The sequence below is a fragment of the Pseudomonas phoenicis genome (genome assembly GCF_047302395.1).
Lineage (GTDB): Bacteria > Pseudomonadota > Gammaproteobacteria > Pseudomonadales > Pseudomonadaceae > Aquipseudomonas.
On record NZ_CP154852.1, the window covers coordinates 3320512 to 3435097 of the forward strand.

The following is a 114586-nucleotide window of genomic DNA, read 5'->3' on the forward strand; positions in this document are numbered from 1 at the left end:
TGGCGGTGCATGTGGTCTGTCCCTCGTTCTTCCAGACCAACCTGCTCAGTTCCTTCCGCGGCCCGGACCCGGCCATGAAAGACCAGGTCGGCAAACTGCTGCAAAGCTCGCCCATCGATGCCGCCGAAGTGGCGCAGTGCATCCATGCCGGCATCGAAGCCGGCGACTTCCTGATCCTGCCCCACGAGGCAGGACGTGCGGCCTGGCAGGTCAAGTGCCAGGCGCCCGAGCGGATCTACAGCGAAATGACCGAAATGGCGGTGAAGATGCGCGCTCGGCGCGATCCCCGTTGATGGGTGAAGTCTGTAGGGGGATTTACCCTGGCTTGTAGGAAACGTCTCTTTTAGCGCCCATCTATTGAGAGGGCAACTTTACCCCGGCAGTCTGCATTTTTTTACGGCTGCTGGAGGACAACATGCTGGTATTTGTCAGAGAAATCGGCGAGTCCCTGGTCATCGGTGACGACATCGTCATCAAGTTGGTGGACGTCAAGCGCGGTATAGTGCGACTGGGCGTCAATGCCCCGCGGCATGTCGATGTGCACCGCTCGGAGATTTATCGGCGCATCCAGGCGCACCGGTGTGAAGAAGGGGAAGTGCCCGTCGACAGCACGCGCGAGCGCACTTCACGGTGAATCGTCGCAAGCACCGCTGCGTGCCCCATCGCGGCAAAACCCACATAAATCTACCCGAGGCCCTGTGGGCCGGCTTCAGCAGCGATGGAAGCTGCCAAAAATCAACATGAGCCTACCCGTCATCTGTAGGAGCGGCTTCAGCCGCGATGGACCGCGCAGCGGTCCCGACGTCTCTCAGCCCAACCCACTTCGACGTTCACCTCACCCCAACAACTCAGGCGGCACGTCATGCTTGGCCAGCAGTTGGCACTGCTGACTCTCCACGTCGAACAAAATGAACGCCTGCCCTTTGGCCAGCGCCTGGCGAACCCGCAACACGCGGGTCTCCAGGGGCGTATCGTCGCCGTTGTCGGTACCGTCGCGGGTGACGAAGTCTTCGATCAGCCGGGTTAGGGTTTCAGCTTCGAGTTGATCGTATGGAATCAGCATAGGTCGGCTGCTAATGAAGGAAAGGTCGCCCCATCCTACGTGAAAGGCCGTAGCCCTGCGTAGGAGTCACGGCTTTTGCCCCACCAGGCTGTCCACTGCCGGCACCCGCGTGTCGCTTTCCATCTGCGCGTCGTGCTCCAACTGATGGCTGAAGCGTTCGAGCGATGCGCTGGCCGGTTGCGAATCGCTAGCGAACACCGGCGGGCTGAGCAGGTAGCCGGCCAGCAGGCGGCTCAGTGCCGCCAGGCTGTCGATGTGCGTGCGCTCGTAACCATGGGTGGCGTCGCAGCCGAACGCGACCAGCGCCGTGCGGATGTCGTGGCCCGCCGTCACCGCCGAATGGGCATCGCTGAAGTAGTAGCGGAACAGGTCGCGGCGCACGGGCAGTTCCTGTTCGTTCGCCAGGTTCAGCAGGTGGCGTGACAGGTGGTAATCGTACGGCCCGGAGGAGTCCTGCATGGCTACGCTCACCGCGTGCTCGCTCGAGGACTGGCCGGGTGCCACCGGCGCGATGTCGATGCCGACGAACTCGCTGACGTCCCAAGGCAAAGCCCCTGCGGCGCCCGAGCCGGTTTCCTCGGTGATGGTGAACAGCGGGTGGCAGTCGATCAGCGGCTGGCGGCCGCTTTCCACGACGGCCTTGAGCGCCGCCAGCAAGGCTGCGACCCCGGCCTTGTCGTCCAGATGGCGGGCGCTGATATGGCCGCTTTCGGTGAATTCGGGCAGGGGGTCGAACGCCACGAAGTCGCCGATGTTGACCCCTAGGGCTTCGGCATCGGCACGGGTGGCGCTGTAGGCATCCAGGCGCACTTCCACATGCTCCCAACTGACCGGCATCTGGTCGATGGCCGTGTTGAAGGCATGCCCGCTGGCCATCAGTGGCAATACGCTACCGCGGAACACACCGGTGTCGGTGAACACGCTCACCCGGCTGCCCTCGGCGAAGCGGCTCGACCAGCAGCCGACCGGGGCCAATGCCAGGCGGCCGTTGTCCAGCACTTGGCGCACGCTGGCGCCGATGGTGTCGAGGTGCGCCGACACCGCGCGGTCCGGCGAATTCTGCCGCCCTTGCAAGGTGGCGCGGATGGTGCCACGGCGGGTCAGCTCGAACGGGATGCCCAGTTCTTCGAGACGTTCGGCCACGTAACGCACGATAGTGTCGGTGAAGCCGGTGGGGCTGGGGATGGCGAGCATTTCCAGCAGCACGCGCTTCATGTAGTCCAGATCGGGTTCGGGTGGACGTTCAGCCATTGTCGGAACTCCTTACGGCTATCAAAGGGGGGCCAGGCTGTGCGGGAACAGCAGGTCGACGAAGCGCTCGGCGGTCGGCTGTGGCTCATGGTTGGCCAGGCCCACCCGCTCGTTGGCTTCGATGATCACGTAGTCGGGCTGGCTGGCATCGGCCACCATGAAGTCCAGGCCGACCACCGGAATGTCCAGCGCGCGGGCAGCGCGGACTGCCGCGTCGGCCAGGGCCGGGTGCAGGCGTGCGGTCACGTCTTCCAGCGTGCCGCCGGTGTGCAGGTTGGCGGCGCGGCGCACCGCCAGACGCTGGCCGGCGGGCAACACGCTGTCGTAGTCGAACCCCGCGTCGCGGATGCAGCGTTCGGTTTCTTCGTCCAGGGGAATGCGGCTTTCGCCGCCCGTGGCCGCTTGGCGACGACGGCTCTGCGCCTCGATCAGCGCCTTGACGCTGTGGCTGCCATCGCCGAGCACCTGGGCCGGATGACGGATCGCGGCTGCCACCACGTCGTAGGCGATGACCACGATGCGCAGGTCATGACCCGGGTGGCAGCTTTCCAGCAGCACGCGGCTGTCGAATCGACGGGCATGCTCCACCGCCTGGGCGATATCTTCGAGGGTGGTGAGGTTGACCGCCACGCCCTGGCCCTGCTCGCCATCGACGGGCTTGACCACCACCGCGCCGTGGTCTTCGAGAAAGGCCAGGTTGTCGTCGGCATTGCCGGCCAGTTGCTGCACCGGCACCTTGAGCCCGGCATTGTGCAGGGCCTTTTGGGTCAGGCGCTTGTCCTGGCAGAGGGTCATGCTCACGGCACTGGTCAAGTCGCTGAGCGATTCGCGGCAACGCACGCGGCGGCCGCCCATGCTCAGGGTGAACAGACCGCTGGCGGCATCGTCCACTTGCACCTCGATGCCACGGCGATGGGCTTCGTCGACGATGATCCGCGCGTAGGGATTGAGCTCGGCCTGGGGGCCGGGGCCGAGGAACAACGGCTGGTTGATGCCGTTCTTGCGCTTGACGGCGAAAGTCGGCAGGTTGCGGAAGCCGAGCTTTTCATAGAGGCGCTTGGCTTGACGGTTGTCGTGCAGCACCGAGAGGTCGAGGTAAGCCAGACCGCGGCTCTGGAAATGTTCGACCAGATGGCGCACCAGCACTTCACCGACGCCAGGACGGCTGCACTGCGGGTCGACCGCCAGGCACCACAGGCTGCTGCCGTGCTCGGGGTCGGCATAGGCCTTGTGGTGGTTCAGGCCCATTACACTGCCGATCACCGCGCCGCTGTCTTCGTCTTCGGCCAGCCAGTAGACCGGGCCGCCGAGGTGGCGTGGCGTCAGGCGCTGCGGGTCGATCGGCAGCATGCCGCGCGCTTGGTAGAGGCTGTTGATGGCCTGCCAATCGGCCTCGTTCTGCGCACGGCGGATGCGAAAACCGCGGAACACGCGCTGCGCCGGGCGGTAGTCGGAGAACCACAAGCGCAGGGTGTCCGAGGGATCGAGGAACAGTTGGTGGGGCGCTTGGGCCAACACCTGCTGGGGCGCGGCGACGTACAGCGCGATGTCGCGCTCGCCCGGTCGCTCTTCCTGAAGCGCCTGGGCCAGACAGGCCGGATCGGGATAGGTATGACCGATCAGCAATCGCCCCCAGCCGCAATGCAGGGCACGTGGCTGGTCGTGGGGTTCGCTGCCATCGACGGCCAGACGCGCCTGCAAGCGCTCATAGGAGGGCGCTTGGCCACGCAGCAAACGCTGGCCATAGGCCGTTTCATGGGCTTTCATCGATCAGATTCCTTGTTCGCTCAACCACAGGTTGAGCGCGGCCAACTGCCACAGTTTGGAGCCGCGCAGTGGGGTGAGCTGGCCTTGCGGATTGCTCAGCAGGCGGTCGATTTCAGCAGGGTTGAACAGGCCGCGGTCCTGGCTCGGGTCGGTGAGCAGGTCACGCACCCAGCCCAGCGTCGCGCCTTCCAGGTGCTTGAGGCCCGGTACCGGGAAATAGCCTTTCTTGCGGTCGATCACCTCATGCGGAATGACCCGCCGCGCCGCTTCCTTGAGCACCTGCTTGCCGCCGTCGGGCAGTTTGAAACGTGCCGGAATGCGTGCCGACAATTCGGCCAGACGGTAGTCGAGGAAGGGTGTGCGCGCTTCCAGGCCCCAGGCCATGGTCATGTTGTCGACGCGTTTGACCGGGTCGTCGACCAGCATCACCGTGCTGTCCAGGCGCAGGGCCTTGTCCACGGCGGCCTGCGCCCCGGGGCGGGCGAAGTGTTCGCGCACGAAGTCGCCGGCGGCATCGCCTTCGAGCACCCACGGCGCCTGCACGGTGTCGCGGTATTCGGCGTAGCTGCGGTCGAAGAAGGCGGCGCGGTACGCCGCATAGGGATCGGCAGCGCCGTCCACTTGCGGGTACCAGTGGTAGCCGGCGAACAGCTCGTCGGCGCCCTGGCCGCTCTGCACGCCCTTGCAGTGCTTGGCCACTTCCCGCGACAGCAGGTAGAAGGCGATGCAGTCGTGGCTGACCATCGGCTCGCTCATGGCGCGGAACGCGGCGGGCAGTTGGTCGATGATCTCGTGTTCGGCGATGCGCAACTGATGGTGGCGCGTGCCGTAGTGCTTGGCGATCAGGTCCGAGTACTGGAACTCGTCGCCACGCTCGCCGCCGGCGTCTTCGAAGCCGATGGAAAAGGTCGACAGGTCTTCGACGCCGGTTTCGCGCAGCAAGCCGACCAGGAGGCTGGAATCGACGCCGCCCGACAGCAGCACGCCGACGTCCACCGCCGCGCGTTGGCGGATGGCCACGGCGTCACGGGTGGCGTCGAGCACGCGGGTGGTCCAGTCTTCCAAGGTGAGATCGCGCTCCTCGGCAGTGGGGCCGTATTGCAGGGTCCACCAGGTCTTGCGTTCGACTTCACCGTGGCGCTCGACACGCATCCAGGTGCCGGGCTCGAGCTTTTGCACGTTGGCCAGCAGGGTACGGGGAGCCGGGACCACAGCGTGGAAGTTGAGATAGTGATTCAGGCCCACCGGGTCGATCATCGGGTCGATGTCGCCGCCTTTGAGCAGCGCGGGCAAGGTGGAAGCGAAGCGCAGGCGCTCACCGTTGCGCGACAGGTACAGGGGCTTGACGCCCAGGCGGTCGCGGGCGAGGAACAGGCGTTGGCTGTCACGCTCCCAGATGGCGATGGCGAACATGCCGTTGAGCTTGGGCAACAGCGCTTCGCCCCAGGCATGGTAGCCCTTGAGCAGCACTTCGGTGTCGCCGTCGGACCAGAAGGTGTAGCCCAGCGCCTGCAGCTCTTCGCGCAGTTCGGGGAAGTTGTAGATGGCACCGTTGAACGCCAGCGACAGGCCCAAGGTGCTGTCCTGCATCGGCTGCGCCGAGCCGTCGGACAGGTCCATGATCTTCAGTCGGCGATGGCCCAGGGCGATCGGCCCTTGGCTATGGAAGCCCCAGGCATCCGGGCCGCGAGGGGCGAGATGGTGGGTGATGCGTTCCACGGCCGCGAGGTCCGCAGGCCGAGGCGTTTGGCCAATAGGGGTAAAACGTAACTCACCAGCTAATCCGCACATAAGTCCTTACCGGTTTTTCCGTTGGGGAGGGGGTGTGCTCCAAAAGCGGGCACCTGGTTAGTGACCTGTCGGATTTGTATGAGTTTTAGAACGATCTGTTATAAGCCGATAAAAGTGGCGGGTAGCGTGCCAATGCGTATTGTGCTGATTACTGGCATACCACTGTGGTTGACGCGTGCTTGCGGTAGAGGCAATTGCAGCTGATAGGAACATCGAACCGGCCACACGCAGGCTAATGCATGCCTGTCGCATAGGCATTCCTTGTTGGAGCGACTTCAGTCGCGATGGCCGGCGCAGCCGGCCCCGCTCGGACGAAACTGCCCCCCTTTGGCACGTTGCGATGGCCAGGTTGGGCCTGCGGTGCAGGCCATCGCGACTGAAGTCGCTCCAACAGAGTGGCGGTCCGAAAGACTTGGTTGCGGCCACATGATCTGCCGTCGATTGACGGCATTACTGGAAAGTATGCGATTTTCGGTAAGAGCCAGCCCTGGGCAAGCCGTGGTGGAATGACGCAATTTCGAGTCATTCGATTGCGCGGCAACCCAGCGTCTAACGACCCCCGCGAATAACGCCTCGCAAGACGAACCGGTTCGGATGACAGGCCTCTGCCACCGAGCGCGGCACCGGCAGCGGCTCGCCGCACACCCACGCGGCGATCAGTTCGCCGCTCAGTGGCGCGGTGATCAAACCGCGCGAGCCGTGGCCGCTGTTGATGTACAGGCCTTCGAGCCAAGGGCAGGGGATGTCCGGCACTTGGCGGGCGTCCTTGCGCAGGACGGCGTAGACCTGCTCGAACGCTTCGCGCTCGGCCAGCGGGCCGACGATGGGCAGGTAGTCCGGGCTGGTGCAGCGAAAGGCGGCGCGGCCTTGCAAGGTCTCGGGTTGCAATGCCTCGGCGTGCAGGCGCTGGACGAGGTCGGCGGAGATGTCGTGCAGCAGGCCGAGGTTGCTCTGGTGCTCGGCGGTGGTCGGCGCCAGGTCGTCGCTGTTGAAGTCGAAACTGGCCCCCAGCGTATGCTCGCCGCCGCGCGGCGGCGCTACATAGCCGTCGGCGCAGACCACCGTGCGCAGGGCACGGCTGTCGGGCGTCGCCGGCAGGCGGGTGATCTGACCGCGGATGCGTTTGAGCGGTAACGACGCGCTGGCTTGCAGGCGCTGCACCTCAGCGGCGTTGGCCAGCACCAGCACTGGCGCACTGGCCAGCAACCGCTCGCCGGCCCAGGCCTGCCACAGGCCGTCTGCCCGTTGCAGGCTCAGCACTTCGCTGTGGGTCTGCAGGCGAATGCCCGGTTGCTGCAACTGGGCCTGGCACAGGGCAGGGGGATGCACCCAACCGCCTTCGGGGTAGAACAGCCCGCCGTTGGCCAGGGCCACGCCCGCCGCCTGTTCGGCCTGTTCACGGCTGAGCGGGTACAACAGGCTGGCGTCGAAGGCTGCGGCCAATTTGTCCTGGCGCTTGGCTTCGCCTTCGTCGAAGGCCAGTTGCAGCACCCCGCAGGCGTCCCAGTCATGGCCCCGTTGCAACTGTTGCAGCCAGCGCCGGGTGTAGCCGAAGCCTGCCAAAATCATCTGCGACAGCGCCGTGCCGTGGGCCGAAAGCTTGAGGTACAGCACCCCTTGCGGATTGCCCGAGGCCTCTTGCGCCGCCTCGGCGTGCCGTTCCAGCACCGTGACCTGCCAGCCGCGCCGGGCCAGGCTGCTGGCGGTGGCGCTGCCGGCAAGGCCAGCCCCGATCACCAGGGCCTGGCGCACGCTTTGCGCGGGCGCAGGCGGGCGGGCGTACCAAGGCGCGCCGTCGCGGCGCGCCTCGCCGGTGAAATGGCCGTGCATGACCTCCCACTTCTTGCCCAGCCCCGGCACCTTCTTCATGGCGAACCCTGCCTCGACCAAGCCCCGCCGCACCCACCCCGTGGTGGTGAAGGTACCCAGGGTAGTGCCCGGTCCTGACAACCTGGCCAGTTGCGCGAACAACGCCGGGGTCCACATGTCGGGGTTTTTCGCGGGCGCGAAACCGTCGAGGAACCAGGCATCGACCTGCGCATCGAGGTGCGGCAGCTGTTCGAGCGCATCGCCGATCAACAGGGTCAGGGTGACGCGCCCGCCGTCCAGGCTGAACTGCTGAAACCCCTCGTGCACCGCCACGTATTGCGCCAACAGCGGCTGCCAGTAGGCGGCGAGCTCCGGCCACAGCTGTGCGGCGCGGGCCAGGTCGGCGTGGTTCAGGGGGTATTTTTCGACGCTGACGAAATGCAGCCGCGCGCCAGGCTGGGCATGGGCGTCGAACGCCTGCCAGGCACAGAAGAAGTTCATGCCTGTGCCGAAACCGGTTTCGCCGATCACCAGGCACGCGTCTGCGGCCAGCGCGGCGAAGCGTTGCTCCAGGCGATTGCCTTCGATGAACACATAGCGGGTTTCGAGAGTCCCTTCATTACGGGAAAAGTACACGTCGTCGTAATGGCGCGAATACGGGCGGCCCTGGTCGTCCCAGTCGATCTGGGCGTGGGCGGTGGGGGCGTGGGGCATGGTCGACTCGACGGCTGGCAGAGCGCGAATGGTAAGCCATCCGCCGGTCGGTTTGAACGACCAGGCCGGTTCGTCCATCGAGGTCGCTTGGCGGCTTCATCCGCCGCACCGCACGCGTCGCTCAGGCACCTTGGGCTAGTCTTGACCATCCACTGAAGGAGTCACCATGTTCGAATCCGCGGAAATCGGCCACTGCATAGACGATGAAACCTTCGACGCCGAAGTACCGGCCTTGCGTCAGGCGCTGCTCGAAGCGCAGTACGAACTCAAGCAGCGGCAGGATTTCGCGGTCATCCTGCTGATCAACGGCATCGAAGGTGCCGGTAAGGGCGAAACGGTCAAATTGCTCAACGAGTGGATGGACCCACGCCTGATCGAAGTGCGCACATTCGACCAGCAGACCGACGAAGAGCTGGCCCACCCGCCGGCCTGGCGCTACTGGCGTGCTTTACCGCCCAAAGGCCGTATGGGCGTGTTCTTCGGCAACTGGTACAGCCAGATGCTCCAGGGCCGTGTCCATGGCCGGTTCAAGAATGCCGTGCTGGACCAGGCCATCAGCGGCGCCGAACGCCTGGAGCAGATGCTGTGCGACGAGGGCGCGCTGGTGCTCAAGTTCTGGTTCCACCTGTCCAAGAAGCAGATGAAGCAGCGCCTCAAGACCCTGCGCGACGACCCTTTGCACAGCTGGCGCATCAGCCCGTTGGACTGGCAGCAGTCCAAGACCTACGACCGCTTCGTGCACTTCGGCGAACGCGTGCTGCGCCGCACCAGCCGCGACTATGCCCCCTGGCACGTGATCGAAGGGGTCGACCCCAACTACCGCAGTCTGGCCGTGGGCCGCATCCTGCTGGAAAGCCTGCAAGCGGCTCTGGCACGGGCGCCCAAGGACAAACGCCAGGCCAATGTCGCGCCATTGGGCCGCAGCCTCGACCAGAAGACGCTGCTCGATGCCCTGGACCTGAGCCGGCGTCTGGACAAGGACGAATACCAGCAGCAGCTGGTGACCGAACAAGCACGCCTGGCGGGCCTGCTGCGCCACAAGCACATGCGCCGACATGCCCTGGTGGCGGTGTTCGAAGGCAACGACGCAGCCGGCAAGGGCGGGGCGATCCGCCGCGTCGCGGCGGCCCTCGACCCGCGCCAGTACCGCATCGTGCCGATCGCCGCGCCGACCGAAGAAGAGCGCGCCCAGCCCTACCTGTGGCGCTTCTGGCGGCACATTCCGGCACGCGGCAAGTTCACCGTGTTCGATCGTTCCTGGTATGGCCGCGTGCTGGTGGAGCGGGTCGAAGGCTTCTGCACGCCGGCCGACTGGATGCGGGCCTACGGCGAGATCAACGACTTCGAAGAAGAGCTCAGCCATGCTGGCGTGGTGATGGTGAAGTTCTGGCTGGCGATCGATCAGCAGACGCAGCTGGAGCGATTCGAAGCGCGCGAAGACATTCCTTTCAAGCGCTACAAGATCACCGAAGACGACTGGCGCAACCGCGACAAGTGGGACGTCTATCGCGAAGCCGTAGGCGATATGGTGGACCGTACCAGTACCGAGATCGCGCCCTGGACACTGGTCGAGGCCAATGACAAGCGCTGGGCGCGGGTCAAGGTGCTGCGCACGATCAACGAGGCGTTGGAGGCGGCGTTCGCCAAGCATGGCAAATGAACCAGACGCGGCATGCGTATCGCGCTGAAGGGTATGGCCGAACTGCCAGAGCGCCGTAGGCATTGATTCGGCGACGGGCCGGGCTTGTCGCCGACGCTTGGTGGGTACCTGGGTGAAGCGCTTCGAGGCGGGTCTGTGCCGTACGCATTGCGCGCTCGGGCACATTACACATGCCGAATAGTCAGCACATGGGGAATTATTTTCCGATACGACCTACGGCACGCTCCCTCGCCAACCCTTAGACTTCCCGCCTTCGGATTCACGTCCACGCTTAGAGGTCATCATGCACACCACGTCCGGACGCTGGGTCCATGGGCTATTACTGGCACTGCTGACGGTGGTGCTATGGGGCATCCTGCCGATCAAGCTCAAACAGGTCTTGCAAGTGATGGACCCGATCACCGTCACCTGGTACCGGCTGACGGTCTCGGGTGGGTTGCTGCTGGTATGGCTCGCCGCTCAGCGGCGGTTGCCGCGGTTTCGAGGGTTGGGGCGCAAGCGCCTGGGGTTGGTGGCCCTGGCCATTGGCGGCTTGCTGGGCAATTACGTGCTGTATCTGGTCGGATTGAAGCTGCTCAGCCCAGGCACGGCGCAATTGGTGGTGCAGATCGGCCCGGTGCTGCTGCTCGTCGCCAGTCTGTTCATCTTCAAGGAGCGTTTCAGCCTGGGGCAGGGCCTGGGACTGGTGATTCTGCTGGCAGGATTCGGGCTGTTCTTCAATCAACGTCTCGAGGAGTTGCTGACGTCCTTGGGCGTGTACACCACAGGGGTGTTGACCATCCTGCTGGCCACCAGCATCTGGGTGTTCTATGCCTTGAGCCAGAAACAGCTGCTCACGGTATGGCATTCACAGCAGGTGATGATGGTGATCTACCTGGGGTGCGCAGCGCTGCTCACGCCTTGGGTACATCCGCTGGAAGCGCTGCAGCTCGACCCGCTGCAAAAGTGGCTGCTGCTGGCCTGTTGCTTGAATACCCTGGTCGCCTACGGCGCCTTCGCCGAGGCGCTGGCGCATTGGGAAGCCTCGCGTGTCAGTGCGACCTTGGCCTTGACGCCGTTGGTGACATTGCTGGCAGTGGCGCTGGCCGCGCGGCTGTGGCCCGACTACGTGCAGGGCGAAGACCTCAACGCGCTCGGCTACCTGGGCGCCGTGACGGTGGTGGCGGGGTCGGCGCTGGTGGCCTTGGGGCCGTCGCTGGTGGCGGGCTGGCGTGCGCGCCAGGCGCGCATGGGCAGTGTTTGATCGCTTGAATCGCGGCTTCGAAGACCGCCTGCCCCACGGGCAAGCGGTTTCGCGTTCAGCGACTCGTCATGGGTTCAACCCTTGGCCCCAGGTGCCAGCATGTTCTGCGGTTTGACCCACTCATCGAACTGCGCATCAGTCAAATACCCCAGCGCCAACGCCGATTCGCGCAAGGTCAAGCCTTCGGCATAGGCCTTCTTGGCAATTTCCGCCGACTTGTCGTAGCCGATGTGCGGGTTGAGCGCCGTCACCAGCATCAGACCGCGCTCCAGATGCTGGGCCATCTGCCCGGCATCCGGCTCGAGCCCGGCCACGCAATGCTGCTGGAAGTTGCGCGCGCCATCGGCCAGCAGCTCGATCGATTGCAGCAGGTTGTGGATGATCACCGGTTTGAACACGTTCAGCTGCAAGTGGCCCTGGCTGGCGGCGAAGCCGATGGCGGTGTCGTTGCCCAGCACCTGGCACGCCAGCATCGACAGCGCTTCGCACTGGGTCGGGTTGACCTTGCCGGGCATGATGGAGCTGCCCGGCTCGTTGGCCGGCAGGCGTACTTCGGCAAGCCCCGCCCGAGGGCCTGAACCGAGCAGGCGCAGGTCGTTGGCGATCTTCATCAGTGCCACGGCCAGGGTTTTCAGGCCGCCGGCCAGACTGGTCAGCGGTTCGTGCCCGGCCAGGGCCGCGAACTTGTTCGGCGCGGTCACGAACGGCAAGCCCGACAGGGCTGCCAGTTCGGCGGCGATGGCTTCGGCGAAGCCCTGCGGAGCATTGAGCCCGGTACCGACCGCGGTGCCACCCTGGGCCAGTTCGCACACCGCCGGCATGCTGGCGCGGATGGCGGTTTGCGCATAGTCGAGCTGGGCGACGAAGGCCGAAAGTTCCTGACCGAAGGTGATGGGGGTGGCGTCCATCATGTGCGTGCGACCGGTCTTGACCAGGTCGTGATGGCGCGCCGACTGCTCGGCAAGGCCTGCCGAAAGCTCGGCCACCGCCGGCAGCAGCCTGCCGTACACCGCTTGCGCGGCGGCGATGTGCATGGCGGTGGGGAAACAGTCGTTGGAGCTTTGCGAGCGGTTGACGTGGTCGTTGGGGTGTACCGGGCTCTTGCCGCCACGCGCGTTGCCGGCCAGTTCGTTGGCGCGTCCGGCGATCACTTCGTTGACGTTCATGTTGCTCTGCGTGCCACTGCCGGTCTGCCACACCACCAGCGGGAACTGGTCGTCGTGCTTGCCGGCCAGCACCTCGTCGGCGGCTTGTTCAATCAGGCGGGCGACGTCGGCGGGTAGATCGCCGTTGCGGTCGTTGACCCGCGCGGCGGCTTTCTTGACCAATGCCAGGGCATGCACCACCTCGCGCGGCATGCGCTGCTGGCCGATGGCGAAGTTGACCAGCGAGCGTTGGGTCTGCGCGCCCCAGTAGGCCTGCTCAGGAACTTCGACCTGGCCGAGGCTGTCTGTTTCGATACGGCTCATGCTGCGTTCACTCCTTTATAGTGCGACACCGCAGTTTAGGCCCCTCATCGAACGAGCCGTTCCATCGCTCTTCGTGCCACTTGAGCAGTGCCCCTAGGCGGCGCAGAATGCTCTGCCTCAACACACCCCCGTTCAATTGAAGGAAATGCGATGACTCGTCTCCGCGCCCTCTGCGCCGCTGTAGCCCTGGCTTGTGCCAGCGGCCAGGTACTTGCAGCCACGCCAAGCCACACCGCAGCTGCCCAGGAGTTCCTGAAACTGGCCAACGCAGACAAACTGAGCACGCCGGTCTACATGCAGGTCCAGCAGATGTTCGCCCAGCGTTTCGAGCAGACCAAGGCACCTGCCGCCAAGAAGTCGGTACTCGACAGCTACCAGGCCAAAGCCAATGCCGCGCTCGACAGCGCCATCAGCTGGAAGAAGCTCGAGCCGAAGATGGTCAGCCTGTACACCGCCACCTTCACCGAAGCCGAGCTCAAGGACCTGGTCAAGTTCTACAAGTCGCCGCTGGGCACCAAGGTGCTGCGTGAAATGCCCAAGGTCACGCAACAGTCGGCCCAGCTGACCCAGCAGAGCCTGGAACCTGCCGTGCCGCAGGTGAACAAGCTGCTCGACGACATGACCAAGGAACTGGTGCCCAACGCCGGCAAAGCCGCAGCACCCGCGAAGAAGTAAGCAGGTAGACCGCGATGAACATGCAGCAGCGCATCGAACGACAACTGGCCGCGCTGGCCCCGTACCACCTCGAGGTGCTCGACGAAAGTCACATGCACAGCCGTGGCCAGGAAACGCACTACAAGGCGGTGATCGTCAGCGAGCAGTTCGCCGGGTTGAACAGCGTCAAGCGCCACCAGAAGGTCTACGCCACCCTGGGTGAGCTGATGGGCCAGATCCACGCCCTGGCGATCCATACCTACACCGCCGAGGAGTGGGCCAAGGTCGGCGCCGCACCGGCCTCGCCGGTGTGCGCGGGCGGCGGGCACTGACGCCGTTTCCCACGTCTGTTAAACTTCGCAGCGTCATACCAACGCCATCGCCGGGATTTCCCGGCGATGGCGTTTTCACGTCCAATCGATCGATCCGGTCCGCCCCTTACGCGGGTGACCACCTGGAGAAGCAAGAGCATGTCCCAAGCCATCGTGGTAGCGGCGCTGTACAAGTTCGTCACCCTGGAAGACTACGTCGAGCTGCGCGAACCGCTGCTCGCCTGCATGAATCGGCACGGCGTCAAAGGCACCCTGCTGCTGGCCCTCGAAGGTCTCAACGGCACCGTGTCCGGTACCCGCGAAGGCATCGACGGGCTGCTCGCCTGGCTGCGCAACGACCCGCGCCTGGTGGATGTCGACCACAAGGAAAGCTACTGCGACGAACAGCCGTTCTACCGCACCAAGGTCAAGCTCAAGAAAGAGATCGTCACCCTGGGCGTGCCGGGCGTCGACCCCAATCAGCAGGTCGGCACCTACGTCGAACCGAAGGACTGGAACGCGCTGATCAGCGACCCCGAAGTGCTGCTGATCGACACCCGCAACGACTACGAGGTGGCCATCGGCACCTTCAAGGGCGCGGTCGACCCCAAGACCGAGTCGTTCCGCGAGTTCCCCGACTACGTCAAGGCCAACTTCGACCCCAGCAAGCACAAGAAGGTGGCCATGTTCTGCACCGGTGGCATCCGCTGCGAGAAGGCTTCCAGCTACATGCTCGGCGAGGGCTTCGAGGCCGTCTATCACCTCAAGGGCGGCATCCTCAAGTATTTCGAAGAAGTGCCCCAGGAGCAGAGCCTGTGGGACGGCGACTGCTTCGTCTTCGACAACCGTGTGACCGTGCGCCATGACCTGTCCGAAGGCGAATACGACCAGTGCCACGCCTGCCGCCACCCGATCGACGCTGCCGATCGCGCGTCCGAGCATTATTCGCCCGGTGTCAGTTGCCCGCATTGCTATGACAGCCTCAGCGAGAAAACCCGACGCAGCGCCATCGACCGGCAGAAGCAGATCGAGCTGGCCAAGGCGCGCAATCTGCCGCACCCCATCGGTTTCAACTACAAAGCCGAGGCCTGAGGCATGACGGCACGCCTGCTCTATGTGATGGACCCGATGTGCTCGTGGTGCTGGGGCTTCGCTCCGGTGGCCCAGGCGCTGATCGCCCAGGCCGCGCAGGCGGGCGTGCCGACCGACCTGGTGGTCGGCGGCTTGCGCAGCGCCAGCGGTGCCTTGGACGGCGCCACGCGGCGCTACATCCTCGACCATTGGCAGGCGGTGGCCGAGGCCACGGGGCAGGGCTTCAGGTTCGACGGCGCGTTGCCCGACGGTTTCGTCTACGACACCGAACCTGCCTGTCGCGCCCTGGTCGCGGCGCGGCAGTTGGATGAGGCGCGGGTCTGGCCGTTGCTGGCCGCCTTGCAGTCGGCATTCTACGAACACGGGTTGGACATCGCCCGGCCGCCCAACCTGGTCGATCTGGCCGAGCGGGTGGGGCTGGAGCGCAGCCATTTCGCCGAACGTCTCAACGATCCGGCCACACGCGCCGCTACCGCCGCCGATATTGCCTGGGCCCAGGGCCTGGGCATCGCCGGCTTTCCCACACTTCTGGCCGAGCGCGACGGCCGGCTGGCCCTGCTGACCAACGGCTACCAGCCGCTCGATGCGCTGGCGCCGTTGTTGGCGCGCTGGCTGCATCAGGCCACCGGTGCTTGACCTGCCAGGCTCGTCCGAGCCCGTGCCCGGCAGCACGCCCACAACGCCCGACCGCCTGAGCTGGGCGGAAATCCGTCGTTTGGCGCTGCTGCGCCCCAAGCGCCTGTGGAGCGCCAACCTGGTCGCGGTGCTGGCTGCCTGTTGCAGCGTACCGATCCCGTTGCTGCTGCCTTTGTTGGTCGATGAGGTGCTGTTGGGCCATGGCGACGCTGCCCTGCGCTGGATGAACCACTTGCTGCCCAGCGCCTGGCAGGTCGCAGCCGGCTACATCGGCCTGATGCTCGCCCTGACCCTGTCCCTGCGCCTGGCTGCGTTGGCCTGCAACGTGGTGCAGGCCAAACTGTTCGCCGGGCTGGCCAAGGACATCGTCTACCGCTTGCGCATCCGTTTGATCGAACGGCTCAAGCGCATTTCCCTCAAGGAATACGAAAACCTGGGCAGCGGCACCGTGACCACGCACTTGGTGACCGACCTCGACACCTTGGACAAATTCGTCGGCGAGACCCTCAGCCGCTTCCTGGTGGCGATGGTCACCCTGACCGGAGTGGCGGCGATCCTGCTGTGGATGCAGTGGCAACTGGCCCTGCTGATCCTGCTGTTCAACCCGCTGGTGATCTTCTTCACGGTCAAGCTCGGCAAGCGCGTCAAGCACCTGAAGAAGCTGGAGAACGACAGCACCGGGCGCTTCACCCAGGCGCTGGCCGAGACCCTCGACGCCATCCAGGAAATCCGCGCCAGCAACCGCCAGGGTTACTTCCTCGGCCGGCTTGGTCTGCGCGCGCGCGAAGTGCGCGACTTCGCCGTGGCCTCGCAGTGGAAGAGCGACGCCAGCAACCGGGCCAGCGGCTTGCTGTTCCAGTTCGGCATCGACCTGTTCCGCGCCATGGCGATGCTCACCGTGCTGTTCTCGGACCTGTCGATCGGGCAGATGCTGGCAGTGTTCAGCTACCTGTGGTTCATGATCGGCCCGGTCGAGCAACTGCTCAACCTGCAATACGCCTACTACGCTGCCGGCGCTGCCTTGAGCCGGATCAACGAGCTGCTGGCGCGCGACGACGAGCCCCGCTATGCGCCGGCCAGCGACCCGTTCACCGGGCATCCGACGGTGGCCATCGAAGTGCGCGGCCTGAGCTTCGCCTATGGCGAAGAGCCGGTGCTCGACCGGCTCGACCTGAACATCGGCGCTGGCGAAAAAGTGGCCATCGTCGGCGCGAGCGGCGGTGGCAAAAGCACGCTGGTGCAACTGCTGCTCGGTTTGTACAGCCCGCAGGCCGGCAGCATCCGCTTCGGTGGCGCCACCTTGCAGGAGATCGGCCTGGAACGTCTGCGCGAGCAGGTGGCGGTGGTGCTGCAGCACCCCTCACTGTTCAACGACAGCGTCCGCGCCAACCTGACCATGGGCCGCGACTGCGACGATGAGGCCTGCTGGCAGGCCCTGCGCATCGCCCAGCTCGACGCCACCATCGCGGCCTTGCCGGCCGGCCTGGACAGCATCGTCGGGCGTTCCGGCGTGCGGCTGTCGGGGGGACAACGCCAGCGCCTGGCCATCGCCCGCATGATCCTCGCCGAACCCAAAGTGGTGATCCTCGACGAGGCCACCTCGGCGCTGGACGCCGCCACGGAATACAACCTGCACCAAGCCATGGCGCGTTTTCTCAGCGGGCGCACCACATTGATCATCGCCCACCGTTTGTCGGCCGTGAAACAGGCCGATCGGGTCTTGGTGTTCGACGGCGGACGTGTGGCCGAAGACGGCGACCATCAACAGTTGATCGCCGACGGCGGGCTCTACGCCAAGCTGTATGGTCATTTGCAGCAAAGCTGATGAAAGCGGCGGCGGGCGTAACGTACTGGATAGCGGGTTCAGAATCTCCCAGATAGATGGCAAATGGCCTACGCTGAACCCCTGTCAGGTCATCCGTGCCTCATTCGCCGCAGTAGTAGGAGCGATATGGACGTCAGTCGTACGCAATGGGCACCCAAGCTGGTGGGCATCATCTGGCCGTTCGTCGCGGTGGTGGTGTTCCAGGTGCTGCTGGGGATCGCCAGCTTGTACGCGCTGTCCGCCGTACGCGCCTACGTGGCAGGTGAGAGCCTGTGGTCCAAGGCGCAAAAAGACGCCATCTATTACCTGAGCCTCTACGCCGAGACCCAAGACCCTTACAGCTTGCAACGCTACCGCCAAGCAACGGTGATCCCCCGCGGGGACCGCGACATGCGCGCCGCGCTGGACCGTTCGCCACCCGACCGGACGGCCGCGCGCGACGGCATTCTGCGTGGCGGCAACCACCCCGACGATGTCAATCGCATCATCTGGTTCTATCACTACTTCAACGACTTCAGCTTCATGCAGCGCGCCGTCGACTACTGGGATACGGGCGACCGCTACCTGGGCCAGCTCGATGGGCTGGCCGAGGAAATCCATGCCGAAATCGCCGCGCCAGGGCCGATCAGCGTACAGCGGGTAGCGCACTGGCGCGCGCGCATCGTGGCCTTGAACGAAAGCGTGACCCCCGTGGCGAAAGCATTCAGCGATGCCCTGGGCGAGGCCTCCAGAGTGCTTCTGCGGGTGCTGCTGATCACCAATCTGCTCACGGCGGTGTTCCTCATCACGTTGGCCTGGCGTCGTTCGAGCAAGCTGCTGGCTCAGCGCCAGGCTTTCGCCACTGCCTTGCACCTGGAGAAGGAGCGGGCGCAGATCACCTTGGCCTCGATCGGCGATGCGGTGATTACCACCGACGTCGACGGCGCCATCACCTACATGAACCCGGCGGCCGAGCAACTGACCCACTGGCAGGCCGAGCAGGCCCAGGGGCTGCCGTTGGCCGCGCTGTTCAGCGTGGTCGAGGAAGCGGCTCTGAGCGACAGCCGCAGCCTGGTCGAGCAGGTGCTCGGCGGCAGCCTGAAGGCCGGTGCCGAGCACGCACGCTGGGTGCAGCGTCTGGACGGCAGCACGGTGTCGGTGAATCTGGTGGGTTCTTCGATCGTCACCCAAGGGCAGGTCAGCGGTATCGTGCTGGTGCTGCACGACATGACCCAAGAGCGGCAATACATCGCCAACCTCTCTTGGCAAGCCACCCACGACGCGCTCACCGGGCTGGCCAACCGTCGCGAGTTCGAATACCGCCTGGAACAGATCCTCGACGCGCAGGCGCGCTCGCCCAGTCGCCATTCGCTGATGTTCCTCGACCTCGATCAATTCAAGCTGGTCAACGACACCAGCGGCCATGCCGCCGGCGACGAACTGCTGCGGCACATCTGCGCGGTGCTGCACAGTGGTTTGCGCGAGGGCGACACCTTGGCGCGCCTGGGCGGCGACGAGTTCGGCATTCTGCTGGAGTCGTGCCCGTCGGAGCAGGCAGAGCGCATCGCCGAGCAGCTGCGCCAAGCCGTCCAGAGCTTGCAGTTCGTCTGGAAAGGCCGACCCTTCCAGATCACCATCAGCATCGGTCTGGTGCATATCAATGCCCTGCCGGGCAGTCTGGAAGCTTCGTTGCGCGCAGCCGACATGGCCTGCTACATGGCCAAGGAGAAAGGGCGCAACCGCGTGCAGGTCTACCATGCCGATGACAGCGAGTTGTCCATGCGTTTTGGCGAGATGGCCTGGATCCAGCGTTTGCATGTGGCCCTGGAAGAGAACCGCTTCTGCCTGTATGCCCAGGAGATCGCGCCTCTGCACGGCAGCGATGGGCCTGCGCATCTGGAAATCCTCCTGCGTCTGCACGACGAAAGCGGACGCATGATCCTGCCGGACAGTTTCATTCCCGCTGCCGAGCGCTACGGCCTGATCACCGCCCTGGACCGTTGGGTGGTGCTCAACGTGTTCAAGATGATCGAGCAGTGCAGGCTTGGCGGACATGGCGAGCCCCTGGCGATGTGTGCGATCAACCTGTCCGGTGCCAGCATCGGCGACGACAAGTTTCTCGACTACCTGCAACGCTTGTTCAGCGAATACGACATTGCGCCGAGCATGATCTGCTTCGAAATCACCGAAACCATCGCCATTGCCAACCTGGGCAGTGCGATCCGTTTCATCAATGACCTCAAGGGGCTGGGCTGCAAGTTTTCCCTGGACGATTTCTGCGCCGGCATGTCGTCGTTCGCCTACCTCAAGCACCTGCCGGTGGATTACCTCAAGATCGACGGCAGCTTCGTCAAGGACATGCTTGATGATCCGGTCAATCGGGCTATGGTGGAGGTGATCAACCACATCGGCCACGTCATGGGTAAACGCACCATCGCCGAGTTCGTCGAGAACTCGATGATCGAGCAAGCCCTGCGCGACATTGGCGTGGACTACGCCCAAGGCTACTTGATCGAGCGTCCGCAGGTCTTCACCTGCGAAACCCTGCAGCGCCAGCGCGGCAGTGCGCGGCCTTCGGGTTTACAGCCTCTGGGCAGCCTGCGCTGAGCGGTACGCCTGCATACACACACGGAAAACGACAAGGAGTTGAAAGTGATCGACGGATTCGTTCGGGTCGGCCCTCTGATGGACGCGGCCAGCTACCCGGTCTGGGCACAGCAGCTGATCGAGGCGTGCCGCGAGAGCAAGGACCGCGTGGTGCAGCACGCCTTCTATCGCGCCTTGCGCGAGGGCAAGCTGTGTAACGCCACCATTCGCCAGTTCCTCATCGGCGGTTGGCCGGTGGTCGAGCAGTTCTCGCTGTACATGGCGCACAACCTGGGCAAGACCCGCTACCGCCGCCACCCGGGCGAAGACCTGGCGCGGCGCTGGCTGATGCGCAACATCCGCGTGGAACTCAACCATGCCGATTATTGGGTGAACTGGTGCCAGGCCCATGGCATCCACTTGCACGAGTTGCAGGAGCAGGAGGTGCCCTCACAGCTCAATGCCCTCAACGACTGGTGCTGGCGGGTGTGCACCACCGAGTCCTTGGCCGTCGCCATGGCCGCGACCAACTACGCCATCGAAGGCGCCACCGGGGAGTGGTCGGCGGTGGTCTGCGAAGGGGGGCAATACGCCGAAAGCTTTCCCGAGGATCAGCGCAAGCGTGCGATGAAGTGGCTGAAGATGCATGCCCAGTATGACGATGCGCACCCTTGGGAAGCGCTGGAGATCATCTGTACGCTGGTCGGCGAGAACCCCGCACCGGCGCTGTGCAACGAACTGCGCAAGGCGGTGTGCAAGAGCTACGACTGCATGTTCCAGTTCCTCGAGTGCTGCATGGCGCTGGACACGCAGCAGCGCGGCAAGGCCAGGCCGGCGCTGGCGGCCGGCTGAACGCAGAAGCGGTTTTTTCCGAACCCTACGGCTTCATGCACTTCAACGCACTGAAGTCCTGGCGCACCTTGTCGAGCCGTTGTACGAGCGTTTGACGTTGCTCGGCCGAGCTTTCGGCCAACAGGTCGACGATCAGGCTGCGCGCCTGCCCTTCGGTACGTTCGAACGCCGCGCGGTACTGCGGCGTCCACAGGCTTTCCTTGTGCTGCAGCAACTGCGCCAGGCGTGGTTCGAAATCCGCTGCATGGCGTTCGCGCACCAGAGTCAGCAGCTGCTGTTGCCAAAGCTCGCGGTTGGCGATCCATTGCTGGTTCTGGTCACCCAACGCCTGCGACCAGCTCGCCACCCGTTGACGCTGCGCAGCGTTCAGCGAGCCCAGCCAGGGTTTGAGGCGCTTTTCCATGCGTTTGGCGCGCTCGGCGATCTGCTTGGGCAATGGGGTATCGACGTATTCGGCACGCCGTTCACGGATGTCGTCGACAAAGGCCTGACCCATGGCCGTGACTTGCTCGTCGCTCATGCCGCGCAAGAGCTCGCTGGCAGACGGGGTGATGGCCTCGGCGACCCGGCCGATGGCTTCGCGAGCCTGTTCGGCACGCTCGCGCAGAGCTTGATCAGTGACTTGGCCATCGGCGACCAGTTGGCGCACGCCGCCGAGCCATTCCAGGTAACCGGGCAACTGCGTCTGGCAGTGCCAGGCCAGCTGTTGCTTGAGCTGCTGATCGAGCCAGGTCTTCTGCTCGCGGTTCATGTCCAGGTAGTCGTTCAACGACCACGGCACCAGGACGTCGAGGTTGCGGTAGGCCAGGTCGATACGCGCGCAGCCATTGATGGTCAGCAGACAGAGCAGGGCGAGGAAGGTGCTGCGCAGGGGCTTGGCCAGAGGGGTGAGCATGAGCGAATCCTTGCGAATGCGGGCCTGAGGTAGACGAATGCACCGGCCGTCGGTTCCGACGGATGCCCCTTGAGGCGGCGAACGGGCTTGCGGTGGTAGGATAGTCGCCTTGTCACGAGGATCTTTGGAAAATGGCTCTGCTTGGGCGCTTCAACAGCTTGCAAATCGTTAAACACACCGACTTCGGCCTCTACCTCGACGGTGGCGCCGATGGCGAGATCCTCCTGCCCCGGCGCTATATTCCCAAAGACACGCCGACCGAAGTCGAGGACTGGCTCAACGTCTTCATCTATCTCGACAGCGAAGACCAGCTGATCGCCACCACGGAAAAGCCCAAGGTGCAGGTCGGCGAGTTCGCCAGCCTAAAGGTCAAGGACATCAACGGTGCCGGTCTGTTCCTCGACTGGGGCCTGTCCAAGGACCTGCTCATGCCTTATTCGGAAGAGTCGCGGCCCTTGAAAATCGGCGACTACTGCGTGGTCCACGCCTATCTCGACAAGCGCACCCGGCGCATCACCGCCACTGCGCGCCTGGACCGCTACCTCGACAATACGCCTGCCGCCTACCAGGCCGGCCAGCCGGTGCAGTTGCTGGTGGCCGGCGAAACGCCGATGGGCTTCAAAGCCATCATCAACAATCGCCATTGGGGCTTGATCCACAAGAACGAGGTGTTCAAGTTCCTGCGCTCGGGCATGCACGAGCAGGGTTTCATCAAGGAAGTGCGCCATGACGGCAAGATCGCCCTGAGTCTGCAACCGGTCGGCGCTTCGTTGGCCGACGGTCTGCAAGAGCAGATCATGGCGCGCCTGACGGCGGCCGGTGGTACGTTGCCGGTATGCGACAAGAGCGATCCGCAAGTGATCACCCAGTTGTTCAACGTCAGCAAAGGCAATTTCAAGAAAGCTATCGGCGCGTTGTTCAAGCAAGGCTTGATCGTCATCCATGACGATCGCATCGAGAAGGTTTGATCAGGCCTGCACGAAGGTGCTGAAATCCAGCTGTTCGCCGCCTGGGCGGGTATCGCGCAGGCGCGAGTCGCGGTCTGCGCTCAGGGCCAGACTGATGGTCGAGCGGCGTTTACCGGGCTTGCGGATTTCCATCTGCTCTTGATGGGCGCGCAAGAAGTTGATCGGCACCTTCAAGTGCTGCAATTCGTCGTTCTCAGGGGTGTGCAGCAGGAGGTTGACCCAATCCGGCTGGCCTTTGCGCAATAGCGCCGCCGGCACTTCGAACCACCAGAGGTTGCGTTTGCCGTCGAGCGTTGCGAACAGCGTGTTGTCGCGGGTCAGCACCGGACGGGTCAGTGCTGCGTTGCGCCGCTCAATGGCGGCGGGTTTATCGAGTTTCATGCAGGTTCCTGCGCGTTGACGCTTCAAAGAGCCGGCATTGTGCGGGGCGTGGGGCGGGTCGGCAAGGTGTGCGCAGCGGCTAACGGCTTACAGGGTTGGGTGTTCGTAAAAAACTTGAAACCTTTGCAAAAAGCGTTAGGTCAACACTGTGTCGGCACGGTGAACGTGTCTTTATCTCAGGAGATCTGCCATGAGCGGTACTGGTGACAAAATCAAAGGCGCTACTAATGAAGCGGTTGGTAAAGTCAAGCAAGCTGTAGGCGACGCCACCGACAACGACAAACTCAAAGCCAAAGGCACCGCCCAGGAAGTGAAGGGCGAAGCGCAGAAAAAGGTTGGCGACGTCAAGGACGCTGCTGACAAGGCAACCAAGAATCACTGACCGACTCGTCATTCGACGAAGTACGCTGAGCGCAATGCCAGCCAATTGAGTCGAAGCGGTGTCGATCGGGGCTGCTTTGCAGCCCATCGCGGCTAAAGCCGCTCCTACAGAGTGATTGTAATCTGTAGGAGCGGCTTTAGCCGCGATGGGCCGCCAGGCGGCCCCAATTGCTTTATCGACCTGAATGACTTTTTCGCGGCTCTTTTTCATATCCAGTACAGCCCGACGCTGCATTCCAATGAGCACTTACAGCTTGGACGCTGTCTATTAGACTGGTTGTTACTTACCAGGCCGTCCGATGGGTGTGCCTTCGATGATCAAGCGGCGAAAGGAGACGCTAATCATGTTACCCGTCCTGCAAGGCCTGCCCCTGCACCGTGTGTTGATACGCACCGTACAAGAGTTTCTCGACGATGAGATGTCGACCTACGCCTCGGCCATGGCGTACCAGATGTTGTTTTCGTTGTTCCCCTTCCTGCTGTTCCTCATTGCCTTGATCGGCTTCCTGCACTTGCCGGATTTCTTCTCCTGGCTGCGTTTGCAGGTCGAACTGGTGTTGCCGCCGGTGGCGCTGGAGTCGGTAAATCCGGTCATCGATCAGTTGCAGCAGTCCAAGGGCGGTCTGCTTTCCGTGGGTATCGTGGTCGCTCTGTGGACCGCGTCGGCGGGCGTGCGTCTGATGATGAGCGCGATGAACGCGGCTTACGACGTGCCCGAAGGGCGCCCGGTGTGGAAACGCATTCCGTTGTCGATCCTTTACACCGTCGGCATTGCTGGCATGTTGCTGGCAGCCGCTGCCTTGATGGTCCTTGGCCCGCAGGTCATGGAGTGGATCGCCGCGCGAGTGGGTTTGGAAGAGTTCATCGTCACGCTGTGGACCATTCTGCGCTGGCCGGTGATCATTCTGCTGATGATGATCGCAGTCGCGTTGATGTACTACGTGATGCCCGATGTGGAACAGAAATTCCGCTTCATCACCCCAGGTTCGGTGCTCGCGGTAGTGGTATGGATCGCGGCCTCTCTGGGCTTTGCCTATTACGTCAAGACGTTCGCCGACTACAACGCCATGTACGGCAGTATCGGTGCGATCATCGTGTTGCTGTTGTACTTCTACATCTCTTCGGCCGTGTTGCTGTTGGGCGCCGAAATGAACGCGGTGATCGAGCATATGTCCGCCGAAGGCAAGGACAAGGGTGAGAAAGATTTCGACGAGGGGAAGGAACAGCAGACCATTTCGGTGCTGGGCCATACCCGCCCCGTGGAAGGCAAGCCAGACACCAAAGACATTCCCGAGGCTGGCGCTTCGGACCAGCCTGAGCATCGCCCTACCTGAGGCCTGCGGCGGCGCGATCCTCGATCGGATCGCGCCGCATGGCGATCAGTGGCTTGCTGCGCCGATAGCGCTGCAGGCGACTGGCAAGCGCCTCTGGCAATGCCTCGACCGGTTCGAACCCATGCCGGCCATAGAACGCGGACAGCCCCGGTTCGCAGAACAGCCATACCGGACCTGGCGAATCCCCAAGCGCCGCCTCGATCAACGCTGCCGCCACGCCCTTGCCACGCGCGAGCGGCGCGACGAACAGGCTGGTCAACCATGCGCCGCCTGCCATTGGCGTCAAACACAGCCCGGCGATGATCTCGCGCTCACGCGCCACCCACAGCGTCGCCTCTCCCGACGGACGCATGGGCGATCCATGTTGGCGGTAGAACAAGTGCAGCAGTCGGCGCTGCGCCGAAGGCAGGGCATGGCAGTCGGGCATGGGGCATGTTCTGAACGATGAGCGTTGCAGCCTACGTGTCGCTGTTACGTCTGACCAGTCAAAGACTTACTTTGCCGCGCAGGATATCGCGGAACATCGCGAAGTCGCCCAACAGGCTATAGAACGGATAGGTGGATGTGGCCGGGCGATTCTTTTCGAAGAAAAAGTGGCCGACCCAAGCGAATCCGTACCCGGCCAGCGGCACGCTCAACAACAGCCAACCATTACCGCTGCCAATGCTGTAGGCCAGCAGCGCGATGACCAAGGACGTACCCACGAAGTGCAGGCGCCTGCAGATGGGACTGCGGTGCTCGCCCAGGTAATAGGGATAGAACTCGGCGAAACTTTGAAATCGCGCGGCACGTTTCACGATTGCACTCCTGCCTTTCAAGATCGGCGGCATGGCGGACTCAGCGAGTCTAGACTCGGTACTGGGCATAGCCAGTGACAATAGGCGCCAATTGAGTATCCTCTGCAATCGGAGTAGTCGCCGTCGGTGTAGGTCATGAGTGAGAGAACCACTTCTGCCAGTTGGGCCTCGGGCATCGTCAAGGCATTGGAGCTGGAAGGTCTGGACTGCCGCGCCATGTTCGAGACCTTGGGCCTGGATTTCGCCGCTCTGGACGATCCGGATGCGCGGTTTGCACAAGACGACATGACGCGCCTCTGGCAACTGGCCGTACGCTTGTCGGGCAACAGCGCCATCGGCCTGAACATGGCCCGGGTCGTGCGCCCGGCCTCGTTCCACGTGGTGGGCTACGCCTTGATGTCGAGCCGGACATTGGCCGAAGGGTTCGAGCGTCTGGTGCGTTACCAGCGCATCATCGCCGAAAGCTCGGATCTCAGTTTCACCCTGGGGCCACAGGGTTATACGGTGAAGCTGACCGTACACGGCGACCACCTCACACCGACCCGGCACAGCGCCGAAGCCTCGCTGGCGTGTGCGTTGGCCCTGTGTCGCTGGCTCAGCGGCCGCCCCATCGCACCGCGCCAGGTGCGGGTGCAAGGGCCACCCCCCGAAGATGTCGAGCCCTACAAAGCGGCTTTCCATGCACCGCTGGTGTTCGGCGCGGCCCACGATGCGCTGGTCTTCGACCCCCTCGACATGGACGCGCCGTTGCCTACGGCCAACGAGGCCATGGCCATCCTGCATGATCGTTTCGCTGGCGAGTACCTGACGCGCTTTTCCAGCAGCCGTGTGACCCATCGCGTGCGTCAGGTGCTGTGCCGCATCCTGCCCCAAGGCGAGCCCAAGCGTGAGACCCTGGCCCAGGCCCTGCACTTGTCGCAGCGCACCTTGCAGCGGCGCTTGCAGGAGGAGGGCACCAGCTTTCAAACGCTGCTCGACGACACCCGCCGCGAATTGGCCGAGCAATACCTGGCGCAGCCGGGCACCACGCTGCTGGAAACCGCCTACCTGTTGGGCTTTGCCGACCCCAGCAACTTCTATCGCGCCTTCCGTCGCTGGTTCCAGGTGACGCCGAGCGAATACCGCGCCCGGGTCAATGGCGCCAGAACGCTGGCATGCACAACACCAACACGGTGATGATTTCCAATCGTCCCAATAGCATGCCGCCGGCCAGGATCCACTTGGCCGCGTCCGGCAGGCTGGCGTAGTTGCCGGCCGGGCCGATCACCTCGCCCAGGCCCGGCCCGACGCCCGAAACGGTGCCGGCAGCGCCGGTCAGGGCAGTCATCCAGTCGACCCCGAGCAGCGACAGCAGCAGGGCGATCGCGCAGATGGTGAAGGCGAAGAAGAAGGAAAAGGTCAGGATCGAGCGCACGATCTCTTCGTCCAGGCGATGGCCGTTGTACTTCTGCTTGATCACCGCGCGGGGGTGGATCAGTTGGTTGAGGTTGGCCTTGAGCAGGATGTAGGCCACCTGGAAGCGGAAGATCTTGATGCCACCTGCCGTGGACCCCGAGCAGCCGCCGATGAAGCCCAGATAGAAGAACAGCATCAGCGAGAAGTTGCCCCACAGGCTGTAGTCGCCCAAGGCGAAGCCCGTGGTGGTGACGATGGAGGTGACGTTGAGCGCCACATGGCGAAACGCGTCGAGCCAGGGCAAATCGGTGGTGGCCCAGTACCAGCTGCCCAGCACCACCCAGGTCGCCAGCAGCAGCCCGAGCAGGCCTTGCACCTGCTGGTCGCGGATCAGCGCGCCGCGGTTACCGCGCAAGGTCGCCACGTACAGGGTGAACGGCAGGCTGCCGCAGATCATCACCACCACGGCCACCCAGTGCACGGCCGGAATGTCCCATTTGGCCAGCGACAGGTCGGAGGTGGAGAAGCCGCCCGTGGAGATCGCTGACATGGCGTGGTTGATGCCATCGAACAGGCTCATGCCGGCCCACCAAAAGGCCAGGCTGCCGAGCACGGTGATGCCGACGTACACCAGCACGATCGACTTGGCGACCATGTGCGAGCGCGGCATCACCTTTTCCGAGCGGTCGGACGATTCGGTCTGAAACAGGCGCATGCCACCGATGCGCAGCAGCGGCAGGATCGCCACGGCCATGGCGATGAAGCCGATGCCGCCGAGCCAGTGCAGCATGGAGCGCCACATGAGGATGCCCGGCGAAAGGTTGTCCAGGCCGCTGAGCACCGTCGCGCCGGTGGCGGTGATGCCCGACATGCTTTCGAAAAAGGCGTTGGTGTAGCTGATGTGCTGGGTCAATAGGAACGGCAGCGCGGCGAAGACGCACACCACCACCCAACTGCTGACCGTGAGCAGGTACATGTCCCGTGGGCGCAGGTGCACGTGTTCGGGACGCCCTGGCAGGATCAGCAGCACACCGGCGATGAAGGTGATCAGGCTGGACCAGAGGAACGACGGCAGGTCGTGGGTGCGTTCGAACAGCACCAGGGTCGCCATCGGCACGGCCATGCTCACCGCCAGGGTGATGAGGAAGATGCCGATGATGAAACCCAGGGTTCTTAAGGTCGGCAACGCCATGTGATGTGCTCGGGCTCGAATCGAAGGGCGCCATTCTACCTAGGGCGCCGCTTAAGTAAACGGCAGCGCGGTGAGGGTAGGGGCAGGCACGGAACTACTGGTTGCGAGTATGCGAAGGCTGCCCATGGCGGTGTCGGGCCGAGCCGCGGTTCGACGTACGCGGCCGGGGCGCCTTGCCACGCGCTGCGTGGATGTTCGGGCAAGCGCCCGATGCGGCGGTGTCACCGTTAGCAGACGGGCGCCAGCGCACGATCCCATACGGTTTGCGTGGATGAATTTCCCACGCAGGCTGGTGCAGAATGCCTGCACATTTCTCGACCCAGAGGTAGCCAATGGAGGCTCTCGACGCATTGCTCAGCCGCGTGTCCGTAGCGCGCCTGACCGACCCCGCGCCCAACGCCGCCCAGCGCGAGGCACTGTTCCAGGCGGCTTTGCGTGCGCCCGACCATGGGCAGTTGCGGCCTTGGCGGTTCCTGACCATCGAAGGGCAGGGGCGCGAGGCGTTGGGTGAGCTGTTCGCCGAAGCCGTGCATGCCAAAGGCGATGCCAGCCCCGAGAAACTCGACAAGGCGCGGGCCATGCCCTTGCGCGCACCGCTGCTGATCGTGGTGATCGCGACCTTGCAGGAGCACCCCAAGGTGCCGGCCTATGAGCAGCGGTTGGCGGCGGGGTGTGCGGCGCATGGCATCTTGCTCGCGGCGCACGCACAGGGGGTTGGCGTGGTGTGGCGCAGCGGTGAGCTGGCCTATGACGCCCATGTGCACCGGGGCTTGGGCCTGGCGGCCAACGAAGAGGTGATCGGTTATCTGTACGTCGGTACGCCTGCCAAAGAGCCGCGGCAGGCGCCTGTGCTCAAGACCGAGGATTTCGTTCAGGCGTGGGGCGCCCGGTAACCACCGGTCAGCCCCCGCTCACCGCCACCGGCAGCTCGATACGTGCTTCGAAGCCGCCCTGGGCGTGGTTGCCCAGCGACAGACTGCCGCCATGGCGTTCCACTGCCTTGCGCGCAATCGCCAGGCCCAGGCCGTGGCCGGAGGCCTGCTGGCCGGGCGCGCGGAAAAACGGTTCGCCCAGGTGCGCCAAGTGCTCCTGCACAACGCCTGGGCCATGGTCGCGCACGCTGACGACGATGCGCTCCTGATCGCGAGAGGCGCTCAGCTCGATGGGCTGGCCGGGCGGGTTGAAGCGCAGGGCGTTGCGCAGCAGGTTGTCGACCGCACGCTCGATCAGCGTCGGCCAGCCTTGCAGCACCAGGCCGGGCTCCGCTTCCAGACGCACGTCCTGCTCGGCGTCGCTGAGCTGCGCGTCCTTGCGCACGCTGCCGAGCAGGGCATTGAGGTCGACCGGCTCGGCGTGCGGCTGCTCGGCGTCGACCCGGGCCAGCTCGAGGATTTCGCTGATCAGGTCTTCCAACCGGTCGCATTCGCGGGTCAGGCGCGGCCACAGCGCCTGACGCTGCTCGGCGTCGGCGCGCTCGGCCAAAGCCAGGGCGATGCGCAGGCGCGCCAAAGGCGAGCGCAGCTCGTGGGAGACATCGCGCAGCAACTGGCGCTGGCTGGCGATCATGCTCTGCAGGCGTGCGCCCATCTTGTTGAAGTCGTCGGCCAGCACGCCGAACTCGTCGCGCCGGTCGGCCAGGCGCGCGAGGCTGTGCTGCTGGTAGGTGGTCTGGCCAAGGTCGTGCACTGCGCCGCGCAGCCGGCTCAGCGGGCGGGTGATCGACAGTGTCACGAAGAGGCTGAACAAGGTCAGCACCACCAGCGCGATACCCAACGCACTGAGGGGCCACATCAGGCTGTCGCGGTGCCAGGCGTCGAGTTCGGGATGGGGGATGCGGTAGATCAGCAGGTAGGTTTCGCCGCTGGTGGGGCTGACGTATTCCTGGGTCAGGCGCCGCCATGGCAAGCGTCGGTCGTCGTTTTGCTGGCGCGCTTCGAAATCCGCCGCACGGCGTGGGAAAGTGCCCGGCACTACGGCTTCGCCGCTGTCGTTGAGCACTTGCACATCGATCTTGTACTGCTGCTTGCGCTGCTCCAGCAGGCGCTGCGCCGGGGCGATGCCCTGCTGCTCATAGCGCTCGGTCCACTCGCTGGCCAGGTGATTCAAACCAGGGTGGCGGCTGAGAATCCAGGTGTCCTGGTTGAGCATGTGCCCAAGCAGGATCGACAGCCCCGCCACGAGGGCGATGGCCAACCAGAAGCTGGCCAGGATGCGCCAGAACAGGGATCGCAAGGTGAGCACCTCTCATCGACGAAAAAAGCCCGGCCCGCACAGAGCGGGCCGGGTGGGTATCCGACAGCTTACTGGGCCTTTTTGGCTTTTTCAGCTTTCCAAGCCTGGAATTCCTTCCATTCGGCGGCGCGGGCTTCGCGCTCTTTGTGCATGTCGTCGAAGCGCTTCTGCTGCTCGGGCTTGAGCAGCCCGCGGATGGCGTTCTGGGTCTTGTCGCGGCTGGCCTGGGCTTCTTTTTCCATGGCGGTCTTCTCGGCCGCTGGCAGTTTGTCCAGGTAACGCTGATGAATCTCGCGATCGGCACGTTTCTGCTCATGCATCAACTGATCGACCTGCTGGCGCTGCTCTGGGGTCAGCTCAAGCTGGGCGAAAGGGCCACCGCGGTGTGGCGGACCGTCGTGGCGCGGGCCACCTTCGGGCATGGCCATGGCGACGGTGGGCAGCGCAGCGGCGAAGATCAGAGCGGTAAGGGTCTTGCGCATGGTGTCTCTCCTGTCATGGGCCGGTGATTACCGGATGTGCCCAGTGTAGGGAGATGAAAGTCAAAGGCGGTCAGGGCAGGGTAAAGGCAGGGTAAAGATGAACGTAAACAGTAATGGCCCCACTGACCGAACACTCAAACCAAACCATAGAACCACCCCTTCCAACAACACCCCCCAACCCCGCTCGAATCCGTTGCCGTTGCCGTTGCCGTTGCCGTCGCTCTTCTACAAAGCCAGCCCAGGCAACCCCAATCGCGACTTTAGCCGGCCGGAGTGGAGGTGTTCGTAGGGGCAGGGCGCGCAGCGCCCCTGAGGCGCAGCCGAAGGCGCGAGATGTAGGTTTGCGCAGCAAACCGTAGGCCGCGCAGCCCCGAAGAACACCGGAACGCAGGGAACCCGTAGCGCAGCGAAGGGCCGGCTATCGGAGCCAGGGGGTTTTTGCTTACTTTTGCCCCCGTGCAAAAGTAAGTCGCCGTAAGGGCGAAAGGGTCCCTAACCGCAGCCACTCATCCGGCACGTAACCCCCAACCCCACGCACACGCCAAAAACCCAATGCGCACAGCATCACAAGCTGTAGTAGTAACCCCGACTACGCAAGGCCACCACCCGCGCCCGCCCATCCCCATGCGGCCCAAGCTTCTTGCGCAAGTTGCTCACATGCATATCCAGACTCCGGTCATACAACGTCAACTTACGCCCCAACGCCAACTGCGCCAGCTCCTGCTTGTCCAGCGGCTCCCCGGGCTGGCGCAGCAGCGCTTCGAGGATCCGGCTCTCGGACAAGGTCAACGTCATGTCCCGCTGGTCGATGCTCACCACACCCCGCACCGGGCTGAACACCAGGTCGCCGATCTCCACCTGGGTCGGGCTCGCGGCGGGATGGCTGCGCCGCAACACCGCCCGCAACCGCGCCGTCAACTCACGCGGATCGCACGGCTTGGCCAGGTAATCGTCGGCCCCCAGTTCCAGCCCGAGAATGCGGTCCAGCGGCTCGCCGCGCGCCGACAGCATCAGCACCGGCAAATCGGTGTGCTCGGTGCGCAACTGCTTGAGCAGCTCCAGGCCGCTGCCATCGGGCAGCATCACGTCGAGCACCACGGCCGCCGGGGCCTGTTCGGCCAAGGCCTGGCGTGCGCTCTGGCCATCGTGACAGGCGCGGACCGCGAACCCTTCCTGGCTCAGCCAACTGCCGAGCAACTCGCAGAGTTCCTGGTCATCATCAATCAGTAACAGCTCACTCATGGCTCACTCGACGGGGAAACGTGGGGTTGGAACGACGCAATGTCTGTGCAAGAGACACGCGCGCCGTCCCAAAGGTCACGGCAATACCTGTTTGAACGGTTTGACCACGACTTCGCCGTACACCCCGGCGGCTACGTAAGGGTCGGCTTCGGCCCAGGCCTGAGCCGCCGACAGCGAGTCGAACTCGGCCACCACCAGGCTGCCGGTGAAGCCCGCAGCACCTGGATCGTTGCTGTCGATCGCCGGGTGCGGCCCGGCCAGCACGATGCGGCCGGCCGCCTGCAACTGCTGCAAGCGCTCGAGATGGGCGGGGCGGGCCGCCAGGCGTTTTTCCAGGGAATCTTCGATGTCGCGGGCAATGATGGCGTAGAGCATGTCAATCCTTGGGTGGGGTGGGAGGGGTGTCACCGTCTTTGAGGTGACGGGACAGGTAGACGCCCTGGGCGACCAGGAACACCAAAGTCATGCCCAGGCTGCCGAACACTTTGAAGTCGACCCAGAAGTCTTCGAAGGTGAAGGCCACGTACAGGTTGGCCGCGCCGCAGAACAGAAAGAACGCGACCCAGGCCAGGTTCAGGCGCACCCAGACCGCATCGGGCAGGTTCAGCGCGTGGCCCATGATGCGCTTGATCAGCACCCGGTCGCCGATGAAATGGCTGCCGGCGAAGGCCAGGGCGAACAGCCAGTTGACCACCGGCGCCTTCCATTTGAGAAAGGTGACGCTGTGGAACGCCAAGGTCAGGCCGCCGAACAGCAAGCAGGCGAGCAAGGTCAGCCACTGGCCTTTTTCCAGCTTGCGCTGGCGAACGAACAGCGCACCGTAGACCAGGATCGAGCTGGCGATGAGGATCTTGGTGGCGCTGTAGATGCCGCCCAATTCGAAGTCGTGACCGGCGATATCGACGATGCGCGGGTCGAGTTTGTAGACGATGAAAAACAGCAACAGCGGGATGAAATCGATGAATTGTTTCACAGTGGCAGCCAGAAGCGGGATGTGGCGGCATAATATCAAACATCGATTCCCGCGGAAGCGCTGCTCTATGAATGTTGATCTGCACTGTCACAGCACGGCCTCCGACGGCGCCCTGGCGCCTTCGGCCCTGGTCGACCGTGCCCACGCGCACGGGGTGCAGACCCTGGCCCTGACCGACCACGACACCCTCGACGGCCTGCCCGAAGCACGCGAACGCTGCCGTGCCCTGGGCCTGCGCTGGATCAGCGGCATCGAGCTGTCGTGCACCTGGAACGGCGCCACCATCCACGTGCTGGGCTACGATTTCGCCTTGGACGCCGCGCCCTTGCTGGCCGCCACCGAGCAACTGCACCGCGGCCGCTGGCTGCGCGCCGAAGAGATCGACCGCCGCCTGGCGCAGAAGGGCATGCCTGGCACCCTCGAAGGCGCCCGCGCCGTGCAGCAGGCGCTCGGCGCCAGCGGCAACGCCCCGGCCCGCCCGCATTTCGCCGAATACCTGGTGCAGGCCGGCCTGGTCAAGGACCGCGGCGAGGCTTTTCGCAAGTGGCTCGGCGCCGGCAAGCTGGGCGACGTCAAGCAGCATTGGCCTACGCTGGAGGAAACCGTCGCGACCTTGCGCCAGTCCAATGCGTGGGTGAGCCTGGCCCATCCCATGCACTATGAGCTGACCCGCTCCAAGCGCAGACGTTTGATTGCCGACTATATTCAAGCCGGTGGGCAGGCGCTGGAAGTGGTCAACGGCATGATGCCCGCCGAACAGGTGGGTACGATGTCCATCCTCACCCGTGAGTTCGGCCTGCTGGCAAGCGCTGGCAGTGATTTCCACGGCCCCGGCACCTGGGGCGAGATAGGTGCCTATCGGCCTTTGCCCGAGGACCTGCCGCCGTTATGGCGCCGATTCCGTCATGAACAGCCCATTGCGTGATGCACAGGACGACTACGTGAGCCAATTCTTCCAGATCCACCCGGAAAACCCGCAGGCGCGCTTGATCAAGCAAGCCGTGGACATCATTCGCAAGGGTGGGGTAGTGGTCTACCCCACCGATTCGGCCTACGCGTTGGGCTGTCAGATCGGCGACAAAAGTGCGATCGAGCGGGTCCGCCGCCTGCGTCAGCTCGACAAGCAGCACAATTTCACCTTGCTGTGCTGCGACCTCTCGCAGATGGGCCTGTTCGCCAAGATCGACACCGCGCGTTTCCGCCTGCTCAAAGCCCATGTTCCCGGGCCCTACACCTTCATCCTCAACGCCACCCGCGAAGTGCCGCGCCTGTTGATGCACGAGAAGCGCCGCACCATCGGCCTGCGCGTGCCCTCCAACCCCATCGTGCGCGCGCTGCTCGAAGAGCTGGGCGAACCGCTGATGAGCGTCAGCCTGATCCTGCCGGGGGACGACGAGCCCATGACCGACCCCCATGAGATCCGCCAGCGCCTGGAAAAACAGGTCGAGCTGATCATCGACGGCGGCTATGGCGACCTGAAGGCCTCGACGGTGATCGATCTGAGTGGCGATGAGCCGGAACTGATCCGCGAAGGCTGCGGCGACCCCGCACCGTTCCTGGCCAGCGCGTGAGCCAGCAGGAACGACTCCCCGCGCCGGCCGATGACGCGGCGCTGCCCATGCAGATGCAATTGGCGCTGGTGTATGGCGAGGCGCTGACCGAACTGCCGCTGGACCTGTACATCCCGCCCGATGCGCTGGAAGTGTTTCTCGATGCCTTCGAAGGCCCGCTCGACCTGCTGCTGTACCTGATCCGCAAGCAGAACATCGACATCCTCGACATTCCCGTGGCCGACATCACCCGCCAATACATGAGCTACGTGGAGCTGATGCAGCACGTGCGCCTGGAGCTGGCCGCCGAATACCTGGTGATGGCCGCGATGCTGGCCGAGATCAAGTCGCGCATGCTGCTGCCGCGTTCGGCCGAAATCGAAGCCGAGGAAGGCGACCCACGCGCCGAACTGATCCGCCGGTTGCAGCAATACGAACGTTTCAAGGCCGCCGCCGAAGACCTCGACCAGTTGCCGCGCAACGGTCGCGACTATCAGGTGCCACGCCTCGAGGCGCCCCAGGCCAAGGCGCGCAAGGTCCTGCCGCAGGTGAGCCTGGAAGAGCTGCTGATGTCGATGGCCGAAGTCATGCGACGCAACGACCTGTTCGAAAGCCATCAGGTCACCCGCGAAGTGCTGTCGACCCGCGAGCGCATGAGCCATGTGCTCGACCGCCTGCGCGGTGGCGCTTTCGTGCCCTTCGTCGAGCTGTTCACCGCCGAGGAGGGCAAGCTGGGTGTGGTGGTGACGTTCATGGCGATTCTCGAGCTGGTCAAGGAGTCGCTGATCGAACTGGTGCAGAATGAGCCGTTCGCCCCCATCCACGTGCGTGTCCGCAGCACCCCCAGCCAAGAGCCGCTTGAGCACCATGAACCTGAATGAACCCCGTGACCTGGCGTCACTGATCGAGGCGTTTCTGTTGGCCTCGGGCAAGCCGCAGACCCTCGATCGCCTGTACGAATTGTTCGAAGAAGGCGAGCGCCCGGCACCCTCGGTGTTCAAGAAGGCCCTCGACGTGCTCGGCAAGTCCTGCACCGGGCGTGCGTTCGAACTCAAGGAAGTCGCCAGCGGCTACCGTCTGCAGATCCGTGCAGAGTACGCGCCTTGGGTCGGTCGGTTATGGGAGGAGCGCCCGCAGCGCTATTCGCGGGCCCTGCTGGAAACCCTGGCGCTGATCGCCTACCGCCAACCCATCACCCGCGGCGAGATCGAAGACGTGCGCGGCGTGGCGGTGAACAGCAACATCGTGCGCACCTTGATCGAGCGCGAGTGGATTCGTGTGGTGGGCCATCGTGAGGTCCCTGGCCGCCCGGCCATGTTCGCCACCACCAAGGGGTTTCTCGACCACTTCAACCTCAAGAGCCTCGACCAGCTGCCGGCCCTGGCCGAGCTGCGCGACCTGGAGCCAGCGCCGTTGTTCGACGATCCCGACGATGCGCCGGTGCCGGCGCACTTGCAGGCGCTGGCCGATGCCAGTCTGGCCGAGGATGGCGAAGCCGAGCCGCCGAAGGAGGAAACCAGTTTCCGCACGTTGTTGGTCGAGCTCGATGCGATGGAGGAGGGCCTGAAGACCGATTTTGACGATTTGCGCGAGACGCCGGACGAAGCGTCGACAGCGGGGCTCGCTGATGCCGAATCCGTCGACGCCGACGACTCACCCGTCCCTAGACCGTTCAACTAATGACCGTGAGCGCGGCGCTTGATCGCCATTGCTCGCATGGCGGCCTTGAGCACCGTCTTTATCTGGCATGCGCGCTGGCGCAGTGACCCGCTTTGTGGGTCGATCTTCGACCTGCTGCCCAGTCGACATTCCGATCAACAGCCGTGCGCCCGCCGCCCGATCCACGTATGATGCGCGGCCCTTTGGCGCATCCGCCGCCAATTCGATCGTCATGACACACCGGGAGGTGCCCTAATGAGCGACAAAGATCAAGAACTGCAACCCGTTCCTCCAGCCGGCGAAAAGCTGCAGAAAGTCCTGGCCCGCATCGGCGTCGGTTCGCGCCGCGACGTGGAAGCCTGGATCAGCGAAGGCCGCATCAAGGTCAACGGCGTGCCCGCCACCCTTGGCCAGCGCGTCGACCTGCACGATGCCATCGCCGTGGACGGCAAGCTGATCAAGCGCGAGGAAGCCGCCGAGGCGACCCGCCGCGTGATCATGTACAACAAGCCCGACGGTGAAATCTGCACCCGTGACGACCCGGAAGGCCGTCCGACCGTGTTCGACCGCTTGCCCAAGCCGCGCGAAGGTCGTTGGATCAACATCGGTCGCCTGGACATCAACACCACCGGCTTGTTGCTGTTTACCACCGACGGCGAACTGGCCAACCGCCTGATGCACCCGTCCTATGAAATGGACCGCGAATACGCCGTGCGTGTGCGTGGCGAAGTCGACGACGAGATGATCGAGCGGCTCAAGGCCGGCGTGACCCTCGAAGACGGTCCGGCCAAGTTCACCGACATCCAGAAGGCGCCGGGCGGCGAAGGCTTCAACCACTGGTACCACTGCGTGGTGATGGAAGGCCGCAACCGTGAGGTGCGGCGCTTGTGGGAATCCCAGGGTGTGGTGGTCAGCCGCCTGAAACGCGTGCGCTTCGGCCCGGTGTTCCTCAACTCCGACCTGCCGATGGGCCGCTGGCGCGAAATGAGCCAGGGCGAGATAGACATCCTCGCCGCCGAAGTGGGCCTGCAACCGGTAGCGCTGCCCGTGCTCAACCTCAAGGCCAAGGAAAAGCTCGAGCGCCTGCAGCGTAAATCCAGCCGTCCGCTGGGTCGTAACGAGCGCGTACGCAGCCTGCGCCCCGCACAGGATGCCGCACCCGAGCGCGATGCGCGCAAGGGCCGTGACGAGGCACCGCGCAAGGATCGCGGCAGCGCCGTGGCCGAACGTCCGAGCGAGATGCGCAAGCGCACCGGCAAACCCCAGGCCGACAAGCCAGCCGGTCGCGGTCGCGGCAAGCCGCGCGACTGATCTGTAGCCCCACCTTCGGTAACTGACCTACAAAGAACTGTCGCCCATATCCAGAAATTGGATCTCCCCTGTTGGAGCGACTTCAGTCGCGATGGCCGGCGCAGCCGGCCCCGCACTGACGGCACAGATTCCTGGCACATCCCGGCGTCTGGATTGGCTGGCATTGCCAGCCATCGCCGCTGATTGGAGTAACGAACCCGGCGCTCCAACCACAGAGCGGCTTTCCTTTCAGGAGCGCCCAGGCCGGCGGTCCTGGGCAGGTACTTAGCGAAAAGTATCTGATCAAGGCTCCAAGAAAGCGTATCCGAAGCCATGCGCTGATCTGACTGGAAACGCTTCGCACCATCATGTAAAAAAATCCTTACGACCAAGCCTGCTTTTTCGACTACTCCGCCTTATTGCCTCTCAGGCGTAAAAAAATCCTGCCAGCCGCACTGCGCGCTTCGCTTTTCCTCCTTCCCCGGGCGCTTGCCTCCGTCTTACGCAAACGATGAACTAGCGCCATTGCCGCGTGCGATTTTTCGCCAGACACGTGCAGATAAAACAACAATCGGAGGCGCTATGTACGCCCATCATCTTGCCTTTCCAGGCCATCCCTCCAGGATCGCCGCGTTTTTCTTTCGGGAACCGACGCGACGCGTTGACGCCTGCGCGCTCGCAAGGGTATACAGGGCGCCGCTTTTACCTGTGACCCCTTCGCGCCTCGCGCACTTTTGCTGATGTCCGGCCGACCGCCCAGTCGGTGCTGCGTCCAGTAAGCCAAGGTAACCACCTTGCCCATTCCGCTGCGCCACAAGCGCGGTGGGTCCGATTCCGTCACAGATAAAAACAAGCAGGTGACTTCGTTCATGAGTGGACACAATTCGCAGTCAGGCGAACTCAAACGTGGCCTGAAAAACCGTCATATCCAGCTGATCGCCTTGGGTGGCGCCATCGGTACGGGGCTGTTCCTCGGCTCTGCCGGGGTGATGAAATCCGCCGGGCCATCGATGATCCTGGGCTATGCCCTGTGCGGTTTCATCGCCTTCCTGATCATGCGCCAGCTTGGCGAGATGATCGTCGAAGAGCCGGTCGCCGGTTCCTTCAGCCACTTCGCCCATACCTACTGGGGCGGTTTCGCCGGCTTCCTGTCGGGTTGGAACTGCTGGGTCCTGTACATCCTGGTGGGCATGTCGGAGCTGTCGGCGGTGGGCAAGTACGTGCACTACTGGTGGCCGGAGATTCCCACCTGGGTCTCGGCCGCCGGTTTCTTCGTGCTGATCAACGCCATCAACCTGATGAACGTGAAGGTCTTCGGCGAGGCCGAGTTCTGGTTCGCCATCATCAAGGTGGTGGCCATCGTCAGCATGATCGCCCTCGGCGCCTGGCTGCTGACCAGCGGCAACGGCGGGCCCGACGCCTCGGTGACCAACCTGTGGAGCCATGGCGGGTTCTTCCCCAACGGGATTGGCGGCCTGGTGATGGCCCTGGCGATCATCATGTTCTCCTTCGGCGGCCTGGAAATGCTCGGCTTCACCGCCGCCGAAGCCGACCAGCCACGCACGGTGATCCCCAAGGCGATCAACCAGGTCATCTACCGCATCCTGATCTTCTACATCGGCGCACTGGTCGTGCTGCTGTCGCTGACCCCGTGGGACACCCTGGTGGCCAGCATCGACGCCTCCGGCGGCAGCTACGGCAGCAGTCCGTTCGTGCAGGTGTTCTCGCTGCTGGGCAGCGACGTGGCCGCGCACTTGCTCAACTTCGTGGTGCTCACCGCCGCGCTGTCGGTCTACAACAGCGGCACCTACTGCAACGCGCGGATGCTCTACGGCATGGCCGAGCAGGGCGATGCGCCAGCGGGGCTGGCCAGGATCGACCGCCGGGGCGTGCCGGTAGCGGCGATTCTGGCCTCGGCGGCCGTGACCCTGATCGCCGTGCTGCTCAACTACTTCATGCCGCAACAGGCGCTGGAATTGCTGATGTCGCTGGTGGTGGCCACCTTGGTGATCAACTGGGCGATGATCAGCTACTCGCACCTCAAATTCCGCCAGCATTTGAACCGCGTGGGGCGTCAGCCGCTGTTCAAGGCGCTGTGGTACCCGTACGGCAACTACCTGTGCCTGGCGTTCGTGGTGCTGATTCTGGGCATCATGCTGCTGATTCCGGGCATCCGCGTGTCGGTGTTCGCCATTCCCGTGTGGTTGCTGGTGATGCTGGCCTGCTACCGCCTCAAGGCGCGCAAGGCGCCGGCTGCTGCGGAGCACGTTCTGTAGCGCTTGCGTTACCGGTCAGGCCCTAGGCGGATGCTTTCCGCCCAAGGGCCACCGCAGTTGCATCGAAACACTGATCGGCCGCTCCTGGCGTTGAATGTATCGCCAGGCAATACGCGCTTCCCTGTAGGAGCAGTCTTCAGCCGCGATGGGCGGCAAAGCCGCCCCAACGGCCCCAGCACCCTTACTCCAGGACGCTGTTCCTTCAGGCATTGCGCAGCGCTTGAATTGGGGCCGCGTTGCGGCCCATCGCGGCTGAAGACCGCTTCTACACGTGCTCGGTAACCAACCCTGAAACTGCGCCAACAGCAAGCTGCGGAACGCGCGCAGCGAGGGTAGGTTTTCGTTGCGCGGCGGTAACCAACCCTACAACTGCGCCAACAGCCAGCCGCGGAACGCGCGCAGCGAAGGCAGGTTTTCATTGCGCGGCGGATAGATCAGGTAATAGCTGCGTTGGCTGGCGAAGGGCGCAGCGGCGCTGCACAGCTCGCCTTTGTCCAATTCGTCCTGCACCAATACCTGCGGCACCAGGCCGATGCCGATGCCGGCGCGCACCGCTTGGATCAGATGCGAGGTCAGCTCGAAGCTCGGTCCCAGACGCATGGTGCGGTGCGCCAGGCCCTGGTAGGAAAACCACTCGCCCCAGGCATGGGGATTGTTGGCGACATTGAGCAGCAACTGCTGGCCGATGCGTTCCGGCGTCCAGGCCTGGCCGTCGGCGAGCGCGTCGGGCGGTAACACCACCACCAGCTGCTCGGCCTGCAAGCGATGGCAGACCAACCCAGGCACGTCATGGTTGGCCACACCTATGGCTGCGTCGATCTCAGTGGTGTCGAAATCGATGGCCTCGATGCGCGAATGGATGTGCACCAGCATGCCGGGGTGCGCGCTATAGAAGCTGTGCAGACGCGGCAGCAGCCATTTCGAACCGAAGGTCGGCAGGGTGGCCAGGCGTAACGTGCCTACGCCCGATTGGTGTGCCAAAGCCTGCAAGGTGGCGCTGCGAATGCGCCCCAGCGCTTCGCCCAGTTCGCGTTGATACAGGCGCCCGACGTCGGTCAGCTGCACCTGCCGTCCCTCGCGGCGAAACAGCGTGAGGCCCAATTGTTGCTCCAGCGCTTGCACTTGGCGGCTGATGGCGCTCTGAGTCAGTGACAGCTCGACGGCTGCGCGGGTGTAACTCTCGTGGCGCGCGGCGGCTTCGAAAGCCAGCAGCAGCGACATCGATGGCGTGAGATGGCGGTAATTCATTCATGGAACTCATGGATAGCGGCAGGAATATCCGTTTGCGGCCCAGTCCAAACTACAGGAACATGGGCCAATCCGTCATTGCCCGTTCATTCACTCATGTGTAAATGACAATGATTCGCCACTCGGCGCCCCCTTGCCCGTGGCTGACCACCGTGAACCGCCCTTATTCAGAAGGCCATCCCCGATGATCGCCCAATTGCCCGACCAGGCGCCCGCCGCGCACTACACCACCTTCCTCGATGCCCTGCGTGGCAGCGGTTTCCGCGGCCAGATCAGCGCCGACTATGGCACCCGTACGGTGCTCGCCACCGACAACTCGATCTACCAACGCCTGCCCCAAGCCGCCGTGTTCCCGCTCGACGCCGACGATGTCGCCCGTGTGGCCAGGCTGATGGCCGAGGACCGTTTCCAGCAGATCCGCCTGACGCCCCGCGGCGGTGGCACCGGCACCAACGGCCAATCGCTGACCGACGGCATCGTGGTCGACCTGTCGCGGCACATGAACCGGATTCTCGAAATCGATGTCGAGGCGCGTTGCGTGCGCGTCCAGGCCGGCGTGGTGAAAGACCAGCTCAACGCCGCGCTCAAACCCCATGGGCTGTTCTTCGCCCCGGAACTGTCGACCTCAAACCGCGCCACCATCGGCGGCATGATCAACACCGACGCCAGCGGCCAGGGCAGCTGCACCTACGGCAAGACCCGCGACCATGTGCTGGCGCTCGACATCGTGCTGCTCGGCGGCGAGCGTCTGCGCACCCAGCCCCTCGACGATGCCGCGCTCGAACAGGCCTGTGGCGCACCGGGGCGGGCAGGTGAGGTGTACCGCGTGGCACGCGACATCCAGCAGACCCAGTCCGAGCTGATCGAGCGCACCTTTCCCAAGCTCAACCGCTGCCTGACCGGCTACGACCTGGCCCATCTGCGCGACGAGCAGGGCCGCTTCAACCTCAACAGCGTGCTGTGCGGGGCGGAAGGCTCGCTGGGCTATGTGGTCGAGGCCACACTCAATGTCTTGCCGATTCCCAAGTTCGCCGTGCTGGTCAACGTGCGCTACGCCAGCTTCATGGATGCGCTGCGCGACGCCAACGCCCTGATGGCGCTCAAGCCGTTGTCGATCGAGACGGTGGATTCCAAGGTGCTGCTGCTGGCGATGAAGGACATCGTCTGGCACAGCGTGGCCGAGTACTTCCCCGAGGACCCGGCACGTCCGACGCTGGGCATAAACCTGGTGGAGTTCTGCGGCGACGACCCGGACGAAGTCAACGCACGGGTGGCGGCTTTCGTCGACCACTTGCAAGCCGACCCCAGCGTCGAGCGCCTCGGCCATACCCTGGCCGTGGGTGCCGAGGCCGTGACCAAGGTCTACGTGATGCGCAAGCGCTCGGTAGGCCTGCTGGGCAACGTCGAAGGCGAAGTGCGGCCGCAGCCGTTCGTCGAAGACACCGCCGTCCCACCGGAGCGATTGGCCGACTACATCGCCGAGTTCCGCGCGTTGCTCGACGGCCATGGCCTGGCCTACGGCATGTTCGGCCACGTCGATGCCGGCGTGCTGCACGTGCGCCCGGCGTTGGACATGAAGGACCCGGCCCAGGCCGCACTAATCAAGCCGATCTCCGACGAAGTCGCGGCGTTGACCCGGCGCTATGGCGGCCTGCTCTGGGGCGAGCACGGCAAAGGCCTGCGCTCGGAATACGTGCCCGAGTACTTCGGCGAGCTGTACCCGGCGCTGCAACGGCTCAAAGGCGCGTTCGACCCGCACAACCAGTTGAACCCCGGCAAGATCTGCACCCCGCTGGGCAGTGACGAAGCGTTGACCAAGGTCGACGGCGTCACCCTGCGCGGCGATCTGGACCGCACCATCGACGAGCGCGTGTGGCAGAACTTCGCCAGCGCCGTGCACTGCAACGGCAACGGCGCCTGCTACAACTACGACCCTGACGACGCCATGTGCCCGTCCTGGAAGGCCACCCGCGAACGCCGCCATTCGCCCAAAGGGCGTGCGTCGCTGATCCGCGAATGGCTGCGCCTGCAAGGTGCGGCCGACATCGACGTGCTCGCGGTCAGCCAAGGGGCGCAGGCCTGGCTCAAGGGCCTGCCGCAGCGCCTGCGCAATCGCTGGGCCCAGCGCCAGGGGCAGGAAGATTTTTCCCACCAGGTGTACGACGCCATGGCCGGCTGCCTGGCGTGCAAATCGTGCGCGGGGCAGTGCCCGATCAAGGTCAACGTGCCGGACTTCCGTTCGCGCTTCCTGGAGCTGTACCACCAGCGCTACCAGCGCCCGCTGCGCGATTACCTGATCGGTTCGCTGGAATTCAGCGTGCCGTACCTGGCCCATGCGCCGGGGCTGTACAACGCGGTGATGGGCTCGCGCTGGATCGGCCGGCTGCTGGAAGATGGCGTCGGCATGGTCGACAGCCCCTTGTTCAGCCGTTTCAACTTCCAGGCCACCCTGAGCCGTTGCGGCGTGGGTATGGCCAGCGTGCCGGCGCTGCGCGAACTGACCCCGGCACAGCGCGCGCGCAGCATCGTGCTGGTGCAGGACGCCTTCACCCGCTACTTCGAGACACCGGTGTTGGCCGCCTTCATCGAACTGGCCACGCGCATCGGCTACCGCGTGTTCCTCGCCCCCTACAGCGCCAACGGCAAGCCGTTGCATGTCCAGGGCTTTCTCGGCGCCTTCGCCAAGGCTGCCGTGCGCAACGCCCGTCAGCTCAAGGCCCTGGCCGATTGCGAGGTGCCGTTGGTGGGGCTCGACCCGGCCATGACCCTGGTCTATCGCCAGGAGTACACCAAAGTGGCCGGGCTGGATGACTGCCCGACCGTGCTGCTGCCCCAGGAGTGGCTGGTGCAGGCGTTACCCGAGCAGGCCGCCGTGCAGGTCGCGCCTTTCCGCCTACTGGCCCACTGCACGGAAAAAACCAACGTGCCGGCCAGCACCGGGCAGTGGCAGCAGGTGTTCGCGCGCCTGGGCCTGCGCCTGTCGACCGAGGCTGCCGGGTGCTGCGGGATGTCGGGCACCTATGGGCACGAAGCGCGTAACCAGCAGACCTCCCGGGTGATCTTCGAGCAGTCGTGGGCGCAGAAGCTGGACAAGGAAGGCGAGGCGTTGGCGACAGGGTATTCATGCCGCAGCCAGGTGAAGCGGTTGACGGATACCAAGCTGCGGCATCCGTTGGAGGTGGTGTTGCAGTATGTCAAGCGGCAGGGCTGAGGGCTGTTCGTTCGGCGTCCGGGAGAGGTTGAGTCTTGCCGTTCGATGCGGCAGGGCGCCACAGCGGCGAAACGTTCAAAACACCGCGAGCGACTCCGGTATGCCGGCACTCGCTCGCGTATCGCGTTTCCAGGCACGCTGCTTGGCCCAGCAGCGTGGTCTACAGGCTCGGCAGAACATCGTTGGGCCAGTCGTACCGGGCTGCGCTCGCCATCGCGATCGTGTGGCCATCGCTCGAATCGTCCCACTCGACAGCCACACCTATTGCGTCAGGCAATGGACAAAGGGGGCAGCGACTTGATCAGGTCGTCCAGCGCTTTGATCTGCGCCAGGAACGGTTCAAGTTGGTCCAGTGGCAGCGCGCTAGGCCCGTCGCATTTCGCCTGGTCAGGGTTGGGGTGGGCTTCCAGGAACAGCCCGGCCAGTCCGACCGCCATGCCCGCGCGTGCCAGATCGACCACTTGTTCGCGACGTCCCCCGGAGGCTGCGCCCGACGGATCACGGTTCTGCAGGGCATGGGTGACGTCGAAGATGATCGGCAAGTCGTCGCACGTGCGCTTCATCACGCCGAAGCCGAGCATGTCGACCACCAGGTTGTCGTAGCCCATGCAGGTGCCACGGTCGCACAGGATCAACTGGTCGTTACCCGCTTCCTTGAACTTGTGCACGATGTTCTGCATTTGCGACGGGCTGAGAAATTGCGGCTTCTTGATGTTGACGGGCTTACCGGTCTTGGCCAGAGCGACCACCAGGTCGGTCTGGCGCGCCAGGAAGGCAGGCAGCTGCAACACGTCGACCACTTCGGCGACCGCAGCGGCCTGATGGATTTCATGCACGTCGGTGATGATCGGCACGCCGAATTCGGCTTTGACCTTCTCGAAAATACGCAGGCCTTCTTCCAGGCCAGGGCCGCGATAGGAGTGGATGGAGGAGCGGTTGGCCTTGTCGAAGCTGGCTTTGAACACGTAGGGGATGCCGAGCTTTTCGGTCACACGCACGTATTCGGCGCAGGCGGTCATGGCCAGGGTTTCGGACTCGAGCACGTTGATGCCGCCGAACAGGACGAAGGGTGCGTTGTTCGAACAGTCGATGTGCTGGGTGATCTTGATCATGGTGTACTCGATGAAGAGGTGTCTGGACGGGCGGCGCGCAATGGGGAATGGCGCGCTGCAAGCTGAATGCGAATGTGGAAGGGATATTACAGGCATTTTCGCCCACGGGTGAGGGTTTCCAAGAGCGTCGCTCGCACGTGGATAGCAAGTGCGGCGTCCGTCGCTGCCCACGAGCGCGCCGGTCACGGATGGCTGTCCGGCGGTGTCATTCGCCAGGCTGGGCGGGTTTTCAATCGGAGGATTCGCCCAGATCAGTACGCCGGTTCGACCGCTCGATTGAGACGTCCGATCTGGTAACCATTCCTAGTGAACTGGCAGTTCCGCTCGCTCTCGTGCCCCGCTAGGGTTAGCTGCGCAGCCGATCGTGCTGCCTTACGTTCAATCACAATGGAGTGTCCATCGATGCGTAAATCCATGTCTTCCGCTGTATTGCCCCTCGTAGCCGGTCTGGTCTTCTCCGTCGGAGCCGCCGCCATGGAAACGGAATCCATGCCGGTGTCGAAGACGGGTGAGATGGCGATGCAAGGGGAAATGGCGATGCAGGGCGAGAAGGCCACGCAGGGCGGCATCTCGGGTCACTCTGCGATGGGGCCCGGCATGCTCGACCTGAACATGGCCGATGCCGCCACGTTGCAAAGGGAACTGGCTGGTATCGGCAAGACCAAGGCCGAAGCCATCGTCAAGTATCGGGACACCCACGGGCCGTTCACCTCGGTGGACGAGCTGCTGGAGATCAACGGCATCGGCAGTGCGCTGCTCGAGCGCAATCGCGACAAGCTGATGGTGAAGTAGAACCCGGCGGGGCGCGTCAGCTCGCTCGATAACGAACAAGGCCGCGCAATGCGGCCTTGTCTGGTGCGAAACAAGGACAGGGCTCAGCGATCGCGTGCGTCCTGTGCATCGGCCGCCGCATTGCGCTCGTGCACTTTCTTCAATTGCTCCTCGCTCAAGGGCACTTTCTTGGCCGTGTCGCGCAGCATCATCAGGCCGCCGACGATCGAGCCGATGGCGACGACAAGGATCAACCAGGCATACCAGGGCATTGTCTATCTCCTGCAACAGGGTGGATGTCGCTCATATGCCATGTGGAGGGGACATGCGCAACAATGGTTCCCTGCTGTCGCACCGACCATGGGGCGGATCGCGTCACCGGTCGATTCACGGCGCCCCCGGCGGTGGCCACTTCGTTTACAATGCGCGCCGTTTTCGACTTGCCAAGAGACCTGACCATGTCCGCCTGCCAGACGCCCCTGATCGTCGCCCTGGATTTCCCCACCCGTGAAGCCGCCCTGAAACTGGCCGACCAGCTCGATCCGGCATTGTGTCGGGTGAAGGTGGGCAAGGAGCTGTTCACCAGCAGCGCGTCGGGCATCGTCGAGACGCTCTGTGCCAAGGGCTTCGAAGTGTTCCTGGACCTGAAATTCCACGACATTCCCAACACCACGGCCATGGCGGTGAAGGCCGCCGCGCAAATGGGCGTATGGATGGTCAACGTGCATTGCTCGGGCGGCCTGCGCATGATGTCGGCGTGCCGTGAGGTGCTGGCTGCACGCAGCGGTCCGCAGCCCTTGCTGATCGGCGTGACGGTGCTGACCAGCATGGAGCAGGAAGACCTCGCCGGAATTGGCCTGGACGTCGAGCCGCAGGCGCAGGTACTGCGGTTGGCGGCGTTGGCGGAAAAGGCCGGTATGGACGGCCTGGTGTGTTCGGCACTGGAGGCTGCGGCGCTGAAGGCGGCGCACCCGTCGCTGCAATTGGTCACGCCGGGCATTCGTCCGGCCGGCAGTGCCCAGGACGACCAACGTCGCATCCTCACGCCGCGCCAGGCGTTGCAAGCGGGGTCGGACTATCTGGTGATCGGTCGACCGATCAGCCAGGCGGCCGATCCTGCGCAGGCGTTGGCCCAGGTGGTGGCCGAGATTCGCGGCTGAACCTCGCCGCTCGCTGCGAACGAAAAGGGCCGAACCCCTGCACAGGGTTCGGCCCTTCTGCCGAGCGCTACCGATCGCGCTGGCGCCTCAGACCTTCAGCACCAGCTTGCCGAAGTTCTCGCCGCTGAACAGCTTCAGCAGGGTTTCGGGGAAGGTCTCCAGCCCCTCCACCACGTCTTCCTTGCTCTTCACTTCTCCGCTGTCCAGCCAGCCGGCCATTTCCTTGGCAGCCTTGCCGTAGTCCTGCATGTGGTCGAACACGATGAAACCTTCCATGCGTGCGCGATTGACCAGCAGCGCCAGATAGTTGGACGGGCCTTTGACCGCCTCTTTGTTGTTGTACTGGCTGATGGCGCCGCAGATGACGATCCGGGCTTTGAAGTTGATGCGCGACAGCACGGCGTCGAGGATGTCGCCGCCAACGTTGTCGAAATACACGTCCACACCTTTCGGGCACTCGCGCTTGAGGCCTTCGAGCACGTCCTCGGCTTTGTAGTCGATGGTGCCGTCGAAGCCCAGTTCGTCCTTGAGGTACTGGCACTTCTGCGTGCCACCGGCGATGCCGACCACGCGGCAGCCCTTGGTTTTGGCGATCTGTCCGGCAATGCTGCCCACCGCACCGGCGGCGCCGGAAATCACTACGGTGTCCCCGGCCTTGGGCTGGCCGACTTCCAGCAGGGCGAAGTAGGCGGTCATGCCGGTCATGCCCAGGGCGGACAGGTAGCGGGGGAGGGGCGCCAGGTTCGGGTCGATCTTTTGCAGGCCTTCGGGTTTGCCGGTGAAGTAGTCCTGCACGCCGAGCGCGCCGCCGACATGGTCGCCGGGCTTGTAGTCCGGGTGGTTCGAGGCGATCACTTCACCGACGCCCAGGGCACGCATCACCTCACCCAGGCCTACGGGTGGAATGTACGACTTGCCTTCGTTCATCCAGCCGCGCATCGCGGGGTCGAGCGAGAGGTAGAGGTTCTTGACCTGGACCTGGCCGTCGGCAGGTGCTTGGACAGGCGTCTGCTCGAACGTGAAGTCGTCACGCTGGACGGCGCCGGAAGGGCGTTTGCTCAGCAGGAAACGGCGGTTGCTCTGGGTCATGGAAGGTCCTCGTTCGCTAGTAAAGAGCTGGCGTTAGGCCCAATGCCGGTCGGTCAAGCCGTAAACGGTGCTCATTGGGGCTGCTTTGCGACCCATCGCGGCTAATCGGAACGCCGAGCCGACCGTTCCTGCAGAGACACAACCCTGTAGGAGCGGCTTTAGCCGCGATGGGCCGCAAAGCGGCCCTAGTCGCTCAAATGAACAGCAGTGGGCGCAGGCCAGTGTCTGTGATGGACAGATTTCCTTTGATAGCGTGCGATCCAGTGTCGGGCAAGCTTGTTCCAAGCTTGCAAATACCGAGTGATCGTTCTGGCTGATAGCGCTTAACGGCTGGGTGTGCGCAGGGTCTTCTGCCTGAGGATGTACAGGCTGACGCCCACCGCGCTGGCGAGCATGAAGGCACGTGCCCAGAACAGCGGCACGAGATAGCAGGAGAACAGAATGCTGGTCCACATCAGGCCGATGGCCCAGACCTTGCCGCGCAGCGGAATGCCCTGGCCGCCGAGGTAGTCGCGAATCCACGGCCCCAGGTGGCGGTGGTGAATCAGCCAATGGTGGAAACGTGGCGAGCTGCGCGCGAAGCACGCAGCGGCCAACAGCAGGAAGGGCGTGGTGGGCAGCACCGGCAGAAAGATGCCCACCACGCCTAGCGCGACGCTGAGCCAGCCGATGGCCAGCAGCAGGTAACGCATGCTGCGATCAGTGGTGGCGGGGCTTGAGCAGCGCCGGCTTTTCGTCGGGCGCGTGCAGCAGCAGGAACAGCGCGGTGAGCGCCTCCGGGATCTGCACGATCATGTCGTCCTGCAGGTTGGCGTTGCTGGCGATGTCGGCGAACTCGGGTTGTTCGTCGAACAGCCCCGAACCGACCATGATCGGCAGGAGCATTTCGCTGACTTCCTCTTCGGCGTTCTCGAACCAGGCCTCTTCGCGCAGGAACACGCCTTCCATGAAGCCGATGCACCAGCCGCGCAGCTCCGAGTCGTCCGGGTCGTCACCCAGGTCGAGGTCGCAGGGCAGCTCGAAATCCTCTTCGCTGGCGAGCACGCGGGCGATGTGGTGCTTGAGCGCGACGAGCGTGGTTTCCACCTCGACGTGCTGGGCTTCGCTGGCGTACTGCGGCGGCTCGGCGAACAGGGCATCGATCCATTCGCGCTCCGGCACGTCTTCGGTGCTGATCGACAGGGCGGTCAGGAAGCCGTGGGCGGCGACGTAGTCCAGGGCTTCCTCGTGCAGCTCATCGGCATCGAGGAAGGCCTGCAGGCGGGTGAGTTGCTCGGCGAGGGACATTGGAGAAATTACCTGAAAGAAATAAACGTTGGGCGATTCTAGCACCTTGCAACACATGCGAGGCAAAGGAAGACGTCCGTCACCGGCGCCCCTGGCATCGGGTCGGCTGAGGTATAATCTGCCGTTTTTCATGCCGGGGTCAGCGTTTCGGGCTGCCAGGCAAAAGCCGCTTACGCATTCGCGGGTGTGCGGGGCGGGATTATCGTCCAGCCTATCGGCCGAACGGTACGACGATTTATGGAGTGGCACATGCTCGAACAGGCTCAGCGCGTCCTCAAGGACATCTTCGGCTACGACAGCTTCCGGGGTCGCCAGGCGGCGATCATCGAGTGCGTGGCCAATGGCGGCGATGCGCTGGTGCTGATGCCCACGGGCGGCGGCAAGTCACTGTGCTTTCAGGTCCCGGGGCTGTTGCGCCCCGGCTTGACGGTGGTGGTGTCGCCGCTGATCGCGCTGATGGACGACCAGGTCGCCACCCTCAACGAGCTGGGTGTGGCGGCGGCGGCGCTCAACTCCACCCTGAGCACCGACCAGCAACGCGAGCTGGCCGGCCAACTGCGCCGTGGCGAACTGAAGATGCTGTACCTGGCGCCCGAGCGGCTGGTGCAGCAGCGCATGCTGGACTTTCTGCGTGGCCTCGACGTGTCGCTGTTCGCCATCGACGAAGCGCACTGCGTGTCGCAATGGGGGCACGACTTCCGCCCCGAGTACCTGCAACTGGGCCAGCTCGCCGAGCTGTTTCCCCATGTGCCGCGCATCGCGCTGACCGCCACCGCCGACATGCGCACCCGCGAAGAGATCGTCCAGCGCCTGCACCTGTATGGCGCCGAGCGCTTCCTGTCGAGCTTCGACCGGCCGAACATCTTCTACCGCATCGTGCCCAAGGAGTCGCCGCGCAAGCAGCTCATGGCGTTCCTCAACGAGCGCCGCGGCAACGCCGGGATCGTCTATTGCCTGTCGCGCAAGAAGGTCGACGAAACCGCAGCCTATCTATGCGACCAGGGTTTCCCGGCACTGGCCTACCACGCCGGCCTGCCCGCCGAGACCCGCGCGGCCAACCAGAAGCGCTTCCTCAACGAGGAAGGGCTGATCATGGTCGCCACCATCGCCTTCGGCATGGGCATCGATAAGCCCAACGTGCGCTTCGTCGCCCACCTCGACCTGCCCAAATCCCTCGAGGCCTACTACCAGGAAACCGGCCGTGCCGGACGCGACGGTCTGCCGGCCGACGCCTGGATGGCCTATGGGCTGCAAGACATGGTCATGCTCAAGCAGATGTTGCAGAACTCCGAAGGCGACGAGCGCCACAAGCGTGTCGAGCAGCACAAACTCGACGCCATGCTGGCTTTGTGCGAGGAAACCCGTTGCCGTCGCCAGGCGCTGCTGGCCTATTTCGACGAAATCCTGGAGCAGCCTTGCGGGCACTGCGACAACTGCGTCGACAACGTGCAGACCTGGGACGCCACCGAGGCGGCGCGCCAGGCGCTGTCGACGGTGTATCGCACCGGTCAGCGCTATGGCGTGGGGCATTTGATCGACGTGTTATTGGGCAAAGATACCGAAAAGGTACGTAACTTCGGCCACGAGCGGCTGTCGGTCTTCGGCGTGGGCAAAGGGCGCGACGAGGCCCAGTGGCGTTCGTTGTTCCGCCAGTTGGTGGCGCGCGGCCTGGTTGACATCGACCTGGAAGGCTACGGCGGGCTGCGCCTGTCCGACACATGCCGCCCGCTGCTCAAAGGTGAGGTGAGCCTCGAGCTGCGCCGCGACCTCAAGCCGCAGACGGTCGCCAAGAGCTCGGGTGGCAGCCCTGCCAGCCAATTAGTGCGGGGTGAGGAGCGCGAGCTGTGGGAAGCATTGCGCACCTTGCGCCGCAAGCTGGCCGAGGAGCACAGCGTGCCGCCCTATGTCATCTTCCCCGATTCCACGTTGCTGGAAATGCTGCGCAGTCAACCTACCAGCTTGCATGAGATGGGTCAGGTCAGTGGTGTCGGCGCGCGCAAGCTCGAGCGCTATGGCCAGGCTTTCCTCGAAGTGCTCAACGCGGGCGAAGCGCCCTCGGCGGCGCCAGTGGTGGCCGACTTGCGTCACGAGTTGGTCAGCCTGGCCCGCGCCGGCATGACGCCTTCGCAGATCGCCGGTCAATTGCAGTGCAGCGAGAAGAACGTCTACAGCCTGCTGGCCGAAGCCCTGGGCAGCCAAGCGTTGAGCCTCGATCAAGCGCTCGACTTGCCCGAGGAGCTCATGTCGGAGATTCAGGATGCCTTCCTCGACGGCGAAGGCGAGCTGCCCCCGGTGGCGACGATAGCGGCGCAGTTTGAAGGACGGGTGGCCGAGGGCGTGTTGTATTGCGTGCGCGCGGCCCTGGCGGCCGAGTTCGAGCTTTAGCGTCAGGCCGTTATCGACTTTGGCGCATTGGCATCGTGGCTAGTGTCAAGGCATGATGCATCTCTAACGAACTGTTCTATGGAATTCTTCTTTTATGCCTCTGAACGATAACCAACACCGCTTCGGCATGCAGCTGGCACAGATGTCGCGGGGCTGGCGTGCGGAGCTGGACCGGCGTCTGGCCGGGTTGAACCTGTCGCAAGCCCGTTGGCTGGTACTGCTGCACCTGGCTCGCTTCGACGAGGCGCCTACCCAGCGCGAACTGGCCCAGAGCGTAGGGGTCGAGGGTCCGACATTGGCGCGTTTGCTCGACAGCCTGGAAGCCCAGGGGCTGGTACGCCGGCAGGCCGTGGTCGAGGACCGTCGAGCCAAGAAGATCGCGCTGTGCCCACCCGCCAAGCCTCTGATCGAGCAGATCGAGACCATTGCCAATGCTCTGCGCGTCGAGTTGTTCAGCGGGGTCGACGAGGCCGAGCTGGAGTTGTGCATGCGTGTGCATGCCAAGATTCTCGATAACCTCGAACGCTCCTGAGCGCGTCCGTCCGTTTCCGGCGGCCCGGACGAGCCGCCGTATCCTGCCAACGAGGCCTTGCCCATGTCGTCGAACAAGCCGGATATTGTCATCACCTACTGCACCCAGTGCCAATGGCTGCTGCGCGCAGCCTGGCTGGCGCAAGAGCTGCTCAGCACGTTCGCCGACGAGCTGGGCGGCGTGACGCTGTGTCCGGGCACGGGTGGGGTGTTCGTCATTACCTGCGACGGTACGCAGTTGTGGGAGCGCAGGGCAGATGGCGGCTTTCCCGAGGCCAAAGTGCTCAAGCAGCGTCTGCGTGACGTGATCGATCCCGAGCGCGATCTGGGTCATAACGACCGCTGAAATCGGGCTGATCCTGCTGCTCGGTCAATCGATCAGGTGCGGCGGTCCCCGATGGCCCTGACACTGTTCCTTCAGAAACTGCGCGGCGCTTGGTTTGGGTCCGCTTCGCGGCCCATCGCGGCTGAAGTGAACTGGTCAAGTAATTTTGGACACCGGTTAAGGTTCATGCCGCTATCTTGAGCTTTTCCTCCATGGCTACCGGTGTTTCATAGCCGTTGTAGCTGTGGAGGCGCTTGAGGTTGTAGCGCATGAGATAGGCTTGGATATCCACTCGTGCCTGAGATTCGGTCTCGTAACCACCTGCTGGCATCCATTCTGATTTCAATGCGCCGAAGAATCGTTCCATAGCGGCGTTATCCCAGCATTGGCCCCGATGGCTCATGCTCTGGTTCAAGTTGTACTCATCGAGTGCGGCTCTGAATTTATGGCTGGTGTACTGACAGCCCTGATCTGAGTGAAACATCACACCCGCCGGCCTACCGCGCGATTCGGCAGCCATGCGCAGAGCATTACAAGCCAAATTGGCATCGGCGATCATCGAGAACGCCCAACCCACCACTCGACGGGCATAGAGGTCAATCACAGCGGCCAGGTACAACCAGCGCCTGCCAACCTGGATGTAGGTCACATCGCCACACCAAACCTCATTGATCGTCGAAACCTTGAAATTGCGCTTCAGCTGATTCTGCGCGATCAATGCTTCTGCCCCGGATGACCGATACCGGTGCGGCCTGCGTTGTTTACACTTCAGGCCAGCTTCGCGCATTAGTGTGCGCACCTTGTATCGCCCCACCTCGTGTCCTTCACGGCGTAATTCCTGCACCAGCGTTCGTGAACCAGAGGCACCTCGCGACGCGTTGAAATGCTTGACTGCAAGCAGGCGCAGAGCATCTCTGGCCGGATTTTCACGCCCTTGCCGTTTGCGCCACGCGTAGAAGCTGCTGCGCTTGACCCCAAGCACGCGGCAGCAGTCGATAACAGGATATTGCTCACTCAGCTCGTTGATCAGCGAAAACGATCTTTGGAGTCCCGAAGCAGAAGAGCACTGGCCTTTTTTAGGATTTCGATATCCCGATCTTTTTGCCGAACCAACGCTTCGAGTTCTTCAATTCGTTGCTGCTCGGGGGTGATCGCTTTGGCTCCAACTGGAACCTTGCCGGCTCGCTCTTCGCGCACCTGCTCAACCCAACGACGCAACGCCGTGGGCCCAAGCCCAAGGGCCGCGCAGACTTCGGGGACTGACTGACCACCGTCCAGCACCATTTCGGCAGCTTGGACTTTGTATTCTCTTGAATAAGATTTACGCACTGATTTTGCCTCCAGTTGGGCGCCATCATAGCGCCCGATGAAGGTGTCCAAAATCATTAGGCCAGTTCAAAGCCGCTCCCACTGACTCATCACCAGCGCACCACAAGACTGTGTGCCTTGTAGGAGCGCCGAACCGGCCGCTCCCACAGGTTCAACGCACTCGGCGCTCGCCCCGCCACCACACCAGCAGGGCCAGCACGCCGACCACCAAGCCGGCTACGACGATCGCGTCCCAGCCACCCCACTGGAACAACTGCGTGCCCAGCAGCGAGCCGAACGCGCCGCCGAGGAAATAGCAGGTGATGTAGCCGGCGTTCAGGCGGGTGCGGGCTTCCGGGCGCAAGGCGATCACCGCATTCTGGTTGCACACGTGCACCAGCTGCACCGCCAGGTCGAGTGCCAGCACACCGAGGATCAGAGCGACCAGCGAGGATTCGGCGAAGCTCAGGGGAATCCACGACAGCAACAGTGTCAGTAAGCCGACGGCCATGCCTCGCGCGCTTTGACCGCGGTCGGCCAGACGGCCCGCCCAGTTCGCCGCCAGCGCACCGGCTGCGCCGGCCAGGCCGAACAGGCCGATGGTCGCATCGGAGAAGTGGTAGGGCTCGCGGGCAAGGAGGAAGGCCAATGGCGTCCAGAACAACGCAAAGGTGCAGAACGCCAGCATGCCCAGCAGAGAGCGCACACGCAGCACTGGCTCTTCGACGAACAGACGGAACACCGAGCCGATCAGCGCAGGATAGCTGAGCCCGGCAGGTCGATGATGGCGCGGCAGGCTGCGGTACAGCGCCAGCGTGGTGATCGCCATCAGCACCGCAGCCAGCACGTAGATGCTGCGCCAGCCGCCCAGCTCGGCGCTCAGGCCAGCCGCCGTGCGGGCCAGCAGAATGCCCAGCAGCAGGCCGCCCATCAACGTGCCTACGGTACGCCCGCGCTGCGCCGGATCGCTCAAGGCGGCGCCCATCGGCACCAGCACTTGCGCCACTACGGAAAACAGCCCCGTCAGGGCGGTACCGACGATCAGCCAGGGCAGGCTCGGAGCACAGGCGCTGACGATCAGGCCCGCCGTGGCGATCAGCATCATGCTGACGACCAATCTGCGTTGTTCGAACAAGTCACCCAGGGGTGCCAATAGCAGCAGGCCTGCGCCATAGCTGAGCTGGGCCGTCACCACGATGCTGCCGGCGCTCACCATGCTCAGCCCGAACCGTTCGGCGATGCTGTGCAGCAATGGCTGGGCGTAATAGTTGCTGGCCACGGCCAGGCCGACGGCAGCGGCCATCAGCAGGGTCAGGGCGCGGCTGAGCGTCGGCGTGGTCATCGCGGTTCTCGTACAAGTTGGAAATGGGAGGGCTGTCGAGTGTGGCGTACATCACGTTCGGACAGCATTCAAGTCACCTCGACTACGAACAGGGTCTGTGTACCCAACGTCACTTCGTCGTCGAGACCCTTGCCCAGCAATTGTTGCCCCAGCGGCGAACGAGGCGTGATCACCGTCACCTGCTCATGGTCATGCTCCAGCTTCAGGCCGGCCGCATCGGGTCCGAGGAACAGGTGGCGACGACCGCCCTGCGGCGTTTCCAGCACGACCAGGTTACTGACCTGTATGCCGCGTTGCGGGTCGTGGCCGCGCAGTTGCAATCGCCGATAGGTCAGCAACGCCTGACGGATTTCTGCGGTGCGTCGAGCCTGGCCGGTAGCCAGGTACGAGGCTTCCAGGCCCAGGGTGTCGTATTTGTTCTCGGCGACGTTTTCTTCTGCCGTGGCCGTCTCGTAAGCGGTTTGCGCGGCCAGGCGCAGCACTTCGGCGTCCGCTTCGAGCGCGGCGATGATCTGGGCGAGCAGGGTGGGCTTGTGCATGGCTAGTTGCAGAATTCCGTGACGTGGGCCTGGCTGTTGGCGGTGGAGGCAGTGCGATCCTGTTGCAGCCAGAACTGGCATTTTGGATCGTTGAGATTGCGTGGCTCAGCGGCCCGCTCCCGAGCGCTCGGAGCCTGTTGGCGCTGTAGGTTCTGTTGATAGCGCTCGAACATCGCCTGCTGCGCATCGACGGGCGCTGCGGCAGGCGCAGTGGCGGGCCGCTGCGCAGCCTGCACCAGCGGCGGCAGGGGCTGCGGCCAGAGCTGCAAGGCCAGCCAGGCCGTCGCGGCGATGGCCAGCGCGCCGAGCCACAGTCCGAGCGCCAGGCACAGGATGAACTGCATGGGGGAAAGGGTGACGCTGGGCGCGTTACGGGACATGCGGAGCTCCGGTCGGGGCGCAAGGAGTGGGCATTGTCGCATGCGGGTTGGGTAATTTTCAGCGCCGCGCTTCCGCACTTGCCGGTTTGCCCGCAAAATCCGTGGTTTTCCCGCGCTCGATGGAGTGGATGTGAAGCCCACCTGGGACATTTTCTGTACGGTCGTCGACAACTATGGGGACATCGGCGTGACCTGGCGCCTGGCCCGACAGTTGGCCCACGAACACGATCTGCATGTGCGTTTATGGGTCGACGACTTGTCCGCTTTCGCACGCCTGTGCCCTGCGGCCGATCCTCAGGCTCCACAGCAGTACCAACAAGGCGTACAGGTTCTGCACTGGGCCTCGCCCTGGATCGGGGTGGAGCCGGGCGTCGTGGTGATCGGTGCGTTCGGTTGCAGTCTGCCGGAGCCTTATGTCGAGGCCTTGCGCATGCGGGTCGAGCCTGTCTTATGGCTGAATCTGGAGTACCTGAGCGCCGAAGACTGGGTCGACGGCTGCCATGGCTTGATGTCGCCACAGGCTGGTGGGCTGCGCCGTTGGTTCTTTTTTCCAGGCTTCACCGAGCGCACCGGCGGGCTGCTGCGCGAAGGCTCGCTGCTAGCGCGCCGCGCAGCGTTCGTGGCCGATCCGCGGGGGCGGGAACGGTTTCTGCAAGGGCTCGGGGTGCGGCCCTGCGCGGGTGCGCGGCTGATGTCGCTGTTCGCCTACGAGAATGCGCAACTGGGTGCCTGGTTCGACGCCATGGCCGCAGATGCGCAGCCTTGCCATGTTCTGGTGCCCGAAGGGCGAATCCTGGCCGATGTGCGGGCCTGGTTGGGTGAGCCGGAACTGACCGTCGGCGATACCCGCCAGCGCGGCGCCTTGACCGTTCAGGTGCTGCCGTTCGTCAGTCAGGATGATTACGACCGCCTGCTGTGGTGTTGCGAATTCAACGCGGTACGTGGCGAAGACTCGTTCGTGCGGGCGCAATGGGCAGGAGGCCTGTTGCTGTGGCACATCTACGTGCAGGAGGAGAATGCCCATTGGGAAAAGCTCGAGGCTTTCCTGCAGCGTTACTGCGAGGGGCTGACGGCTGAAGCGAGCGCAGCGCTGGGTCAATTATGGCGCGCCTGGAACATGGATCAGGACATGGCGCAGGCTTGGCAGGCCGTACAACTCCACTGGCGAGCACTGAGCGAACACGCCGAACGCTGGCGTGGCGAGCACGCCGTTCGGCCAGACCTCGCCACAGCGCTAGTACAGTTTTATCGAAATTGGCTATGATACGCCGCCTCGATTTTTATAAATCCCCCCCGATTCGGATACGACGTAATGAAAACTGGTAAAGAACTGAAACCCGGCACCGTTCTGCGGATCGACAACGACCCGTGGCTGGTACAGAAAGCCGAGTTCACCAAGTCGGGTCGCAACAGCGCGATCATGAAGACCAAACTGAAGAACCTGCTGACCGGCTACAAGACCGAAACCGTCTACGGTGCCGACGACAAGCTGGACGATGTGATCCTGGATCGCAAAGAAGCGACCCTGTCGTTCATCAGCGGCGACTCCTACACCTTCATGGACACCACCGACTACACCATGTACGAGCTGAACGCCGAGGACATCGAAGCCGTTCTGCCCTACATCGAAGAAGGCATGGAAGACATCTGCGAAGCCGTGTTCTTCGAAGACCGTCTGGTGTCGGTCGAACTGCCGACCACCATCGTGCGTAAAGTGGCCTACACCGAAGGTTCCGCTCGTGGTGACACTTCGGGCAAGGTCATGAAGCCTGCCAAGCTGGCCAACGGTACCGAGCTGTCGGTTGCCGATTTCATCGAGATCGACGAACTGATCGAAATCGATACCCGCGACGGTTCCTACAAAGGCCGCGCCAAGAAGTAAGGCGGTTTGCACCGCGCGAAAGCTCGGCTATGGCCTCAATCCTTTGGCTGAGCTGAGCTCATACTACTAGGGCCGCCCTGCGGCCCATCGCGGCTGAAGCCGCTCCCACAGAGGACGCAATCTGTAGGAGCGGCTTCAGCCGCGATGGGCCGCAGGGCGGCCCTAATAGCTCAAATGAACAAGATCAGGGTCTTGCCCAATTTTCTTTGCCAACGCCCCCTCACAATTTCTGTTGCAGGCTCGCACGAATTTCCACCAGTTCGGCCTGTAACGCCTGCAAGCGTTCAGCGGTGCGACCGCTCGCTTGCGTGATCGACTGCGGCATGGATTGCGCGTCGCGGCGCAAGGCACGTCCCTTGTCGGTCAACCCCACGATCACCACGCGTTCGTCGTCGCGACTACGGGTGCGTTTGAGCAGTCCTTCGCTTTCCAAGCGTTTGAGCAATGGCGTCAACGAGCCTGGGTCGGTCAGCAGGCGATGGCTGATCTCGCCTACCGTCAGCCCGTCCTGTTCCCATAGCACGAGCATGGCCAGGTACTGAGGATAGGTCAGGCCGAGCTTGTGCAGCAGCGGCTTGTACACTTTGGTCATCATCAGCGAGGTCGAGTGCAGGGCGAAGCAGACCTGATTGTCCAATAGCAACTCATCTCGGCGCGCTTTGGTATCGGCGTTCATGCAAGTCCTTTAAGTCGAGATGTACGAAATATCCAACGGATGTTCAGCCGCTGGTAACCCTCGCAGCTCATTACGCAGGGCCAATTGTTAGCGCGGCACCAGACTCAAGCGGCTATTGCAATTTCGAGCCATGGGATGTTGCGAAGGTTCGTTTCAAATGCATGGTCGGCGCGATAAACCCGCTGCAGGGGAGGGGTGACGCTGTTTTCCAGCGAATTCCGGCGACTTGGCGAGCAGTGCGGTGTTACGAAACGTTTCTCAGACGACTCAGACTGTTAGCATGCCCACTCGGTCGATGAGGTGAATGAAACGATGGTCGAAGGGTTGGTGTATCTGCTGTTGGGTGCCGCGCTCGGTACCGTGGGCGGGTTGTTCGGCATCGGCGGTGGGCTGATCGCCATTCCGGCGCTGGGCGTGCTGTTCGGCCTGGACCAGCAGGTGGCGCAGGGCACCGCGCTGGTGATGGTGGTGCCCAATGTGCTGCTGGCCTTGTGGCGTTACCACCAACGTAACCGCATCGAACTGCGCCACGCGCTGCCATTGGCGGTGTGCAGTTTCCTGTTCGCCTGGCTCGGCTCGATGTGGGCGGTCGGCGTCGATGCCCAGACCATGCGCCTGGGTTTCGTCGGGTTCCTGCTGGCCTTGATGCTGTGGAACCTCTTGCGCCTGTTCATGCCTGTGGCGCCGGCCAGCGCCACGCTGCGTCATGGCTGGCCATGGCTAGGCGTACTGGGCAGTTTCGCCGGCGCCATGGGTGGGCTGTTCGGGGTGGGTGGTGCGGTCGTGGCCACGCCGATCCTCACCGGTGTGTTCGGCACCACCCAGGTGGTGGCCCAGGGGCTGTCGCTGTCGCTGGCCGCGCCCAGCACCTTCGTAACGCTGGTGACCTACGCGCTTCACGACAGCGTGGCCTGGGCCGTGGCTGTGCCGCTGGCGGTCGGCGGCCTGTTGAGCATCAGTTGGGGCGTGAAGCTGGCCCATGCCTTGCCGGAAAACGTGTTGCGCGGGTTGTTTTGCGGTTTCCTGTTGATCTGTGCGGTGTTGCTGGCGCTGGAAGTCTGAACGCCCGGTGTGGGAAAGGGACGGCGCATCGCCCGGTAATGGCCGTCCGGCGTCAGCAACCGCCACCGATCGGCCTCAGCGGCGCACGTCCTTCAATGTCTGGGCAATGAGAAACGCCAGCTCCAGCGACTGATCGGCGTTCAGCCTTGGGTCGCAGTGGGTGTGGTAGCGGTCCGACAACGCATCCTCGGTCACCGGCCGTGCGCCGCCGATGCATTCGGTGACGTTCTGCCCGGTCATCTCGATGTGGATACCGCCGGCATGGCTGCCTTCGGCCTGGTGAGCCTGGAAGAACTGCTTGACCTCATCGAGGATCTGCGCAAAGTCGCGGGTCTTGTAACCGCTGCTGGCCTTGATCGTGTTGCCATGCATCGGGTCGCAGCTCCACAGCACCTTGCGTCCTTCGCCCTCGACGCGACGGAGCAGCCCCGGCAGGTGATCGGCGACCTTGCCCGCGCCCATGCGCGCGATCAGGTTGAGGCGGCCTGGGTCGTTGCTCGGGTTGAGGATGTCGATCAGGCGAATCAGCTCGTCCGGGTTCATGCTCGGGCCGACCTTCACCCCGATCGGGTTGTGCACGCCGCGCAGGAACTCCACATGGGCTCCGTCCAGTTGGCGGGTGCGGTCGCCGATCCACAGCATGTGCGCCGAGCAGTCGTAATGGTCGCCGGTCAGGCTGTCCTGGCGTACGAAGGCTTGCTCGTAGTTCAGCAGCAGCGCCTCGTGGGCGGTGAAGAAGCTGGTCTCGCGCAATTGCGGAGCGCTGTCCAGGCCGCACGCGCGCATGAAGGCCAGGGTTTCGTCGATGCGGTCGGCGAGCTGGTGGTACTTGGTGGCCAAGGCCGAATTGGCGATGAAGTCCAGGTTCCACTTGTGCACTTGGTGCAGGTCGGCAAAGCCGCCCTGGGCGAAGGCGCGCAGCAGGTTGAGGCTGGCCGTGGACTGGTGGTAGGCCTGCAGCAGGCGCTCGGGGTCGGGCACACGGCTGGACGGGTCGAAACCGATACCGTTGACGATGTCGCCACGGTAGGCGGGCAGCGTGACCTGGCCGATGGTTTCGTCGTTGGTCGAGCGCGGCTTGGCGAACTGACCGGCCATGCGCCCCACTTTCACCACCGGGCAGCCCGCGGCGAAGGTCATGACGATGGCCATCTGCAGCAGTACCTTGAAGGTGTCGCGGATCTTCGCGGCGCTGAACTCGGCGAAGCTTTCCGCGCAATCGCCCCCTTGCAGCAGAAAAGCACGGCCTTCGGTGACTTCGGCGAACTGACGGCGCAGCTCGCGCGCCTCGCCAGCGAACACCAGTGGCGGGTAGCTGGCCAGGCGCTGCTCGACTTTGGCCAGGTGCGCAGCGTCGGGGTAGGTCGGTTGCTGCTGGATCGGCAAGGCACGCCAGCTTTCGGGGCTCCAGGGTTGGCTCATCACGGACTCGACATAAGGGTGGAGGGGCAGGGCGCCATCCTAGCAGTTGGGCACGCGCTTGTTGCAGTGGCGGCGTTGACGGAGAATGGCGGTTTTGCGCGCACGAGCAGGAGCTTGCATGACCACCGAGCGTAATGAGCGGCTGCTGGCCAGGGTCGAGGACGCCTACGGTGTCATCAGCGTGTACGAAGTCGACGACTATCGTTTTCTCGAGTTCGGCGACGCCATCGAGCAGAGTTGCACCTTCACCCGCGATCCGAGCTGGCTGGAGTACGACTACACCCGCGCCATGCTGATCGGCGCGCTGTGCCACCCGCAGCCGGACTCCGCGCTGTTTCTGGGGCTTGGCGCCGGCACCCTGACCCAGGCCTGCCTGAAATTCCTGCCGCTCGAAGACGTCGAGGCCATCGAGCTGCGGCCCGACGTGCCGCGCCTGGCCATGGAGTACCTTGGCCTGGACGACGACCCGAGGCTCTACGTGCGCATCGGTGACGCCTTGGAGCTATTGCCCACTGCCGAAAAGGCCGACCTGTTGTTCGTCGACCTCTACACCGACCATGGCCCGGGCGTGGGGCACCTGGCCTGGCGTTTTCTGGAAGACTGCCAGCGGCAACTCAACCCAGGCGGTTGGCTGGTGATCAACCAATGGGCTGCCGACGATGGCAAGCCCTTGGGCGCGGCTTTGCTCCGCGGCTTGTATCACCGGCACTACTGGGAACTGCCGGTCAACGAAGGCAACGTCATCTTGCTGGTGCCGGCCGATCTCGACCAGCAACTGGATTTCGACGAGCTGCGTGCCCGCGCCGAGGCTCTGGCACCGCGCCTGGGCTATCGCCTGGAAGCGCTGATCCGCGATATCCGTCCCGCTACTTGAATCCTCTTGCCGACAGGTAGCAAGTCCGAAGGGGCTGGGCGTGAACGGGCAGCCGCGATGGTCAACGAGAGCGGCCCGGCGGTGGCGCTCGAAGCGCGCATCGCTCGAGTGGCGCGGACAGGCCCGAACGGCAGCGCTCTCTGCTTTGGCCCAAACGATTCAGCCTTCGGCGCCCGGCGCCCGAGCGCTGCATTGGGGGCGAAAATTTTCCTCACGGTTCCGGCACGATTCGGGTATAGTACGCGCCGGTCTTTTAGCGGACCGCGAATCAGGTGGTGCAAATCCTCCGAGTCCAGCTTCGGCTGTACGTCCGCTAGGCGGACCCTCTCACACGTTCCTTTTTCAATCGTCTTCGCAAATCCCCGCCGCCAAAGCTGCCTGGGTGACCTCACGGTCTTTCAAGGCATGTGCAGCTTTGGAGCATGGGTCTTTGCGGATGCACTCTAGAGGCAGACCCATGACCCAGGAAACCGGCGGATTCGCCGCTCTCGATCTCAATCCGAACATCGTTGCCGCAGTAGTGGCTACCGGCTATGAAGAGCCGTCCGCCATTCAGCAGCAGTCGATCCCGATCATCCTCGCCGGTCACGACATGATCGGCCAGGCGCAGACGGGTACCGGCAAGACCGCAGCCTTCGCGCTGCCGGTCCTCAACCGCATCGATGTGAGCAAGCGCGAACCGCAAGCCCTGATCCTTGCGCCAACCCGTGAGTTGGCGCTGCAAGTCGCCACGGCTTTCGAGACCTACGCCAAGCAGATGCCCGGCGTGAACGTGGTCGCCGTTTACGGCGGTGCCCCGATGGGCCCACAACTCAAAGCCATCCGCAATGGCGCGCAAATCGTCGTCGCCACCCCAGGTCGTCTGTGCGACCACCTGCGTCGCGACGAGAAAGTCCTGTCCACCGTCAAGTTCCTGGTGCTGGACGAAGCCGACGAGATGCTCAAACTCGGCTTCATGGATGACTTGGAAGTCATCTTCGACGCCATTCCCGAAACCCGTCAGACCGTCCTGTTCTCGGCCACCCTGCCGTCGTCGATCCGCTCGATCGCCGAACGTCACCTGCGTGATCCGAAACACGTCAAGATCCAGAGCAAGACCCAGACCGTCACCGCCATCGAGCAGTCGCACCTGATGGTCCATGCCGACCAGAAGATTCCGGCCGTGCTGCGCCTGTTGGAGGTCGAAGAGTTCGACGCGCTGATCGCCTTCGTGCGCACCAAGCAAGCCACCCTGGACCTCGCCTCCGCCCTGGAAGCCAAAGGTTACAAGGCCGCTGCGCTGAACGGCGACATCGCTCAGAACCAGCGTGAGCGCGTGATCGACTCGCTCAAGGATGGCCGCCTGGACATCGTCGTCGCCACCGACGTCGCTGCCCGTGGCCTGGACGTACCGCGCATCACCCACGTGTTCAACGTCGACATGCCGTACGACCCAGAATCCTACGTGCACCGTATCGGCCGCACCGGCCGTGCCGGTCGCGAAGGCCGTGCGCTGCTGCTGGTGACGCCGCGCGAGCGACGCATGCTGCAACTGATCGAGCGCGTGACCGGGCAGAAGGTGACCGAAGCCCGTCTGCCAGGCCCACAGGCGGTGCTCGATGCGCGCATCAAGAAGCTGACCGCAAGCCTGGCACCGCTGGTGGCCGAGTCCGAAGCCAGCCACGGCGAGTTGCTCGACCGTCTGACCGCCGACCTGGGCTGCAGCCCGCGTGCACTGGCCTCGGCGCTGCTGCGCAAGGCCACCAATGGTCAGGCGTTGAACCTGGCATCGGTCGAGCGCGAGCAACCGCTGGTACCGACCGGTGCGCCACGCGAGCGTACCGAGCGCAGCGGTGAACGCAGCGAGCGCAGCGCTGGCGACCGCGAGCGCCGTGCGCCGATGCCATTGGCCGAAGGCCGCGTGCGTTGCCGTACCGCCCTGGGTGCCCGTGACGGCATCGCCGCCAAAAACCTCTTGGGCGCGATCCTCAACGAAGGTGGCCTGGCCCGTGACGCCATTGGCCGCATCCAGGTGCGCGACAGCTTTAGCCTGGTCGAGTTGCCCGAAGAAGGCCTGGAGCGTCTGCTGTCCAAACTCAAGGACACCCGCGTGGCCGGCAAGCAACTGAAGCTGCGTCGCTACCGCGAGGATTGATCTTGTCGTCGTCGTAACGTGAAAATCCCCGGCCTGTGCCGGGGATTTTTTTTGCCCGATGCGTGGGGTAGACGAAGCGTCGCAGAGGACAAGACTGCTTGGGGTTAAGCTCACAGGTTCATTCATACAGCGGGAGGCACCATGGAACCGTCGTTCTGGCATCAACGGTGGGCAGCGCAGCAGATTGGTTTTCATCAGGCCGAGGTCAATGCCTATCTGCGTCGCCATTGGCCGCGTCTGGGCTTGGCCGGTGGCAGCCAGGTGCTGGTGCCGTTGTGCGGCAAGAGCCTCGACTTGCTCTGGCTGGCCGAGCAGGGGCATCGGGTGCTGGGGGTCGAGCTGTCGCGTGAGGCCGTGGCGGCATTCTTCGAAGCCAGCAAACTGACGCCTGGGGTCGAAAAGCGCGGCGCGTTCGAAGTGTGGCGCGTCGAGCAACTGCAAGTCTGGTGCGGCGATGCGTTTGATCTGACGCCCGTCGATCTGGCTGGCTGTGCAGCGTTCTACGACCGCGCGGGGTTGATCGCCTTGCCGCCGGCCATGCGCCAGCGCTATCTGGCGCATCTGCAGCGGGTGCTGCCTCAAGCTGCGCAGGGCTTGTTGATCACCTTGGAATATGACCAGGCGCTGATCGCAGGCCCGCCGTTTTGCGTGCTCGAACACGAGGTGCGCGAAGGTTTCGCAGGTTGGCAGGTCGATGCATTGGAGCAGTGCGAGATCGTCCAGGAGAGCCCGCGGTTCGTAGCGGCAGGGGTGGGTACACTGTTGGAGCGGGTGTACCGGTTGGCGCGCTGAAGGCTTCGAACATGCGAAAAGGGCGACCGAAGCCGCCCTTGTCCATTGCTCTTCCAGGGTTCAGCCGCGCTGACGCAAGGCGTCGATACGGTCTTCCAGGGGCGGGTGGCTCATCAGCAGGCCGGCCAGGCCCTGCTTGAGGCCGCCATTGATGCCGAACGCCTTGAGGGTGTCGGGCATGTGCACGGGCATGCCTTGTTCCGAGCGCAGGCGTTGCAGAGCGTTGATCATCGCGCCGGTACCGGCCAATCGTGCGCCAGCTTCGTCGGCACGGTACTCACGACGGCGCGAGAACCACATGACGATCATGCTGGCCAGGATGCCCAGCACCAGTTCGGCGACGATCGTCGCTACGTAGTAGGCGATGCCGCGACCTTCTTCGTTCTTGAAGATCACCTTGTCGACGAAATTGCCGATGATGCGTGCGAAGAACATCACGAAGGTGTTCACCACGCCTTGCACCAAGGCCAGGGTGACCATGTCGCCATTGGCCACGTGGCCGATCTCGTGGGCCAGCACGGCGCGCACTTCGTCTGGCGAGAAGCGCTCCAGCAGGCCTTGGGATACCGCGACCAGTGCATCGTTGCGGTTCCAGCCGGTGGCGAAGGCGTTGGCTTCGTAGGCGGGGAAGATGCCGACTTCCGGCATTTTGATGCCGGCCTCGCGCGACAGCTCTTCGACGGTTTGCAGCAGCCATTGCTCGTGGCGCGTGCGCGGCTGGGTGATGATCTGCGTACCTGTGCTCATCTTCGCCATCCATTTGGAGATGAACAGCGATACGAGCGAGCCTGCGAAACCGAACACCGCGCAGAAGACCAGCAGGCTGCCCAGGTCGAGGTCGACCCCATTGGCGGCCATGAACCCATCGAAGCCGAACAGGCTCAGGGTAATGCTTGCAACCAGCACCACCGCGAGGTTGGTGGCTACAAACAGCAAAATGCGCATCATGGTTGTCACGTTCTCCTGACAGAGGAAAGAGTTGCGTACTGCGGGGGTATATAAGGCGGGCGCCGGCTGGATTCAACCGGGGGACTATTTCAAACTGTGTAGGAAACGGATGACAGTCTTATCCGAATAGCCTGGCAGGCATGACTCAAAACCATCCAAGACGATTTCTGAGCGCCTGCATGCCGGCTGGAGCGTCGGACACTACGCCACCTTCCAGGTATCGCGCAGTGTCTGACGATAGGCACGCGGGACGGCAGCCCGGTTACCTGCTCGCGAACGCGTTCACTGGGAATAGCCGCGCAGGAAGTTGCCGATACGGCCAATGGCCTGCTCCAGATCGTCCACGCGCGGCAGCGTCACCACGCGGAAGTGGTCCGGCCACGGCCAGTTGAACGCCGTGCCCTGAACGATCAGCAGCTTTTCCGACAACAGCAGGTCGAGGGCAAAGCGTTCGTCGTTGTAGATCGGGCACACCTTGGGATCGATGCGCGGGAAGGCGTACAGCGCACCCATGGGCTTGACGCAACTGACCCCCGGAATGTCGTTGAGCAGTTCATACGTGCGGTTGCGCTGCTCCAGCAAGCGGCCAGGCGGCAGAATCAGATCGTTGATGCTCTGGTAGCCGCCCAGCGCCGTCTGGATCGCATGTTGGGCCGGCACGTTGGCGCACAGGCGCATGTTGGCCAGCATGTCGATGCCCTCTATGTAGCTCTGCGCATGATGCTTGGGCCCGGAAATGATCAGCCAGCCGGAACGGAAGCCCGCGACCCGGTAAGACTTGGACAGACCGTTGAAGGTCAGGCACAGCAGGTCGGGCGCCAGGGCGGCGGTGCTGATGTGCACGGCTTCGTCGTAGAGAATCTTGTCGTAGATCTCGTCGGAGAACACCACCAGATTATACTGGCGCGCCAGCTCCAACATGCCCAGCAGCAACTCGCGCGAATACACCGCCCCCGTGGGGTTGTTGGGGTTGATGATCACCAGGGCTTTGGTGTTCGAGGTGATCTTGGACTTGATGTCGTCCAGGTCGGGGAACCAATCGGCCTGCTCGTCGCACAAATAGTGCACGGGGTTGCCGCCTGCCAGGCTCACCGCCGCGGTCCACAACGGATAGTCGGGCGCCGGGATCAGCACTTCATCGCCGTTGTTGAGCAGTGCCTGCATGGACATGACGATCAGCTCGGACACACCGTTACCCAGGTAGATGTCCTCGATGCCGACGCCTTCGATCTGCTTTTGCTGGCAGTACTGCATCACGGCCTTGCGTGCGCTGAACAGGCCTTTGGAATCGCTGTAGCCCTGGGCCGTTGGCAGGTTGCGGATCACGTCCTGCAAAATTTCGTCCGGCGCCTCGAAACCGAAGGGCGCCGGGTTGCCGATGTTCAGCTTGAGGATGCGGTGGCCTTCCTCTTCCAGGCGCTTGGCGTGCTTGAGCACGGGGCCGCGAATGTCGTAGCAGACATTGGCGAGCTTGTTCGATTTGCTGAACTGCATGATGTGGTCCTGGTTGAGAAATCGCTGCGCGCCGCCGTTGCGAAGGTTGAGAAGAGCAGGGCGCATGCCAGATTGGCTGGCGAGATAAGCCCACTAATATACGTGTCACCGGCGCCATAAATAAAGCTGGCGCACGGTGAAATTAAGCTTGCCGAGGTAGCTATGCAGAAGATCGACAAAACCCTTGAAGAGTGGCGAGCGATGCTCGATCCGGCGCAGTACCAGGTGTGCCGTTTGAAAGGCACCGAGCGCCCGTTCACCGGCAAATACAACGACGAGCATCGCGCAGGGGTATACCACTGCATTTGCTGCGATCTGCCGCTGTTCGATTCCACCACCAAGTTCGATTCGGGCTGCGGCTGGCCCAGTTTCTATGCGCCGATCGATGACGCGGCGATGATCGAAATCCGCGACACCAGCCACGGCATGATCCGCACCGAGGTCACCTGTGCCCGATGCGACGCTCACTTGGGCCACGTCTTCCCCGATGGTCCACAACCGACCGGCCTGCGTTACTGCATCAACTCGGTGTGTCTCGACCTCAAGCCGCGCGACTGAACGGAGCCCATCATGGCCGACGCACTTTTCGACATCTCCTGCCTGACCCTGACTGGGCAACACAAGCGTTTGGGCGACTACGCTGGCAAAGCGTTGCTGGTGGTCAACACGGCCAGTCAGTGCGGCTTCACTCCGCAGTACGCGGGCCTCGAACACCTGTGGCAGCAATACCAGAACCGCGGATTGGTGGTGCTGGGCTTTCCGTGCAACCAGTTCGGCCACCAGGAACCGGGTGACAACTTCGCCATTTCGCAGTTTTGCGAGCGCAACTTCGGCGTCAGCTTCCCGCTGTTCCGCAAGGTCGACGTCAATGGCGAGCTGGCCCACCCGTTGTTCAGCGAGTTGAAGAAGCGTGCGCCTGGTCTGTTGGGCAGCGAACGCATCAAGTGGAATTTCACCAAGTTTCTGGTCGACCCGGCCAGCGGCCAGGTCACCCGTTACGCGCCGACCACCAAGCCGCGCGCCCTGGAGCGCGACATCGACCGCCTGGTCAGCCGCTGAGCGGCAGCCAGCGCTCGATCAATGCGTGCAACTGCTCGCGGCGAAAGGGTTTGGCCAGGTAGTCGTCCATGCCCGCGGCACGGCAGCGTTCGCGCTCTTCGGGCATGGCGTTGGCGGTCAATGCCACCACCGGTAGCTGACCGCCATCGGCGCGCTGGCGGATACGTCGGGCCGCTTCGTAGCCATCCATCACGGGCATGTTGCAATCCATCAGCACCAGGTCGAACCCCTGAGCGTCCAGGCATTCGAGCGCCTCGACGCCATTGGCCGCTACCTGTACCTGGCAACCGAGCTTGACCAGCATGCCTTTGGCGACCAATTGGTTCACCGGGTTGTCTTCGACCAGCAGAATGCGCGCGCCTCGCGCTTCGCAGGTCGGCGCAAGGCCTGCGGCCGTGGCTTGCGCCAACCCCCCCTGCAAGGCGCGACGCAGGGTCTCGTGCAGGGTTCTGCGCGCCAGCGGGCGTCCCAGTTGATGCAGCGGCGCCCACGCCTGGATCTGCTCCAGAGACAGGAAGCGTCCGTAGGCACTGATCAGCAGAATCGGTGTCGGCAGCTTCAGGCGCAGCGCTTCCAGTGCCTCGGGGTCGTCGGTGATCAGCAGGTCCATGGCGGTTGCATCGAGGCTCTGCGCGTCGTCATGACGCCGATAGTCCAGCCCCCAGGCGGGTAGCTGCACCTGCAACAGTTCGCTCAGGCCACTGCCCGCCTGGCTCAGGGCATGCACCCGACCGGACAGTGCTGGCCACGTCGTGGGGCGGCCGTTGCCCAGCAGTGGCAGGTCGGCGCTGAACGTGCTGCCGAAGCCGACGTGCGACTGCACGCGCAACTGGCCGCGCATGGCGCTGCACAGGTTGCGCGTCAGCGCCAGACCCAAACCGGTACCCCCGTATTGGCGAGTGATGCCGGCGCCTGCCTGGACGAAGGGCTGGAAGATGCGCGCCTGGGCTTCTTCGGGAATGCCGATGCCGGTATCGCGGACCTGCACCCGCACGCCGCCCACGATCGGCGTCAGGCGCACGTCGACGCGGCCGAAGCGCGTGAACTTGAGAGCGTTGGACAGCAAGTTGCTGAGCACCTGACGCACCCGCGTCGGATCGCCCAGGACCGTCGAGGGCATCTCGGGCGCGATCAGGCAGGTCAGCTCGACACTGGCCGCAGCGTTTTGCGACAGCAGGCTTGCGGTGTCTTCGGCCATGGCCGCCACGTCGAAGCCGATACGTTCGAGCTGCAGTTGGCCCGCGTCGAATTTGGACAAGTCGAGGATGTCGTTGAGCAACCCCACCAGCACCTTGCCCGAGTCATGGGCGATCGCCAGATGCTGGCGCTGCTCGGCCTCCAGTGGGCTGTCGAGGGCCAATCCGATCATGCCCAGCAGGCCATTGAGCGGCGTGCGGATCTCATGGCTCATGTTGGCCAGAAATGCCGCACGCGCCTGGGCCATGTCCAATGCGCGGCCGCGGGCGTCTTCGAGTTCCAGGTTGATCTGGCTCAGGCGGTCGTTGCTGGCCTTGAGCGCCTGGGTGCGGGCCGACACGGTGTCTTCGAGCTCGTTGAGGTATTGGGTCAGGCGGTTTTCCGCAGTGCGCCGCTGCTCGATCTCGGTGGCCATGCTGACGAACTGCTGGTTGGCGACCTTGACCAGCACGCCGATTTCGTCGCGCTCGTGCCCGCTGGGGCAATTCAGGCGCGTTTGCCGTCCGCTGCTCAGCGCACCGATCACCGTCACCAGGGGCTTGGTCAGCATCAGGTAGAACAGGGCCAGCAGCAGCCCGGTCAGCAGCAGGCTGCGGGTGAAACCGGTCAGCAGGGTCAGGCCCGCACGCTCCATGAAACGGCTGCTGAAGGCGTAGGTGTCGATGTCCAGGTAAAGGGTGCCCAGGTACTCGTCCGGCATGTGGGCGAGAAACAGCCGGTCCTGGAACTGGCGCTGTTCGCCGAACAGAAAGTCCGACAGCCCGCGCCAGCGGCGTTGCTCGCGCGGGCGCTGGCTGTCGGCCAACACTGTGTCGTTGTTGTCGATCAGCCGGGCGCGGATGATCGCCGGCGAGCGCAGCAGCCCGCCGGTGAGTTCTTCGCCGAGTTCGGCGTCGATGTTGTAGGCGATGCGCGAAGCGGTGTCATGGCTGATTTGCAGAACGGTGTGCAGTTCGCGGTTGATGGCCGCGTCTTCGCTGGCATAATCGATGCCGATCTGCACGACGCTGAGCAGGGTTCCCAGCGCGAAACCCACCAGCACGGTGAGGCGAGCCTGTTTGTACGACAGGCGATTGGTGAACTTGATATCCATATGCCCCGAGCCGGTATCTGCGTGTGACGCCGCGCTAGCATAGCCCAAGCGTCGCAGCGACTGTGATCCCTGCGCGTCAGGGCGCGTCAGGCTCGACCTGCGCCCGCCAGTCCCATTGCCTTAGGAGTCGTCATGGACGCCCGCATGAACGCTTTTCTCGACCGCGCCGAATCGGTACTGGCGCGCCTCGACCCGCTGTTGCCCGCCGTGCGCCCGCACATCGACTGGACCGCCACCCTGGCCGCGCGCTGGCAGCGCGACGGTCGCAGCGGCTACCTGCTGCCATTGCAGGTCAGCTTGGACATGCGCCTGTCCGACCTGATCGGTGTCGACAAACAGCGCGAACAACTGGGACGCAACACCCAGCAATTCATCAGTGGCTTGCCTGCCAACCATGCCTTGCTCTGGGGTTCTCGCGGCACCGGCAAATCTTCGTTGGTGCGCGCCTTGTTGGCCGAACACGCCGAGGCCGGCCTGCGCCTGATCGAAATCGAGCGCGACCACCTGGCCGACCTGCCACGCATCGTCGAGCAGCTGCAGGCATTGCCACAGCGCTTCATCCTGTTCTGCGACGACTTGTCGTTCGAGGCCGGGGAGGGCGACTATCGGGTGCTCAAGAGCGTGCTCGACGGCTCGCTGGAGCAGGCGCCGGACAATGTGCTGCTGTACGCCACCTCGAATCGCCGCCACCTGGTGCCGGAAAAAGCCAGCGACAACGAGAACTGGCAGCGTGTGGACGGCGAGCTACACCCCAGCGAGGCGGTGGAAGACAAGATCGCCCTGTCCGACCGGTTCGGCTTATGGCTATCGTTCTATCCCTTCACCCAGGAGCATTTCCTCGCTGTGGTCGAGCATTGGATCGGCCAGTTGGCCGCCCCGACCGGCCTGCAATGGCAGCGCGACGGGGCCCTGGACATCCTCGCCGTGCGTTGGGCCACCGGCCGCGGCAACCGCAATGGCCGCTGTGCCTACCAGTTCGCCCGCTACTGGGTCGGGCTGCAATTACTGGAGCAACACTGAATGATCGATCTCAACGCGTCGGGCGCGGGTCTGGATGGTTACGACCTGCTGGCCGCACAAGTCCAGGCGCTGTTCGCCGAGGAGCGCGACTTCATCGCCAACGCCGCGCAGTTTTCCGCGTTTCTCTACCATCAGGTCGAAGACCTGAACTGGGCCGGTTTCTACCTCAATCGCGACGAAGAACTGGTGCTTGGTCCTTTCCAAGGCCAGGTCGCCTGCGTGCGCATTCCGTTCGGTCGTGGCGTGTGCGGTGCGGCGGCGGCGACTCGGCAGACTCAGCGAGTCGAGGACGTGCATGCCTTTCCCGGGCATATCGCTTGCGACAGCGCGTCCAACAGCGAATTGGTGATTCCGTTGCTCAAAGAAGGCAGATTGGTCGGCGTGCTGGATCTGGACAGCCCGAAGCTCGGCCGTTTCACGCAAGTGGATCAGATCGGGCTTGAGCGTTTGGCGGCGGTGTTTCTTTCCTTGAGCGACTGCTGAGGACAAGCGTTCGGCCTGGGTACGAAGGCAGGCCGGGCCAAACCACGCCGGGCCAAACCAGGCCGGACCCATCCAGGCCGGACCCATCCAGGACGGACCCATCCAGGCCGGACCAAACCGAAGACGGCGTCAGTCGTACATGGCCTTCTTCTTCCAGGTCTCTTCGTCGTCAGTCTTGAGCCCTTCGGTCAGCTGGTTTTCGCTGTCTTCGGCAGGCTCCATCTGGTCGAGCACCTGGGCGTCGGCACGGGCCAGCAGCTTTTCCAGGTACAAACGCTGTTCTTCATAGAGTTTGGGTTCGGCCTGCTTGCTCAAATATTGCACGCCACGCTCGAAGGCCAAGCGTGCCTGGCCCGGTTGCTGCTTTTGCAGCGCGCGTTGGCCTAGGTTGTTGAAGAACTCGATATGCAGCAGCACCAGAATGTGGTGAACCTCTTTCACCCACTGTTTGCCCTCGGCGTTCTGCAAAAAACCTTCGGCGGTGGCGCGCACCACCTGGTTGTGCAGGACCTCCAGCAGAAAACGCACATCCTTGGCCTTGGCTTCGGTCAGGATCGGGGCGGGCGGGTTGTTCACCGGGATCGCCTCGCCCTTGCCGATCAGCGCCTCGAGCTCGGCGATGCGTGCCTGCAACCGTGGGCTTTTGCGTTCGACTGCCAGCAGGCGCTGGTTGACGTTCAGTTCCAGGCGGGTCATCAGCAGCTTCAGGGCCGGGCTCATCAATTGGCCTGGAAAGGTCTCGTTGAGGGTCTCGCAGCGTTTGATCCGTTCGCTGAGCTCCATTTTAGTGCGCGCCTTTTCGACCTTGTTGCTCTCCACCACGTTGTTTAGATAGCCGATCACGATCAGCAGCGTGATCCCGGCTACGATGAGCAGGGTGATCAAAAGTGGTGTCACCGTCGTTGCCTCTATATAGGAAGGTCTACCCGCGGAGTCTAGTGGCTCTGTTGGCAGGCGAACAGTGCGATGCCACGGGAAGCGCCGTCGGATGATGGCACCAGGCCCTGAGCTTGCCGAGCCATCGCTGGAAAAGCAACGGTCGCCGCGTTTGGGGAGCCAAGAGTCGAGGTTGGACGGCGCGAAGTCATTGATTTAAATAAATTTCTACAAAGGTATTGACGACGCCCGGCAGCGTCCATAGAATGCGCGCCACTTGCAGCGTAAAGCACACCGCTCGGCGTTGCAGGTAGTGAAGATGTAGCGTGTCCCCTTCGTCTAGTGGCCTAGGACACCGCCCTTTCACGGCGGTAACAGGGGTTCGAGTCCCCTAGGGGACGCCAATGCGGGAATAGCTCAGTTGGTAGAGCACGACCTTGCCAAGGTCGGGGTCGCGAGTTCGAGTCTCGTTTCCCGCTCCAGTTTCTCCGGCAGCGCTTAACGGCGGGGCAGGAAAAGAAAATCCAGGCTGAATCGCAAGGTTCATGCATTGGTGCACTGAAAAGTGTTGGTTGCAAAGCGTTGTGTCCCCTTCGTCTAGTGGCCTAGGACACCGCCCTTTCACGGCGGTAACAGGGGTTCGAGTCCCCTAGGGGACGCCATTGCGGGAATAGCTCAGTTGGTAGAGCACGACCTTGCCAAGGTCGGGGTCGCGAGTTCGAGTCTCGTTTCCCGCTCCAGTTCAAATACTGTGGCGTCTATGCGGTGCAGTGGTGGTGAGGGTCTTCGGGCGCCTCACACCAAACGTTGTAAAGCTTCACACTGCGGGAATAGCTCAGTTGGTAGAGCACGACCTTGCCAAGGTCGGGGTCGCGAGTTCGAGTCTCGTTTCCCGCTCCAAACAGGTACACGACAAAAGGGACGAATGTCCCTTTTGTCGTTTTTGTCGTTGCTGGATGACATTCGAAAGCCCAGACCTGCCAATCGGCAGTCTGGGCTTTCGCGCATTCAGCGGTAGCTGAGGGTGAACTTCAGTTGGCCCTCGGCCAGGCCGGCAGTCACCTGGGGGTCTGTCTGGTAATAACGAGCCTTGAAGTCCAGCCGCGTGGTGCCGATGGTCAACGCCGAGATGGGCTCGTCCTGTTGCAGAACCATTGGGCTGTTGTCGCTGCGCAGCAACTGGATGCCTATCCCTGAGGCGCTCGAGTTACTGGTCAGGCCAAAGACGCCCAGCGCGGGCAGTAATGGCACCGATCCACGCTCGCCCTCCATGCGGATGAAGGCCCGGGCAATGCCGCCTGCGGGGTTGTCCTCGCAGTCGCTCAAGGTGATGTTGAAGTCCGTAGCGGCGGTGGTGCTGCCCACGCCGGTGAAGTCGGCCACGTCATGGCTACCCAGCTGCACGGGGTCGGCGCTGACAGGGTTGGCTTTGAGGGTGCATTGTGCTTGCTGCACACTGCCGCGCACGTGGATGTCGAAGGCGCTGCCCAGGTCGGTGATCTGGCTCTGGGCAACCTGCTTGGAGAAGCTCTGCAGCCCGGCGGGTATCGGCCCGGTCTTTATCAGCACGAAATGCGCGAACAGATAGTTGATGAGCAAAGGCAAGGCACCCACGTCACGGGTGTTGTGGCCCAGGTAGGGTATTGTCGGGTCTCCCACGGGTGTGAACGTGTTGCTGTAGTTACCCTCGAAGTTGAAGCCCAGGCGGATATACAGACCGACACCGGGTATACCGGTCTCGATCACATGGCCATCGACGTTCCAGCCGTTGACCGGCGGCAGCGCATTGGAGTGCAGGGGCTGGGTAGGGGTGATCTGCACGGTGAGGGTACCTGAGCCATCGTTGTGGCAACGAATCGCTCGTCCCTGCGAATCGGGGGGAGTTTTGTACTGCGGGGTGCCGATCATGCTGCCGACGGGGGCATCGCGAGCGATCCAGGTTTCATCGAGGTTGATCTCGAAGTGCAGGGGGCCTGGGACTGCCGGCTGCCATCTGCAGTTGGGGATGGCGGCATGGGCGCTGCCGGCCAGGCTGAGCAGGGTGATGGCCGTGTAGAGCTTTCTAAGGGTAGACATGGGGCGGATCCGCTTGGCGAGGCGCCATGACTGGCGCGCTCGGGTTCAAAGTGTGGGGCAGGTGAGCGTTTGCAGGTGATAGCCCTCGCGCTGCTCCATCTGCTCGGGGTCTATGGGCTGCACGCAGTCCTGATCGTCCCAGCGCACGTAAAGGGTTTGCGGCTGCGGACCGGTGGCAATCAGCGCCTGGCCACCCTGGCCGACGATGGCCAGGGTCTCGCCCTGTGCATCCCTGACCTGTGTGCCGAACGGCAATGGCTGGCCTGCGCGGTCCTGCAAGGTGAGGATCAAACGGGTGACTTGGCGCGCGGCGAAGGTGGCCTTTACGATGGCGCCGCGGCGCGGGACCACGGCCTGGGTGCCATTGGCTAGCTCGATTTCCGGACCCAGTTGCTCAGTGCGCAAGTTGATCTGGTTGACCCGATACGGTCGCAGGTGCGGCGCTACTGCATAGCCTTTGGCGTTGGTACGGGTGCCCGGAGCATTCTCCAGGCCGATGCCTGCGACCGCCGGGACTTCGACCAGGGCGCTGGTCTCACCCAGGTAAGGCGTCAGCGTAATGCCACCGCTATGCGCCAGCAGGGCCCCGCTGGCGTTGACCGAGAGGCTGCGCCGTTCGCCGCTTTCGCTGATGCCTGCGCCGTAGTTGCCGTGTGGGGTCTGATAGCTGGCAGAAAGTTCGAGGCTGGTTCGCTGTTGCTCATCGTGGCTGATGCCGGCGCGATAGCCCAGCCGGTTGTCCAGGCCGCTGCCGCTGAGGCTGGCCCGCTGGTTGAGGCGCCCGCCCTGATGCTGCAGGTCGAAGGTGGCGCTGGCCTGGTTGCCCACGCCAAGGGGTATGGTCACACTCAAGCCGATCATTCGGTCATGTTGGGTGTCGCGGCTGAGTGATTGGGAGGCGAACAGGCTGTAGCCGACAGAGTGATGCTGGGTGTTGAACAGGAACTGGTATTGCCGACGCTGGCGGTCGCTGTCCCAGTAGTCGTCCTGGGTCAGGGTCAGGCTCAGCGAGCTGCGCTGTCCCAGTTGCTGGTGCAGCGAGGCTTCCAAGCGGCTGCGGCGATTGCCCGGATAGTATTGGTCAGCGCTGCGCTGGGCGACCGCTTCGTCGAAATCGCGGTAGCCTTCGGTGGAATAACGGTAGCCGGCGAAGCGCAGGTTGGTGCGGGTCTGGAATGCCTTGCCATAACGGGCGGCATAGCTCTGGCCGCTGACGCGCCCGAGCGCTTGGCCCAGGTCGCTGCTGGCCTGGGTGGCGTCGAACGACAGCGCGCCGTATTCGCCGAAATCGCGGCCCACGCCCAGCAGTCCGGCGCGGTAGTAGTCCCCGCCGAGCGTTCCGCCGTAGAGCGTGGTGTTGCTCCCGATGCCGCGCGCAAGGGTGGCCTGCCAGAGTTTGGGCTGGTCGGTACCGCCAGCCGGGTTGTAACGCCCGAGTGCTGCGGTGTAGCGCCATACGCCTTGGCGCAACAGGTTACCCAGGCTCGCGTAAGGCTGGATGAATCGTCGCACCTGGCCATCGGCTTCCGTCAGCACCACCTCCAGCTCGCCGCTGCCACCGCCGAGCCCCAGGTCGTCGATTTCGTAGGGGCCTGCGGCGACGTAGGTGCTGTAGATGGGGTAGCCGTTCTGCAGTACCTCGAGCTTGGCCCGGCTCTGGGCCACGCCACGGATCACCGGGGCATAGCTTTGCAGTACGTCGGGCAGCATGCCCAGGTCGGAGCCCAACTGGACGCCTTTGAATGGGAGGCTGCGAAACACTTCGCCGTTGCTGAAGGTTTCGCCAAGGGTGAGGGTGCCCCAGGTGCCAGGCAGGTCGGTCTGGGCATAGGTATTGCTGCGGGTCCATTGCCGTTGGCCATTTTGGTCTTGGCGCAGGCTCTGGCTGCTGCGCAGGCGCCAGCCGCCCAGGTTGAGGCCAGTGTTCAGATACAGGTCCTGCTGGTTACGGCTCTGCCCACCTGGGCCACTGCTGTGTTGGGCGGAGGCCTGATAGCTGATGAAGCCGGCATCGAGACCGCTGTCCCAGCGTTCGGGGGCGACGCTGCCCGCCACTTCACGGCGCAGCGCCGCCTGTGGGATGGAGATGTCCAGTTGCAGGCGAGCGCTGTCGAACGTCACTTCGGCGCCGGGCAGTCGGGCGGCCAGATCCAGGCATTCGGTGTCGGGCTCGATCGGGGTTTCCAGGCGCTCCAGGCGCAGCCCAAGTTCGGCCAGCAGGGCCGGGCTCAGGCAGGGGGCGAGCGACTGGCCTGTGCCTTGCTCGTGGAAATTCAGGGTGTATTCGCCGCTGTGCGCCATATTGACCCGTACCTGCACCGGGTAGCGCCCAGCTGTCAGCGATCGCTGTGCGGCCAGTGCCTGCAAAGCCTGCTCGGCGACGCCCGGCGCTTGCCCAGGGGACTGGCGCATGAAGGCGGAGTGGAACTTCAATGCAGGCTCTTCGGCCTGGGCCAAGGGGCTGACGGGGAGCAGGCAGCTGCCGCCCAGAGCCAGCAGTGGGGCAAAACGAAGGCGTGACGGCGGGTACCGGCGCCAGTTGGCGTTAGGCATGAAGGTCTCGGATAAGTTGGGTGGCCAGACGGATATCACGAGTGTGAGGGCTGGCCACTGAGTTGCTGACGTATGTTCAACCTGCTGGCGGGGTAGGCATGCTGCGCAAGGTTAGTCAGAACCCAGGGAGGGATATGTAGGAGTAATCCGAGGGGGGTGGCGATTAAGTCAATGTGGGAACTGCACCTCGTTGAGGTGCGGCTCCCACTGTTGGGATCAGAGAGCGCTTGAAGATTTGAGTATGGAGGATTCAGCGGTAGAATCTTCTGTTACCACCATCCCACCACTGATCGACGGCTTCCATTTTGCGATGTTCACAGCCTGAGGGGCGGCTGAGACGGTGTTTACAACAGGAGCAGTTGGCGTACCGCTCATACGGGGATCCGAAGAAGTGTCAATTATTCTTGTTGAGTCGATGGCCCCTGGTTTTCCGGGAGGTCCTGGTACCCCCTGCGGCCCTGGGGCCCCGGGTAGGCCTTGGGGGCCTGGGGGGCCTGGGGGGCCTTTGAGTCCTTGCGGACCCCGGGGCACTCTTCGTGCAAGCATCTTATCAATTTGATCAACCCTGCTTGTAAGCTCGGCAATCTTATCGGAATTGCCTGCTCCTGAAGCCGCTCGCGAAGCCGCCGCTTGAAACGCCGCCTTCGCCGAAAACATCTGCGAAGCGGCAAAGCCGGTCATGATCGTGCCCATGAAGCTCAGGGCCCCACCGATTGCCCAGAGCGTGTTGGACTTTTCCGGATCTTTCTCAAATACCGACACGACTTGGATCGCAGTGCCACCCACCTGCAACAATGAGCCGGTTATTCCGACAACCATCCACACCTTGGTAGCAGTGGACAGCGCAGCGAATGAACCTGCGGCCCCTACGGCGCCTACAGCACCCACGCCGAAGGTCGCGATGGAAAGAACGGCCGCAGCGATCGAAATCCCCAGGGTGATCCACAGGCCCGTCTGGCTGGCTTTCTTGCGCCGAGTCCCCCCGGTGGCGGGCGGCGTGCTGGGCGATCTGTTGTGCCCGCTCGGGTCATGCCAGTTCACCGGATCGCCCAGGCAATAAGTGTAAGGGTTGATGCCGGCGATCTCCTGAGGCATCGCATCAGGGCTGTGGAAACGCATCATTTGGGGGTCGTAGGCGCGGTAGCCGCGACCCAGCAGGTACCAGCCCAACGCGCGTTCACGGGCTTCGCCGTTGAACGCCAGCAAGCCTTGCAGCTCAGGCGTCTGGCCGGACTGGTCGCGGCCGCCATAGGCGCTGTAGCTGGCGACGGTCAGCGCATCCTTGCTGCTTTCGGCCAGCACGCTGTTGCTCATGTTGGTCAGCAGCAGACGCGTGGCACCCGCATCGGCGTGCTGCTGCAGACCCAATGGGCGATCGCCGTCGTACAGATACTGAGTCAGCACACCACCCTCGACGGTGCTGTGCAAACGCTCGTTCTGGTAACGGCGCAGTACCTCCGGCGCTGTGCTGCCCTGACGAACCCCTACCAGATGGTCGTGGCCGTCGTAGCGGTAGCTGAACAGCGCCTGCCCGTCGGCGTCCAGCACCTGTTGCAGCCGACCGTGACCGTCATAGACCAGTCGGTTGCCCGCCTCGTCGTTGAGCATGTTGCCGTCGTCGTCATAACTGAAGTCGACGCTCTTCAGGGCGTGGTCCTCATGAGTGTGCGTTACATTGGTCACGCGAAAGCCGTTGCAGGTGTAAGTGGCGACGTCACGCGACCCATCAGCGAACCAAGTCCTGCACTCGATCAGGTTGTCCAGGTCATCGAAGAGAAATGCCTGCTCTTCGATGGTGAGGCCTTTCGCGTTGCGCGGCAGTGCATCGGGCTCGCCTTCGCACACGTAGCTCTCCAGGCGATTGAGTGCGTCGTAGCCGAAGGTTTCGACGAGTCGTACCCGGCCGTCGCACGTCAGCGTGCGGCTGTGCAACAGGTCGTCATCGCGCCATATCTGCTCGGTGGTAAGCTCTGCGCCCTGTTTCTCGACGTTGAACTGAGTCAGCGTGCGGGTGATTTCACGTCCAAGGCTGTCGTAACGCTGCTCGCACACGACACGGTGTTGGCTGTGCTGGTCACAGGTTTCAGTGCGGCACAGTCTGCCCTGCAGGTCGTATTTGAATTCGGCGCGCAAGTTGCCCTGGGTAGTCCAGCTGAGTCGGCCCAAGTTGTCGTAGCCGTGGCAAGTATGTTGCTCGTCACTGTCCTTGCGGGACAGGGGGCGGCCTTGCAGGGAGGCGACATGATCGCAGACGTAGGTATCACCACCCGACACATCCTCCCAGCGTTCCTGTGTCAGGTAACCCTGGTCGCTGTATGCATAGCTGCGGGTACCTTCGCTGCCTTGTGCGCTGGTGAGGGCAGCGGTCTTGTCGTGGTAGCCGTAAGTGTTGGTGGCCTGGCCCTTGACCTCAATGGTTTTAGGCTGGGTCGAAAGACTGGTGTCGTAGGTATAAGAGAACTCACGTTTGCCAGCGGTAGCCCGCTTGCTCGGCAGCATCTGTTCGCCCTGATAGGTGTAGGCTTCCTCTAGAGGGCTGACCAGCCGGATCATACGTTCCAGGCCGTCATATTCGCGCGCGCTCACGTGCGTGCCAGACTGGTTCGCCGTTTTGTGCAGATACATGTTTTCGACGAGTTCATTGTGGCTATGGGCGGCGAACGTGCGACGCAGCACGGACCTGTCGGGACGCTCGGTCTGCACCATCCGGCCATGGGCGTCGTATGCATGCCTAGTGGTGCGCAGCGTTTCCCTCCCTGATACGGGATCGTTCAAGCGCTGCTCCTCGCGTCGGCACTGACCCAAGCCATCCTGGAAGTAGTCACGCCTGCCGACCCGCTTGCCTTCAGCATTGAAACGCTCGACCCGAACGGTTCTGTCGTTCAGATCGGTGTGGGTCACCATATGTTGCTGACGCACTACCGACTGATCGGGGAAGGTCAGCCAGCTGGCGTTGACGTCACCGAACTCGCCGAAAGGTGAATAGGCGTTATGCAGGCAGGTGCCGTCCGCGTTGAAGGTCTGACGGGTTTCATCCCACGGACCTGGCTGGTAACGGGTAGTGATTGCCAGTTGACCGTCAGCGAACGACTCATGGTAATCGAAGCTGGTTTCCTCGATCATGCGCCCCAGTGCGTCATGACTGGCCGAATAGACTTTCTGCTCCTCAGGGGCGGCCTGCGTCGTGCGCCACTGCTCGATGAGTCGGTAGGCGCCGTCATAGCGCGAGCACGTCACCACGCCCTGGGCATTCTGACTGGTCATGGTCGCTTGCTGCGCGTCAGCGCCGACCAACTGGTAAGCATACGTAGTGACCGCAGCATTGGGCGTGCCGTCGGCAAACGTCTGTTTCACCACCCGTTGCAGCGCGTCATATTCGAAGGCGGTGAAGTTGCCGTGCAGATCCTCCTGGCGCAGCACATCACCGGTCAGGCTCGAATGCAGGCTGACGAGATTTTTTTGCTTGCCTTTACAAGTGACAGTCTCCTTGACTTCCAGTGGTGCCCCGGTTTTCTTGCGAGTGGCATTGGGATACTTCCAGTCCGTGAGGATGTTTTCGCCATTCAGCAGACCCTTTGCGTTGCTGTAGAGCGTTTGATATTCGGTGTTCTGACGGCCGTGCAGTGCGGGGTTGTCCGGGAGGTTGAAGTAACTGCGTTCGGTCAGCTTGAGCCGTACAGCGTCGGGCCCGATACCTTGCTCGAGCGACTCGCTTTCCAGCAGCAGATATTGACTGGCGATACTGGCAACTCGCGTGCCATCGTTCATCGCCGGCAACAGACGGTAGGTGAATCGCGTAGACAATACTGCAGCGCCCGCTTCGATGTTGGCTGGGGCAGGGATGGTTTGGGGGATGTCACTAACAGGCATGGCCGACGCCGGTCGTGCAGGTTCGATAGTGCGCCGCTTGAGGCTGCGCACCCATCCCTGAGGGTCGGCGGGGCAGCCATCTTCGCCGTCAGCCTTGTAGTACTCGCTGATGGTACGGACACCGTTGGGCTGGATCTCCAACACCTGATTGCCATGCTCGTCGAACTCGGTCTGGGTCACCTCTTGGCGCAGCTTGTTGCTGTCACCCTTCAACCGGAAGCGCTCGATCGTGAACTTGGGCATTTGGAACGTGCGGGGCTGAAGCGCAAAGCCCAGTGTCGGATCCTCATGGTAGTGGGTCTCGATTTCTTGAATGTGCCAGTCTTCACGCGGATCGGCAGCCTCCTCGAGCGTCACCTGCGCGACGGTGCCGAACTGCTCGGTGCGTTGCAGTGTCAGCAGGTGATAACGGTTATAGCGCGAGTAGACCTTGCGTACATCCTTGCCATCGAGCTGCTGTATCTGCGTTGAGTCATAGAAGTAAGTGGCACTGCCCGGCACCTTGTAGAGCGTATCGTCCCCCTCTGTCCAGACCATGCCGCTGTTGCCGCCCATGAAATTCTCGGTCGAATACTCATAGCGGGTGACCGATTTCGGTTGCTCGAAACCTGGGTCGATTTCATGGCTTGCCACGCGCGGGAGTCGGGCCACGGGAGCGCCAGTGGGCAGCAGGTGGCCGGCATCATCATAAGCAAGGGTTTCGCGGCTGCCGGTCGGTGTACGGACAGTGCGCAAGCAAGTCAGGCCTTGTGTCGAGGCATTGGCAAGGTATTCGAAGTGCCAATTGGCCTGGCCGTCAGGAAGCACCACGTCAGTCACCAGGCGATCAGCCAGCTTGACTGAATAACTGCCCAGTGCGGCTCCGTCTGGTCCATCGTCGGGGTGCAGGTGTAGCGTGTATTGATTCAGATTGTTGTATTCAATCCACAGCAGGCGCCGGCCCATCCCATCGTGAATGGCGCTCAGACACTCATGGGCAAAATTGGCAGGGCGGGTATAGCTCAGCTCGATCCAGTGGCCGGATGCCGCATAGACCCGGTACGGCCGGGCTATGCGCTTGCCGTCGCTGACTTGCGCACGCAGGTGCTCGACCAGGCCAGTGCGATGAATCACGCGATAATTGTCGGCATCGTCCTTGTGCAATTCGAAGCTGACCAGTTTTTGCTCGTCGATTCGGGCAGGCCGGGGCTCATCGCTCGTGACCTGGTAGCTTTCTCCGGTGATCAGCGACAGCGAGCCGCTAGCTGGATCGTACTGCGTAAGATTGAGGCTCCAGCCTTTGCCATAACCATTGTCGACTGGATTGAGCGGGCTGAAGTCCAGTCGCAACGGGAGGGCAGGCCCGATCAGATCGTTGCCGGCCAGTTTCGGCAACTCGATACCCAAGGTGTACTGGCCTGTGCGAGGGTCTACCTGGCCTTGCATGAAGCCCAGGAAGTTGAATGCATTGGAGTGGGTGTTTGAAGAGGTAAGCATGGCGAAGTATTCCTCGATCGGCGATCAGATAGGGGCATCGACAGGCGCGCGCAACTTGGCGCACAGGTAGCGGGTGTCGTTGTTCTCATCACCCTTGTGCGCTCTACCCACCATGACCTCGTCTGTCGGGCAACTGTGCTCGCTATCGGATTCTCTGATCGCCGGACTCCAGGTGCCTGGCCATACGCTCACCCGCTTGTTGTCCTCGGGCGTGCCCTGATACAACGCGCCACACCGATATTTGGTGTCACCGTTCTCGTCGCCCTCGTGACTGCGCCCCAGCATCACTTGATTGGCTGGACAGGTGAAATACAAATAACCCGCGTTGTCATTGTCGTACTTCTTCTCGGCGCAGGTTTTGAACCGGCCGCTGTTCTCGTCGTAGTCGGCATCCAGATTAATACCGCACTCAGGAAAAGCGGCCGACCAGGTGGCGCCCGAAGGCGTCACCCCCGCGATCGAAGCACACCCGTAGGCCGTATCGCCCTGCTCATCGCCCGAATGCTTGCGCGCTGTGACGACACCGTTGCCGGGGCAAGTCCAGTCCTCGCTTTCGCTTTCTTTGACGGCGTCGCTCCAGGCCGCTGTGGGAACCGATAGAAACTCACCGCGTTTGGTGTTCTTGTTGGTAGAGCTGGTGATGCGTACGCACGACAGCGTATAGGTCATCCGTTCGCTGGTGCCGTTCAGCTTGAAGTCTTCGACTTGCACGCCTTGACTGACGGCACCCGTAGAGGGGGAGCGGTTAGTCGCAAATCCCTTGAACGTCAGCGAACTGATGCTTTCCTCTTCCAGCGTCGAACCTGCGGCGCCAGTGCGTAGTTTGACCCAGAAGTTCTTATTGCTCTCGGGGTCGCGTCGGACATCGAACGAATTGCCCAATGTGGTCTGGCATAGATAATCGTCAGTCAGTAATACCTGGGTGGCCGGAGGCATGTTGCTCATGGCGATGGATGACACCCGTATTTCATAGCAGGGAGAACCGGGATTGTTCAAATGCACATCGATACTTCGACCGGCGCCGGCGGCCGGTACGTCGATGATGCAACTGACGTTGCTGTCATTTTCGGGGGATTCGATATCCCCTTTCTTGCCCATCAGGGTGATGACTCCGGCATCCGCTTTGGGGAGGGCGGCAGCGTACAAATAGCCCCACGAACTCAGGGCCGCCAGTGCGACAGCCAACGTGCTGAGACGTCGGTGGGGCGAGGTGGAACGAGCACTCGAAAGCATGTTTGGATTCTCCAGTTGCAGTGAAATCATTCATTGCGTGAGGCAATGAATAAGTAAACGTGGCCCATGACCGTACGCACGGCGCGTCGTCATGTACTGCATGGCTGAAGCATAAGTTTTAAACCGTGTAGGCACACCTGCCATAAATGTCAGGTCGTGCACTTTACTTCATGGGAAATTAACAGCTCAGTGTAATCACCCATTCGCCCACGCGCACCTGGTAAAACTATCAGGTGCGCATGGGTGTTCTTATGTTGCCCGGGAATTTCGGGTACTTCCGGTGCTGCCTGGTATTTCTGTCAGTTGGCCATTGCACCGACACCGCGTACAACTGACTTAAATCCGTGGAGTTGCACTTATGAAGATGACATCAACTAAAGACGCTGGGTATACCCCTGTAGCGAAGGCTTCGCGTTATCCCTTGCCTGATATTCCCGCGCTGACCGGAGACAGAGAAATCGACATCGATGCACTGGGCGCCGATGACCTTGACACCTATGTAAATTATCCGGGTATGCAGGTCGGCGACGTCATCACGCCGGTTTGGCGAGGTGCCAGCGCTCAGGGCGAACCGTTCGATCAGATCGATGCGGGGAGGCCAGTGATAGACCCCGATCCCAACAAAGGTTTCAGGCTTGGAATCAACAACGCGGCGCTGGTGCCGGCCGACGGTGGTTGGGGGTTTTACTCGTATTTCGTCAATAACGACATGAACAACGAGTCGATGCGCCAGTTCTGTTTCATCGGCTTGCGCGATCACCCGGTGGTCGCGGAACAGCTGGCCACCGTGCAGGTGCAGCCATCCCATGACCTGTACATCGACTACACACAAGTCCAGGCCAATGCGGGTGCCACCTTGTATATCCCCCCCTATCAGGCCATGCAGGTCGGTGATCAGGTGACGGTGGTGCTCAATGGCGAGGAATCGAACGGCGACCCGATCAGAGAGAAAACCTACGACTGCTCACCCCAGGCTGATGACCTTGGCCACGTGCTGACCTGTGAGGTGCGCTCCAGCGATTTTCGCGATCTTGTCGACGGTGTGGCCAAGTTCCACTACAGCGTCGAGCTGGCACAGCAGGCAGGCACGCTACAAGCGCCCGAACAAAGCTTTGCGGTAGGCGCCGGGCCTACGCCCGAGCCGTTGTTACCGGCGCCGAGTATCGTGGGGTTCACGGGTGGTGATGTACTTGATCCGGATCTCTTCACCAGCGGTTTGACGTTGCAATCGGTATGTCCGGTGCAAGCCATGCCGGGCGACCAGGTGATGTGCCACTGGGTCGGCAAGCAGGTGGAGAATCGCCACGTCCTGACTTTGCGTCTGGATGCCAGCAGCCAGCCGGGCGGCCTCTTGCAGTTCACACTCGACCCCAAGGCAGTGGCCAGCAGTGTGGGCGATAGCATCGAGGTATCCATGCACATCGCCCGCGAAGGCTGGGCAACGAGCACTTTGCCGCTCGCATTCAAGGTTGAGCGCACACGTGGGTCCCTCCAAGCACCGTCCATCGAGCAGACCACGGCCGATGGCTCGGGCAATGTCGTCGGGTCGGCCATCGAGTTCAGGGGTGGCGCGTGGGTCAACGTTCCTGCCAATGCAGTGCAGAACGGCGACACCGTGAAGGTCCACTGGGACGGCGACGCGCTAGGCGGCAATACCACCGTGGAGGCGCCGGCCGATCCTGAAAAGCCTCTGCGCTTCTTGGTTCCTGCCCAGTTCATCGCCGCCAACATGGAGCAGAGCAACGACCTTGCGGCCAAACGTTTCCCCGTGTCCTACACCCTCACCTCGAGCCAGGGCGAATTCTCCTCTGACCCGGTAGCGTTGCGCATTCAGCCGGTTCCGCGAGGCAACTACCAGCAGGTGCTCTGCCATGAGGCAGATGGCCTAGGCATCCTCAATGTCGGCGCGCTGATCGAAGAGCCGCACCTGGTGCTCAACGCTTGGCCTTACTTCGCGGTTGGAAACCAAGTGACCATCAGCGTGAGTGGCACATTGGCCGCTGGCGGGGCTTATCAGAAAACCGTGCGCGCTGCAGCGCCGGTTACCGCTGACGAATTCAAAACCAACATGGTCGTCGCCAGGCTGGCGCTGCAAGACCTCAGGGGCCTTGCCAACAACTCTTCCATGACCTTGCGAGCCAGTATCAGCTTCGATGGCGGCAAGACCGCATTCGTCGTCCCGGATGCCACGCTCCGGATTCAACAGTGACCCGCGCCTTTGCGCACCAGTGCATTGAACTCTTCAAGTAGAGGACACCACTCATGACACGGCAAACGAAAGAGCAATTCATCACCGAGATGAAGAAAAAACCGCAAACGTTGGACTGGGATGTCGTACTCGCGTTCGATCGCAACAAGACCAACTATCTCTTGCTACAGGACTACATATCTCGCTTCGGCGCCGACTCACTATTCCCCGCCGTGGACAGCTCGATAGCACCGGTCGCTGGCACTACTCACCAACTTCACGGCTTGCAATTGGACAAACCTCGTCTGTCGTTCGAGAACGCGGTCATCACCGAGTCGAGAGCACGGTGTCTGATGCGCACCGTGGGCGGGCGTACCATCGAGACAAGCAGGCCCCAAGGCACGACCCGCGATGAAGTCAAGCGTCTGGGCATCGCCGATGGCCTGGTCGGGCCCATCCTGACCATGACCATTCATCTCAGGAATGCACCTGGCAGCGTCGGGTCGGCGGGTAAGGTGGAGCTGGACCTGGCGGGCAACGGTGCTGCGGACTTCAAACTGTCGGGCGTGGAGACCGAATTCGAACGGGTCAAGCTGGGTGAGCACTTGAAGCAGGAAATTGCCAAGTGGAACGACGCGCAGAAAAAATTCGAGCTAAGTGAGCTGCGTCAGAATGCAGAGGATGCTTTGCAGCCGACCTCGTTTAGAGTGCTGACGCGGCCAGCAGCAGGCGCGACGTCAAGGACAGCCGAGGACTACGGTGACGGTGAGGTTTTGGTATTCGTGGGGTTGGATGAGCGCGAAGGCAGCTTGCCGAGCAACAATACGCAAATTCCTTATCTGCTGCCGCAGGGGTACTCCAGTAATCTGATCATCTCTTATGAGCAGTATTACAATCGGATGCTCATGCCGAGGCTGATTTCCGTGTTGGATGAATACGGTGCGGAGTATAGGGTCGAGCAGAATGGCGCCTTCAGCAAATACGTGATTACCGCGGGGAACTTAGTGGTTCCCTCTGTCCCGCTCGATCCTAATGATCCCTGGTCCTATCGCTTCTCGTGCTTTCGAACCCAGTTACCCTTCGATGGCATGACCATTGGTATCGTCGATAATGCGGTGGCGTTGAGCTGGGCAGGAAAATCCCCAAGCATCGACGGTGGCACTCTATATTACGACCGCTCGGGAGATAAAACGCTTTCCTACGATGGCCAATTTTCCTCGACCTGGAATCTGGTGCAAGCCTTCCAAGCCTCATTGCAGAAGGACGACGACAGTAATCGCACCCTATTGGCAATCGAGTCCGTGGAGAGGTCATTGACCTCCGGGTACGAGCTCCACAGCGGTAGTGGTGACAGTAAATGCAAGACTCATTTCATCAAGAGTATCGATGAACATTTCGAAAACTGGTGCCGTCCCCGTATCGGCTTTTTGCAAGAAAAGTTCGAGTCTACGCACCAGACCATCGATGCCTTCCGTTTGAATAGCTTGCTGTTTCGCAATGAAGCGGTCGTTATGCCCCAAGACGTCGACATGCCAGGTGATTTGACGATCCTTGGCGATATCTCAATGCCTGCTCACCAACTATCCGAGTCCGAGGTGACGGTATCTGCAGGCGCCACCCATGCATTCTCGGTTCAGCCCGTTGGAGTGAAGCCCACGTGGACCGTCAGCGATCCTCTGGATACCAACACTGCGCGCGGCATCAGCCCCACATCAGTGGGTTCCATCGACGCTGATGGTTTGTATACGGCGCCAACGGCAGCCAGTTTCGGTTTCACCTCCAAGCGCGTCGTCGTCACTGCGACCGGTGATGGCTGGTCGAGTCAGGCGCTGGTAAATCTTGTCGCAGCACCTGTGTCGGTGTTTCCACTGGTCAATGTGGTTAACCTGAGCAGCGCCGAGGATCCGGGGTATCTGGTCTGGGCAGCTTCCACCTCTGCCGCCGCGCTAACTGGAAACATCACCGGTAATGCCGGCGGCACGCTGACCAAGGCCGACGACCCTGATGTCCAAAGTGCCTGGCGCTACAAAGCCCCAGCAGAGTTCCCAAGCGATGGCACCAGCAAACTGGAAAAGGTGCTGCGCGTCGACCGCGTCGAGGTATCCCAAGGCGGTGGCCAAGCTGCCGTGTGCGAGATGATCCTCACCAAAACGCCGTCGCTGGAGTACTTCTTCAAGTACGAGGCCGTCCGGGACGGCGTTCAGTTCAGCTTCTGGTACACCGACGACGACAACCTGGACATCGAACTGCCCAATGAAGATGTGGAGTGGGTACTGGTCTGCGGTCATGGTGTTCTGGACGACCAGGGCAAGTACACCCCTTCGACTACGGCCGCCGACCACTACGTGGTAGTGGCTGCCATCGATCTGATGGGGGGGCGCATCACCCTGTGGAACTTCAAGATTCTGCCGCTTCCGCTGGTGGCCGCTGCAACTGCAGGGGAATTCAAATGAGCGCTTTTTCCAAGCAAGCCCTGCAGAGCAGTCTGCACAACGAGAACCTTCTGTATGGTTGGGGCGCAGCATTGGCCATCGGTCGCGATGCGCTTAACAAGGCCACCCAAGACGTGTTCCTCAAAGGGCTAGGAAGTCTCACCTATCTGGAGCCTTTCTCGGGCCGGTTCTCCATCAATCAGGGTGCTTCGCAACTGATAGAAATTGAAGGGCTGGTCACCGGTTGTCCGCAGCTGTCTTTCGAACATGCCGTGGTCACGGACCGTATCGTCACCGTGTACATACCGCTGCTGGCCGGGGACTATCGCTACCTGCTGCAGCTTCCAGGCGAGCCACCGCGCTTTCATCGCAGCCTGAGCATACGGGAGGGGATGGATTATGCGCTGGAGGCCCGCTGCAAGCTAGCGGTGCGGGCTGATCCGGTTTCGCGGCAGTTGCAGGTGGTGCTTGACCTTGGTGAAGCTACGCACTTCACCTGCAACCTGGGGGAAACCGACTACGAGCGTACCCAAATTGGCAGTCACCTGCAGCAATGGCTTCTGTCTCAGCCCGAAGAGCGTCGGATCTTCCAACTTGCGACCTTGAACCTGCGTGATTACCGAGCGTTGACACCACAATTGGTCAATCTGGTTACCCAACCGGCTCCTTGGGTGGCTGAACAGGGCCACGAAGGAGAGGGTGCTGCGGTGCTGTTCATGCAATTGGGCATTGACTGGCAGCCCGGTACTCTGCCAACCAGTGCATACCCCTACCTGTTGCCCAAGGATGGTAGCGCTGAGGTTGCGCTGGCCTCGCAAAGCGACCTCAAGGACCTGGGGCTGGGCAGTCCACAGGGCACGCTGGCGGCGATAACCCTGGGCAGCTGGCGTCAAATGGTACTCGACCAGGAGTCGTTCGATCTCGATGACGGCTCTTTGAGTTTCGGCACCTTGCAGGCGGGGCCGCTCACTCGCGAGCTCGTGCCCCCCATATCCCGGATTACAGCTACCAGCGAGTGTCAGTTCGCCATGGTCGGCGGCAATAGAACGATCGACTGGACAGCTCGCAATCTCTACCGGCCAGCAGCTTCGGGTAGCATGATTGCAGGGAAGTACGAAGCGCGTCCCATTCATGAGTTCGTCAAGTCCACCCAGATCGTGCTGGTGAGCGCACGTGCTCACGAGGATGCCGAACAGCTCAGCGCATCTGCCCTGGTCGTGGAACACGATCAGCCGCTGGTTATCGCGCCGCAGACGGCCAGCTGGTCCTTCGGCGATCCGGCAATCGAGTTCGTGGCCGCCGGTGGCGGCGCCATAACCTGGTCTTTGCAGGGGGAGCAGCTGGGTAAACTGACTGCAAACGGCAAACACGCGACGTTCTCACCGAATGAGCCCGACGCGCGAGCGGCGCCCATCCAGCTACAGCGCGTGCGCGCCACGTACAGCGATGGCGGACTCGAACAGGTCGTCGAAGCGTGCGTAGTGCTCGTCAACCGCCCGGCATCCCTCGACATTCAGCCATTTCATGTACCCCGCCATGCCACTATTCAACCGGTCCAGTTTCAGGTGCTAGAAAACTGGAGGAACCACGTTCGCAAAGCCGGCATCACTCCACCACAGACACTGGCGCCGAGCGATTATGTGTGGACGGTCTTTGGCGAGGGAAGCATCACTGCTGAAGGGCTATACACGGCTTCGTCAAGCCCTACCTGCTCTGCCAGCGTAGTGAGGGTGGTGCTGCTCGGAAGGGTTTCGGGCTACGCCGTCATCGAGCACGGCCGCTCCGAACATGCGCGTTCAGCCGCAATGTCGGACTGGACAGACCTCGATCATTTTTACCTCAAGACCCTGAGTGCGCCGCAGTGCTTTGCCAACGGTATGCAGCAAATTCTGGTACAGGTCGATATCCAGACCAAACAGCAAGACAGTGCGACACCTCCGATCAGTGATGACGAACTGCAGACACTGAAGTTCTACACCGTAGGGGGCAGTGAGCTGAGGGTGGTGGAGGTGGGCATCGAGCCGCCTGAGGCAGGCATGCCGGGGACGTGGGTCGTGAACCGCCAGCACAATCCCTTGCTGGAGATGCGGCCGGCCCAGGGCGCAGTTTCCGAGCCGTTGTACGCCACGCCTGGGCAGACCCTCTGGAACTACTACCTGCAAACAACCAGCACGGTGCCGGTCGAAATTTATGCGATGTTCAAACAGTCCGGTATGGGCGGGCGCTGGTTCAATTCCGAGGTGGTGAGCAAGGACAACGGCAAGGTCGCGTTGCAGGGGGTCACGCTACCGACCTATGACCCCTCCAGAGACTATCCGTGGGACGAGCATGACAAACGTGTCGTCGAGCAGGGCCAGAGGGTCGACAACGATACCTTCAATTACATGACGCTCACGGTGGATTACTGGAAGTTGACCCACGTCGTCGATCAGCGGCGTATTCCGTTCGTGGCGATCGACATCGATCCGGATGACAACAAGTCGACCTTGCGCTGGGCGTCTGATGAGTACGAAGACGAAATGCTCAGCTACAGCGGTTTCATGATCGGTGGCGAGAGTTCAGAAATGCTCTACGACGGAACCCTGCTGCGCATGGCCGCCAGACGCGGGCGTGCATTGCAGGAGTTGCAGCCCGATCGCGCGCCCGCTAAAGGCGAGCTGCTGCTGAGCTTGAACCGGGTGACTGATTTCCGCCTTCGTTACGAGCAGCCAGACGATCCAGACATTCTGGATGATGAAGATGAAGACAAGCGTGAACTTCTGAAACAGCCATTCAGATTCCGTTTGCTCGACCAGCAAGGCAACCGCCACGACCTTCAGATCAGTTACGCCGGCGCTGGCCGTGACAACCGTAACACGTTCCTTCTCTCCAAACAGTCAACACGTCGCTAAAACGACCAGCACAGCCCTGCACAGGCAGGGCTGTGCCCAGCGTTTCTTCCGTGGGGTAATAACGATGTCCAATGAATCTATCGTGCATTCCAATGCGTTCAATTTCATGAGTTTCATGAGCAATGCAGTCGATCCGCGCACGGGTCAGTACACCTTGGCAATTCAATTGCCACAGCTGCCTGCAAACCTGCTGCGCGGGCCAGACCTGCCTCTGCAATTGGCCTACAACCCGCTCAACACCGTCGACAGCGGTTACGGCAAAGGCTGGAACATCAACCTCAGCCAGTACGTGCCGTCCACGCGTGCCCTGTCGCTGCATACCGGAGAGCAGTTCACAGTCAACAGCACCGCTGTCAAGCCGGCGCGCATCGACGAGCAGAAGCTCATCAGCTTCCGATTCTTTCAGGACGATGACCGCAACTATCGAGTCGTGCACAGGTCCGGGCTGGTCGAGCATCTGCGCGTACTGACCAGCGACGGTGTCGAGATGGCCTTGCCTCATCGAGTGTATGCGCCCTCCGGGCACTGGATCGAGCTGACCTACACTCGCCCGGCAGGGAGCAACTACGAATGCCTGGCGAGCATTCGCGATGCCCGGCAGGCCCACCTGTTGCAGGTGCAATATGTCAGCACCGGGCAGTTCGACCTGCACCTGCATCCAGGCGCTGGTGCCGATGGCAAGGCGCTCGCCACCTACGCGGTGCACCTGAGCAATCGTCAGGTAGACAAGGTGGTACTGCCGAGCGCAGATCAAGGCAGCTGGCGTTTTACCTACGTGAACAATGCCAGCACCCAGAACATGACGTGCCTGGCCAGTGTGGCGACCCCGACCGGCAGTGAGGAAACGCTCACCTATGACGATGTCGGTCATCAATTGCCTGCTGGCGCCCCGCGCCAACGCTTGCCGCGTATCAAGACGCATGTGCTTGATCCAGGCTGTGGGCAGCCAGTCATCGAGACGCGCTATACCTATAGCGCCGAGAATTTCATGGGTGGCAACAGCTCGGTCACGTGGAGTGGTGATCAGGACAACCTGTACAAGACCGGCGCTGGCTACCTGTTCAGCTCCGTCGAAAGCCTGTACCAGGACGGGGAGGTGGTACGCAAGATCCAGCGCAGCTACGATCGTCACCACCTATTGACGCAGGAAGTGATCGAACAGTTGGGTGAGACGCTGGACTACGACGCGCCTGCCCAACCGCTTGTGCAATGGCACATCGCCCAGACAGACACCACCTACCACGGCGATGCCAGCGTCGGCTTCGCGCTGCAACCGCGCTATTTCCAGATGCCCAAATGGGTGGACAAGCAATGGCGGATGCGCGGCGATGCCTCCCGTTCACGCACAGAGCGTACGGAAACCGGATTCGACGATTTCGGTAACCCAACGTTGGAAGTGCTGCCCAGCGGTGTACGTACGGTCAGTGAGTACTATCCGGCAGAAGGCAGTGGCAGTGACTGCCCACCCGATCCACACGGCTTCGTACGCAGTCTCAAAAGCCAGGTCGTGCATCCTTCCTCGCAATTCGAAAGCACGCCAGCAGCTCCAGTGCTGCGCACCCTCTATCGGTATGCCGCTTTCGAGTCGATTCAGCCGCCCGCTGAGGGTGCGCTGCGTAAGTGGGTGGGCGAGTCCTGGCTGCAGGTGGTCGAGCAAACCCTGGCAGAGATGAGCGGGTCTGTCCCGAGCACGCTGCGCAACACCGTTTACGCGTATCACTCGACCCCTTCGGATCTGCTGCGTCATGGGCGTGTGCAAAGCCAGACTGAGGTGATGCATGCAGATGCCAGTACTGAGACGCTGACCACGTTCGAGTACCAGGTACAGAATGACGAAAAGGTTCTGCAGACCGTACAAACGCTCATCGGCTTCGACCATGACCAGCCAATCGAGGGTCAATCCGGGGAGGTTCGTCATTCACTCAAGCAAATTACTCTGCGCCAGAGTACGCTCATCGATCAGCCGTTGCTCAACCGCGACGACAACGATGTAGAGATCGCCTACGAATACGACGAGCTGCGCCGTGTGGTTCGCGAGACTGTATCGCCAAACGATGAAAACTTCATCGCGTGGCGCGAGTACGGCTACGAGTTGGTGGCGACGAAAGGGCAGCAGGCGCGTCAGACCGATGTCGATGTCAAGGGCGTGGCCAGGCGCGCATCGCTCGATGGCCTGAACCGCGTGGTCAGGACCGAACGCCATGATGCCGACGCTCAGGATCCCCAGCGCACCAACACCTTCAGAGTCACTTACAGCGCCGCCTATGACGTGCTCGGCAACCTGATCGAGGAGACCGAGCACGATTGGCTCGACCAGCCCGCTCCGAATGATCGGAACGGACCGCTGCTTCCTGTCACTTTGGAGCTGAAGAGGCAGTTGCGCTACGACGGTTGGAACCAGCCATGTGCCGAAATCGGTGCTGACGGTGTCATGCATGTGGATCAGACTGACCTGATTGGCTCCGCCCCCGCTACGTGGGTGTCCGATGTTGCGCCGCGCCGGTCACCCAGGCATCCCCGTGAGGCCGTTGCAGGCAAGACGCTTGCCGACGATTCCCAAACGTCACTCGAACCTGCCACTGAGCCCGTTGCCGGCAAGGCGCTTGCCGACGATCGCCGCCCCTTGCGCAGCCTGTGGTCGCAGACTGCCGACGGAAGCACGAAAGGTGGCAAGACCTTGCAGTGGATCAATGCGTTCGACCAGCCGATCGAGGCACGACGGGTCGATAGCAAAGGTGTACGGGTGAGCCGCCATCAGTACTTCTATGATGGCCTCGGGCGCACCACGCGGGAAATCGACCCTCGCCAGGGCACGGTCAACTTCGCTTATGACGCCTTCGATCGCCTGGTTGACCATACCTTGGCCGATCGCAGTGTCGTGCATCGTGACTATGCCCGGCATAGCAGCGAAGACCTACCGACGTGGATTGGTGTCGAAGGGCGGGTATTGGGCGTGCAGCGATTCGATGGCCTGGGCCGCATGTTCGAGTCAGTGACCGGTGGGCGCCGTCGCAGCCTGCACTATCTGCCTGGCCAGCGTCAGCCCAGTTGGGTCATCACCCCCAGCGATGCGCGTATCGACTACCGCTACGAGCCGCGACTGGGTGAGGAACCGTTGGAGCGGCGCATTTCCAGTTCTACGCTCAATTACGAATACGACAATAAGAACGCCCGCCTGACTCATTGCAAAGACGGCGGTGTCAATGTGTTGGAGCGTACTTACTTCAGTACGGGCGCATTGAAATCTGAAACGCGCGCGGTGCGGGAGGAGGGCAGCGCTGTTTATACCGACTACACCATGCATTACCGTACGAGTCTGCTCAATCGGGAATTGAGCTATATCGATGTATTGGGCAACACCCAGTTTTACGAATACGACCCGCAAGGGCGTCTGAGCAGCACCACGCTCGGCACCACACGGTCCCAATTCACCTACGACGCATTGGGCCGCACCGAGAGCTATGTCACGACCGATGGTGATCAACGACTGGGCACTTTCCTGCGCTACGACGACTTTGACAGGGAGATCGAACGCCGTTTCGAACTGCCAGACGAAGTTCAAGTGCTCCTGCAGTCTTATGATGGCAGCGACGCGCTGACAGAGCGGCATCTGACCACCGGAGACGGCGAAACCCTGCGCCTGGAATCGTATTACTACGATAAGCGTGGCAGGCTCGAGGAGTATGAGTGTGAAGGTGAATTGGCACCCGTCGATCCCTATGGCAAGACCCTGAATGCCCAGGCGTTCTACTTCGATGCGTTGGACAACATTACGCGTGTCGATACCTGGTTCCCGGGCGCATCAGGCAAAGAAGAGCGTAATACCGCCGACTACCTGTTCGACAACGAGGATCCGGTGCAATTGAGCGGCATCACCAACTCACACGACGATTATCCGGCTTCGATCGAATTGCTTTATGACGCAGATGGCAACCTTGTCGTCGATCAGGACCAGCGCGCATTGACGTACAACGAGCTGGGGCAGTTGCAGCGCGTCGAGCTGGCTGCTGGCACGCAGGCCGAGTATGGCTATGACCCCTTGGATCGCCTGGCGAATCAGGCGCAGAGCGCCAGGGCGACTGGCGAAGACAAGCAGCCAGTGTGATGGAACGCCGGGCACACCGCACCTTGCCACAACGAGTGATTGATGGCGTCTAGTTTCAGGTGCGGTGTTTGTCAAACTGATAAAAATGCCAGTTGTGCGCTAATCCGCAACAGCGCTTCATAGAGCGACGACGTGCACCGTGTTGATCTAGTCCCCCCCTGTTTGGAGGGCACGATGATGTTCGGGTGACGAGAGCTGCCGGATTGGCGCATTGATTGGTTTTGAGATCGGGTTCGATGGAGGCTCAATGAGTAATTCTACAAACATAATGTCCGAGGCGGATCGTGCACGCCACATGCAGCGGCTGTGGGGAACGACGGCGATCGCGCCAGTGCTCGAAGATCCGGACAATGTGCTGGTGCCTGGGGATCCCGAAAACACCGTAAAAGCCAGTGTGTTGAAAGATCCAACCGCTTTCGTGACGATCGTTATTGAAAAATGGCTGACCATTGCTCCGCCCGACCAACAGGATACGTTAACGGTCTACCATATTATCGGCCTCGTCGGCGGCGCGTCGCCCACTGAAGAAATCCTGTTCCAGGGAGACTTCAATGAGAACAACGAGCATCAACTTCCGCTCCATCTGCACTTGCCCAAATTTTCCGAGAGCTACGGTGACGGGAATCACGGCTTCAAGTTCGTGCTCAAGGCTCACAACATGGACGCACCCATTGAGTCGGGTGTGCTGTCACTGCGCTTCGACCGGGTCGCCCCCAACTTGGGAAACGTACCCTCGCCCGTTCCTGATATCGCCCAGATCGTCGACGCCAACGTCGCAAACGTCAATCTGACGCTTCCGGACTATCCAGACCGCTCGGTGGGGGATCACGTCTACTACTACTGGCTCAAAGAGGTCCCCAAGGATCTCACCAATGTGTCACCTGCCGGAAGTGCCGAGGTAGTCGCCGCGAACCAGTCGCTGCCATTACCTGAAGACGTGATCAAGGCTGGCGGTGATGGCGAGTTCTACGCCTTCTACGTGCTGATAGACAAGGCCGGCAACGTGGGACAGATCTCCCAGCCCAAACTCGTATCGGTTGCGTTGGGAGCGATGCCGGCCAATCTTCAAGCACCCCTGGTACCGCTGGCGGCGGATGACGGAAAGGTCGACCGCGCCGATGCGGCGCTAGGTGTGCAGGTCAACGTGCTGGCGTTCGACAACTGGAAGCCCACCGATGAGATCAGCGCAAGTTGGCAGGGTAAGCCGTTGGGAAGACGCGTGATCGGCGAGGGCCAGACCTTCCCACTGGTTTTCACGGTGTCGAATCAAGTCTTGCGTGAAGCCTACGGCACGCCCGCCGAAGGCGACAAGGAGATGGCCGTGCGCTATGAGGTGTGGCGTGGCGGCACGGTCGTAGGGTTCATGGAAACCGACGTGGTGGTCAACTTCGAAACCTTCGGTCCGGAGGATCCCGGTACGGATCCGGATCCCGAATGGCCCGATTTGATCAACCCTCGCTTGCCCATGCCCGTCGTGTATGGCCAGGGTTCGACTACCCCGAACGTGCTGCTGCCGGAGCATGATGGCAAGGAGGCTTCACTGGAGGTACTGCTCTATGAAGGGTTGCTCGAGGATGATCTGATCGAGTTCTACTGGAACGATGAGCATGTTGTGGAAGCCGATTACTCGGTCGACGCTGATGATGCTGCCGCAGACAAGCTGACTCGAACTATTCCGTGGGCTTACATCAAGCAAGCCGGTAACGGCACGGCGAAAGTGCATTACCAGATCTCCCGGGCGTCGGTTCCGAACAAGCCTGCATCAGCACCGCAAAATGTCAACGTCACTGCGATCGTGGTGCACCCTGACCAACCGCAGTTCGAAGGTATCGATCCTTCGGGTTGGCTGAACTGCTCGTCGTTGAAAGATCCCAATGATGCCGCTGCAGATCCCGCAGTACGCATTACGGTCGGGAACCTTACGCAATATGGCCTAGAAGCGGGAGATCAAGTCACCATGAAATGGTGGGTTCTACATGACCAAACGGGAGATGTCGAAGTCGAAGACGCGGCCCTCCAGGTCACCGTCACGTTAGGTGCCGACTACCCTGCCACTGGCTTCGTATGGCGGGTCGAGCCTTACGAAGACTACATCTTGCCGGTCTACGAGTTCGATTCGAAGGTTCACAACGGCCGCGCGTTCTCAACCTACGAGTTTGCGGACCCTGCTTTGCGTGGGAGCGATACTCGCGCACTGATCGTTTCGGACCCCGCTGAGCAACGTATAGCCATGCACACGCCATTCGGCCCTTGCGAGTTCAGTTAAGCGCGCTGCCAAAGGCCTGCGCCACGGGGCAGGTTGATCTGATGTTGAAGACTTTTCTGACATCAAAGGCAGACGTGTCTGTATAGCCTTGCTGCCTTTCGATTTGACTTGACGGGGCGATTCGTTCGCCCCTGCTGAACGAGGGGACTAGACCGATGCACCTACCCAAACCCGCTCTGAACTGCCCGTCGCTGCCGACGCATGCCTGGGCCTTGCTCGCGCCGCTCGCCCTTGCGGTGAGTCCGCTGGCCAGCGCTACTGTCACGGTGGTTGGGGAGCGGACCATTACTGCGCAAACGCCGCGCAACGACTATCGGTTGCAGGAGGGCGCTGTCCTCACCGCCAATGGCGCCGATATCGACTTTGTGACCACGAACCAGAATACGACCTTCATCATGAATGGCGGAGAGATCAATGCGCGCGGCAGCTTCGATGGCATCGACCTGCTGTCGGGCGGCACCACGAGCGTGAGCGACAACGCCCGCATCTTGGCAGGCAACGTCGGGATCCGTCTGAGTCGCAACACCGCGGGCGTGGGTTCGTCGGCGCAAGTGACCGACAGCTACGTGCAAGGCACCAATGGCGCTGCTACGGTGAGTTCTGGGTCGTCCTTGAACGCTGTGCGCAGCACGTTCGAGAGCAGTGCCAGGTCGCCTGCTGTGACGCTGGCCGGTAGCGGCAAGCTCATTGCGCAGGACAGCACTTTCACCGGTGGCCCGACCGGGTTGCGAATTTTTGGTGACAACACTGGTGGCGCCAGCGAAGTCACCCTTGTAGGTTCGCGAGTCGAAGGCCTGACCGGCCCGGCCATCACCGTGGGCTCCGGCACGTTGCCTGCGGGAACGACGACGATCACCGTGGGCCCAGGTTCCAACCTGATAGGTGGCAATGACGTCCTGTTGCAGGTAACTGCCAACTCGACCGCCAACCTGCGTGTCGACGCCAGCCAATTACAGGGAGACGTAGTCGCCGATGCCGGCTCCACTGCCAACCTGGCCCTTGAAAACCAAGCCAGCTTGACTGGCCGACTGGTCAATGTCGCCGGGCTGAGCCTTGCCAGCCAGGCCAGCTGGAACTTGATCGAAGACAGCCAAATCGGCGCGCTTGCCATGAATGACGGTGTGGTCCGGTTCGGTGCGCCAACCGAGTACCGCACCCTGCAACTCGGCACCCTCAGCGGCAGCGGCACCTTCGTCATGGACGCCGATTTTTCCACCGGCCAGACCGATTTTCTTACCGTCGGCACTGCGACCGGCAGCCACAGTCTGCTGGTAGGCAGCAGTGGCGCCGAGCCTTCCGAACAGAACTCGCTACACCTGGTGCATGCCGACGCCGGTGATGCGCAGTTCAGCTTGGCGAATGGTCCGGTTGACCTGGGCGCGTTCTCTTACGAGCTGGTACAGCGTGACAACGACTGGTACCTCGATGGATCGAGCAAAGTCATCAGCCCTGGTACCGCTTCGGTGTTGGCGCTGTTCAACGCCGCACCCAGCGTCTGGTATGGCGAGCTGAGCACCTTGCGCAGCCGGATGGGCGAGCTGCGCCTCGACGAGCGCAAGTCCGGGGGCTGGATTCGCACCTATGGCAACAAGTTCAACGTCTCGCCTGCCTCGGGCGCCGCTTACACGCAGGTGCAGCAGGGTGTGTCGCTGGGCGCCGATGCGCCGCTGCCTTATGGCGATGGCCAATGGCTGGTAGGGGTGATGGCAGGCCACAGCAGTTCCGATCTGGATGTCGCCCGCGGTGCCTCAGGTGAGGTCAAGAGCTACTACGTTGGGCTGTACACCACCTGGCTGGACGCCGATAGCGGCTACTACTTCGACGGCGTGGCCAAGTTCAACCGGTTCGACAACAGCAGCAAGATCAATCTCAGCGATGGCACACGCACCGAAGGTGACTACCGCAACCATGGTGTTGGCGCGTCGCTTGAGTTCGGGCGCAACATCCCGCTGGGTGGTGGCTACTTCATCGAGCCCTACACGCAATGGTCGGCGGTCGAGATTCGAGGGGCCAACTATCAGTTGGACAATGGTCTCCAGGTCGATGGCGAACGTACCCGCTCCTTGCTGGGTAAAGTTGGCGCTACCGTCGGACGCAATTTCGACTTGGGCTCAGGGCAGACCGTACAACCTTATGTACGGGCGGCATTGGCCCACGAGTTCGCGACTGACAATGCGGCCAAAACCAACGGCAACCGTTTCAATAACGAGCTTGCAGGTTCCAGGGGAGAGCTTGGTGTAGGGCTGGCGATGTCGTTCGCCGAGCGTTGGCAGGTCCACGCCGATCTGGACTACAGCAACGGCGAGCGAATCGAACAGCCTTGGGGCGCGAACCTGGGGCTGCGCTACAACTGGTAGGAAAAACAGGGAAGGCTCAGGCCTTCCTTTTTTTATCTGTGGAGTGACAACTCATGCTCGAACGAATCGCTGGATGGATCGCACGTTGTCGTGGGCGAGCAGCAACAAGTCTTCCTGCGGCCGGTTCCCCATTCGATAGCGCCGGGCCTTTGCCGGTGGTGCCGCAGTCGCTCGCAGACGTGCCGGGCGGGCAAAGCAACCTGGTGCCGATCAGCGCGCTCATCCAGCCCCTGCGTGTGGAGGTGCTGCCGTGGCCCAATTCGGATCCGGAGCGGGGCGAAGAAACCCTGAAGTTGTTCTGGAATGACGTTGAAATCGAACGACGAAGCTGGACGTCTCCGATCTCGCCCGAGGACCTCGTATTCGAGGTGCCCGTACGTTTTCTGCTGGAGGGTCGGCCTGTCCTTCGCTATGAGGTGACGGTGTTCAATGGTCAAACGGCCAGTTCTGCACCCTTGACCTTGACCATCGACCTGACAGCGCCTGCTTTGGCGAGCCCTGACAGCCGCTTGCTCTTCGATCCCCAAGTCATTGCCGACGGGGTCACGGTCGAATACCTGGAGAACAATGGCGACCAAGTGGTGGCGACACTGCCTGACTACCGCTCGCCAATGGTCGGTGACTGTATCCGTTACTACTGGGATCGCCAGCAAGGCGACCAAGACCTGGTCGAAGAGCGGATTTTGACCAGCGCCGATCTTGGCAAGTCCGTGCAATTGGTGCTTTCCGGTGATCTGATCCGTCAGCGTGGAGACGGTGAACGCCACGTTCATTATCGAATCATCGACCGTGCAGGCAACGTGAGCGTCGCATCACAAGCGCTGATCCTGGTGGTCAAGGCGACCCCTGCACCCAGGTTGTTGTCCCGGCCGGATCTGCCGAAGGCCTCCGGCACCAGCGAGACGGTAGTGCTTGACCTGAACTCGCTGAGGGGGGCACTCGAGGCTTTTATCCCGCAGGATGCAGGGGTGGGCAGCCAGGAACCTGTCGAAATGCAGTGGGCCGAGCCGGCGTCTTTGGGCGCCGCGACTATAAAGGGCACCCCCGGTACGCTCGCCTTCACCATCCCCTACGAATGCCTGGCAGCTCACAGTGGCAAGACTCTCCCGTTGTACTACAAGGCCAGCGACGATGAATCGACTCGGCGCCTGGTCAAGGTGCTTGCCTTCAGGCCGTATGCACCGCCGCCGCAAGTGCTGGAGGCCGACAGTGACACGTTGAGTCTGGCCAAGGTGGGAAGTGCCGCACGGATCGTTCAGGAGGCCTGGTCGCTGATCAGCACCGACCAGCGTGTCAAGGTACGGGTCCTGGGCCCGGCAGGGGCTGAGCATACCGTGACGGCTGCTTATCCGGTGACGCAAGCGGATATGGATGCTGGGGTGTTGGGAAGCGGCGGCACGTTGACCGTTCCTAAGGCTTTTTTGCAAAACCAGCCATTAGGCAGCCGGCTGTTGGTACAGGTAAGCGTCAGCCTCGATGCGGGGGCGAGTTGGCCGACCGCAAGCGATTTCGAACTGCAGCTGACGCTGGTGGCTTGATCGAGCGCATGTGCTCAGTGAACCTGCGCGGTCATTTCCTGGGACACTCCACCGTAGTCGTTGATGGTCGTGAAGACGACCTTGCTCGGGCGTGTCAGTGCCGATGGCAGTGGATAGGTTTGTCGAGCAAAGGGCGCGACCATGGCCGTGGCTTGCAGGTCTTGCAGCTGATTTCCGGCGTTTGCCTGCAGACGGTCGAAGGTGTAGTGATACGCAGAAGGGTTGTCGACAACCAGATGGGGTTTGCTGTCCAGTGTCTGCAGCGACCACCTCAGTTTGTCGAGCTGATCCTGCGGCTTGCCGTTGAGCCGGCTGGGCCGGTAGAACAGTTTGATGCGGGTGCGCAGCGCAATGTTAAGTACGTTCTCGGTGCCGCTGACCTGCTGTGGAATCTCCTGGACATTGAAAAAGAACAGTGACTCGCGGTCTTGCGGCAGATCATTGGGCAAACCATTGATCTGCACCATCTGCTCTTTGCCAGGGTCCAGGCGGAACAGGACGGGCGCCGGTATCAGCGGTACCGCACTGGCGGTATCGTCCTGCTCGGTATTGACCCAGGTTTGCACGGCGAACGTGCGGTTGCTGGGATTGGCGACTACGACCGACGAGCTGCGCGAGTCGCTGGTATGGACCACCCGCGTTGCGTTGAGTGTCAATGCGGCCTCGGCGCTGGGCAAGCAAGCGGCCAGGCTCACGCCGAACAGGCCATGGCGGAGGCGTTGGAAGCGAAAGTTCATGGGGGACCGTGATAGCAGATATGAGGCAGAAGAACACCCGGCTATAGACCCAACGATAGCCGGGCATGGCACATCACTTCAGGGTGAAGACGTACGCGATGTCCGTGTTTGCGGTACCGGCGGCTACAGTGGCAGCGGTCGAGCGGTAGCTCGCCGAGAACAGCATGTCGGTCGGGTTGGTGTCATCCAGGTCGTAGTCTCTCGAGTCGCTACCGTTGGCGATCAGCGTGCCGGTGTCGTCTTTGATGGCCAGTGCCAGGCCAGTTGCACTACCCGGCTCCAGAGCGTGCAAGTCACTTCCCGCGCCGGCTGCGCCATAGGCGCCGGTGAACGTCACGACACCTTTCTTGCTGGCTGTCACGCAGTTGGTACCTGGTGTGACGCGCATCGAGAATGCACGCATGCCGAACTCGGTGCCGACCGCTCCGAAATTGCTGGCCGGGACGTTACCCATGAACACTCGGCTCAGCGGCAGGCCCGTAGTCGGGTCAACGATCTCGATCGAGCAGGTGCCGGCTGTAACCTGTCCATGGAAGTTGATGGAACCGGTGTTGGCATGGGCCACGCCGGTGAGGCTGCCCAGGGTCAGTCCCAGGGCGATCAAGGTTTTTTTCATGGAAATCATCCGTAGTCTTAGTTATGCCCCGCTTGGCAGACCCAAAGGCTGCCGGGGAGCGCAAGACTACGGAGGAAGGGGGGCAGGGGCTGTAAGGGAAATCGACTTGAAGGCGTAAGATTTTCGAGGTGATGCTAGTGGCTGGCGTCGGTGTTCTGCATCGATAACAATTGTTTTTCCTGATTCCAGTCAAACCGTTGTTCATTACGCTCGGCTTCGTAGCGACGTTCTTCGAGTTGCTGGTAAAGGTCCAGCTCGTCATCTGGCATGAAGTGCAGGCAGTCGCCGCCGAAGAACCACAGCAGATCACGGGGTACCAAATGAGCGACCTGGGGGTAGCGCTGAATCACCTGGCAGATCAGATCCTGACCCAGGTACTGGCTTTCCAGCGGATCTTGCGGCAGAAGCGTAAGCAGTTCGTCGAAGCGCTCGAGAAACAGCGCGTGGCTTTCTTCTGGTACTTGCTCGGCTTCCCCCAGCGCCACGAGTATGGTGCGCAGGTGGTTGAGCAGTTGCAGGTGGTATTCCAGATGGGGATTGGCCATGGAGGCGGTCCTCGTGTCGTTGAAACGGGCGCGGAGTATACGCTGGTTGATGGCTGTGGGAGCCGTTGCATTCACCGTGGCCGGCAGAGCCGGCACGACCCGGGCGGTGGAGATCCACCTGTGAGACCGCATGCAGGCCATCACAGGTGAATCCGCTCCCATGGTCACAGCCAAAAGCCGCCTATCGTTCAGCGCACCTTGCCCTGTCCAGGCAGCAATTGCTCCTTATCGAAGGCATCTACGTCGATGACCACTCTGCGCGCCGCCTCGGCCTCGTGCAGGCGTTGGCCTTCACTGGCCTGCAGCACACCGCTGTGCACCGCAGCATCAATCAGAGACTGGCCGGGGGTTGGCTGAACGGTGCCTTGTTTGATGGCTTGGCGCAGGGTTTTGTGCAGTGGCGCAGTGTGCTCGAGCAAGTCGCTCGCCCGTTGCAATGCCGCCACCGGGTCGCCTTCGGCCTGCGGCCTGAAGCAGCCACAGAGCAACTCCTCCAGAGCCGGGTCGCCCTTGCTGCGGCCGATCAGTCCAGCCACTTCGGCATCCAGCTCGTCGCTCGGGCCGGTATGCCGGCGTCCGAACGGGAACACCAATACGCGTAATGCACAGCCGACGAAGCGGTTGGGGAAGTTGTCCAACAGCCGATCGAGGGCCTGTTCGGCCTTGCCCAGGCTTTCCTCCATGGCCCAGCGCAGCAACGGCTGCATGTGCTCCGGCGAACCCAGGTCGTGGTAGCGCTTGAGGGCGGACGAGGAGAGGTACAGATAGCTCAATACATCGCCCAGGCGTGCACTGAGACGCTCGCGGCGTTTGAGCGAGCCGCCCAGCAGCATCATCGACAGGTCGGCGAGCATGGCGAATGCGGCGGCCTGGCGGTCGAGGGCGCGGAAGTAGGCCTGGCTGAGGGCATCGCCTGGCGTACGCTCGAAACGACCCAGCCCCAGGCTCAGGACCAGCGTGCTGGCGGCGTTACGGATGGCAAAGCCGACGTGTTGCATCAGTAGCGGATCGAATTCCTTGAGCGCCTGCTCGTGGTCCCCGCGGCTGGCCAGCGCCATCTCTTTGAGTACGTAAGGATGGCAGCGAATCGCACCCTGACCGAAGATCATCAGGTTTCGCGACAGAATGTTGGCCCCCTCGACCGTGATGAAGATCGGTGCGCCCTGCCAGTTGCGCCCCAGGTAGTTGTTCGGGCCCATGATGATGCCCTTGCCGCCATGTACGTCCATGGCGTGCTGGATGCACTCGCGGCCACGTTCGGTCAGGTGGTACTTGAGAATGGCCGAGAGCACCGAGGGCTTTTCGCCCAGATCCACCGCCTTGGCGGTGAGCAGGCGTGCGCTGTCCATCAGCCAGGCGTTGCCGCCAATGCGCGCCAGCGATTCCTGGATTCCTTCGAATGCGGCCAGTGGCACATTGAACTGTTCGCGGATGTTGGCGTACTGCCCCGTGACCAGACTGGTGTACTTGGCCGCGCCGGTGCCTACGGCCGGCAGCGAAATGGAGCGACCTACCGACAGGCAATTCATCAGCATCATCCAGCCCTTGCCGAGCATCTTCTGGCCGCCGATGAGGAAGTCCAGCGGCACGAAGACGTCTTTGCCGCTATTGGGGCCGTTCATGAAGGCTGCCCCGAGCGGCAAATGGCGCTTGCCTATCTCTACGCCCGGAGTGTCGGTAGGAATCAGCGCCAGGCTGATACCCAGTTCTTCCTGCTCGCCCAGCAGGTGTTCGGGGTCGTAGGCCTTGAACGCAAGACCCAGCAGGGTGGCCACTGGGCCCAGGGTGATGTAGCGCTTCTCCCAGGTCAGGCGCAGGCCGATGACTTCTTCGCCTTGCCATTGGCCTTTGCAGACGATGCCGGTGTCGGTCATGGCGCCGGCGTCGGAACCGGCATGCGGGCCGGTGAGGGCGAAGCAGGGAATGTCTTCGCCGCGGGCCAAGCGAGGCAGGTAGTGGCTGCGCTGTTCGTCGGTACCGTAATGCAGCAGCAGCTCGGCGGGGCCGAGCGAGTTGGGCACCATCACCGTGGAGGCCAGGTCGCCGCTGCGAGTCGCCAGCTTCATGGCGACCTGCGAGTGGGCATAGGCCGAGAACCCCTTGCCGCCGAATTCCTTGGGAATGATCAAGGCGAAGAAGCCGTTTTCCTTGATATGGCTCCAGGCCTGCTCAGGCAGGTCCATGTCCTGGCCGATCTGCCAATCGCTGACCATGGCGCACAGCGCTTCGGTCGGCCCGTCGATGAACGCCTGCTCTTCCTCGGTCAGACGCGGAGCAGGGTAGGCGAGCAGGGTGTCCCAGTCCGGACGACCGCTGAACAGTTGGCCGTCCCACCACACGGTACCGGCGTCGATGGCCTCGCGCTCGGTCTGCGACATCGGCGGCAGCGTGCGACGCACCCAGTTGAAGGTCGGCCTGCTGATGGTCTTGCGACGCCATTCGGGCAGCACCAGCACCGCCGTACCGAGCGCGATGAATACCCAAAGCAGCACCAGCAGCCAGCCTGGCGCCTTGCTGAAGATGCCCATGAGCACCGTGTAGGCGGCGATCGCCGCGACAATCTGCAACGGCGCCAGACGACGGTGCGTGAGATACGCGACGCCGAGCACCAGCACTACCAGCCACAACAGCAACATGAGCGTTTCCTCCGTGGAACGTGGGCATAGGCCGAAAGCATAGAGCGTAGCTCGCCTATGGCGATGGCCCTCATCAGAGCAGTGACAGGTTGTGTAACCGGGAGTTCGTTCCCGCTGGCAACCCTTGGTCTGCCATGGCGGGCTGCACGCACTTGGCCGTGAGGGTGGCGTACACTGGCCAGCCTCGTGCACTGAACAAGGACACCGCCATGCTGAAGATCTGGGGCCGCAAGAATTCGAGCAACGTACGCAAGGTGCTGTGGGTCGCCCATGAGTTGGGTCTGGATTTCACCTCGATCGATGCGGGGGGCGCCTTCGGTGTCGTAGACCAGCCCGAATACCGCGCCAAGAATCCCAATGGCCTGGTACCGATGCTCGAAGACGGCGATCTGACGTTGTGGGAGTCAAATGCCATCGTCCGCTATCTGTGCGCCGAATACGGTCGTGCCCAGGGCTGGTACCTGGACGATCCACGGCAACGCGCCGTGGCCGACAAGTGGATGGACTGGACCACCTCGGCCCTGGCCGGGCCGTTCAAGCCACTGTTCTGGGGGTTGGTACGCACGCCTGAAGCGCAGCGCGACTGGCTGGCGATCAATGCCGCGCACAAGCAATGCGCCCAGCTGTTTGCGATGGCCGACCAAGCGTTGGCGACGCAGCCTTATCTGTCGGGAAACACCCTCGGAATGGGCGACGTGCCGTTGGGCAGCTTCGCTTACGCCTGGTTCGAATTGCCCATCGAACGTCCACCGCTGCGCCACCTCGAAGCCTGGTACGCGCGCCTGACGCAGCGTCCGGCCTACCAGGCCGGGGTGATGAGCGCGTTGAGCTGATCGAACACCTCGACGCTTTCGATAGTCACTATCGATACGCATGACTGTACTTGCGCGGCGTGGCCTTGCACCATGCCGGCACTCATCGCGCCGGTGTCCTGTCCTGGCGCGTTCCGACTCCCTTTCTTGGTAATCGATCTGCTATGAGTTCTGCCCTGTCCATCCGACAGCTGACCAAGACCTACGGCAATGGCTTCCAGGCCCTCAGTGGCATCGACCTGGACGTCGCCGAAGGCGATTTCTTCGCACTGCTCGGCCCCAACGGCGCTGGCAAGTCCACGACCATCGGTATTCTTTCCACGTTGGTGAACAAGACCAGCGGCACCGTCAACGTGTTCGGCCACGACCTCGACCGCGAACCCGCCGCGCTCAAACGCAACCTGGGCGTGGTGCCGCAGGAATTCAATTTCAACCAGTTCGAGAAGACCTTCGACATCGTCGTCACCCAGGCCGGTTACTACGGCATCAAACCCGCGCTGGCCAAGGAACGTGCCGAGCAATACCTCACCCAGCTGGGTTTGTGGGACAAGCGCGATGTGCCATCGCGTTCGCTCTCCGGTGGCATGAAGCGTCGCCTGATGATTGCCCGGGCGCTGATCCACGAGCCACGCCTGGTGATCCTCGACGAGCCTACCGCAGGCGTCGACATCGAATTGCGCCGCTCCATGTGGACCTTCCTCACCGAGCTGAACCAGAAGGGGGTGACCATCATCCTCACCACGCACTACCTGGAGGAAGCCGAACAGTTGTGCCGCAACATCGGCATCATCGACCACGGCACCATCGTCGAAAACACCAGCATGCGTCAGTTGCTCGGCAAACTGCACGTCGAGACCTTCCTGCTGGACATCAAGCAGTCGCTGACCGTGGCGCCTACGCTGCACGGTTACCCGGCCCGGTTGGTGACGCCGCATACCCTGGAAGTACAAGTCGACAAAGATGTCGGCATCACGGCCTTGTTCGCCCAGCTGGCGCTGCAGAACCTCGAAGTGCAGAGTTTGCGCAACAAGACCAACCGGCTGGAGGAGTTGTTCGTGTCATTGGTGGAGAAAAACTTGTCGAAGGTGGCGGTATGAGCGTGGAACTAAGCACCAACTGGGTCGCCCTCAACACCATCGTCTATCGCGAAGTGCGCCGCTTCCTGCGCATCTGGCCGCAGACCCTGCTGCCGCCGGCGATCACCATGGTGCTGTACTTCGTCATCTTCGGGAATCTGATCGGCCGGCAGATCGGCGACATGGGCGGCTTCACCTACATGGAGTACATCGTGCCGGGCCTGATCATGATGTCGGTAATCACCAATTCATATGGCAATGTGGTGTCGAGCTTCTTCGGGGCCAAGTTCCAACGCTCCATCGAGGAGCTGATGGTATCGCCCGTATCGCCACATACCATTCTCGTCGGCTATGCCCTGGGCGGCGTGCTGCGCGGCCTGGCGGTAGGCGTGATCGTGACCTTGCTGTCGTTCTTCTTCACCCACCTGCAGGTTCATCACCTGGGCATCACGGTCCTGGTGGTATTGCTGACGGCCACCATCTTTTCGTTGTTGGGCTTCGTCAATGCGGTGTTCGCCCGCAACTTCGATGACATTTCGATCATTCCGACCTTCGTGTTGACGCCGCTGACCTACCTGGGCGGCGTGTTCTATTCGATCAATCTATTGCCGCCGTTCTGGCAGACGGTGTCGTTGGCCAACCCCGTATTGCACATGGTCAATTCGTTCCGTTACGGCATCCTCGGCGTATCGGACATCAGCATCGGCACGGCCATCACCTTCATGCTGGTCGCAACCGTGGTGCTGTACGTAGTGTGCGTTCGTCTGTTGGTCAGCGGGCGTGGCATGCGCGCCTGAGGCTCTGTGCGAACGTCGACGCCATTGTCGGCCCACCCACCAGCGCCAGTAGAGCAGGGTGCCGCAGTAACCGAGCAGGCCCAGCACGACTGCACATACCACCGAGCCCAGCAGGAAAGGTTGCCAGAGGGTCGCCAATTGCCCGGTGACCCATTCGACCGTGACGTCTTCGGGTAGGCTGCGTGGCGGCACCTGCAACAACCAGGCGCCCGTCATGTAGGTAACGAAGAATACCGGCGGCATGGTCAGTGGATTGGTCAGCCACACCAGGCTGATCGCGATCGGCAGGTTGCCCCGCGCTGGGATGGCCAGGGCGGCCGCCAGCAGCATCTGCATGGGGATGGGAATCAGTGCGGCGAACAGGCCGATACCCATCGCCCGTGACACCGAATGGCGGTTCAGGTGCCAGAGGTTCGGGTCATGCAGGAGCCGACCGAAAAAACGTAAGTGCTTGTGCTCACGAATGCTGGTCGGATCGGGCAGATAGCGTTTGAACAGACGACGCGGCATGGCGGCCCCCGGGCGTTGGACGGTGCAGTATGCCCGCATCCTTCGGCCGTCTCGTTCAGAGTTTGTGACAATTGTTAAGCGAGCAACGCTTCTCCGTAGGCTATTGCTAGTGGGTCGTCCACTAGAGGGAGCCCCAACCCATGCGCACAGGGATGTTCGCGTTGGCCCTGGGCCTACTGTCGCTGCGTTTTCTACCCATATTGCCGTCGGTCGGTTGGTTGCTGGCCGGATCGCTGTTGGCCGTCGTTTGTCTGTGCGTGCAGCGTGGGTTCGCCGGCTGGCTGTTGCTCGGGCTGTGCTGGGCTTGCGCCTCGGCGCATTTGGCGCTCGCGGATCGGCTGGCCCTCGAACTGGATGGCCGCACGTTGTGGCTCGAAGGCCAGGTGGTCGGGCTGCCAGTCCATTCGGCACGGGGTGTGCGCTTCGAGTTGCAAGGCGCTGAGTCGCGTCGCGCCGAGTTACCCGGACGCGTGCAATTGAGCTGGTTCGACGGGCCGCCGGTATTGGCGGGGGAGCGGTGGCGCCTGGCCGTCACGCTCAAGCGGCCGTATGGGCTGCTCAACCCCCACGGCCCCGATCGTGAGGCCAGCCTGCTGGCGCGGCGCATCGGTGCCATTGGCACGGTCAAGGCTGGCGAGCGATTGCAAAGCTCGACGCCCGGCCGGCGCGAAGCGCTGCGCCAGCGCCTGCTCGGTGTCGATGCACAGGGTCAGCAGGCCGCATTGGTGGCATTGGTACTGGGCGATGGCAGTGGTATCGGCCCGGCGCAATGGCAGGTGCTGCGCGACACGGGCACGGTACACCTGCTGGTGATCTCCGGTCAGCACGTCGGGCTGTTGGCCGGGCTGGTGTATGGCCTGATCGCGGGGCTCGCGCGCCTTGGCGCATGGCCCTCGCGATTGCCCTGGCTGCCCTGGGCTTGCGGGCTGTCGTTGCTGGCGGCGCTGGGTTATGGCGGGCTGGCGGGTTTCCAGGTGCCCGTGCAGCGTGCCTGCCTGATGCTGGCGATGGTGCTGCTGTGGCGCCTACGCTTTCGTCAAATGGGCGCAAGCTTACCGTGGCTGCTGGCATTGAACGGCGTGTTGCTGATAGAACCGTTGGCCAGCTTGTTACCGGGGTTCTGGCTGTCGTTCGCAGCTGTGGCGGTGCTGATCTATGGCTTTGCCGGTCGGCTAGGCGGCTGGCGACCTTGGCAGGCCTGGAACCGTGCGCAGTGGGTGATCGCCATGGGGCTATTGCCCGTGCTGCTGGCCCTGGGCCTACCCGTGAGCCTGAGCGCGCCGCTGGCCAACCTGCTGGCGGTGCCGTGGGTCAGTTTCGTCGTCTTGCCCCTGGCGCTGTTAGGCACCAGCTTGCTCTGGCTGGGCAGCCTGGGCGAGTGGCTGCTATGGCTGGCCGGTGGTGGGCTGAGTGTGCTGTTCGAAGCGCTCGGCCATGCGGCGCTGTGGCAACCGGCCTGGCAGCCGCCGGCGCTACCGGTGTGGGCCAGGCTTCTGGTGATGGGCGGCACACTGGTGCTGCTGCTGCCGCGCGGGGTGCCGCTGCGTGGACTGGGCGCGGTGATGCTGCTGGCGCTCTGGGCGCCAGTGTCGAGCGTTCCGCAAGGCCAGGCCGAAGTGCTGCACCTGGATGTCGGTCAAGGCCTTGCGGTACTGGTGCGGACCCGTCACCACGCGCTGCTGTACGATGCCGGCCCGGCATACGGCGAGCTGGACCTGGGTGAGCAGGTGGTAGTGCCCACCTTGCGCAAGCTGGGGGTCAGGCAACTCGACCTGATGCTGATCAGCCACGCCCACGCCGACCATGCGGGCGGCGCCGCTGCGCTGCAGCGAGGTCTGTCGATAAGCCGGGTAGTCAGCGGCGAACCCGATGAGCTGCCTGGCGGCATGCAGGCCGAGCCTTGTCGCACGGGCGAACGCTGGGCCTGGGATGGCGTCGAATTTTCGCTCTGGCGCTGGTCGGGCGCTGCCAGCAGCAATGAGCGCTCCTGCGTACTGCTGGTCGAGGCCCGGGGCGAACGCCTGCTGCTGGCCGGCGACATGGAGCGCGGCGCGGAACGCGCCTGGCTCGCACAGCCCGAGCCGCCCGCCGTCGACTGGCTGCAAGCACCCCACCATGGCAGCCGCAGCTCTTCCAGCGAGCCTTTCCTGCGCGCCTTGTCACCGCGCGGCGCCTTGGTGTCCAGAGGTCGCGGCAACCGCTTCGGCCATCCCCACCTGCAGGTGCTGGCGCGCTACCAGCGCCATCGTATGCAAGTGCACGACACCGCAGCGCACGGCGCTTTGACGCTGCGCCTGGGCAGCCATGGCGAGGTGCGCCGGCTGCGGGCCGAACGGCGCTTCTGGCGCGATCCGCCACCTAGCGAACAGGCCCCGCGTTGAGTGCTGTCACCGATCGCTCGCGGCAGGCCAGTGGCAACGCTACCTATGGTAAAGTGACGGCCTTTTTTCGAGGGGGTGACTCACGTGTGGGAATTGGTCAAGTCGGGCGGTTGGATGATGCTGCCGATCATTCTGAGTTCCATCGTCGCCCTGGCGATCGTCGTCGAACGCCTGTGGACCTTACGTGCCAGCCGTGTGACTCCACCGCACCTGCTGGGTCAGGTGTGGATGTGGATCAAGGACAAGCAACTGACCAGCGACAAGCTCAAGGCGCTGCGCGCCGACTCGCCGCTGGGCGAGATCCTCGCCGCGGGTCTGGCCAACTCCAGGCACGGGCGCGACATCATGAAAGAGTGCATCGAGGAAGCGGCTTCGCGGGTCATCCATGAGCTGGAGCGCTATACCAGCACCCTGGGCACCATCGCGGCCATGGCGCCGTTGCTGGGTTTGCTGGGCACCGTACTGGGCATGATCGACATTTTCAGCGCTTTCATGGGCTCGCAGATGACCGCCAACGCGGCGGTGCTCGCCGGCGGGATCTCCAAGGCACTGGTGACCACGGCCGCCGGCCTGATGGTGGGCATCCCGGCCGTGTTCTTCCACCGTTTCCTGCTGCGCCGCATCGACGAGCTGGTGGTGGGTATGGAGCAGGAAGCGATCAAGCTGGTGGAAGTGCTGCAGGGTGACCGCGAAGTCGAAATCAGCGGAGCGAAGGCGTGAAGTTCCGGCGCAACCGTCGTCGCGAAAACGTCGACATCAACCTCGCGTCGCTCATCGACGTGGTGTTCGTCCTGCTGTTGTTCTTCGTGGTCACCACCACCTTCACCCGGGAAAACCAGCTACGGGTGGAGCTGCCCGAATCGGTCAGTGCCACGCCGCCTGCGGCGGAGCCTGGGCGCCAAGTGGAAATCACCATCAGTGCCGAAGGCGTCTATTCGGTCAACAACAACCTGTTGCCGCGCAGTGACCTCGACACCCTCATCGACGCCGTGCAGCGCGCCTGCGCAGGCGACAACACTCAGCCATTGCTGATCAGCGCCGACGGCAAGACCCCTCATCAGGCAGTGGTCACCGCCATGGACGCGGCCGGCAAACTGGGCTTCAGCCAGTTGCGCATGACCACCGTCGAGGCGGCTCAGGGCACGCCGTGATGAGCCTGACCGACCGCCTGCTGCAGGCCTGGTACGCCGGTCATCCGGCGCTGGTGCTGTTGCGCCCCCTGGAGGCGTTGTATCGGCATGTGGTCCGGCGCAAGCGGGCGCGGTTCTTGTCCGGAGCCACGGCCAGCTATCGCGCGTCGGTACCCGTGGTCGTGGTGGGCAACGTCACCGTCGGCGGCACCGGCAAGACGCCGATGATCCTCTGGTTGATCGAGCACTGCCGCCAGCAGGGCCTGCGTGTGGGTGTGGTGAGCCGCGGCTACGGCGCCAAACCGCCGACGCTGCCCTGGCGGGTCGAAGCGCAACAGACGGCGGAGCAGGCCGGCGATGAGCCCCTGCTGATCGTGCAGCGCACCGGCGTAGCGCTGATGATCGACCCTGACCGCGGGCGTGCGGTCGAGGCCCTGCTCGCGGCCGAGCCGCTCGATCTGATCCTCAGCGATGACGGTTTGCAGCATTATCGGCTGGCACGCGACCTGGAGCTGGTGCTGATCGATGCGGCCCGTGGCCTGGGCAACCGGCGTTGCCTGCCGGCTGGCCCGTTGCGCGAGCCGGTCGAACGCCTGCAAGCCGTCGACGCCTTGCTGTACAACGGCGCCGCCAGCGACGTTGCTCCCGGTTTCGCGTTCCAGTTGCTGCCCAGTGCGCTGGTCAACCTGTGCACGGGCGAACGTCGCCCTCTGAACCACTTTCCCGTCGGCCAGGCCTTGCACGCCGTGGCCGGCATCGGCAACCCCCAGCGTTTCTTCGATACCCTGCAAGCGCTGGATTGGCAGCCACTGGCCCATCCTTTCGCCGATCATGCCCAGTTCAGCCCGCAAGCGCTGGACTTCAGCCCGTCGCTGCCGTTGGTCATGACCGAAAAAGACGCGGTCAAATGCC

92 protein-coding genes, 5 tRNA genes and 2 pseudogenes (2 of these 99 running past the window's edge) are annotated in these 114586 nt (G+C 62.8%); 57 read left to right on the forward strand and 42 right to left on the reverse strand.

Annotated elements, in window-relative coordinates:
* Both AA0Z93_RS14910 and csrA read left to right on the forward strand, forming a co-directional pair.
* Positions 1-293: the final stretch of an SDR family oxidoreductase gene (locus AA0Z93_RS14910; protein ID WP_413048138.1), read on the forward strand. It extends 517 nt beyond the left edge of the window; 293 of the gene's 810 nt are visible here — the last part of the coding sequence; its start codon lies off the left edge, out of view; it ends in the stop codon at positions 291-293.
* A 122-nt stretch (positions 294-415) separates the two neighbouring features.
* Positions 416-634, forward strand: coding sequence for a carbon storage regulator CsrA (gene csrA / locus AA0Z93_RS14915; RefSeq protein ID WP_413048137.1), 219 nt, complete (start codon positions 416-418; stop codon positions 632-634).
* A 201-nt stretch (positions 635-835) separates the two neighbouring features.
* On the opposite strand, the gene AA0Z93_RS14920 is transcribed toward csrA, so the two are convergent.
* From AA0Z93_RS14920 to mnmC, 5 genes are all read right to left on the reverse strand, one after another.
* Positions 836-1063 carry a YheU family protein gene (locus tag AA0Z93_RS14920; protein WP_296268855.1) on the reverse strand — a complete coding sequence of 76 codons (228 nt, stop codon included), beginning with the start codon at positions 1061-1063 and terminating at the stop codon, positions 836-838.
* Positions 1064-1129: 66 nt separating this feature from the next.
* Positions 1130-2314 (reverse strand): osmoprotectant NAGGN system M42 family peptidase, encoded by a 1185-nt coding sequence (locus tag AA0Z93_RS14925; protein ID WP_413048136.1) that lies wholly within the window; start codon positions 2312-2314, stop codon positions 1130-1132.
* 21 nt (positions 2315-2335) lie between these two features.
* Positions 2336-4081 carry an N-acetylglutaminylglutamine synthetase gene (gene ngg, locus AA0Z93_RS14930; RefSeq protein ID WP_413048134.1) on the reverse strand — a complete coding sequence of 582 codons (1746 nt, stop codon included), beginning with the start codon at positions 4079-4081 and terminating at the stop codon, positions 2336-2338.
* 3 nt (positions 4082-4084) lie between these two features.
* A complete protein-coding gene (locus AA0Z93_RS14935; RefSeq protein WP_413048133.1) occupies positions 4085-5872 on the reverse strand; it encodes an N-acetylglutaminylglutamine amidotransferase in 1788 nt (595 codons plus the stop codon).
* 549 nt (positions 5873-6421) lie between these two features.
* Positions 6422-8395 carry a bifunctional tRNA (5-methylaminomethyl-2-thiouridine)(34)-methyltransferase MnmD/FAD-dependent 5-carboxymethylaminomethyl-2-thiouridine(34) oxidoreductase MnmC gene (gene mnmC / locus AA0Z93_RS14940; protein WP_413048132.1) on the reverse strand — a complete coding sequence of 658 codons (1974 nt, stop codon included), beginning with the start codon at positions 8393-8395 and terminating at the stop codon, positions 6422-6424.
* 166 nt (positions 8396-8561) lie between these two features.
* On the opposite strand from mnmC, the gene pap reads away from it, so the two are divergent.
* Both pap and AA0Z93_RS14950 read left to right on the forward strand, forming a co-directional pair.
* Positions 8562-10055 carry a polyphosphate:AMP phosphotransferase gene (gene pap / locus AA0Z93_RS14945; protein WP_413048131.1) on the forward strand — a complete coding sequence of 498 codons (1494 nt, stop codon included), beginning with the start codon at positions 8562-8564 and terminating at the stop codon, positions 10053-10055.
* Positions 10056-10338: 283 nt separating this feature from the next.
* Positions 10339-11298 (forward strand): DMT family transporter, encoded by a 960-nt coding sequence (locus tag AA0Z93_RS14950; RefSeq protein WP_413048130.1) that lies wholly within the window; start codon positions 10339-10341, stop codon positions 11296-11298.
* 74 nt (positions 11299-11372) lie between these two features.
* On the opposite strand, the gene AA0Z93_RS14955 is transcribed toward AA0Z93_RS14950, so the two are convergent.
* A complete protein-coding gene (locus AA0Z93_RS14955) occupies positions 11373-12767 on the reverse strand; it encodes a class II fumarate hydratase (RefSeq protein WP_413048129.1) in 1395 nt (464 codons plus the stop codon).
* A gap of 150 nt (positions 12768-12917) precedes the next feature.
* Here AA0Z93_RS14955 and AA0Z93_RS14960 point away from each other — a divergent pair, with 150 nt between their 5' ends.
* From AA0Z93_RS14960 to AA0Z93_RS14990, 7 genes are all read left to right on the forward strand, one after another.
* Entirely contained in the window at positions 12918-13442 is a 525-nt protein-coding gene (locus AA0Z93_RS14960) for a DUF2059 domain-containing protein (protein ID WP_296268844.1), read from the forward strand.
* A 14-nt stretch (positions 13443-13456) separates the two neighbouring features.
* The gene (locus AA0Z93_RS14965) at positions 13457-13753 is read left to right on the forward strand and encodes a BolA family protein (protein ID WP_413048128.1); all 297 of its coding nucleotides are present in this window, start codon (positions 13457-13459) and stop codon (positions 13751-13753) included.
* Positions 13754-13891: 138 nt separating this feature from the next.
* The gene (locus AA0Z93_RS14970; RefSeq protein ID WP_413048127.1) at positions 13892-14824 is read left to right on the forward strand and encodes a rhodanese-related sulfurtransferase; all 933 of its coding nucleotides are present in this window, start codon (positions 13892-13894) and stop codon (positions 14822-14824) included.
* Between the two features lie 3 nt (positions 14825-14827).
* Positions 14828-15460, forward strand: coding sequence for a DsbA family protein (locus tag AA0Z93_RS14975; RefSeq protein WP_413048126.1), 633 nt, complete (start codon positions 14828-14830; stop codon positions 15458-15460).
* Positions 15453-17285 (forward strand): ABC transporter ATP-binding protein, encoded by a 1833-nt coding sequence (locus tag AA0Z93_RS14980; protein ID WP_413048125.1) that lies wholly within the window; start codon positions 15453-15455, stop codon positions 17283-17285. The genes AA0Z93_RS14975 and AA0Z93_RS14980 overlap by 8 nt, the downstream gene beginning before the upstream one ends.
* Positions 17286-17411: 126 nt before the next feature.
* A complete protein-coding gene (locus AA0Z93_RS14985) occupies positions 17412-19871 on the forward strand; it encodes an EAL domain-containing protein (protein ID WP_413048124.1) in 2460 nt (819 codons plus the stop codon).
* Positions 19872-19916: 45 nt separating this feature from the next.
* A complete protein-coding gene (locus AA0Z93_RS14990; protein WP_413048123.1) occupies positions 19917-20702 on the forward strand; it encodes a TenA family transcriptional regulator in 786 nt (261 codons plus the stop codon).
* A 25-nt stretch (positions 20703-20727) separates the two neighbouring features.
* On the opposite strand, the gene AA0Z93_RS14995 is transcribed toward AA0Z93_RS14990, so the two are convergent.
* Positions 20728-21597, reverse strand: coding sequence for a DUF6279 family lipoprotein (locus AA0Z93_RS14995; RefSeq protein WP_413048122.1), 870 nt, complete (start codon positions 21595-21597; stop codon positions 20728-20730).
* A 131-nt stretch (positions 21598-21728) separates the two neighbouring features.
* Here AA0Z93_RS14995 and AA0Z93_RS15000 point away from each other — a divergent pair, with 131 nt between their 5' ends.
* The gene (locus tag AA0Z93_RS15000; RefSeq protein WP_314490705.1) at positions 21729-22565 is read left to right on the forward strand and encodes a S1 RNA-binding domain-containing protein; all 837 of its coding nucleotides are present in this window, start codon (positions 21729-21731) and stop codon (positions 22563-22565) included.
* Here the strand turns inward: AA0Z93_RS15000 and AA0Z93_RS15005 are convergent, their stop codons facing one another.
* Entirely contained in the window at positions 22566-22946 is a 381-nt protein-coding gene (locus AA0Z93_RS15005; protein ID WP_413048121.1) for a hypothetical protein, read from the reverse strand.
* A 190-nt stretch (positions 22947-23136) separates the two neighbouring features.
* On the opposite strand from AA0Z93_RS15005, the gene AA0Z93_RS15010 reads away from it, so the two are divergent.
* Positions 23137-23328 (forward strand): CsbD family protein, encoded by a 192-nt coding sequence (locus AA0Z93_RS15010; RefSeq protein ID WP_413048120.1) that lies wholly within the window; start codon positions 23137-23139, stop codon positions 23326-23328.
* Between the two features lie 343 nt (positions 23329-23671).
* Positions 23672-24661, forward strand: a complete 990-nt coding sequence (locus tag AA0Z93_RS15015) for a YihY/virulence factor BrkB family protein (protein WP_413048119.1) — start codon at positions 23672-23674, stop codon at positions 24659-24661.
* Here the strand turns inward: AA0Z93_RS15015 and AA0Z93_RS15020 are convergent.
* Entirely contained in the window at positions 24654-25088 is a 435-nt protein-coding gene (locus AA0Z93_RS15020) for a GNAT family N-acetyltransferase (RefSeq protein WP_413048118.1), read from the reverse strand. The two genes, AA0Z93_RS15015 and AA0Z93_RS15020, sit on opposite strands and share 8 nt — an antisense overlap.
* Positions 25089-25146: 58 nt before the next feature.
* Entirely contained in the window at positions 25147-25491 is a 345-nt protein-coding gene (locus AA0Z93_RS15025; RefSeq protein ID WP_413048117.1) for an Mpo1-like protein, read from the reverse strand.
* A gap of 102 nt (positions 25492-25593) precedes the next feature.
* Between AA0Z93_RS15025 and AA0Z93_RS15030 the strand changes: the two genes are divergently transcribed.
* A complete protein-coding gene (locus tag AA0Z93_RS15030) occupies positions 25594-26634 on the forward strand; it encodes an AraC family transcriptional regulator (protein ID WP_413048116.1) in 1041 nt (346 codons plus the stop codon).
* On the opposite strand, the gene AA0Z93_RS15035 is transcribed toward AA0Z93_RS15030, so the two are convergent.
* Complete coding sequence (locus AA0Z93_RS15035) at positions 26591-28045, reverse strand: TrkH family potassium uptake protein (RefSeq protein WP_296268830.1); 1455 nt, start codon at positions 28043-28045, stop codon at positions 26591-26593. The two genes, AA0Z93_RS15030 and AA0Z93_RS15035, sit on opposite strands and share 44 nt — an antisense overlap.
* A gap of 332 nt (positions 28046-28377) precedes the next feature.
* Here AA0Z93_RS15035 and AA0Z93_RS15040 point away from each other — a divergent pair, with 332 nt between their 5' ends.
* The gene (locus AA0Z93_RS15040; protein ID WP_413048115.1) at positions 28378-28938 is read left to right on the forward strand and encodes a nitroreductase family protein; all 561 of its coding nucleotides are present in this window, start codon (positions 28378-28380) and stop codon (positions 28936-28938) included.
* A gap of 7 nt (positions 28939-28945) precedes the next feature.
* On the opposite strand, the gene AA0Z93_RS15045 is transcribed toward AA0Z93_RS15040, so the two are convergent.
* The 5 genes from AA0Z93_RS15045 to AA0Z93_RS15065 form a co-directional block, all read right to left on the reverse strand.
* Positions 28946-30277, reverse strand: a complete 1332-nt coding sequence (locus AA0Z93_RS15045; protein ID WP_413048114.1) for an ATP-binding protein — start codon at positions 30275-30277, stop codon at positions 28946-28948.
* 68 nt (positions 30278-30345) lie between these two features.
* Positions 30346-30759, reverse strand: coding sequence for a Spy/CpxP family protein refolding chaperone (locus AA0Z93_RS15050; protein WP_413048113.1), 414 nt, complete (start codon positions 30757-30759; stop codon positions 30346-30348).
* A gap of 564 nt (positions 30760-31323) precedes the next feature.
* Positions 31324-32001 (reverse strand): response regulator transcription factor, encoded by a 678-nt coding sequence (locus AA0Z93_RS15055; protein WP_413048112.1) that lies wholly within the window; start codon positions 31999-32001, stop codon positions 31324-31326.
* A 75-nt stretch (positions 32002-32076) separates the two neighbouring features.
* On the reverse strand, positions 32077-32376 hold the full coding sequence (locus AA0Z93_RS15060; protein WP_413048111.1) for a YciI family protein: 300 nt from the start codon (positions 32374-32376) through the stop codon (positions 32077-32079).
* A gap of 1 nt (position 32377) precedes the next feature.
* The gene (locus AA0Z93_RS15065) at positions 32378-32974 is read right to left on the reverse strand and encodes a septation protein A (protein ID WP_413048110.1); all 597 of its coding nucleotides are present in this window, start codon (positions 32972-32974) and stop codon (positions 32378-32380) included.
* A gap of 67 nt (positions 32975-33041) precedes the next feature.
* Here AA0Z93_RS15065 and AA0Z93_RS15070 point away from each other — a divergent pair, with 67 nt between their 5' ends.
* The 6 genes from AA0Z93_RS15070 (at position 33042) to AA0Z93_RS15095 (ending at position 39749) form a co-directional block, all read left to right on the forward strand.
* The gene (locus tag AA0Z93_RS15070) at positions 33042-33899 is read left to right on the forward strand and encodes a PHP domain-containing protein (protein WP_413048109.1); all 858 of its coding nucleotides are present in this window, start codon (positions 33042-33044) and stop codon (positions 33897-33899) included.
* A gap of 16 nt (positions 33900-33915) precedes the next feature.
* Complete coding sequence (locus AA0Z93_RS15075) at positions 33916-34545, forward strand: L-threonylcarbamoyladenylate synthase (RefSeq protein WP_413048108.1); 630 nt, start codon at positions 33916-33918, stop codon at positions 34543-34545.
* 125 nt (positions 34546-34670) lie between these two features.
* Positions 34671-35405, forward strand: coding sequence for a segregation and condensation protein A (locus AA0Z93_RS15080; RefSeq protein WP_413048422.1), 735 nt, complete (start codon positions 34671-34673; stop codon positions 35403-35405).
* Complete coding sequence (gene scpB, locus AA0Z93_RS15085; RefSeq protein ID WP_413048107.1) at positions 35392-36204, forward strand: SMC-Scp complex subunit ScpB; 813 nt, start codon at positions 35392-35394, stop codon at positions 36202-36204. The genes AA0Z93_RS15080 and scpB overlap by 14 nt, the downstream gene beginning before the upstream one ends.
* A 234-nt stretch (positions 36205-36438) precedes the next feature.
* Positions 36439-37494, forward strand: a complete 1056-nt coding sequence (rluB, locus tag AA0Z93_RS15090; protein WP_413048106.1) for a 23S rRNA pseudouridine(2605) synthase RluB — start codon at positions 36439-36441, stop codon at positions 37492-37494.
* A gap of 848 nt (positions 37495-38342) precedes the next feature.
* On the forward strand, positions 38343-39749 hold the full coding sequence (locus AA0Z93_RS15095; protein ID WP_413048105.1) for an amino acid permease: 1407 nt from the start codon (positions 38343-38345) through the stop codon (positions 39747-39749).
* Positions 39750-40112: 363 nt separating this feature from the next.
* Here the strand turns inward: AA0Z93_RS15095 and AA0Z93_RS15100 are convergent, their stop codons facing one another.
* Positions 40113-40997, reverse strand: coding sequence for a LysR substrate-binding domain-containing protein (locus AA0Z93_RS15100; protein WP_413048104.1), 885 nt, complete (start codon positions 40995-40997; stop codon positions 40113-40115).
* A 184-nt stretch (positions 40998-41181) separates the two neighbouring features.
* Between AA0Z93_RS15100 and AA0Z93_RS15105 the strand changes: the two genes are divergently transcribed.
* A complete protein-coding gene (locus AA0Z93_RS15105) occupies positions 41182-44208 on the forward strand; it encodes an FAD-binding and (Fe-S)-binding domain-containing protein (RefSeq protein WP_413048103.1) in 3027 nt (1008 codons plus the stop codon).
* A 269-nt stretch (positions 44209-44477) separates the two neighbouring features.
* Here the strand turns inward: AA0Z93_RS15105 and kdsA are convergent, their stop codons facing one another.
* Complete coding sequence (gene kdsA, locus AA0Z93_RS15110) at positions 44478-45320, reverse strand: 3-deoxy-8-phosphooctulonate synthase (protein WP_413048102.1); 843 nt, start codon at positions 45318-45320, stop codon at positions 44478-44480.
* A 402-nt stretch (positions 45321-45722) separates the two neighbouring features.
* On the opposite strand from kdsA, the gene AA0Z93_RS15115 reads away from it, so the two are divergent.
* On the forward strand, positions 45723-46112 hold the full coding sequence (locus tag AA0Z93_RS15115; RefSeq protein ID WP_413048101.1) for a ComEA family DNA-binding protein: 390 nt from the start codon (positions 45723-45725) through the stop codon (positions 46110-46112).
* An 83-nt stretch (positions 46113-46195) separates the two neighbouring features.
* On the opposite strand, the gene AA0Z93_RS15120 is transcribed toward AA0Z93_RS15115, so the two are convergent.
* Entirely contained in the window at positions 46196-46363 is a 168-nt protein-coding gene (locus AA0Z93_RS15120; RefSeq protein WP_296268814.1) for a DUF2897 family protein, read from the reverse strand.
* A gap of 186 nt (positions 46364-46549) precedes the next feature.
* Between AA0Z93_RS15120 and pyrF the strand changes: the two genes are divergently transcribed.
* Entirely contained in the window at positions 46550-47251 is a 702-nt protein-coding gene (pyrF, locus tag AA0Z93_RS15125) for an orotidine-5'-phosphate decarboxylase (RefSeq protein ID WP_413048100.1), read from the forward strand.
* An 87-nt stretch (positions 47252-47338) separates the two neighbouring features.
* On the opposite strand, the gene AA0Z93_RS15130 is transcribed toward pyrF, so the two are convergent.
* The 3 genes from AA0Z93_RS15130 to AA0Z93_RS15140 form a co-directional block, all read right to left on the reverse strand.
* Positions 47339-48340: an NADP-dependent oxidoreductase gene (locus AA0Z93_RS15130; protein ID WP_413048099.1), complete on the reverse strand. Its 1002-nt coding sequence runs from the start codon at positions 48338-48340 to the stop codon at positions 47339-47341.
* Positions 48341-48663: 323 nt separating this feature from the next.
* Positions 48664-49032, reverse strand: a complete 369-nt coding sequence (locus AA0Z93_RS15135) for a YbaN family protein (protein ID WP_413048098.1) — start codon at positions 49030-49032, stop codon at positions 48664-48666.
* 7 nt (positions 49033-49039) lie between these two features.
* On the reverse strand, positions 49040-49627 hold the full coding sequence (locus tag AA0Z93_RS15140) for a UPF0149 family protein (protein WP_413048097.1): 588 nt from the start codon (positions 49625-49627) through the stop codon (positions 49040-49042).
* A 249-nt stretch (positions 49628-49876) separates the two neighbouring features.
* Between AA0Z93_RS15140 and recQ the strand changes: the two genes are divergently transcribed.
* The 3 genes from recQ (at position 49877) to AA0Z93_RS15155 (ending at position 52889) form a co-directional block, all read left to right on the forward strand.
* Complete coding sequence (gene recQ / locus AA0Z93_RS15145; protein ID WP_413048096.1) at positions 49877-52012, forward strand: DNA helicase RecQ; 2136 nt, start codon at positions 49877-49879, stop codon at positions 52010-52012.
* A gap of 94 nt (positions 52013-52106) precedes the next feature.
* Entirely contained in the window at positions 52107-52544 is a 438-nt protein-coding gene (locus AA0Z93_RS15150) for a MarR family transcriptional regulator (protein ID WP_296268808.1), read from the forward strand.
* 63 nt (positions 52545-52607) lie between these two features.
* A complete protein-coding gene (locus tag AA0Z93_RS15155; RefSeq protein ID WP_413048095.1) occupies positions 52608-52889 on the forward strand; it encodes a SelT/SelW/SelH family protein in 282 nt (93 codons plus the stop codon).
* 163 nt (positions 52890-53052) lie between these two features.
* Here the strand turns inward: AA0Z93_RS15155 and AA0Z93_RS15160 are convergent, their stop codons facing one another.
* The 5 genes from AA0Z93_RS15160 to AA0Z93_RS15180 all read right to left on the reverse strand — a co-directional run bounded on the left by AA0Z93_RS15160 (position 53053) and on the right by AA0Z93_RS15180 (position 56437).
* Complete coding sequence (locus AA0Z93_RS15160) at positions 53053-53898, reverse strand: IS3 family transposase (protein ID WP_413048345.1); 846 nt, start codon at positions 53896-53898, stop codon at positions 53053-53055.
* The gene (locus AA0Z93_RS15165) at positions 53895-54254 is read right to left on the reverse strand and encodes a transposase (RefSeq protein ID WP_413046095.1); all 360 of its coding nucleotides are present in this window, start codon (positions 54252-54254) and stop codon (positions 53895-53897) included. The genes AA0Z93_RS15160 and AA0Z93_RS15165 overlap by 4 nt, the downstream gene beginning before the upstream one ends.
* Before the next feature lie 94 nt (positions 54255-54348).
* Positions 54349-55518 (reverse strand): MFS transporter, encoded by a 1170-nt coding sequence (locus AA0Z93_RS15170; protein ID WP_413048093.1) that lies wholly within the window; start codon positions 55516-55518, stop codon positions 54349-54351.
* A 68-nt stretch (positions 55519-55586) separates the two neighbouring features.
* Complete coding sequence (locus tag AA0Z93_RS15175) at positions 55587-56057, reverse strand: transcription elongation factor GreAB (RefSeq protein WP_413048092.1); 471 nt, start codon at positions 56055-56057, stop codon at positions 55587-55589.
* 2 nt (positions 56058-56059) lie between these two features.
* The gene (locus AA0Z93_RS15180) at positions 56060-56437 is read right to left on the reverse strand and encodes a hypothetical protein (RefSeq protein WP_413048091.1); all 378 of its coding nucleotides are present in this window, start codon (positions 56435-56437) and stop codon (positions 56060-56062) included.
* A gap of 130 nt (positions 56438-56567) precedes the next feature.
* Between AA0Z93_RS15180 and earP the strand changes: the two genes are divergently transcribed.
* Together earP and efp are read left to right on the forward strand one after the other, a co-directional pair.
* Positions 56568-57701, forward strand: coding sequence for an elongation factor P maturation arginine rhamnosyltransferase EarP (gene earP / locus AA0Z93_RS15185; protein ID WP_413048090.1), 1134 nt, complete (start codon positions 56568-56570; stop codon positions 57699-57701).
* A gap of 48 nt (positions 57702-57749) precedes the next feature.
* The gene (efp, locus tag AA0Z93_RS15190; RefSeq protein ID WP_296268802.1) at positions 57750-58319 is read left to right on the forward strand and encodes an elongation factor P; all 570 of its coding nucleotides are present in this window, start codon (positions 57750-57752) and stop codon (positions 58317-58319) included.
* A 220-nt stretch (positions 58320-58539) separates the two neighbouring features.
* On the opposite strand, the gene AA0Z93_RS15195 is transcribed toward efp, so the two are convergent.
* Positions 58540-58995 (reverse strand): MarR family winged helix-turn-helix transcriptional regulator, encoded by a 456-nt coding sequence (locus AA0Z93_RS15195; protein WP_413048089.1) that lies wholly within the window; start codon positions 58993-58995, stop codon positions 58540-58542.
* 312 nt (positions 58996-59307) lie between these two features.
* Between AA0Z93_RS15195 and AA0Z93_RS15200 the strand changes: the two genes are divergently transcribed.
* Positions 59308-60057, forward strand: coding sequence for a sulfite exporter TauE/SafE family protein (locus AA0Z93_RS15200; RefSeq protein ID WP_413048088.1), 750 nt, complete (start codon positions 59308-59310; stop codon positions 60055-60057).
* Between the two features lie 75 nt (positions 60058-60132).
* On the opposite strand, the gene AA0Z93_RS15205 is transcribed toward AA0Z93_RS15200, so the two are convergent.
* Entirely contained in the window at positions 60133-61479 is a 1347-nt protein-coding gene (locus AA0Z93_RS15205; RefSeq protein ID WP_413048087.1) for a class II 3-deoxy-7-phosphoheptulonate synthase, read from the reverse strand.
* A 118-nt stretch (positions 61480-61597) separates the two neighbouring features.
* Between AA0Z93_RS15205 and AA0Z93_RS15210 the strand changes: the two genes are divergently transcribed.
* The 3 genes and pseudogenes from AA0Z93_RS15210 to AA0Z93_RS15220 all read left to right on the forward strand — a co-directional run bounded on the left by AA0Z93_RS15210 (position 61598) and on the right by AA0Z93_RS15220 (position 65279).
* Entirely contained in the window at positions 61598-62353 is a 756-nt protein-coding gene (locus AA0Z93_RS15210; RefSeq protein ID WP_413048086.1) for a spermidine synthase, read from the forward strand.
* A 422-nt stretch (positions 62354-62775) separates the two neighbouring features.
* A pseudogene (locus AA0Z93_RS15215) lies at positions 62776-64487 on the forward strand (DEAD/DEAH box helicase).
* Between the two features lie 141 nt (positions 64488-64628).
* Complete coding sequence (locus AA0Z93_RS15220; RefSeq protein ID WP_413048085.1) at positions 64629-65279, forward strand: thiopurine S-methyltransferase; 651 nt, start codon at positions 64629-64631, stop codon at positions 65277-65279.
* Between the two features lie 60 nt (positions 65280-65339).
* Here the strand turns inward: AA0Z93_RS15220 and htpX are convergent, their stop codons facing one another.
* On the reverse strand, positions 65340-66227 hold the full coding sequence (gene htpX, locus AA0Z93_RS15225; RefSeq protein WP_296268797.1) for a protease HtpX: 888 nt from the start codon (positions 66225-66227) through the stop codon (positions 65340-65342).
* Positions 66228-66509: 282 nt separating this feature from the next.
* Positions 66510-67721, reverse strand: a complete 1212-nt coding sequence (locus AA0Z93_RS15230) for a pyridoxal phosphate-dependent aminotransferase (protein ID WP_413048084.1) — start codon at positions 67719-67721, stop codon at positions 66510-66512.
* Positions 67722-67883: 162 nt separating this feature from the next.
* Here AA0Z93_RS15230 and msrB point away from each other — a divergent pair, with 162 nt between their 5' ends.
* Positions 67884-68279 (forward strand): peptide-methionine (R)-S-oxide reductase MsrB, encoded by a 396-nt coding sequence (gene msrB, locus AA0Z93_RS15235; RefSeq protein WP_413048083.1) that lies wholly within the window; start codon positions 67884-67886, stop codon positions 68277-68279.
* Positions 68280-68291: 12 nt separating this feature from the next.
* On the forward strand, positions 68292-68780 hold the full coding sequence (locus AA0Z93_RS15240) for a glutathione peroxidase (protein ID WP_413048082.1): 489 nt from the start codon (positions 68292-68294) through the stop codon (positions 68778-68780).
* Here AA0Z93_RS15240 and AA0Z93_RS15245 read toward each other — a convergent pair.
* Positions 68770-71070: a response regulator gene (locus tag AA0Z93_RS15245; RefSeq protein ID WP_413048081.1), complete on the reverse strand. Its 2301-nt coding sequence runs from the start codon at positions 71068-71070 to the stop codon at positions 68770-68772. The genes AA0Z93_RS15240 and AA0Z93_RS15245 overlap by 11 nt on opposite strands.
* Positions 71071-71202: 132 nt before the next feature.
* On the opposite strand from AA0Z93_RS15245, the gene AA0Z93_RS15250 reads away from it, so the two are divergent.
* Together AA0Z93_RS15250 and AA0Z93_RS15255 are read left to right on the forward strand one after the other, a co-directional pair.
* Positions 71203-72090, forward strand: coding sequence for an ATP-binding protein (locus AA0Z93_RS15250; RefSeq protein ID WP_413048080.1), 888 nt, complete (start codon positions 71203-71205; stop codon positions 72088-72090).
* Positions 72091-72573: a GAF domain-containing protein gene (locus AA0Z93_RS15255; protein ID WP_413048079.1), complete on the forward strand. Its 483-nt coding sequence runs from the start codon at positions 72091-72093 to the stop codon at positions 72571-72573.
* A gap of 129 nt (positions 72574-72702) precedes the next feature.
* Here the strand turns inward: AA0Z93_RS15255 and AA0Z93_RS15260 are convergent, their stop codons facing one another.
* A complete protein-coding gene (locus tag AA0Z93_RS15260) occupies positions 72703-73470 on the reverse strand; it encodes a hypothetical protein (protein WP_413048078.1) in 768 nt (255 codons plus the stop codon).
* A 307-nt stretch (positions 73471-73777) separates the two neighbouring features.
* On the opposite strand from AA0Z93_RS15260, the gene AA0Z93_RS15265 reads away from it, so the two are divergent.
* The 5 genes from AA0Z93_RS15265 to AA0Z93_RS15285 all read left to right on the forward strand — a co-directional run bounded on the left by AA0Z93_RS15265 (position 73778) and on the right by AA0Z93_RS15285 (position 74349).
* Positions 73778-73853: transfer RNA gene (locus tag AA0Z93_RS15265), tRNA-Glu, on the forward strand.
* Between the two features lie 2 nt (positions 73854-73855).
* Positions 73856-73931 (forward strand) — tRNA-Gly (locus AA0Z93_RS15270).
* Positions 73932-74035: 104 nt separating this feature from the next.
* Positions 74036-74111, forward strand: a tRNA-Glu gene (locus AA0Z93_RS15275).
* A gap of 2 nt (positions 74112-74113) precedes the next feature.
* A tRNA-Gly gene (locus AA0Z93_RS15280) sits at positions 74114-74189 on the forward strand.
* An 84-nt stretch (positions 74190-74273) separates the two neighbouring features.
* Positions 74274-74349: transfer RNA gene (locus AA0Z93_RS15285), tRNA-Gly, on the forward strand.
* Between the two features lie 108 nt (positions 74350-74457).
* On the opposite strand, the gene AA0Z93_RS15290 is transcribed toward AA0Z93_RS15285, so the two are convergent.
* The 4 genes from AA0Z93_RS15290 to AA0Z93_RS15305 all read right to left on the reverse strand — a co-directional run bounded on the left by AA0Z93_RS15290 (position 74458) and on the right by AA0Z93_RS15305 (position 84687).
* Positions 74458-75525 (reverse strand): fimbrial protein, encoded by a 1068-nt coding sequence (locus AA0Z93_RS15290; protein ID WP_413048077.1) that lies wholly within the window; start codon positions 75523-75525, stop codon positions 74458-74460.
* A 45-nt stretch (positions 75526-75570) separates the two neighbouring features.
* Positions 75571-78078, reverse strand: a complete 2508-nt coding sequence (locus AA0Z93_RS15295) for a fimbria/pilus outer membrane usher protein (RefSeq protein WP_413048076.1) — start codon at positions 78076-78078, stop codon at positions 75571-75573.
* A gap of 216 nt (positions 78079-78294) precedes the next feature.
* Positions 78295-83424: an RHS repeat-associated core domain-containing protein gene (locus AA0Z93_RS15300; RefSeq protein ID WP_413048075.1), complete on the reverse strand. Its 5130-nt coding sequence runs from the start codon at positions 83422-83424 to the stop codon at positions 78295-78297.
* Positions 83425-83448: 24 nt separating this feature from the next.
* Complete coding sequence (locus tag AA0Z93_RS15305) at positions 83449-84687, reverse strand: hypothetical protein (RefSeq protein ID WP_413048074.1); 1239 nt, start codon at positions 84685-84687, stop codon at positions 83449-83451.
* A gap of 328 nt (positions 84688-85015) precedes the next feature.
* On the opposite strand from AA0Z93_RS15305, the gene AA0Z93_RS15310 reads away from it, so the two are divergent.
* From AA0Z93_RS15310 to AA0Z93_RS15340, 7 genes are all read left to right on the forward strand, one after another.
* The gene (locus AA0Z93_RS15310) at positions 85016-86866 is read left to right on the forward strand and encodes a hypothetical protein (RefSeq protein ID WP_413048073.1); all 1851 of its coding nucleotides are present in this window, start codon (positions 85016-85018) and stop codon (positions 86864-86866) included.
* A 53-nt stretch (positions 86867-86919) separates the two neighbouring features.
* The gene (locus AA0Z93_RS15315; protein WP_413048072.1) at positions 86920-89298 is read left to right on the forward strand and encodes a hypothetical protein; all 2379 of its coding nucleotides are present in this window, start codon (positions 86920-86922) and stop codon (positions 89296-89298) included.
* Positions 89295-92168: a hypothetical protein gene (locus AA0Z93_RS15320; RefSeq protein ID WP_413048071.1), complete on the forward strand. Its 2874-nt coding sequence runs from the start codon at positions 89295-89297 to the stop codon at positions 92166-92168. Before AA0Z93_RS15315 ends, AA0Z93_RS15320 begins: the two co-directional genes overlap by 4 nt.
* A gap of 64 nt (positions 92169-92232) precedes the next feature.
* Entirely contained in the window at positions 92233-96273 is a 4041-nt protein-coding gene (locus AA0Z93_RS15325) for an RHS repeat domain-containing protein (RefSeq protein ID WP_413048070.1), read from the forward strand.
* Positions 96274-96520: 247 nt separating this feature from the next.
* Entirely contained in the window at positions 96521-98539 is a 2019-nt protein-coding gene (locus AA0Z93_RS15330) for a hypothetical protein (protein ID WP_413048069.1), read from the forward strand.
* Positions 98540-98694: 155 nt separating this feature from the next.
* Positions 98695-100896: an autotransporter outer membrane beta-barrel domain-containing protein gene (locus tag AA0Z93_RS15335; protein WP_413048068.1), complete on the forward strand. Its 2202-nt coding sequence runs from the start codon at positions 98695-98697 to the stop codon at positions 100894-100896.
* Between the two features lie 53 nt (positions 100897-100949).
* The gene (locus AA0Z93_RS15340; RefSeq protein WP_413048067.1) at positions 100950-102434 is read left to right on the forward strand and encodes a hypothetical protein; all 1485 of its coding nucleotides are present in this window, start codon (positions 100950-100952) and stop codon (positions 102432-102434) included.
* Positions 102435-102448: 14 nt separating this feature from the next.
* Here the strand turns inward: AA0Z93_RS15340 and AA0Z93_RS15345 are convergent, their stop codons facing one another.
* From AA0Z93_RS15345 to AA0Z93_RS15360, 4 genes are all read right to left on the reverse strand, one after another.
* Positions 102449-103171 carry a molecular chaperone gene (locus AA0Z93_RS15345; protein ID WP_413048066.1) on the reverse strand — a complete coding sequence of 241 codons (723 nt, stop codon included), beginning with the start codon at positions 103169-103171 and terminating at the stop codon, positions 102449-102451.
* Positions 103172-103244: 73 nt separating this feature from the next.
* Complete coding sequence (locus tag AA0Z93_RS15350) at positions 103245-103787, reverse strand: fimbrial protein (RefSeq protein WP_413048065.1); 543 nt, start codon at positions 103785-103787, stop codon at positions 103245-103247.
* Positions 103788-103921: 134 nt separating this feature from the next.
* On the reverse strand, positions 103922-104332 hold the full coding sequence (locus AA0Z93_RS15355; RefSeq protein ID WP_413048064.1) for a PA2817 family protein: 411 nt from the start codon (positions 104330-104332) through the stop codon (positions 103922-103924).
* Between the two features lie 188 nt (positions 104333-104520).
* Positions 104521-106968, reverse strand: coding sequence for an acyl-CoA dehydrogenase (locus tag AA0Z93_RS15360; RefSeq protein ID WP_413048063.1), 2448 nt, complete (start codon positions 106966-106968; stop codon positions 104521-104523).
* Positions 106969-107177: 209 nt separating this feature from the next.
* Between AA0Z93_RS15360 and AA0Z93_RS15365 the strand changes: the two genes are divergently transcribed.
* The 3 genes from AA0Z93_RS15365 (at position 107178) to AA0Z93_RS15375 (ending at position 109653) form a co-directional block, all read left to right on the forward strand.
* Positions 107178-107801 (forward strand): glutathione S-transferase, encoded by a 624-nt coding sequence (locus tag AA0Z93_RS15365; protein WP_413048062.1) that lies wholly within the window; start codon positions 107178-107180, stop codon positions 107799-107801.
* Positions 107802-107944: 143 nt separating this feature from the next.
* The gene (locus AA0Z93_RS15370) at positions 107945-108877 is read left to right on the forward strand and encodes an ABC transporter ATP-binding protein (RefSeq protein ID WP_413048061.1); all 933 of its coding nucleotides are present in this window, start codon (positions 107945-107947) and stop codon (positions 108875-108877) included.
* Positions 108874-109653, forward strand: coding sequence for an ABC transporter permease (locus AA0Z93_RS15375; protein ID WP_413048060.1), 780 nt, complete (start codon positions 108874-108876; stop codon positions 109651-109653). Before AA0Z93_RS15370 ends, AA0Z93_RS15375 begins: the two co-directional genes overlap by 4 nt.
* 3 nt (positions 109654-109656) lie before the next feature.
* Here the strand turns inward: AA0Z93_RS15375 and AA0Z93_RS15380 are convergent.
* Positions 109657-110163 (reverse strand): annotated as a pseudogene (locus tag AA0Z93_RS15380) (DUF2062 domain-containing protein); the annotation flags it as partial.
* A gap of 140 nt (positions 110164-110303) precedes the next feature.
* Here AA0Z93_RS15380 and AA0Z93_RS15385 point away from each other — a divergent pair.
* The 4 genes from AA0Z93_RS15385 to lpxK form a co-directional block, all read left to right on the forward strand.
* A complete protein-coding gene (locus AA0Z93_RS15385) occupies positions 110304-112544 on the forward strand; it encodes a DNA internalization-related competence protein ComEC/Rec2 (protein WP_413048059.1) in 2241 nt (746 codons plus the stop codon).
* Between the two features lie 84 nt (positions 112545-112628).
* Positions 112629-113264, forward strand: a complete 636-nt coding sequence (locus tag AA0Z93_RS15390; protein WP_296268769.1) for a MotA/TolQ/ExbB proton channel family protein — start codon at positions 112629-112631, stop codon at positions 113262-113264.
* Positions 113261-113695, forward strand: coding sequence for an ExbD/TolR family protein (locus AA0Z93_RS15395; protein ID WP_413048058.1), 435 nt, complete (start codon positions 113261-113263; stop codon positions 113693-113695). The genes AA0Z93_RS15390 and AA0Z93_RS15395 overlap by 4 nt, the downstream gene beginning before the upstream one ends.
* On the forward strand, positions 113695-114586 hold the 5' portion of the coding sequence (lpxK, locus tag AA0Z93_RS15400; protein ID WP_413048057.1) for a tetraacyldisaccharide 4'-kinase. It continues 101 nt past the right edge of the window; only the first 892 of its 993 coding nucleotides appear in the window; its start codon is at positions 113695-113697; its stop codon lies beyond the right edge, outside the window. The genes AA0Z93_RS15395 and lpxK overlap by 1 nt, the downstream gene beginning before the upstream one ends.

What these genes read in the sequence shown, in the direction of transcription:
- csrA (WP_413048137.1), top strand. Translation starts at nt 416, where the DNA reads ATGCTGGTATTTGTCAGAGAAATCGGCGAGTCCCTGGTCATCGGTGAC.
- AA0Z93_RS14920 (WP_296268855.1), bottom strand. Translation starts at nt 1,063, where the DNA reads ATGCTGATTCCATACGATCAACTCGAAGCTGAAACCCTAACCCGGCTG.
- AA0Z93_RS14925 (WP_413048136.1), bottom strand. Translation starts at nt 2,314, where the DNA reads ATGGCTGAACGTCCACCCGAACCCGATCTGGACTACATGAAGCGCGTG.
- ngg (WP_413048134.1), bottom strand. Translation starts at nt 4,081, where the DNA reads ATGAAAGCCCATGAAACGGCCTATGGCCAGCGTTTGCTGCGTGGCCAA.
- AA0Z93_RS14935 (WP_413048133.1), bottom strand. Translation starts at nt 5,872, where the DNA reads ATGTGCGGATTAGCTGGTGAGTTACGTTTTACCCCTATTGGCCAAACG.
- mnmC (WP_413048132.1), bottom strand. Translation starts at nt 8,395, where the DNA reads ATGCCCCACGCCCCCACCGCCCACGCCCAGATCGACTGGGACGACCAG.
- pap (WP_413048131.1), top strand. Translation starts at nt 8,562, where the DNA reads ATGTTCGAATCCGCGGAAATCGGCCACTGCATAGACGATGAAACCTTC.
- AA0Z93_RS14950 (WP_413048130.1), top strand. Translation starts at nt 10,339, where the DNA reads ATGCACACCACGTCCGGACGCTGGGTCCATGGGCTATTACTGGCACTG.
- AA0Z93_RS14955 (WP_413048129.1), bottom strand. Translation starts at nt 12,767, where the DNA reads ATGAGCCGTATCGAAACAGACAGCCTCGGCCAGGTCGAAGTTCCTGAG.
- AA0Z93_RS14960 (WP_296268844.1), top strand. Translation starts at nt 12,918, where the DNA reads ATGACTCGTCTCCGCGCCCTCTGCGCCGCTGTAGCCCTGGCTTGTGCC.
- AA0Z93_RS14965 (WP_413048128.1), top strand. Translation starts at nt 13,457, where the DNA reads ATGAACATGCAGCAGCGCATCGAACGACAACTGGCCGCGCTGGCCCCG.
- AA0Z93_RS14970 (WP_413048127.1), top strand. Translation starts at nt 13,892, where the DNA reads ATGTCCCAAGCCATCGTGGTAGCGGCGCTGTACAAGTTCGTCACCCTG.
- AA0Z93_RS14975 (WP_413048126.1), top strand. Translation starts at nt 14,828, where the DNA reads ATGACGGCACGCCTGCTCTATGTGATGGACCCGATGTGCTCGTGGTGC.
- AA0Z93_RS14985 (WP_413048124.1), top strand. Translation starts at nt 17,412, where the DNA reads ATGGACGTCAGTCGTACGCAATGGGCACCCAAGCTGGTGGGCATCATC.
- AA0Z93_RS14995 (WP_413048122.1), bottom strand. Translation starts at nt 21,597, where the DNA reads ATGCTCACCCCTCTGGCCAAGCCCCTGCGCAGCACCTTCCTCGCCCTG.
- AA0Z93_RS15000 (WP_314490705.1), top strand. Translation starts at nt 21,729, where the DNA reads ATGGCTCTGCTTGGGCGCTTCAACAGCTTGCAAATCGTTAAACACACC.
- AA0Z93_RS15005 (WP_413048121.1), bottom strand. Translation starts at nt 22,946, where the DNA reads ATGAAACTCGATAAACCCGCCGCCATTGAGCGGCGCAACGCAGCACTG.
- AA0Z93_RS15010 (WP_413048120.1), top strand. Translation starts at nt 23,137, where the DNA reads ATGAGCGGTACTGGTGACAAAATCAAAGGCGCTACTAATGAAGCGGTT.
- AA0Z93_RS15015 (WP_413048119.1), top strand. Translation starts at nt 23,672, where the DNA reads ATGTTACCCGTCCTGCAAGGCCTGCCCCTGCACCGTGTGTTGATACGC.
- AA0Z93_RS15020 (WP_413048118.1), bottom strand. Translation starts at nt 25,088, where the DNA reads ATGCCCGACTGCCATGCCCTGCCTTCGGCGCAGCGCCGACTGCTGCAC.
- AA0Z93_RS15025 (WP_413048117.1), bottom strand. Translation starts at nt 25,491, where the DNA reads ATGCCGCCGATCTTGAAAGGCAGGAGTGCAATCGTGAAACGTGCCGCG.
- AA0Z93_RS15030 (WP_413048116.1), top strand. Translation starts at nt 25,594, where the DNA reads ATGAGTGAGAGAACCACTTCTGCCAGTTGGGCCTCGGGCATCGTCAAG.
- AA0Z93_RS15035 (WP_296268830.1), bottom strand. Translation starts at nt 28,045, where the DNA reads ATGGCGTTGCCGACCTTAAGAACCCTGGGTTTCATCATCGGCATCTTC.
- AA0Z93_RS15040 (WP_413048115.1), top strand. Translation starts at nt 28,378, where the DNA reads ATGGAGGCTCTCGACGCATTGCTCAGCCGCGTGTCCGTAGCGCGCCTG.
- AA0Z93_RS15050 (WP_413048113.1), bottom strand. Translation starts at nt 30,759, where the DNA reads ATGCGCAAGACCCTTACCGCTCTGATCTTCGCCGCTGCGCTGCCCACC.
- AA0Z93_RS15055 (WP_413048112.1), bottom strand. Translation starts at nt 32,001, where the DNA reads ATGAGTGAGCTGTTACTGATTGATGATGACCAGGAACTCTGCGAGTTG.
- AA0Z93_RS15060 (WP_413048111.1), bottom strand. Translation starts at nt 32,376, where the DNA reads ATGCTCTACGCCATCATTGCCCGCGACATCGAAGATTCCCTGGAAAAA.
- AA0Z93_RS15070 (WP_413048109.1), top strand. Translation starts at nt 33,042, where the DNA reads ATGAATGTTGATCTGCACTGTCACAGCACGGCCTCCGACGGCGCCCTG.
- scpB (WP_413048107.1), top strand. Translation starts at nt 35,392, where the DNA reads ATGAACCTGAATGAACCCCGTGACCTGGCGTCACTGATCGAGGCGTTT.
- rluB (WP_413048106.1), top strand. Translation starts at nt 36,439, where the DNA reads ATGAGCGACAAAGATCAAGAACTGCAACCCGTTCCTCCAGCCGGCGAA.
- AA0Z93_RS15095 (WP_413048105.1), top strand. Translation starts at nt 38,343, where the DNA reads ATGAGTGGACACAATTCGCAGTCAGGCGAACTCAAACGTGGCCTGAAA.
- AA0Z93_RS15100 (WP_413048104.1), bottom strand. Translation starts at nt 40,997, where the DNA reads ATGAATTACCGCCATCTCACGCCATCGATGTCGCTGCTGCTGGCTTTC.
- AA0Z93_RS15105 (WP_413048103.1), top strand. Translation starts at nt 41,182, where the DNA reads ATGATCGCCCAATTGCCCGACCAGGCGCCCGCCGCGCACTACACCACC.
- kdsA (WP_413048102.1), bottom strand. Translation starts at nt 45,320, where the DNA reads ATGATCAAGATCACCCAGCACATCGACTGTTCGAACAACGCACCCTTC.
- AA0Z93_RS15115 (WP_413048101.1), top strand. Translation starts at nt 45,723, where the DNA reads ATGCGTAAATCCATGTCTTCCGCTGTATTGCCCCTCGTAGCCGGTCTG.
- AA0Z93_RS15120 (WP_296268814.1), bottom strand. Translation starts at nt 46,363, where the DNA reads ATGCCCTGGTATGCCTGGTTGATCCTTGTCGTCGCCATCGGCTCGATC.
- pyrF (WP_413048100.1), top strand. Translation starts at nt 46,550, where the DNA reads ATGTCCGCCTGCCAGACGCCCCTGATCGTCGCCCTGGATTTCCCCACC.
- AA0Z93_RS15130 (WP_413048099.1), bottom strand. Translation starts at nt 48,340, where the DNA reads ATGACCCAGAGCAACCGCCGTTTCCTGCTGAGCAAACGCCCTTCCGGC.
- AA0Z93_RS15135 (WP_413048098.1), bottom strand. Translation starts at nt 49,032, where the DNA reads ATGCGTTACCTGCTGCTGGCCATCGGCTGGCTCAGCGTCGCGCTAGGC.
- AA0Z93_RS15140 (WP_413048097.1), bottom strand. Translation starts at nt 49,627, where the DNA reads ATGTCCCTCGCCGAGCAACTCACCCGCCTGCAGGCCTTCCTCGATGCC.
- recQ (WP_413048096.1), top strand. Translation starts at nt 49,877, where the DNA reads ATGCTCGAACAGGCTCAGCGCGTCCTCAAGGACATCTTCGGCTACGAC.
- AA0Z93_RS15150 (WP_296268808.1), top strand. Translation starts at nt 52,107, where the DNA reads ATGCCTCTGAACGATAACCAACACCGCTTCGGCATGCAGCTGGCACAG.
- AA0Z93_RS15155 (WP_413048095.1), top strand. Translation starts at nt 52,608, where the DNA reads ATGTCGTCGAACAAGCCGGATATTGTCATCACCTACTGCACCCAGTGC.
- AA0Z93_RS15165 (WP_413046095.1), bottom strand. Translation starts at nt 54,254, where the DNA reads ATGATTTTGGACACCTTCATCGGGCGCTATGATGGCGCCCAACTGGAG.
- AA0Z93_RS15170 (WP_413048093.1), bottom strand. Translation starts at nt 55,518, where the DNA reads ATGACCACGCCGACGCTCAGCCGCGCCCTGACCCTGCTGATGGCCGCT.
- AA0Z93_RS15175 (WP_413048092.1), bottom strand. Translation starts at nt 56,057, where the DNA reads ATGCACAAGCCCACCCTGCTCGCCCAGATCATCGCCGCGCTCGAAGCG.
- AA0Z93_RS15180 (WP_413048091.1), bottom strand. Translation starts at nt 56,437, where the DNA reads ATGTCCCGTAACGCGCCCAGCGTCACCCTTTCCCCCATGCAGTTCATC.
- efp (WP_296268802.1), top strand. Translation starts at nt 57,750, where the DNA reads ATGAAAACTGGTAAAGAACTGAAACCCGGCACCGTTCTGCGGATCGAC.
- AA0Z93_RS15195 (WP_413048089.1), bottom strand. Translation starts at nt 58,995, where the DNA reads ATGAACGCCGATACCAAAGCGCGCCGAGATGAGTTGCTATTGGACAAT.
- AA0Z93_RS15200 (WP_413048088.1), top strand. Translation starts at nt 59,308, where the DNA reads ATGGTCGAAGGGTTGGTGTATCTGCTGTTGGGTGCCGCGCTCGGTACC.
- AA0Z93_RS15205 (WP_413048087.1), bottom strand. Translation starts at nt 61,479, where the DNA reads ATGAGCCAACCCTGGAGCCCCGAAAGCTGGCGTGCCTTGCCGATCCAG.
- AA0Z93_RS15210 (WP_413048086.1), top strand. Translation starts at nt 61,598, where the DNA reads ATGACCACCGAGCGTAATGAGCGGCTGCTGGCCAGGGTCGAGGACGCC.
- AA0Z93_RS15220 (WP_413048085.1), top strand. Translation starts at nt 64,629, where the DNA reads ATGGAACCGTCGTTCTGGCATCAACGGTGGGCAGCGCAGCAGATTGGT.
- htpX (WP_296268797.1), bottom strand. Translation starts at nt 66,227, where the DNA reads ATGATGCGCATTTTGCTGTTTGTAGCCACCAACCTCGCGGTGGTGCTG.
- AA0Z93_RS15230 (WP_413048084.1), bottom strand. Translation starts at nt 67,721, where the DNA reads ATGCAGTTCAGCAAATCGAACAAGCTCGCCAATGTCTGCTACGACATT.
- msrB (WP_413048083.1), top strand. Translation starts at nt 67,884, where the DNA reads ATGCAGAAGATCGACAAAACCCTTGAAGAGTGGCGAGCGATGCTCGAT.
- AA0Z93_RS15240 (WP_413048082.1), top strand. Translation starts at nt 68,292, where the DNA reads ATGGCCGACGCACTTTTCGACATCTCCTGCCTGACCCTGACTGGGCAA.
- AA0Z93_RS15245 (WP_413048081.1), bottom strand. Translation starts at nt 71,070, where the DNA reads ATGGATATCAAGTTCACCAATCGCCTGTCGTACAAACAGGCTCGCCTC.
- AA0Z93_RS15250 (WP_413048080.1), top strand. Translation starts at nt 71,203, where the DNA reads ATGGACGCCCGCATGAACGCTTTTCTCGACCGCGCCGAATCGGTACTG.
- AA0Z93_RS15255 (WP_413048079.1), top strand. Translation starts at nt 72,091, where the DNA reads ATGATCGATCTCAACGCGTCGGGCGCGGGTCTGGATGGTTACGACCTG.
- AA0Z93_RS15290 (WP_413048077.1), bottom strand. Translation starts at nt 75,525, where the DNA reads ATGTCTACCCTTAGAAAGCTCTACACGGCCATCACCCTGCTCAGCCTG.
- AA0Z93_RS15295 (WP_413048076.1), bottom strand. Translation starts at nt 78,078, where the DNA reads ATGCCTAACGCCAACTGGCGCCGGTACCCGCCGTCACGCCTTCGTTTT.
- AA0Z93_RS15300 (WP_413048075.1), bottom strand. Translation starts at nt 83,424, where the DNA reads ATGCTTACCTCTTCAAACACCCACTCCAATGCATTCAACTTCCTGGGC.
- AA0Z93_RS15305 (WP_413048074.1), bottom strand. Translation starts at nt 84,687, where the DNA reads ATGATTTCACTGCAACTGGAGAATCCAAACATGCTTTCGAGTGCTCGT.
- AA0Z93_RS15310 (WP_413048073.1), top strand. Translation starts at nt 85,016, where the DNA reads ATGAAGATGACATCAACTAAAGACGCTGGGTATACCCCTGTAGCGAAG.
- AA0Z93_RS15315 (WP_413048072.1), top strand. Translation starts at nt 86,920, where the DNA reads ATGACACGGCAAACGAAAGAGCAATTCATCACCGAGATGAAGAAAAAA.
- AA0Z93_RS15320 (WP_413048071.1), top strand. Translation starts at nt 89,295, where the DNA reads ATGAGCGCTTTTTCCAAGCAAGCCCTGCAGAGCAGTCTGCACAACGAG.
- AA0Z93_RS15325 (WP_413048070.1), top strand. Translation starts at nt 92,233, where the DNA reads ATGTCCAATGAATCTATCGTGCATTCCAATGCGTTCAATTTCATGAGT.
- AA0Z93_RS15330 (WP_413048069.1), top strand. Translation starts at nt 96,521, where the DNA reads ATGAGTAATTCTACAAACATAATGTCCGAGGCGGATCGTGCACGCCAC.
- AA0Z93_RS15335 (WP_413048068.1), top strand. Translation starts at nt 98,695, where the DNA reads ATGCACCTACCCAAACCCGCTCTGAACTGCCCGTCGCTGCCGACGCAT.
- AA0Z93_RS15340 (WP_413048067.1), top strand. Translation starts at nt 100,950, where the DNA reads ATGCTCGAACGAATCGCTGGATGGATCGCACGTTGTCGTGGGCGAGCA.
- AA0Z93_RS15345 (WP_413048066.1), bottom strand. Translation starts at nt 103,171, where the DNA reads ATGAACTTTCGCTTCCAACGCCTCCGCCATGGCCTGTTCGGCGTGAGC.
- AA0Z93_RS15350 (WP_413048065.1), bottom strand. Translation starts at nt 103,787, where the DNA reads ATGAAAAAAACCTTGATCGCCCTGGGACTGACCCTGGGCAGCCTCACC.
- AA0Z93_RS15355 (WP_413048064.1), bottom strand. Translation starts at nt 104,332, where the DNA reads ATGGCCAATCCCCATCTGGAATACCACCTGCAACTGCTCAACCACCTG.
- AA0Z93_RS15360 (WP_413048063.1), bottom strand. Translation starts at nt 106,968, where the DNA reads ATGTTGCTGTTGTGGCTGGTAGTGCTGGTGCTCGGCGTCGCGTATCTC.
- AA0Z93_RS15365 (WP_413048062.1), top strand. Translation starts at nt 107,178, where the DNA reads ATGCTGAAGATCTGGGGCCGCAAGAATTCGAGCAACGTACGCAAGGTG.
- AA0Z93_RS15370 (WP_413048061.1), top strand. Translation starts at nt 107,945, where the DNA reads ATGAGTTCTGCCCTGTCCATCCGACAGCTGACCAAGACCTACGGCAAT.
- AA0Z93_RS15375 (WP_413048060.1), top strand. Translation starts at nt 108,874, where the DNA reads ATGAGCGTGGAACTAAGCACCAACTGGGTCGCCCTCAACACCATCGTC.
- AA0Z93_RS15385 (WP_413048059.1), top strand. Translation starts at nt 110,304, where the DNA reads ATGCGCACAGGGATGTTCGCGTTGGCCCTGGGCCTACTGTCGCTGCGT.